The 115,343-nt window shown below is 34.6% G+C and carries 101 protein-coding genes and 3 tRNA genes (2 of these 104 only partly in view); 67 read left to right on the top strand and 37 right to left on the bottom strand.

All coding sequences use genetic code 11. From position 1 onward, the window contains the following. From GON26_RS09740 to GON26_RS09670, 16 genes are all read left to right on the top strand, one after another. Nucleotides 1–1,172: the 3' portion of a phage tail sheath C-terminal domain-containing protein gene (locus GON26_RS09740; protein WP_160374614.1), read on the top strand. The gene continues 925 nt to the left of window position 1, outside the view; 1,172 of the gene's 2,097 nt are visible here — the last part of the coding sequence; the start codon falls outside the window, past its left edge; its stop codon occupies nt 1,170–1,172. A 29-nt stretch (nt 1,173–1,201) separates the two neighbouring features. Then, nucleotides 1,202–1,630, top strand: a complete 429-nt coding sequence (locus GON26_RS09735) for a phage tail protein (protein WP_160374613.1) — start codon at nt 1,202–1,204, stop codon at nt 1,628–1,630. 2 nt (nt 1,631–1,632) lie between these two features. Beyond that, the gene (locus GON26_RS09730; RefSeq protein ID WP_160374612.1) at nt 1,633–2,079 is read left to right on the top strand and encodes a phage tail protein; all 447 of its coding nucleotides are present in this window, start codon (nt 1,633–1,635) and stop codon (nt 2,077–2,079) included. Nucleotides 2,080–2,081: 2 nt separating this feature from the next. Next, nucleotides 2,082–2,240 (top strand): DUF5908 family protein, encoded by a 159-nt coding sequence (locus GON26_RS21560; RefSeq protein WP_202110859.1) that lies wholly within the window; start codon nt 2,082–2,084, stop codon nt 2,238–2,240. A gap of 3 nt (nt 2,241–2,243) precedes the next feature. After that, entirely contained in the window at nt 2,244–2,927 is a 684-nt protein-coding gene (locus GON26_RS09725) for a CIS tube protein (protein WP_160374611.1), read from the top strand. Continuing rightward, nucleotides 2,927–4,672: a type VI secretion system tip protein VgrG gene (gene vgrG, locus GON26_RS09720; protein WP_160374610.1), complete on the top strand. Its 1,746-nt coding sequence runs from the start codon at nt 2,927–2,929 to the stop codon at nt 4,670–4,672. The genes GON26_RS09725 and vgrG overlap by 1 nt, the downstream gene beginning before the upstream one ends. Nucleotides 4,673–4,677: 5 nt before the next feature. Next, nucleotides 4,678–4,968, top strand: coding sequence for a PAAR domain-containing protein (locus GON26_RS09715; RefSeq protein ID WP_160374609.1), 291 nt, complete (start codon nt 4,678–4,680; stop codon nt 4,966–4,968). Between the two features lie 2 nt (nt 4,969–4,970). Continuing rightward, nucleotides 4,971–5,381, top strand: coding sequence for a GPW/gp25 family protein (locus GON26_RS09710; protein ID WP_160374608.1), 411 nt, complete (start codon nt 4,971–4,973; stop codon nt 5,379–5,381). 11 nt (nt 5,382–5,392) lie between these two features. Then, nucleotides 5,393–8,566, top strand: coding sequence for a baseplate J/gp47 family protein (locus tag GON26_RS09705; protein WP_160374607.1), 3,174 nt, complete (start codon nt 5,393–5,395; stop codon nt 8,564–8,566). Then, complete coding sequence (locus GON26_RS09700; protein ID WP_160374606.1) at nt 8,554–11,301, top strand: hypothetical protein; 2,748 nt, start codon at nt 8,554–8,556, stop codon at nt 11,299–11,301. The genes GON26_RS09705 and GON26_RS09700 overlap by 13 nt, the downstream gene beginning before the upstream one ends. A 12-nt stretch (nt 11,302–11,313) precedes the next feature. After that, nucleotides 11,314–14,034 carry a hypothetical protein gene (locus tag GON26_RS09695; RefSeq protein WP_160374605.1) on the top strand — a complete coding sequence of 907 codons (2,721 nt, stop codon included), beginning with the start codon at nt 11,314–11,316 and terminating at the stop codon, nt 14,032–14,034. 202 nt (nt 14,035–14,236) lie between these two features. Next, the gene (locus tag GON26_RS09690) at nt 14,237–16,084 is read left to right on the top strand and encodes a contractile injection system tape measure protein (RefSeq protein WP_160374604.1); all 1,848 of its coding nucleotides are present in this window, start codon (nt 14,237–14,239) and stop codon (nt 16,082–16,084) included. Nucleotides 16,085–16,096: 12 nt separating this feature from the next. Continuing rightward, a complete protein-coding gene (locus GON26_RS09685; RefSeq protein ID WP_160374603.1) occupies nt 16,097–17,584 on the top strand; it encodes an eCIS core domain-containing protein in 1,488 nt (495 codons plus the stop codon). Nucleotides 17,585–17,654: 70 nt separating this feature from the next. After that, on the top strand, nt 17,655–21,629 hold the full coding sequence (locus GON26_RS09680; RefSeq protein WP_160374602.1) for an eCIS core domain-containing protein: 3,975 nt from the start codon (nt 17,655–17,657) through the stop codon (nt 21,627–21,629). Between the two features lie 11 nt (nt 21,630–21,640). Beyond that, the gene (locus GON26_RS09675; RefSeq protein WP_160374601.1) at nt 21,641–22,183 is read left to right on the top strand and encodes an SMI1/KNR4 family protein; all 543 of its coding nucleotides are present in this window, start codon (nt 21,641–21,643) and stop codon (nt 22,181–22,183) included. Nucleotides 22,184–22,217: 34 nt separating this feature from the next. Beyond that, nucleotides 22,218–23,522, top strand: coding sequence for an ATP-binding protein (locus GON26_RS09670; protein WP_160374600.1), 1,305 nt, complete (start codon nt 22,218–22,220; stop codon nt 23,520–23,522). Nucleotides 23,523–23,581: 59 nt separating this feature from the next. On the opposite strand, the gene xylA is transcribed toward GON26_RS09670, so the two are convergent. Then, a complete protein-coding gene (gene xylA, locus GON26_RS09665) occupies nt 23,582–24,907 on the bottom strand; it encodes a xylose isomerase (RefSeq protein ID WP_160374599.1) in 1,326 nt (441 codons plus the stop codon). A 775-nt stretch (nt 24,908–25,682) separates the two neighbouring features. Then, nucleotides 25,683–25,976: a hypothetical protein gene (locus GON26_RS09660; RefSeq protein WP_160374598.1), complete on the bottom strand. Its 294-nt coding sequence runs from the start codon at nt 25,974–25,976 to the stop codon at nt 25,683–25,685. Nucleotides 25,977–26,241: 265 nt separating this feature from the next. Between GON26_RS09660 and GON26_RS09655 the strand changes: the two genes are divergently transcribed. Both GON26_RS09655 and GON26_RS09650 read left to right on the top strand, forming a co-directional pair. Beyond that, nucleotides 26,242–26,805, top strand: coding sequence for a DUF6642 family protein (locus GON26_RS09655; RefSeq protein WP_160374597.1), 564 nt, complete (start codon nt 26,242–26,244; stop codon nt 26,803–26,805). A 404-nt stretch (nt 26,806–27,209) separates the two neighbouring features. Beyond that, a complete protein-coding gene (locus tag GON26_RS09650; protein ID WP_160374596.1) occupies nt 27,210–27,545 on the top strand; it encodes a hypothetical protein in 336 nt (111 codons plus the stop codon). Between the two features lie 119 nt (nt 27,546–27,664). Here the strand turns inward: GON26_RS09650 and GON26_RS09645 are convergent, their stop codons facing one another. Beyond that, the gene (locus GON26_RS09645) at nt 27,665–28,831 is read right to left on the bottom strand and encodes an MFS transporter (RefSeq protein ID WP_160374595.1); all 1,167 of its coding nucleotides are present in this window, start codon (nt 28,829–28,831) and stop codon (nt 27,665–27,667) included. Nucleotides 28,832–28,933: 102 nt separating this feature from the next. Here GON26_RS09645 and GON26_RS09640 point away from each other — a divergent pair, with 102 nt between their 5' ends. From GON26_RS09640 to GON26_RS09630, 3 genes are all read left to right on the top strand, one after another. Next, nucleotides 28,934–29,767, top strand: a complete 834-nt coding sequence (locus GON26_RS09640) for an AraC family transcriptional regulator (protein ID WP_160374594.1) — start codon at nt 28,934–28,936, stop codon at nt 29,765–29,767. Nucleotides 29,768–29,788: 21 nt separating this feature from the next. Next, a complete protein-coding gene (locus tag GON26_RS09635; protein WP_160374593.1) occupies nt 29,789–30,349 on the top strand; it encodes a helix-turn-helix domain-containing protein in 561 nt (186 codons plus the stop codon). 565 nt (nt 30,350–30,914) lie between these two features. Then, the gene (locus tag GON26_RS09630; RefSeq protein WP_160374592.1) at nt 30,915–31,628 is read left to right on the top strand and encodes a heavy-metal-associated domain-containing protein; all 714 of its coding nucleotides are present in this window, start codon (nt 30,915–30,917) and stop codon (nt 31,626–31,628) included. Nucleotides 31,629–31,702: 74 nt separating this feature from the next. On the opposite strand, the gene GON26_RS09625 is transcribed toward GON26_RS09630, so the two are convergent. Next, the gene (locus tag GON26_RS09625; protein WP_160374591.1) at nt 31,703–32,158 is read right to left on the bottom strand and encodes a DUF4442 domain-containing protein; all 456 of its coding nucleotides are present in this window, start codon (nt 32,156–32,158) and stop codon (nt 31,703–31,705) included. Between the two features lie 230 nt (nt 32,159–32,388). On the opposite strand from GON26_RS09625, the gene GON26_RS09620 reads away from it, so the two are divergent. From GON26_RS09620 to GON26_RS09600, 5 genes are all read left to right on the top strand, one after another. Then, a complete protein-coding gene (locus tag GON26_RS09620; RefSeq protein WP_160374590.1) occupies nt 32,389–32,868 on the top strand; it encodes a DUF4870 domain-containing protein in 480 nt (159 codons plus the stop codon). A gap of 211 nt (nt 32,869–33,079) precedes the next feature. After that, a complete protein-coding gene (locus tag GON26_RS09615) occupies nt 33,080–33,415 on the top strand; it encodes a PadR family transcriptional regulator (RefSeq protein WP_133507917.1) in 336 nt (111 codons plus the stop codon). Between the two features lie 2 nt (nt 33,416–33,417). After that, entirely contained in the window at nt 33,418–35,142 is a 1,725-nt protein-coding gene (locus tag GON26_RS09610; RefSeq protein WP_160374589.1) for a PspC domain-containing protein, read from the top strand. 4 nt (nt 35,143–35,146) lie between these two features. Beyond that, nucleotides 35,147–35,875 (top strand): head GIN domain-containing protein, encoded by a 729-nt coding sequence (locus GON26_RS09605; protein WP_160374588.1) that lies wholly within the window; start codon nt 35,147–35,149, stop codon nt 35,873–35,875. Nucleotides 35,876–35,962: 87 nt separating this feature from the next. Next, nucleotides 35,963–36,796: a GIN domain-containing protein gene (locus tag GON26_RS09600; protein WP_160374587.1), complete on the top strand. Its 834-nt coding sequence runs from the start codon at nt 35,963–35,965 to the stop codon at nt 36,794–36,796. Between the two features lie 119 nt (nt 36,797–36,915). On the opposite strand, the gene trxB is transcribed toward GON26_RS09600, so the two are convergent. Next, the gene (gene trxB / locus GON26_RS09595; RefSeq protein ID WP_160374586.1) at nt 36,916–37,863 is read right to left on the bottom strand and encodes a thioredoxin-disulfide reductase; all 948 of its coding nucleotides are present in this window, start codon (nt 37,861–37,863) and stop codon (nt 36,916–36,918) included. 152 nt (nt 37,864–38,015) lie between these two features. Here trxB and GON26_RS09590 point away from each other — a divergent pair. From GON26_RS09590 to GON26_RS09550, 9 genes are all read left to right on the top strand, one after another. Beyond that, a tRNA-Pro gene (locus GON26_RS09590) sits at nt 38,016–38,090 on the top strand. Between the two features lie 359 nt (nt 38,091–38,449). Next, nucleotides 38,450–43,297 (top strand): RecQ family ATP-dependent DNA helicase, encoded by a 4,848-nt coding sequence (locus GON26_RS09585; protein WP_202110858.1) that lies wholly within the window; start codon nt 38,450–38,452, stop codon nt 43,295–43,297. A 307-nt stretch (nt 43,298–43,604) separates the two neighbouring features. Then, nucleotides 43,605–44,009, top strand: coding sequence for a septal ring lytic transglycosylase RlpA family protein (locus GON26_RS09580; RefSeq protein WP_160374585.1), 405 nt, complete (start codon nt 43,605–43,607; stop codon nt 44,007–44,009). Nucleotides 44,010–44,241: 232 nt separating this feature from the next. Continuing rightward, nucleotides 44,242–45,009 carry a ParA family protein gene (locus GON26_RS09575; protein ID WP_029272236.1) on the top strand — a complete coding sequence of 256 codons (768 nt, stop codon included), beginning with the start codon at nt 44,242–44,244 and terminating at the stop codon, nt 45,007–45,009. 4 nt (nt 45,010–45,013) lie between these two features. Then, nucleotides 45,014–45,916, top strand: a complete 903-nt coding sequence (locus GON26_RS09570; RefSeq protein ID WP_160374584.1) for a ParB/RepB/Spo0J family partition protein — start codon at nt 45,014–45,016, stop codon at nt 45,914–45,916. After that, nucleotides 45,916–46,479: a DUF5683 domain-containing protein gene (locus tag GON26_RS09565; RefSeq protein ID WP_160374583.1), complete on the top strand. Its 564-nt coding sequence runs from the start codon at nt 45,916–45,918 to the stop codon at nt 46,477–46,479. Before GON26_RS09570 ends, GON26_RS09565 begins: the two co-directional genes overlap by 1 nt. A gap of 41 nt (nt 46,480–46,520) precedes the next feature. Next, nucleotides 46,521–47,222, top strand: a complete 702-nt coding sequence (gene dapB, locus GON26_RS09560) for a 4-hydroxy-tetrahydrodipicolinate reductase (protein ID WP_160374582.1) — start codon at nt 46,521–46,523, stop codon at nt 47,220–47,222. A 54-nt stretch (nt 47,223–47,276) separates the two neighbouring features. Then, a complete protein-coding gene (gene lepB / locus GON26_RS09555; RefSeq protein WP_160374581.1) occupies nt 47,277–48,854 on the top strand; it encodes a signal peptidase I in 1,578 nt (525 codons plus the stop codon). Between the two features lie 90 nt (nt 48,855–48,944). Further along, nucleotides 48,945–49,559 (top strand): WbqC family protein, encoded by a 615-nt coding sequence (locus GON26_RS09550; RefSeq protein WP_160374580.1) that lies wholly within the window; start codon nt 48,945–48,947, stop codon nt 49,557–49,559. A gap of 62 nt (nt 49,560–49,621) precedes the next feature. Here GON26_RS09550 and GON26_RS09545 read toward each other — a convergent pair whose 3' ends face one another. From GON26_RS09545 to GON26_RS09520, 6 genes are all read right to left on the bottom strand, one after another. Then, nucleotides 49,622–50,668: an endonuclease/exonuclease/phosphatase family protein gene (locus GON26_RS09545; RefSeq protein WP_160374579.1), complete on the bottom strand. Its 1,047-nt coding sequence runs from the start codon at nt 50,666–50,668 to the stop codon at nt 49,622–49,624. An 18-nt stretch (nt 50,669–50,686) separates the two neighbouring features. Next, nucleotides 50,687–51,547: a rhomboid family protein gene (locus GON26_RS09540; protein ID WP_160374578.1), complete on the bottom strand. Its 861-nt coding sequence runs from the start codon at nt 51,545–51,547 to the stop codon at nt 50,687–50,689. Between the two features lie 47 nt (nt 51,548–51,594). Continuing rightward, nucleotides 51,595–52,416: a rhomboid family intramembrane serine protease gene (locus GON26_RS09535; protein WP_160374577.1), complete on the bottom strand. Its 822-nt coding sequence runs from the start codon at nt 52,414–52,416 to the stop codon at nt 51,595–51,597. Further along, on the bottom strand, nt 52,413–54,314 hold the full coding sequence (gene mutL / locus GON26_RS09530; protein ID WP_160374576.1) for a DNA mismatch repair endonuclease MutL: 1,902 nt from the start codon (nt 54,312–54,314) through the stop codon (nt 52,413–52,415). The genes GON26_RS09535 and mutL overlap by 4 nt, the downstream gene beginning before the upstream one ends. A 175-nt stretch (nt 54,315–54,489) precedes the next feature. Then, a complete protein-coding gene (gene ribH, locus GON26_RS09525; RefSeq protein ID WP_160374575.1) occupies nt 54,490–55,062 on the bottom strand; it encodes a 6,7-dimethyl-8-ribityllumazine synthase in 573 nt (190 codons plus the stop codon). Nucleotides 55,063–55,143: 81 nt separating this feature from the next. Continuing rightward, nucleotides 55,144–55,926: a tetratricopeptide repeat protein gene (locus tag GON26_RS09520; RefSeq protein WP_160374574.1), complete on the bottom strand. Its 783-nt coding sequence runs from the start codon at nt 55,924–55,926 to the stop codon at nt 55,144–55,146. Nucleotides 55,927–56,168: 242 nt separating this feature from the next. On the opposite strand from GON26_RS09520, the gene recF reads away from it, so the two are divergent. From recF to GON26_RS09460, 12 genes are all read left to right on the top strand, one after another. After that, nucleotides 56,169–57,248, top strand: a complete 1,080-nt coding sequence (gene recF / locus GON26_RS09515; RefSeq protein WP_160374573.1) for a DNA replication/repair protein RecF — start codon at nt 56,169–56,171, stop codon at nt 57,246–57,248. A gap of 200 nt (nt 57,249–57,448) precedes the next feature. After that, nucleotides 57,449–58,144, top strand: coding sequence for a thioredoxin domain-containing protein (locus GON26_RS09510; protein WP_160374572.1), 696 nt, complete (start codon nt 57,449–57,451; stop codon nt 58,142–58,144). 92 nt (nt 58,145–58,236) lie between these two features. Beyond that, nucleotides 58,237–58,914, top strand: a complete 678-nt coding sequence (locus GON26_RS09505) for a DUF2461 domain-containing protein (protein ID WP_160374571.1) — start codon at nt 58,237–58,239, stop codon at nt 58,912–58,914. Nucleotides 58,915–59,005: 91 nt separating this feature from the next. After that, nucleotides 59,006–60,055, top strand: coding sequence for a glycosyltransferase (locus GON26_RS09500; RefSeq protein ID WP_160374570.1), 1,050 nt, complete (start codon nt 59,006–59,008; stop codon nt 60,053–60,055). Nucleotides 60,056–60,175: 120 nt separating this feature from the next. Next, nucleotides 60,176–60,838: a hypothetical protein gene (locus tag GON26_RS09495; protein ID WP_160374569.1), complete on the top strand. Its 663-nt coding sequence runs from the start codon at nt 60,176–60,178 to the stop codon at nt 60,836–60,838. Between the two features lie 306 nt (nt 60,839–61,144). Then, nucleotides 61,145–61,378 carry a hypothetical protein gene (locus GON26_RS09490; protein WP_160374568.1) on the top strand — a complete coding sequence of 78 codons (234 nt, stop codon included), beginning with the start codon at nt 61,145–61,147 and terminating at the stop codon, nt 61,376–61,378. A gap of 208 nt (nt 61,379–61,586) precedes the next feature. Further along, complete coding sequence (murB, locus tag GON26_RS09485) at nt 61,587–62,600, top strand: UDP-N-acetylmuramate dehydrogenase (protein WP_160374567.1); 1,014 nt, start codon at nt 61,587–61,589, stop codon at nt 62,598–62,600. Nucleotides 62,601–62,675: 75 nt separating this feature from the next. Then, complete coding sequence (locus GON26_RS09480) at nt 62,676–63,290, top strand: FMN-binding negative transcriptional regulator (protein ID WP_160374566.1); 615 nt, start codon at nt 62,676–62,678, stop codon at nt 63,288–63,290. An 82-nt stretch (nt 63,291–63,372) separates the two neighbouring features. Then, entirely contained in the window at nt 63,373–64,479 is a 1,107-nt protein-coding gene (locus GON26_RS09475; protein WP_160374565.1) for a glycosyltransferase, read from the top strand. Further along, nucleotides 64,470–65,021, top strand: coding sequence for an RNA polymerase sigma factor (locus GON26_RS09470; protein ID WP_160374564.1), 552 nt, complete (start codon nt 64,470–64,472; stop codon nt 65,019–65,021). The genes GON26_RS09475 and GON26_RS09470 overlap by 10 nt, the downstream gene beginning before the upstream one ends. 153 nt (nt 65,022–65,174) lie before the next feature. After that, the gene (locus GON26_RS09465; protein WP_160374563.1) at nt 65,175–66,014 is read left to right on the top strand and encodes an energy transducer TonB; all 840 of its coding nucleotides are present in this window, start codon (nt 65,175–65,177) and stop codon (nt 66,012–66,014) included. Between the two features lie 113 nt (nt 66,015–66,127). Next, on the top strand, nt 66,128–66,508 hold the full coding sequence (locus tag GON26_RS09460; RefSeq protein ID WP_160374562.1) for a PH domain-containing protein: 381 nt from the start codon (nt 66,128–66,130) through the stop codon (nt 66,506–66,508). A gap of 59 nt (nt 66,509–66,567) precedes the next feature. Here GON26_RS09460 and GON26_RS09455 read toward each other — a convergent pair whose 3' ends face one another. Further along, nucleotides 66,568–67,434 carry a M48 family metalloprotease gene (locus GON26_RS09455; RefSeq protein WP_160374561.1) on the bottom strand — a complete coding sequence of 289 codons (867 nt, stop codon included), beginning with the start codon at nt 67,432–67,434 and terminating at the stop codon, nt 66,568–66,570. 327 nt (nt 67,435–67,761) lie between these two features. On the opposite strand from GON26_RS09455, the gene lipA reads away from it, so the two are divergent. From lipA to GON26_RS09440, 3 genes are all read left to right on the top strand, one after another. Continuing rightward, a complete protein-coding gene (gene lipA, locus GON26_RS09450) occupies nt 67,762–68,628 on the top strand; it encodes a lipoyl synthase (protein WP_160374560.1) in 867 nt (288 codons plus the stop codon). Between the two features lie 89 nt (nt 68,629–68,717). Next, nucleotides 68,718–69,716 carry a type I glyceraldehyde-3-phosphate dehydrogenase gene (gene gap / locus GON26_RS09445; RefSeq protein ID WP_160374559.1) on the top strand — a complete coding sequence of 333 codons (999 nt, stop codon included), beginning with the start codon at nt 68,718–68,720 and terminating at the stop codon, nt 69,714–69,716. A 27-nt stretch (nt 69,717–69,743) separates the two neighbouring features. Continuing rightward, complete coding sequence (locus GON26_RS09440) at nt 69,744–71,903, top strand: tetratricopeptide repeat-containing hybrid sensor histidine kinase/response regulator (protein WP_160374558.1); 2,160 nt, start codon at nt 69,744–69,746, stop codon at nt 71,901–71,903. Here GON26_RS09440 and lpxK read toward each other — a convergent pair. Genes lpxK through GON26_RS09425 form a run of 3 tightly spaced genes read right to left on the bottom strand, consistent with a single transcriptional unit; the run spans nt 71,896 to nt 73,437 of the window. After that, nucleotides 71,896–72,927 (bottom strand): tetraacyldisaccharide 4'-kinase, encoded by a 1,032-nt coding sequence (gene lpxK, locus GON26_RS09435; protein ID WP_160374557.1) that lies wholly within the window; start codon nt 72,925–72,927, stop codon nt 71,896–71,898. The two genes, GON26_RS09440 and lpxK, sit on opposite strands and share 8 nt — an antisense overlap. A gap of 4 nt (nt 72,928–72,931) precedes the next feature. Continuing rightward, entirely contained in the window at nt 72,932–73,213 is a 282-nt protein-coding gene (locus tag GON26_RS09430; protein WP_160374556.1) for a Txe/YoeB family addiction module toxin, read from the bottom strand. Beyond that, nucleotides 73,195–73,437 carry a DUF2683 family protein gene (locus GON26_RS09425; RefSeq protein ID WP_160374555.1) on the bottom strand — a complete coding sequence of 81 codons (243 nt, stop codon included), beginning with the start codon at nt 73,435–73,437 and terminating at the stop codon, nt 73,195–73,197. Before GON26_RS09425 ends, GON26_RS09430 begins: the two co-directional genes overlap by 19 nt. A 138-nt stretch (nt 73,438–73,575) precedes the next feature. Between GON26_RS09425 and GON26_RS09420 the strand changes: the two genes are divergently transcribed. The 4 genes from GON26_RS09420 to rluF all read left to right on the top strand — a co-directional run bounded on the left by GON26_RS09420 (nt 73,576) and on the right by rluF (nt 77,718). Beyond that, a complete protein-coding gene (locus GON26_RS09420) occupies nt 73,576–74,670 on the top strand; it encodes a Nif3-like dinuclear metal center hexameric protein (protein WP_160374554.1) in 1,095 nt (364 codons plus the stop codon). Between the two features lie 3 nt (nt 74,671–74,673). Further along, the gene (locus GON26_RS09415; RefSeq protein ID WP_160374553.1) at nt 74,674–75,453 is read left to right on the top strand and encodes a zinc ribbon domain-containing protein; all 780 of its coding nucleotides are present in this window, start codon (nt 74,674–74,676) and stop codon (nt 75,451–75,453) included. A gap of 201 nt (nt 75,454–75,654) precedes the next feature. Then, the gene (locus GON26_RS09410; protein WP_160374552.1) at nt 75,655–76,527 is read left to right on the top strand and encodes an alpha/beta fold hydrolase; all 873 of its coding nucleotides are present in this window, start codon (nt 75,655–75,657) and stop codon (nt 76,525–76,527) included. A gap of 378 nt (nt 76,528–76,905) precedes the next feature. Further along, nucleotides 76,906–77,718, top strand: coding sequence for a 23S rRNA pseudouridine(2604) synthase RluF (gene rluF / locus GON26_RS09405; RefSeq protein ID WP_160374551.1), 813 nt, complete (start codon nt 76,906–76,908; stop codon nt 77,716–77,718). 53 nt (nt 77,719–77,771) lie between these two features. Here rluF and GON26_RS09400 read toward each other — a convergent pair whose 3' ends face one another. The 5 genes from GON26_RS09400 to GON26_RS09380 form a co-directional block, all read right to left on the bottom strand. After that, complete coding sequence (locus GON26_RS09400; RefSeq protein ID WP_160374550.1) at nt 77,772–78,698, bottom strand: magnesium transporter CorA family protein; 927 nt, start codon at nt 78,696–78,698, stop codon at nt 77,772–77,774. A gap of 220 nt (nt 78,699–78,918) precedes the next feature. Then, complete coding sequence (locus tag GON26_RS09395) at nt 78,919–79,800, bottom strand: bifunctional 5,10-methylenetetrahydrofolate dehydrogenase/5,10-methenyltetrahydrofolate cyclohydrolase (protein ID WP_160374549.1); 882 nt, start codon at nt 79,798–79,800, stop codon at nt 78,919–78,921. A 134-nt stretch (nt 79,801–79,934) separates the two neighbouring features. Further along, nucleotides 79,935–81,287 carry a signal recognition particle protein gene (ffh, locus tag GON26_RS09390; protein ID WP_160374548.1) on the bottom strand — a complete coding sequence of 451 codons (1,353 nt, stop codon included), beginning with the start codon at nt 81,285–81,287 and terminating at the stop codon, nt 79,935–79,937. A gap of 235 nt (nt 81,288–81,522) precedes the next feature. After that, nucleotides 81,523–82,143 (bottom strand): HmuY family protein, encoded by a 621-nt coding sequence (locus GON26_RS09385; RefSeq protein ID WP_160374547.1) that lies wholly within the window; start codon nt 82,141–82,143, stop codon nt 81,523–81,525. Nucleotides 82,144–82,169: 26 nt separating this feature from the next. After that, complete coding sequence (locus GON26_RS09380) at nt 82,170–84,230, bottom strand: TonB-dependent receptor plug domain-containing protein (protein WP_160374546.1); 2,061 nt, start codon at nt 84,228–84,230, stop codon at nt 82,170–82,172. Nucleotides 84,231–84,336: 106 nt separating this feature from the next. Here GON26_RS09380 and GON26_RS09375 point away from each other — a divergent pair, with 106 nt between their 5' ends. Further along, a complete protein-coding gene (locus GON26_RS09375) occupies nt 84,337–85,239 on the top strand; it encodes a DUF6607 family protein (RefSeq protein ID WP_160374545.1) in 903 nt (300 codons plus the stop codon). A 199-nt stretch (nt 85,240–85,438) separates the two neighbouring features. On the opposite strand, the gene GON26_RS09370 is transcribed toward GON26_RS09375, so the two are convergent. The 3 genes from GON26_RS09370 to argS form a co-directional block, all read right to left on the bottom strand. Further along, nucleotides 85,439–87,022: a SusD/RagB family nutrient-binding outer membrane lipoprotein gene (locus GON26_RS09370; protein ID WP_160374544.1), complete on the bottom strand. Its 1,584-nt coding sequence runs from the start codon at nt 87,020–87,022 to the stop codon at nt 85,439–85,441. 16 nt (nt 87,023–87,038) lie between these two features. Further along, nucleotides 87,039–90,239, bottom strand: a complete 3,201-nt coding sequence (locus GON26_RS09365) for a SusC/RagA family TonB-linked outer membrane protein (protein ID WP_160374543.1) — start codon at nt 90,237–90,239, stop codon at nt 87,039–87,041. Between the two features lie 690 nt (nt 90,240–90,929). Next, nucleotides 90,930–92,708: an arginine--tRNA ligase gene (gene argS, locus GON26_RS09360; RefSeq protein ID WP_160374542.1), complete on the bottom strand. Its 1,779-nt coding sequence runs from the start codon at nt 92,706–92,708 to the stop codon at nt 90,930–90,932. A 317-nt stretch (nt 92,709–93,025) separates the two neighbouring features. Here argS and GON26_RS09355 point away from each other — a divergent pair, with 317 nt between their 5' ends. Further along, nucleotides 93,026–95,443 (top strand): outer membrane beta-barrel family protein, encoded by a 2,418-nt coding sequence (locus tag GON26_RS09355; RefSeq protein WP_160374541.1) that lies wholly within the window; start codon nt 93,026–93,028, stop codon nt 95,441–95,443. A gap of 89 nt (nt 95,444–95,532) precedes the next feature. Here GON26_RS09355 and GON26_RS09350 read toward each other — a convergent pair whose 3' ends face one another. After that, nucleotides 95,533–96,201: a copper homeostasis protein CutC gene (locus GON26_RS09350; RefSeq protein WP_202110857.1), complete on the bottom strand. Its 669-nt coding sequence runs from the start codon at nt 96,199–96,201 to the stop codon at nt 95,533–95,535. 263 nt (nt 96,202–96,464) lie between these two features. Between GON26_RS09350 and GON26_RS09345 the strand changes: the two genes are divergently transcribed. After that, nucleotides 96,465–96,776: a hypothetical protein gene (locus GON26_RS09345; RefSeq protein ID WP_160374540.1), complete on the top strand. Its 312-nt coding sequence runs from the start codon at nt 96,465–96,467 to the stop codon at nt 96,774–96,776. 78 nt (nt 96,777–96,854) lie between these two features. Beyond that, nucleotides 96,855–97,712 (top strand): HAEPLYID family protein, encoded by an 858-nt coding sequence (locus tag GON26_RS09340; RefSeq protein WP_394350398.1) that lies wholly within the window; start codon nt 96,855–96,857, stop codon nt 97,710–97,712. Nucleotides 97,713–97,898: 186 nt separating this feature from the next. Here GON26_RS09340 and GON26_RS09335 read toward each other — a convergent pair whose 3' ends face one another. From GON26_RS09335 to GON26_RS09320, 4 genes are all read right to left on the bottom strand, one after another. After that, nucleotides 97,899–98,906, bottom strand: coding sequence for a 3-oxoacyl-ACP synthase III family protein (locus GON26_RS09335; RefSeq protein WP_160374538.1), 1,008 nt, complete (start codon nt 98,904–98,906; stop codon nt 97,899–97,901). Between the two features lie 208 nt (nt 98,907–99,114). After that, on the bottom strand, nt 99,115–100,065 hold the full coding sequence (locus tag GON26_RS09330) for an ABC transporter ATP-binding protein (protein ID WP_160374537.1): 951 nt from the start codon (nt 100,063–100,065) through the stop codon (nt 99,115–99,117). A 104-nt stretch (nt 100,066–100,169) separates the two neighbouring features. Further along, complete coding sequence (locus GON26_RS09325) at nt 100,170–100,865, bottom strand: OmpA family protein (RefSeq protein ID WP_160374536.1); 696 nt, start codon at nt 100,863–100,865, stop codon at nt 100,170–100,172. Nucleotides 100,866–100,882: 17 nt separating this feature from the next. Beyond that, a complete protein-coding gene (locus GON26_RS09320) occupies nt 100,883–101,383 on the bottom strand; it encodes a lipocalin family protein (protein ID WP_160374535.1) in 501 nt (166 codons plus the stop codon). A gap of 200 nt (nt 101,384–101,583) precedes the next feature. Here GON26_RS09320 and htpG point away from each other — a divergent pair, with 200 nt between their 5' ends. Next, nucleotides 101,584–103,467, top strand: a complete 1,884-nt coding sequence (gene htpG, locus GON26_RS09315; protein ID WP_160374534.1) for a molecular chaperone HtpG — start codon at nt 101,584–101,586, stop codon at nt 103,465–103,467. Between the two features lie 120 nt (nt 103,468–103,587). Next, on the top strand, nt 103,588–104,409 hold the full coding sequence (locus tag GON26_RS09310; RefSeq protein ID WP_160374533.1) for a hypothetical protein: 822 nt from the start codon (nt 103,588–103,590) through the stop codon (nt 104,407–104,409). A gap of 50 nt (nt 104,410–104,459) precedes the next feature. Here the strand turns inward: GON26_RS09310 and GON26_RS09305 are convergent, their stop codons facing one another. Beyond that, complete coding sequence (locus GON26_RS09305; RefSeq protein WP_160374532.1) at nt 104,460–105,074, bottom strand: murein L,D-transpeptidase catalytic domain-containing protein; 615 nt, start codon at nt 105,072–105,074, stop codon at nt 104,460–104,462. A gap of 132 nt (nt 105,075–105,206) precedes the next feature. Here GON26_RS09305 and GON26_RS09300 point away from each other — a divergent pair, with 132 nt between their 5' ends. The 7 genes from GON26_RS09300 to GON26_RS09270 all read left to right on the top strand — a co-directional run bounded on the left by GON26_RS09300 (nt 105,207) and on the right by GON26_RS09270 (nt 111,436). Then, the gene (locus GON26_RS09300) at nt 105,207–106,112 is read left to right on the top strand and encodes an EamA family transporter (RefSeq protein ID WP_160374531.1); all 906 of its coding nucleotides are present in this window, start codon (nt 105,207–105,209) and stop codon (nt 106,110–106,112) included. Between the two features lie 72 nt (nt 106,113–106,184). Continuing rightward, the gene (locus GON26_RS09295; RefSeq protein WP_160374530.1) at nt 106,185–106,541 is read left to right on the top strand and encodes a DoxX family protein; all 357 of its coding nucleotides are present in this window, start codon (nt 106,185–106,187) and stop codon (nt 106,539–106,541) included. 29 nt (nt 106,542–106,570) lie between these two features. After that, nucleotides 106,571–107,278, top strand: a complete 708-nt coding sequence (gene aqpZ / locus GON26_RS09290) for an aquaporin Z (RefSeq protein WP_160374529.1) — start codon at nt 106,571–106,573, stop codon at nt 107,276–107,278. A 130-nt stretch (nt 107,279–107,408) separates the two neighbouring features. Further along, nucleotides 107,409–108,236 carry a sterol desaturase family protein gene (locus tag GON26_RS09285; RefSeq protein ID WP_160374528.1) on the top strand — a complete coding sequence of 276 codons (828 nt, stop codon included), beginning with the start codon at nt 107,409–107,411 and terminating at the stop codon, nt 108,234–108,236. Between the two features lie 120 nt (nt 108,237–108,356). Further along, nucleotides 108,357–108,635: a DUF2805 domain-containing protein gene (locus tag GON26_RS09280; protein ID WP_026981974.1), complete on the top strand. Its 279-nt coding sequence runs from the start codon at nt 108,357–108,359 to the stop codon at nt 108,633–108,635. A gap of 99 nt (nt 108,636–108,734) precedes the next feature. Next, nucleotides 108,735–110,594, top strand: a complete 1,860-nt coding sequence (locus GON26_RS09275; protein ID WP_160374527.1) for a M61 family metallopeptidase — start codon at nt 108,735–108,737, stop codon at nt 110,592–110,594. Nucleotides 110,595–110,719: 125 nt separating this feature from the next. After that, entirely contained in the window at nt 110,720–111,436 is a 717-nt protein-coding gene (locus tag GON26_RS09270; RefSeq protein WP_160374526.1) for a DUF4369 domain-containing protein, read from the top strand. 301 nt (nt 111,437–111,737) lie between these two features. On the opposite strand, the gene GON26_RS09265 is transcribed toward GON26_RS09270, so the two are convergent. The 8 genes from GON26_RS09265 to idi form a co-directional block, all read right to left on the bottom strand. After that, on the bottom strand, nt 111,738–112,196 hold the full coding sequence (locus GON26_RS09265) for a DUF5362 family protein (RefSeq protein WP_160374525.1): 459 nt from the start codon (nt 112,194–112,196) through the stop codon (nt 111,738–111,740). Between the two features lie 422 nt (nt 112,197–112,618). Beyond that, a tRNA-Thr gene (locus GON26_RS09260) sits at nt 112,619–112,692 on the bottom strand. A gap of 104 nt (nt 112,693–112,796) precedes the next feature. Then, nucleotides 112,797–112,870 (bottom strand) — tRNA-Thr (locus GON26_RS09255). A gap of 77 nt (nt 112,871–112,947) precedes the next feature. Beyond that, complete coding sequence (locus tag GON26_RS09250; RefSeq protein WP_160374524.1) at nt 112,948–113,214, bottom strand: hypothetical protein; 267 nt, start codon at nt 113,212–113,214, stop codon at nt 112,948–112,950. A gap of 57 nt (nt 113,215–113,271) precedes the next feature. Continuing rightward, nucleotides 113,272–114,240 carry a type I phosphomannose isomerase catalytic subunit gene (locus GON26_RS09245; protein ID WP_160374523.1) on the bottom strand — a complete coding sequence of 323 codons (969 nt, stop codon included), beginning with the start codon at nt 114,238–114,240 and terminating at the stop codon, nt 113,272–113,274. Nucleotides 114,241–114,301: 61 nt separating this feature from the next. Further along, nucleotides 114,302–114,760: a peroxiredoxin gene (locus tag GON26_RS09240; RefSeq protein ID WP_160374522.1), complete on the bottom strand. Its 459-nt coding sequence runs from the start codon at nt 114,758–114,760 to the stop codon at nt 114,302–114,304. A 3-nt stretch (nt 114,761–114,763) separates the two neighbouring features. Continuing rightward, nucleotides 114,764–115,174: a 6-pyruvoyl trahydropterin synthase family protein gene (locus GON26_RS09235; protein ID WP_160374521.1), complete on the bottom strand. Its 411-nt coding sequence runs from the start codon at nt 115,172–115,174 to the stop codon at nt 114,764–114,766. A 23-nt stretch (nt 115,175–115,197) separates the two neighbouring features. Then, nucleotides 115,198–115,343 carry the final stretch of an isopentenyl-diphosphate Delta-isomerase gene (idi, locus tag GON26_RS09230; RefSeq protein ID WP_160374520.1) on the bottom strand. Its footprint extends 382 nt past the window's final position, so only the last 146 of its 528 coding nucleotides appear in the window; the start codon falls outside the window, past its right edge; the stop codon is at nt 115,198–115,200.

Below are 115,343 nucleotides of genomic sequence, written 5' to 3'. Positions count from 1 at the left end.
GTAATGATGCAACTGGTTTTGATCTGGATGGAACCTTTGTTAGCAATGCTGACAAAAAAACAGCTTTTTTAACTAATCTGGACGGTTTGCTGGGTACTTTAGAAGAATTAACACTTTTGAAAAACACGCTAAACGAAGAAGCTAATGCAGCCATCAGCACAATATCAGACGAAAATATGGTTATTGCGGGAACTATCTCCAGTACGCTGACGGCTTTTAATCTAAATTTTACTGCTGCAAATAAAATTGATTCTGTATATAAAAACTTAAAAACACTAAAGAAAAAAATACAGGACGAAAATGCAACAGCCAAACTGCTGAAAATTATTCAAACAGATGATATCAGTTTTGATAAAGAACTAAAAAAACTGGTCAATTATACTCCTTTGAACGCTCAGACCGGGATTTCCGGACTTACCAATAGCTTCTCGGCTATAGATGCAAACCTGACTTCACTCTTAAATGCTATTAAATCTGTTGATGGAAAAGATGTCAATAATGGCGTCCTTAACGGAAGAAAACTAAGCACGCTGGAAGCTATGGATAACGCGACTTACAATAAAATTCTTACTGAAATTTACAATCTGTCGATAACCCTTCCTCCTAGTTCTGCCATTGCCGGAGTATATGCGAGAGTCGATAAAGACCGAGGCGTATGGAAAGCTCCTGCGAATGTGAGTCTGAATTATGTTATAAAACCAACCGTTAAGATAACCAACACCATTCAGGACAACCTGAATATTGATACTGTTGCCGGTAAATCTATCAATGCAATCAGAAGTTTTACGGGCAAAGGAACCCTGGTTTGGGGATCCAGAACATTGGCCGGGAATGATAACGAATGGCGTTATGTTCCGGTGAGACGTTTCTTTAATATGGCCGAAGAATCCATCAAAAAAGCAACCGAGCAATTTGTATTTGAGCCCAACGATGCCAATACCTGGATTAGGGTTAGAGCGATGATCGAGAATTTCCTCATTCTGCAATGGAGAGCAGGAGCATTGGCCGGAGCCAAACCTGAACAGGCCTTTTATGTTAGAATTGGCTTAGGCCAAACCATGTCTGCTTTAGATATTCTGGAAGGCCGAATGATTGTCGAAATAGGACTCGCAGTAGTTCGTCCGGCAGAATTCATTATTCTGCGTTTCTCTCACAAAATGCAGGAATCTTAATTAAATAACAACATTAAAAAAATATAATCATGAGTTATCCGCTACCAAAGTTTCATTTCTCAGTTGACTGGGGGGGAACAAAAATAGGTTTTACAGAAGTTTCCGGATTAGACGTCGAAACTGAAGTTATTGAATACCGTCAGGGAGCAAGTCCGGAATACAGCAAAATTAAAATGCCGGGCATGCAGAAATTCTCTAACATCACACTCAAAAGAGGCACTTTTAAAAGTGATAATGAGTATTACAACTGGTGGAACACGGTAAAACTAAACACCATAGAAAGAAGGGATATTACCATCAAATTACTTAACGAAGAGCACGAACCTGTGATCATCTGGAAAGTAAAAAATGCCTGGCCTACCAAAATTCAGTCAACTGATTTAAAAGCTGATGGAAATGAAGTAGCTATCGAATCAATGGAATTGGTTCATGAAGGTTTATCCATCCAAAATGACTAGTCATGGCTAACTATTATCCACCGGTAGGTTTTCATTTTTTAGTTGAATTTGAAGGTCTTGGTTCGAAAGAAAAAGACCATCAGTTTCAATCGGTTTCCGGTTTGTCTGTTGATATTGAAACCGAAGAAATTGCCGAAGGTGGAGAAAATAGATTCAAACACAAACTTCCTGTAAAGACAAAATATCCAAACCTGACTTTAAAAAGAGGAATACTGATTGATTCTGTTGTGATTGACTGGTGCAGGGATGCCATCGAAAACTTTTCTTTCAAACCCGTAAACCTGACCATCAAACTGCTCAATGCCGAGCATCAGCCTTTGATTTCATGGAATGTGGTGCATGCCTATCCGGTAAAGTGGGGAGTTGAAGATTTTAATGCCGAAGAAAGTAAACTCGTTGTAGAAAACTTTGAGCTTACCTATAATTATTTCACCATAATAAAAAGCTAGTCATGCCCATAGAAATAAAAGAGCTTCACATTAAAATAAACGTGAACGAAGGATCGAAACCAACTGCATCTGCCACTGCTCAAAAAAGCAAAGAGGAAGATGCAGTAGCTGAATGTGTTGCACAAGTAATGAAAATCATCGAACGAAAAAAAGAACGCTAAGTCATGGCAGGAGAATTAGAAAAACTAAAAGTCGTTGCTTATAGTGACCCGGAATTCAACAACAAGATTGCTGATGGTAAATTTACTACCCTGATGAATCCTGAAAAATATACCTATCACTATAAAATTCAAAGCGATGAAACTCAGGCTTCCGGAACCAGTACGGTTTCGCCGAAATTCAATAAAAAATTACCTGAAAATCTGGAACTCGATTTTGTTTTTGACCGTTCCGGGGTAATTAGCGGTTTCGAAAGTTCGAAGGATGGTATCATCGATGATATTGAGAAATTCAAAAAAGTGATTTTGGATTACAATGGAGACGAACACAAACCCAATTATCTGATTATCTCCTGGGGAACTTTGCTTTTTAAAGGTTCCCTGACGGAGATGAATATCGAATTCAAACTCTTTAAACCAGACGGAACACCCATAAGAGCCATTGCAAAAGCAAAATTTCAGGGATTTGTTGAAGACAATTTGAGAGCGGCAAAAGAAAACAATAAGTCGCCAGATTTAACACATTACAGAACGGTAAAAGAAGGCGACACACTGCCTTTGATGTCTTTTCATATCTACGGCGATTCTAAATATTATCTGGAAGTGGCCAAAGTCAATAATCTTGTGAATTTCAGAAAATTAAAAACCGGACAAAAACTATTTTTTCCACCCTTACAAAAACAATCCTGATGAACAATAGCGGAGTCATACAAACCAGTAAAAGTGCCGATTTAGTAACACTTAAAATTTTAATTGAAGGGGAAGAATTGTCTAAAACCTATCAGGTAAAAAGTGTAGTGGTACAAAATGAAGTAAACCGGATTCCTATGGCCCAAATTGTTTTGGCAGACGGAGAAGCTGCTCAAAGGGATTTTAAACTGAGTAATGAAGATTTATTGATTCCGGGTAAAAAAATCGAAATAAATGCAGGTTATCATAATGATGAGGAAACGATTTATAAAGGTATTATCATCAAGCACGCTATCAAAATAAAAAACAATGCTTCTTTACTGATTATCGAATGTAAAGACGAAGCGGTAAAACTTACCATTGGAAGAAAGAGCAACTATTTTTATGATGTAAAAGACAGCGAGGCATTCGAAGAAATTATTGATGCTTACGGTTTAAAAAAAGATATCGAAGCCACCAATTTCAGCCATAAAGAATTGGTGCAATACAATACTTCCGACTGGGATTTTATTGTTTCAAGAGCGCAGGCCAATGGAAAACTTTGTTTTGTTGAAAATGGTAAAATCACCATCAGCAAACCCAACGTAAAGGCAACGTCTGTTGAAACGGTGACTTTTGGAGCGACTCTGCTTGATTTTGATGCCGAGATCGATGCCCGAAATCAATTCGCCAAAGTGTCTTCGTACAGTTGGGATTACACCAATCAGGAATTGGTCGAAATTGAAGCCAAAGATCCTGCTGTAAGCCTGAACGGGAATCTTGCTCCTTCTGATTTATCCGGAATAATCAAGCATAAAAATCTCGAATTACGCCACGGAGGCACCATTACCGAAGTTGAACTTCAGGATTGGGCGGATGCCAAATTATTTTTTCAGCAATTATCCAAAATCCGCGGAAGAGCTAAATTTCAGGGAATTCCGGCCGTGAAACCCAACACGATTATAACGCTGGAAGGTGTTGGCGACCGCTTTAACGGAAAAGCGTATATCACAGGCGTTTTTCACGAATTAACCGAAGGAAACTGGACCATTGATGCACAATTTGGGTTAAACCCCGAATGGTTTTCTGAAACTTTTGACATTCATACACCCACAGGTTCCGGAATTATACCCGCCATAAAAGGACTCCATGTGGGAATTGTGACCCAACTGGAAAGCGACCCCAATGGCGAAGACCGGATTTTGGTAAAAATTCCGATAATTAATAATACCGAACAAGGCATTTGGTGTCGAGTAGCCTCGCCGGATGCGGGAGAAAACAGAGGCATTTTTTTCAGACCTGAAATCGAAGACGAAGTGATCATCGGTTTTGTCAACGAAGACCCCAATAATGCCATTGTTTTAGGAATGCTTCACAGCAGCGGAAAACCTGCTCCACTAGTAGCTTCCGACGATAATCATCAAAAAGGAATTGTAACCCGAAGTGAAATGAAAGTTTTATTTGATGATGAAAAAAAATCCATCGGAATTGAAACTCCAGCGGGCAAAAAAATAACACTCGATGAAGACAAAGGAGTCATTATAATTGAAGATGAAAATTCGAATGTAATCACCATCAACAGCAGTGGCATAAAAATGGAAAGTGCCGGAAATATTGAGCTAATCGCTACAGGTGATGTTACCATTGAAGGAACCAATGTCTCACTGAAAGCAAAAGCAATGTTCAAAGCCGAAGGAAGTGCAGGTGCAGAAATGTCATCTGCCGCTGCGGCGATTGTAAAAGGAAGTGTCGTACAAATAAATTAAAAATTATGGGAGCACCAGCCGCCAGAATTACAGATATGCACGTTTGCCCAATGGTTACCGGAACGGTTCCTCATGTGGGCGGTCCCATTTTACCTCCAGGTTCTCCAACCGTATTAATTGGTGGAGTTCCAGCCGCATGTTTAGGAGACATGGCTGTTTGTACGGGTCCGCCCGATACCATTGCCGGTGGTTCTGCAACGGTTTTGATTGGAGGAAAACCAGCCGCACGAATGGGAGATTCTACTGCACACGGAGGCACAATAGTAGCTGGATTAGCAACTGTTTTAATTGGGTAATTATGGAACCAGAACAAGATTTTTTAGGTATTGGATGGAGTTTTCCTCCTGAATTTAAACAAAGTACCCGCGCTGTAACTATGCTGACCGATGAAAGCGATATTAAAAGCAGTCTGGAGATTTTGCTTTCAACTAAAATTGGAGAGCGTATCATGCAGCCCAAATACGGCTGTAATATGGACGAACTTTTGTTTAATCCTTTGAACCAGACATTAAAAACGTTTGTTTCAGAGCTGATTAAAACGGCTATTCTGTATCACGAACCCAGAATTGACGTTGAAAAAATTGACATTACAAAAGGAGACGATTTAAGTGGCGAATTATTAGTACTGATTGATTTTAAAGTACGCGCCACTAATTCGAGAATAAATATGGTTTATCCATTTTACCAACAAGAAGGAACCAATTTATAAATTGTGGAAAGATGAGTAATTGTACGACTATAGTGAGTGTTTTGACTTCTAATGGCAGCGACCAAAAGCAACGCTATATCAACGCGTTACAACCTGAAAACATTCGCCTTAATGATTTTGAAATAACCGACTGGATTTTATTTGCTCATAATTTTTCTGAATATGTAAATTATTTTGAAACCTCGAATCCGGAAACCCCATCAGGAGACTGGAAAGCTTTTTTTGATTTTTTTAAACTGAATGATGAAAAACCATCCGTAGAAAACCAAATGAAGCTGGATCGTGTTAAAAAAGAACTGACAGATTTAATTGCCGAAAACAAAAAAGAATTTGCCATTACGCCGCATTTAACCTTGTTCCTGACTTTTTTGATGCTATTAGAAAACAGCAAAAAAAGATACAACAACCTCACCAAACGTCATCTTGATTTTTATTACAATCAGGTTTTACAAATTGATAAATTACCTGCCACGCCTGATAAGGTATATCTGATTTTTGAATTGGCCAAAAATGCTGTTCAGGAAAAAATAGAATCCAAAACCGGTTTTGACGGTGGTAAAGACACTTCTGGAAAACCTCGAAATTATTATTCCAACAACGAATTAATAGCCAGTAAAACAGTCGTTTCTTCATTGAAAAACATTTATAACGACCTCAGCGAAAAAAAAATAGTCGCCAGTCCGGTAGCTAATTCTTATGACGGATTAGGAAAAGCATTTCCAGATGTAAATAATTCACAATGGTGGCCGTTCGGTTATACAAATGACGCTGGTTTTCCAACTGAATTACCTAACGCCGTACTGGGTTTTGCCATTGCCTCTCCTATTCTTTCTCTGGCAGAAGGAAAACGTACCGTTCAGATGAGCTTAACTTTTCAAGAGAATGTGAGTAGTATAACTTCTGAAAGCCTTATCGAATGTTTAAGCCTTCAGTTGACGACAGCCAAAAAATGGCTTGATGTTTCTAATATTTCATCATCATTACCAATAAAATCCGGAGATCCTTACATCACTTCGGTACAAAAAAAAATCATAACAATTGCTTTTCTTTTGGATGAAAATGCAGACGCTATTACGGCTCATGATGCCAAAGTACATGGTGAAGAATTCGCTACTGATTTACCTGTCGTAAAATGCTACCTGGATATTACAAAAACCAATGGATATGATTTATACAAATTAATAGCTCAGAACCAATTAGAAAATATTAGGATAGACATAGATGTTCAAAATATTACAAATGCCGTTTTAGAGAATGATAATGGGATTCTCAATTCGGCAAAACCATTTTTCCCGTTTTCAACTCAGCCTGTATTGGGTTCTAATTTTTACATTAAATACAATGAAGCCTTTTCTAAAAACTGGGATAAAATAAACGTTGATATACTTTGGAAAAACACTCCAGCCAATTTTGTCGAACATTATAAAGCCTACAAAGTTACATCTGTAAATACTATTAGTGTGAATAACTTTAAAACTAGTGTCATTAATGGTGCTGCCTTTTTAGAAACTGGCGGAATCATAAACGGCAACGATTATTTTAAATATAAATTATCTTTATTAAACAATAATAGCTGGAAGAATTACCCTGAAGACAGATCCTTATTTACCACTACAGCTCCTTATACAACAAGCTTTGAAATAGAAAACGATCAATTTATTACGAAGAAAAACGGGCAGTTGAAACTCACACTGGCTAGCTCCTTTTTACATCATTTATATGCCAAAACATTTGCTCTGGCGCTTTCCAGCGAAGACCGAAATGTGGTAATACCGAATGAACCTTACACTCCGCTGGTTGAAAATCTTATCCTGAATTATACTGCTTCTGAAACTACTCTTTTTACAACTTCTGAAGTAGAAAATTTTGAAAGTGTTTATACTAAAAACGAAGCAAAATTATTCCATATCCATCCCTTTGGCTATGCCGAAGAACATGGCTATTTAAAATCAAAACTGGATTATGTAGCAGATACCAATTCCTATTTGCTTCCTACCTATTGCAAAGGCGGAGAATTATTTATTGGACTGGAAAATGTAAAGGAATTAGAACAAATCACCTTGTTGTTTCAGGTTTTGGAAGGAAGTGAAAATCCGGTGACGCCATCCTTTACCGGAAAACAAAAAATAGAATGGTCGGTTTTGGGCCAAAATGAATGGCGAATTCTGAACCATTCGGATATTTTACTGAATGAGACTGACAACCTCTTGCAATCCGGGATTTTAAAATTCAATTTACCCAAAGAAGCCACTCAAAATAACACCAGACTTCCTAAAAATTTTATTTGGCTTAAAGCCAAAATTCATAAAAAATACGATGTCGTCTGCAAAATAATCGGCATTCATTCGCAGGCTGTTTTGGCTACTTTTGAAAATAATACCAATGATTTATCGCATCTAAAATCGGGTTTAGAGGCTGGAAGCATTTCTAAACTGCTACAGCGACTAAGCAATGTAAAATCGGTTTCTCAGCCTTACAACAGCTTCGATTATAAACCGGAAGAAGCCAACGAGGATTTTTACAGAAGAATCAGCGAACGTCTCCGACACAAAAACCGGGCAGTTACCATGTGGGATTATGAGCATATTATACTGCAAAAATTTCCGGAATTGTATAAAGTAAAATGCCTGAATCATACCAGCGAAACATCGTATCAATCACCGGGAAATGTAACACTGGTTGTCATTCCGGACACGGTAAACAAAAACGTATTCGATATTTACCAGCCGCGGATAAGTACAGCCATGCTCAACAAAGTCAAAAATCATATCGATCAGTTGAATTCGCTGCAGGTAAGCACTTTTGTCATAAATCCTAATTATGAAGAAGTTACGGTTGACTTAAAAGTAAAATTCAAACCCGGTTACGATGAAAATTTCTACATGCAGGAACTCAATACAGATATGATTAAGTTTTTATCGCCCTGGGCTCTCGACAAAAATAGTCCGATTACTTTTGGAGTCAGCATTCATTCCAGTTTGCTCATTAATTACATCGAAAAATTAGGCTATGTTGATTACCTGGAGGATGTAAAATTGCTAAAAAATGGCACTTTGTCTGATAAAGTAGCGGTTCCGTCCAATCCAAAATCGATTTTAGTTTCGGCAAAAAGTCATTTCATCAGCACCGACATCAAAAAATGTACTGTTAAAACCATAGAACCACAAGAAGAATGTCAACTGTAAACCAACATATCAGCATCCCTAAAAACGTCAGTTCTAATGATGACATGAGTTTTGATTTCCTTCGAAAAAAAGGAATTGAATACATCGAATCATTAGGAAGCCGGTTTTGGACCGATTACAACACTCACGATCCGGGAATTACGATTCTGGAAGTACTTTGTTATGCCATTACCGATTTGGGTATGCGAATCAATCTGCCTATTGAGGATTTATTAAGTAATAATACCACTCCAATTGACGAACAGTTTTTTACCGCTTCTGAAATATTGCCAACACAGGCTGTTACAGCTCTTGATTACCGAAAAATTTTAATTGATATCGACCCGAAAAGAATCAAAAACTGCTGGCTTCAAAAAACCAGTAAAAAATTATTCATCAACTGTAAGGAAGCGAAAATTTCACTTAAAAAAGAAGATTTTGATGGCACGCTGGATACTTTTATCAAAGAATCTGAAATTAAGGGATACTATAATATTCTGGTCGATTTTGACGAAAATAACATCGCACAGAAAAAGCTGCTTAAAGCTAAAATAATAGAGAAATTTCACGAGAACAGAAACCTTTGCGAAGATATTTTAGAAATACGTGAGGTTGAAATTCAGCCCATTGCCGTTTGTGCTTTGATCGAAATTCATCCGGAAGCCAACGAAGAATACATTCACGCCTTAATCACCTTAGAACTCGAAAAATACCTGTCGCCCACCATTCGATATTATTCGTTAGACGAAATGTTTGCAAAAGGCTATTCCAGCGATCAGATTTTTGAAGGACCATTTCTGGAAAACGGATTTATTGATACAACAGAATTAGAAAATTCATCTTTAAAAACCGAAGTACGCTTGTCTGACATTATGCAAATCATCATGAATATTGAAGGTGTAACCGTAATCAAGGATATCGCACTCAACAATTGTGAAGCCATAGATACGGAAGGAAGTGTCTGGAATATCTGTATTCCGCCCAATAAAAAACCAAGTCTTTGCAGCAAAAGCACACTTAACTTTAGTAAAGGGGTTTTGCCTGTGACGGTCAATAAAGTAAAAGCAAAAAAATATTTAGAGGATTTAAAAGAAGATCTGGCATATTCACAACAAAAAGCAGCTCAAAATAGAGAAATAAACATCCCAAAAGGCAAAATTGTCGAAACTGATTTTTATACCAGTGTTACAAATAATTTTCCTGAAAATTACGGTATTGGCGAAATTGGTCTGTCAGAATCTGCTGGTTCCGAACGAAAAGCAAAAGCCAAACAACTCAAAGGTTATCTGCTATTTTATGATCAGATTTTGGCCAGTTATTTCAAACATTTAAGCAACATCAAAGAACTGCTTTCGATAAACAGTGAGCTCGCGGGCACTTATTTTACTCAGACAATTTCGGACATGACAGGTTTTGATGAAATTGTAAATGAAAAGTATTTGTCTTCAACAGAAGAAAAACGGGACGAATTTCTGTTGGGTCATTTAGATGATACCATCAAAAGACAAAACCAGATAAAAGACCATCTGATTGCACGATTTGCAGAACGATTTGCAGAATATGCTTTTTTGATGAAATCGCTGTATGGCGCTTCTTCTGATGAAATTGTGCTGCAAAACAAATCCGATTTTTTAATCAATTACGATACCATCAGCAGCCAGCGAGGCAGCGGATTTAATTATTTCAATCAGCCTGTAACCAATTTGTGGAATACATTTAACGTGACAGGACTCGAAAACCGAATTGCCGGTTTGTTAGGCATCAAAGGCGATAAAAATCCGGTTACGGGCAAAAGAGGCATCAAAAGAAAAAATATCTCTAATTTATTTGTACAGATTTATGATCCAAGTCCGGGAGTAGATCCAAATCTTTTTAGATGGAGAATCCGCAACAGTGCCAATAAAATAATCCTGACGGCAACTGAAGACTATGTCAATCAATCAACGGCAATTGCAGAAATGTATCTTTCAATCCTGAAAATTTACGAAACCACTGAGAAAGAAATTAAACATGCTTTTGAAAAACTTTTGGAAAACAGAGACAATGGAATTCCATTTAAAGATACCGTAATCGATACTTTCGAAGTGATTGAATCCGATACTCATAAGTATTCCTTTCACATCATCAATCCTGAATTTGTTGATGATATAGATAATCCGAAAAGAATCATTGCGCGCCAGTACAAACTATACCCAACTTTAGAACAAGTACAGACAGCCATGCTCGATTTACTTATTTTCTTTAAGGAAGAATTTAGTGATGAAGGCATTTTTCTGGTCGAACATCTGCTGCTGGTTCCCGACGCAAACGAAGCTGTTGATGAGAGTTATTACATGCCGATATGTCTGGACGATTGCTCGGATGATTGCTGTATTCCCAATCCGTATTCGTTCAAAATCAGTGTGGTTTTACCCGGATATACCTATCGTTTTGCTGATGTTGATTTCAGGAATTTTGCCGAAAACGTAATCCGGCAGGAAATTCCGTCTCACATTTTGGGTAAAATCTGCTGGATAGGATATCGAAAGGATCACCTCATAAACAAAGACAATGACTTACTGGATTTCGAAAAAGATTTCAAAAATTTTCTGCTGGATAAAGCGCAAAAAAAACAAAATGCTTTACCAAAATTCATCAAATCATTATCAAAATTAAATTCTATTTACCCTACAGGCACATTGTACAATTGTATCGATGAAGAAGAAGAGATTTCAGGAAAAATAGTATTAGGAAGAACAAATTTAGGAACAATATAAAATTACAAGGTCATGGCAACAAAACTTAGCAATATTACAGGAAATTATCATAGTTATGTAGCAGATCAGGTGTTAACGCACTTTCAGCTCAACGAGACTATTGATTATTTTGATGACCAAAATCGATTGAACAGAATCTTTCTTACCGGTACAGGAATTGTCTGCGGCTTTCAGGTTTCAGCAAATCCGGGCTACACTACCGTAACCATAACTCAGGGAACCGGAATTACTACTGACGGCGATTTGATAAAATTGAAAAACGAAAGCAGTACGCCGGAACTGGCAGAAGAAATTAAGCAAAAATTGTTCTCGATTGATTTTTCCAAAACGGAATACAAATCCTTCCGATTATTTGATAATGATAAAGCCAATTACCCGCCTTTTAAGGATACGAACAATGAAATAGTACCCATGTGGGAGTTACTCACAAAAGAAACTTCTTTGGACAGCAACGAATTTCTGCTGACTAATTTTGTAAATTTAAAAGACCATGTTGTTGTATTGTATCTTGAAAATTATACAAAAGATGCTTCATTGTGCGATGAAATAGGCTGTGCTAACAAAGGAGGCGAAGAAAATTTCAACCTGCGTGTATTGGTAGTCAGTCAGGCAAATGCCAATCTTATTATCGGTAAAAACGGTTTTCCAGAAAGAGATTCTCTTTACAATAAATACGATATTTTTCAGGAATACAGCTTGCTGGACGAATTGGGTGTAAAAAAAGTGATTCCAACATTCAATAGTACTTCAACTCCTAATCAAATCAAACAGCTTTTTTATGCGGTAGTCAATGATCCTTCTTTTCGAATTGACTTAAGTGAGAATATAACCACTATACTTTCAGCTTTTGGTTATACTACACAGCTTACAGCGATTAACACCCGTATCAATGACTTATTTACCATCAATCAGGCGAATATTCCAACCGATATTCATTATCGATATGATTTATTAAAAGATATCGTGGCGACTTACAAAGAACTGAAAGACCTTTTTATTCAGATTAAATCCGAGTGCAATCCGCCAATTGGGTCTTTCCCAAAACATTTGTTTTTAGGAATTGTAGAAGATAACAATCGGTTTAAAAATTACAGACATCAGTTTTACAAAGCTCCTATTTTAGATCAGAATAAAACCTTCAGTAATTTTGATTCTTTAGTCAGAAGGCTCAAAAGTATTTTAGATAATTTTCAAGTAAAGTCAAATACTATCAAAATAACACCGTCTAAAACAACAGGAAAACTAGGTGCAAAATCAGTTCCGTATTACTATAATGTTGATGATAATTTATTACATGCCTGGGATTTCGAAAAAAGCAGTCTGTATATTCATCAGACTAATTTTAGTTATCATACCGCCAATCTGGCAAATAATAATTACATCAAAGCTCCGCTGGGATATTGCACAGACGATTGCGATTTTTATCGAATTGAAGGTTATCTGAATAACAATGCTGATAGTGTAAAAACGTTTTTAGAAACCAAAAGAAAAGAACACGGACTGGATTTTGATTTTTATATTCTGGATATTGTAGAAAATGCAGCCGATTTAAAAATTCTATTCAATACTAATTATTCGTTCGAGCACAAAGCTGGTGTTAAAAAAGGCGGAACCTTATTACTGCTCAAATCAGGCGAAACTTTTATAACCGATTTTGCCATCGACGGAAAAATAAATCCGGAAAGCGGATTGGGCTGCTGCACCATCATACAGTGTACCTACCCTTGGATCAGTTCTTTAAAATACATCAATAATTTATCGCGAAGCCTTAACGGAACACCGAGTAAGACTACAGCGATGCCAACGCATTATGTTTTAAATGTTCGAACATACAGCATCAATGGCGTTAAAATAATTACGAATCCGGTGATTATACGAATTCCCTTGAAAACTATTTTTTTACGCCGCCTTCATGTCGTAATGGAAACCCTGAATACAGAATTCCCAACCGGTCTTTTATTTGATTTTATTGAAGAAGAAAAAAAGGTTAAAATAATGAAATTAGATAAAGACAAATTCGAATTTGAAATTCAGGATATCACACAAAATTTGAAGAGCCCCGTGTATAAATTTACTGAAACCGGAATTACCAGAAACGGTAAAATCTATCTTACCAAAGGTATTTCATGCTCGATCATTAATGCACACAATCAGGATGCTTATCGAAAAATTCACAGTAGTTATGATCCTATTAATAAAGACGATGACTACGGAGCATTTAATGAAGACTGGAGAAAATGGGAAGTTCTTAGAAACAAATTAAGAAAACATCCTCTTATTTCTATGTACAAAAGATACATTAGAACGCTCAATGATTTCGAAAATATTCCTGCCAATCAACAAGGTACAAATGTATTAAGTGTCTTGCATAGCATTAAAAGAGACATTATAAATGCAGATCCAAGACTTGGAATTAATACCAAAACACAAACCACTACTTTTTATATTGGAGGTGACTGGACCAATGGAAACTGGGTAAACAGCACAATGGCAAAACATTATTTGGAGAATATGAATAAAAGTAATGATGAAATCGTGCAATTTATGAAATTGAGACAAAAATTACACAACGAAGTAAAAACAAGCAAATTCATTATTCACATCGAATCAACATTGAATATTAATCTAAATCTATTGATTGGAGTTTTTAATCAGTACAATGCTCAGGCAGAATTCTATTTACAAAAACCAACCGCTGCCGCTGACACTGACAATTTCATAGTGATAACGTGACAAAATGAAAAAGCTTCAAACCATTCTGCTAGCGGGTTTGAAGCTTTTAAAGGGGAGATTACTTTCTTCTTTTTCTTGTTCTGTGCCGTATCATTATCTGTTACCGCTCTTCTCAATATTTTTCCGATTGCTTTTACTTTCCCAGTAAACACATACTCTGTGAAGTGTAAAAGTACAAAAAAAATCAAAACAAACAAATAAAATGACTAAAAATATACATAGTATCCAAAAAGTTTTTTTAGAAATAGACACTCCTTCTATGGTAGTGGCTAATACTATCAAAGACAACCTTGCTATGTTCCTTCAAAATGAGTTGGTTCCTATTTTGGAAAAGCAATTTAATTTAATAGAAAATACTGATAATCAAATAGTTCAAATAGAAAAACTAGCCATTTCTATTGATACAAATACAAGCAAAACCGATGTGTTTTTTTCTAATAATGAAACAAAAAATGATCTCAAAAATCAAATTGAAAAAGAGATTCAAAAGGTATTAAGTGAGTTTAAAAAAAGTGCAAAAGAACTTAAAATCAATCCTGAATTTCATACTATTTCGGCAGCTGATAAAGACATTAAAACTTTACTTTATTTTATAGAAAATGGCAGTATGCCCTGGTGGATTTCTAAAGGTGATGAAGTTGCTTTTTTTGACCGTATCGCTCCTGAAAATCTAAAAAAAGAAGTTTTCAGCATTCCGTTTCGTAAATTAATGCAACTAAAAAAAGTTCAAAAACGAGTTGTCAATCAGTTTTCAAATCAGGAAATCGCCCTGTTTGTCGCTGTCCTTGCGGGTTCAGAAATACCACAAAAAGGACTTTCAGAAAACAATTTATTACAGTTAATCCATCAAAAAGAACAGCATTTTAAAATTTCATTCTGGCACTTAATTTTTGATTTTTTGATGGAAAAAAAGCCAATCAGTCTCATCACATTTTATCATCAGGAAGAACCTTACTTTTCATCAAATAAAATCTCTTTTGAAATTTTTATTGAAAAAATAAAAGCTTTTATGAAAGTTGATTTTACTAATGAAAAACTGAAAAAAATGAACGCTTCTTATTTGGTTTCCGAAGAAAAGAAAGCAATTATAAAACCTGATGCCTTGGAAGCTAATAAAGATGAAATTATTACTAAAGGAATAGAAAAAAAACAGTTTTACACTGACTTAAATAAAGAACAAAACTTAAACCAAAATACACCAGAATCAACAATTAAGAACCTATCTGAAAAAGAAAAATCAATCCAAAATTCTGAAAGAAAAGAACCGCTTTATACTGACGAACAATTATCGGAATTAAAAATTAAAATCAATTCTGAAAAAGAAGAATTAATCAATAATCCTGAGAAAAATGAACCGCATTTTTCTAACGAAAAACAATCGGAATCAATAACCAAAATCAATTCTGAAAAAGAAGATTTTACCAATAATACGGAAAGAAAAGAACAGTCTTATACTGATGAAAACCTTTCTGAATCGCTCATAGAAATTCCTTCAATCAATACCGAATCGCTGATTGAGAAAGAAGATGAAGATGATTTTCAGGAAGAGGAAACGCCTTTAAAATCAGGTTATGTACAGAATGCAGGCTTAATTCTTTTGCATCCTTTTTTAAAAGAATTATTAAAAAGCTGCGATTTAATTCAGGACAACAAAATTTTGAACAAGGAATTGGCTGCGCACATTTTGCATTATGCCGCTACAAAAAAAGAAAAGGACTATGAACACGTCATGCTTTTTGAGAAATTTTTATGTGGAATTCCGATGCAGCAATCCATTCGAAGAGAAATAACTATTGAAGACAAACACAAACAGCAGGTTGAAGAAATGCTGCTTTCAGTTGTAGAGCATTGGTCGGCTCTAAAGAATACCTCAACGGCTGTTTTAAGAACCGAATTCCTTCAAAGGGAAGGCAAACTGGATTGGAGTGAATCGAATCCGAAGCTGACAATTGAACGAAAAACACAAGATCTTTTATTAGAGAAAATTCCGTGGAATATTACCATTATCAAGATTCCGTGGATCGAAAAATTAATCTATACCCAATGGTAAAAAATAGCAGTTATGAGAGCATTTGAACAACGAAAAAAAAATAATCCTGACAATTCGAGTTTTTTTGGACCTAAAATTCAAAAGAAGTTAAAAACAGGAACAGCAGGTGACCGCTTTGAAACGGAAGCGGATCATGTAGCCGATAAAGTGGTAAATAAAAATGCATCTGGTGGCGGGCTTTTGCAGTCGAAAGAAGAAGTACAGCAAAAACCTATTTCGGCAAGTATTACTGCCGTTCAGGCTAAAGACATGAAAAAAGAAGAGCCGGTACAGAAAAAAGGTAAGGAAGAAGAAGCTGTACAAAAAAAGGGAAAAGAAGAAGAAAAACCGGTCCAGAAAAAGGGTAAGGAAGAGGAAAAACCAGTACAGAAAAAAGGCAAAGAAGAAGAAAAACCGGTGCAGAAAAAAGAAGAAAAAGAAGAACCGATTCAGGCGAAATGTGCCGATTGTGAAAAAGAAGATAAGGTTCAGAAAAAAGATAAAAAAGAGGAAGAAAAACCAGTTCAGAAGAAAGAAAAAAACTCAGAAAGTGAAGTTCACGATACTGAACTGGAAGGAAAACTCCACGATTCTAAGGGAAGCGGAACCGGTATGGACAAAAAAACTAAAAAAGAAATGGAATCTGGTTTTGGAAATGATTTCAGTAATGTAAAAATACACACCGATGCCCGTGCAGTTCAGATGAGTCAGGAATTAGGAGCTCAGGCTTTTACGAACGGTAATGATGTTTATTTCAACGATGGCAAATACAATCCACACTCAAAAGAAGGGAAACATTTGCTGGCACACGAATTAACACATACTGTGCAACAAACCGGAATGGTACAAAAATCTGTTGATCCTGATGCTTCAGAAGATTTAGAAGCAGCACGTTTTCAGGGAGATTCTAAATTAGAACAAACCCATGACAATTTAGATTACCTCGCTACCGGAGCCAAAGGAGGGCCGGTACAAAAAGTACAGTCAGGTTTGATGGATTTAAGCTATACTCTTCCAAAGTTTGGTGCTGATGGTGATTTCGGGAGTGAAACCAAAGCTGCTGTACTCGACTTCCAATCCAGTAATGGTTTGACTTATGACGGTGTTGTTGGCGTACAAACAATTGGCCGCTTAGATGACATTCATGCCGGAAAAGGGAAAGGAAAAGGAAAAGGGAAAAAACCACCACAGAAAAAAAGTTGTGGCAAACAAATACCTTTTCATTTTTCATCAGAACCAGTCCATATTGAAACATTGGTTTCTTCTGCGGAATGCAAAACTTTTACCATCATTTTAAATACAGTCAAAAAGAAAACGGAAAACTCCTGTCCAACCTATAATGTTGATATTACAGATTCGTCAGGAGCTGCAGCTATGAGCCAGGCAAAACTTTCCGTAGGCGGCACTGCTACACTATCCTTTACCGCTCCAAAACCAGACACGTATAGCTTGGTTATTTCAACTGCGCAAACGTGCGGAGAAGATGCCTTTTCCGGAACAGGAACAAAACAAAGAAAATAATGTGAAGCAATAACAATTTCAATAGCAATTTCAATAGCAATATCAATATCAATTTCAATAATAGTAGTTTATGTCAGCATTCGGCCAAAAAACAAGATCAAATCCTTCAAGCTCTTTTTCAAGTTCAGGAAAAAGCGAGGACTTTTTTGGCGTACAGGCAAAACTCAATGTAGGGAAACCCAACGACAAATTTGAAGTTGAAGCAGACAAGGTAGCTGATAACGTTGTTTCGAATAAAAAGAATACTAGTCCTGAACCATTCTTTACTCCTACGCCGGCGGTTCAGAATAAAACAGCAGCGGAAGCGCATCCAAAAAATAAAAATAATGAAATTCAGAAAAAAACATCCGTTGAGGAAATCTCACAAAACAATCAGCCAAAACTAAAAGTAGTTCATAAAAAACAAGCCGCAGGTACGAATACTTTTTTTCCTGCTTCATCTGTAATCCAAAACAAAAAGTCAACTGCTATTCAGAAGAAAAATACTTCTGAAAAAGAGGTTCAAAAAGAAACAGCAGCTGAAAAAAACACTCCTGTCATTCATTTAAAATCAGAAAAAGAAGAATCGGTACAAACCAAAACGGAATCTCCAAAAGACAAAGTCCCTGCTCCAAAACCGCTGATTCAAAAGAAAAAAGAAGAAGATATTCAGGCTAAGGAAGAAGAGGAAATTCAGGCAAAAGAAGACGACAAAGAAATTCAGATGAGTCCTGGTGCAGATGCAAACCCTTCTGACACCTCTAATCTCGAAAGCACCTTAAACAGCAGCAAAGGCGGCGGTTCTCCTCTATTCGGAAAAGTAAAAACCGAAATGGAAACCGGTATTGGAGCCGATTTCAGCAATGTTCGTATTCATAACGATTCAACTGCTGTTCAAATGAACCAGCAATTGGGAGCACAAGCTTTTGCAACCGGAAATAATATTTATTTTAACGAAGGAAAATACAATCCAAATTCACAGGATGGTAAGCATTTACTGGCCCACGAATTAACACATACGGTTCAGCAAGGCGCAGCTATCCGTAAAAAACCGGAACAGCTAAGTCCTGCTCCGGAAATGATTCAGGGTTCGTTCCTGGACTTAGTTCCAAACTGGATCATCAACGAAGCACGACACGTTCCGGGTTACACTCTTTTTACAGTTATTGTAGGTTATGACCCATTGCGACAGGTTGATGTAGAAAGAACGCCAATTAATCTTGTTGAAGGATTAATGGGACTTATTCCTTTTGGAACAGCCATTTTCGACAAGCTTCAGGAATACGGAATACTACAGCAGGTTTTTGACTGGGTAGAAGGAAAACTAAGCGAACTCGGATTGACAATCGACAGTATTTTAGATTTGGTAGAAGAGGTCTGGCACGAAGTCTCCTTTCCTTTCACCGGCATTATTGATTTGGTTACCGAAAAATTTAACGAGGTTGTAAACAGAATAACTTCATTTGTAAGCGCTACAGTAGATCAGGTAATCACCTGGATAAAAGAAGCATTGATTGGGGTAGCAGAACCGATATTGGCCGAAAACAAGGCCTGGTCTTTAATCAAAAAAATAATCAGATATGATCCGCTGCGTGACGAAGAAGTCAATGCCACAACGGTCGAAATATTAGAAGACTTCTTAATCCTGATAGACAAGCAAACCGAGCTTGAGCAAATGCGTGAAAAAGGTACGCTTCAAAAAACGGCAGACTGGCTTGACACTCAGGTAGGAACTTTCAATTCATTATTAGGAGAACTTCGCGGACTCATAACTTCGGCCTGGGATGCTATTCAGCCTTCGAATCTGATGAATATTGCCGACAATCTTTCGATCCTTGCCGGACAGGCTGGCGGATTCCTGCAGAGAGTTTGGGATTTTGCCTCGGGCGTGGCACTCAAAGTACTGGAACTTGTTAAGGAATCTTTATTGGCATGGTTATCTGCTCAGGCCAGTACGGTAAGAGGTTATTCTTTGATAAAAGTAATTATCGGAAAAGATCCTTTTACCAACGAAACTGTAGAACGATCTGTACCCAATCTTATCAGAGGTTTTATGAGTCTGATGGATGGTGGCGAAGAACAATATGCCCAAATGGTCGAAACGGGTGCCATAGCCCGAATTGCAGGTCAGATTGAAGCTGCTGTTGCAACCTTAAACATGACTCCTGAGGCTGTTATTCAGCTTTTTACTGATCTTTGGAACTCCTTTACGATCGATGATCTTATTCATCCATTGGATGCGTTTACCCGAATTATTGAAAAATTTGGTGAACCCATAGGGCGCCTTATCGCTTTTGTTGCAGAAATCATCCGGATTGTGATTGTGGCCATACTCGAAATAATGAATTTCCCTTTCGACCTCATCGGAAATATTATTACGAGAGCCTTAGAAGCTATTGATGACATTAAAAAAGATCCAATTGGCTTCCTGAAAAACATTCTCAGAGCCTTAAAACAAGGATTCATTCAGTTCTTTGATAATATCGTAACGCATTTAATCAACGGTGTAACGGGCTGGTTAATGAGCGAGTTAAAAGATGCCAATATTCCGGTTCTTACTGATTTCTCTTTACAGGGAGTTATTACCTGGGTAATGGAAGTATTGAATATCTCGATGGAAAAAATCTGGGAAAAACTAGCGGCCCATCCTCGCATAGGACCAGCAAGAGTTGCCAGAATCCGTAGTATGATTAACACACTAGAGGGCATTTGGACATTCATAAAAGATGTTCAGGAACGCGGTATGGCGGCCATTTGGGATAAAATTCAGGAACAGCTCAGTAATCTTTGGAATACCGTACTGGATGCCGTGAAAAACTTTGTCATGGAGCGCATTGTTAATCGAATTACAGCCAGACTTTTAAGCATGCTAGACCCAACAGGAATCATGGCTGTGATAAATGGAGCTATGGCTTTCTTTAGTGCGATACAAAGTTTTATAAAATACCTGCGCGAAATGCTCGAAGTTGTCAACTCTTTTGTAAATGGTGTTGCAGATTTAGCCAAAGGAAATGTCACTACCGCTGCAGATTATCTGGAGAGAACCATGGGACAAGCTATGCCGGTTGTGATAGGTTTCTTAGCGAATCAGGTTGGGTTAACAGGAATTGGGGCAAGAGTTGGCGAAATGATTATTTCGGTACAACAAATGGTTGATGAAGCACTAACCTGGCTCGTAAACAAAGCTGTAGATACCGGAATGGCATTATTAGACAGAGTTATGGGAAGAGGCGAACCAGAAGCTGCAACTGCTTCTGGACCAATTGCAGGAGCTTTAGCTGAAATTGATACGGAATCAGAAAAAGAAAAAGATGAAGGTCAAATTACAGAAGAAGAAGCTCAGGCAATTAAAAATAAAGTTAATACCGATCATGCTTCAGTAATAAACATTTCGTCTGTAACTGATGCTGGAGAAAATTGGGATTTCAATTATGTTCAAATGGCTAAAAAAAGTGTGCCAAAAGCAACATCTGCTACCTCAACTGCTCCTGCCCTAGTTGCAGGTGAAACCATTAGAATATATACTGGTACTAAATGGGTTTTAGCTGTTTTTCAACGATATGAGATCTTAATGGGTACTAAACTTGTTCATGCAAGAGCAGATGATGGAGTAATTTATGGAAAACCAGAAAGTAAGTATAATGATGCTGTAGGCTGGGAAAGCTATAGCCTTGGAGTTCACAGTGTTACTTTTGCAAGTCTGGATGCAGGGAGAGCAAAAGGATTTACTGCTAAATTAGGGAAACCTCTAAGTCGAAATAATAGTTCTCGTGCAACGCCTTTAGGTTATGTATCTGGGGTTCATGAAAGGGGACATCTCTTAGGTGCACAATTTGGCGGTGGTGGAAATATTGCAAATATTGCAGCTATGTATCCTCATGTTAACGATCCTGGAATGAAATCCTATGAAACTTTAATAAGAAATGCTATAGATTCAGGTGAAATAGTTGATTATCAAGTAATAGTTGATTATAATGGTAGTGATCCAATTCCTACCAGTATTACACTAATTGCTACTGGAAATAAAGGCTTCTCTATTAGTACAACAATTGCAAATAATCCTTAAAATATATAGTCATGTCTGAATTCGAAAAACTTACTGATAAAATCAATTTAATTGGTTCTCCAACAGAAAATGAATTTACTGAAAACAAGTGGGAACTATTTGAAAATACTAATGGTATAAAATTCCCTGCAGCTTATAAAAACTTCATCAATTATTATGGTACAGGATGTTTATGCGAATTAATTTGGGTTCTTAATCCCTTTTCCAATTCCAAAAGATTTAATCTATTATCTTATTTAGAAGATAAGAAAAAAGCTTTCACAACCTTTGAAGAAATTACTAAAGAAAAATACCCTTATTCCCTTTTTCATGAAGGAAAGGGAATATTACCATTTGCCTTTACTGATAATGGAGACACTTTTTACTGGGAAATTACTTCTTCAAAATCGAAAGAATATAAAATTCTATTATTTGACGGTCGTGAATTATTGATTGAAGAATATTCGATTGGTTTCTCAGAACTGCTATTACAAATTTTAAATAAATCCTTAAAAACTAATATTATCAACAAGGATGATATTAGAGGCTGTAATTTCAATCCTCTTTCTGTTTAATAAATATATATCTTAAATCATTAGTTATAAAAAGATGGAAAACCTATTCACCTTCCTAAAAAACCAATTCGTATTTCAGCTTGACATTGTTTTTCAGGCTCCAAATCCATTGGGAAAACCGGTTTTGAATCCAATGGATGTAACTGGTTTTATCAACGAGTTTAGTATCGAAAATAATCTTACCGAAATTGATATGCTGCTATTGGCACTGGCACTTGTTCCTCATGTGAAACCGGATTTCCTAAGTTCGATTATTGCCGATTATTTACCTAACGGAGGGGAATTACCTGAGTTTGGAGGTATCAAAACCAAGAACCATCGCGGCATCCTGCCTACGGGAGAAACTGCGCAGTTTTTAATAGCCGGAAATGATCTGGAGGAACGTATTTCATTCTATAATTACCTGCACAACCAATCATTTCTATATCAGAAAAAAATCATCCGAATCGAAACGGTTCCGGGTGGCGAACCCAAACTAAGCGGAATGTTGTTTTTAGAAGAGGAATACATCGAGAAATTCATTACCGGAAAAATCCTTAAACCGCAGCTTAGCAGTGTATTCCCCGCGCAATTAATCGAAACGTCTCTGGAATGGGATGATTTAGTGCTCAATACTACTACTCTAAATTATATTAAAGAAATAGAAACCTGGCTTAAATTTAATGAGATTCTGCTGCACGAATGGGATATGAAGTCCAAGATCAAACCGGGTTTCAGAGTGATGTTTTATGGTGCGCCGGGTACAGGGAAAACACTTACGGCTTCGCTCCTGGGGAAATATACCCAAAGAGATGTGTATCGAATTGATCTGTCTATGGTGATTTCGAAATACATTGGTGAAACCGAAAAAAACCTTTCGTCTCTATTTGATAAAGCAGCAGACAAAGACTGGATTCTCTTTTTTGATGAAGCCGATGCGGTATTCGGGAAAAGAACCAATGTTAGGGATGCCCATGATAAATATGCCAATCAGGAAGTATCGTATTTGCTGCAGCGGATCGAAAATCATCCCGGACTGGTTATTCTGGCTTCTAATTTTAAAGCAAATATTGATACCGCATTTACCCGAAGATTTCAATCTATAATTGAGTTCGAAGTACCATCCTATCGCGAGCGTTTACTGTTATGGCAAAACAATCTGCCTAAAGGAATCAGAATTGATGATGATGTGAATCTGAATGAACTATCAAAAAAATACGATATTACAGGCGCGAATATTGTCAACATTATTCAATATGCCTGTCTTAGAACACTAGAAGATGAAAACGAAACTATCAACCTGCATCATCTGCTACAGGGAATTAAGAAAGAATATGCTAAAGAGGGGAAAATGATGTGAAAAACGCCCCCTGCTCATTCAATTAAGCACTAATAGGGGGCATCAAATTTCAGTCTTACTTATATATACCTATTAATTATATTCTCGAAGAGCTCCTGTTTTCCGCTTTGCAATTGTATTTCCCCATTTTCTTTAGCAATGGTATATAAATCGGTAAGATTCAGCTTGCCATCTTCGAATTCTTTACCTTTTCCGGTATCAAAAGAACTATAGCGTTGTGCCCTAAGACTTTCGTAAGGCGATGAGGTAATAATTTTATCAGCTGTTAATAAGGCTCTCGCAAAAATATCGGCCCCGCCTATATGTGCCAGGAAAATATCTTCGATATCGGTAGAGTTTCTTCTTATTTTGGCATCAAAATTTACTCCGCCACCCTGAACACCACCTGCTTTAAGGAAAACCAGCATAGCCTCTGTAACCTCCTGAATGTTATTAGGAAACTGAGCCGTATCCCAGCCATTATGATAATCACCCCTATTAGCATCTATACTACCCAACATCCCGGCTTTTGCAGCCACTTCGAGCTCATGCTGAAAAGTGTGCTGGGCCAATGTAGCATGATTGACCTCGATATTTAGTTTAAAATCTTTCTCTAAGCCATATTCACGCAGAAAACCTATTGTAGTAGCACAATCAAAATCATACTGATGCTTAGACGGTTCCATAGGCTTGGGTTCTAATAAGAAACCACCTTTAAAACCTTGTTGTCGTCCATAATCTCTTACCTGGGTTAAAAACTGTGCCATGTGGTCTAATTCCCTAGCCATATCCGTATTCAGCAACGACAAATAACCTTCGCGGCCACCCCAGATCACAAAATTCTCCCCATCTAAAGCAATGGTGGCATCTAAGGCTAACTTTACCTGTGCCCCTGCTCTCGCCACTATATTAAAGTCAGGGTTGGTAGCTGCGCCATTCATATACCTTGGGTGCGAAAAACAATTGGCTGTACCCCATAGTGCTTTAATTCCTGTAGCATTTTTTTTCTCTTTCAGATAGTCCGTCATAGTGGCCAGACGTAATTCAGACTGAGCAAAAGTCTCTCCTTCCTGTACCAAATCAAAATCATGAAAACAAAAGTAGTCGAAACCCATTTTGCTTATAAATTCAAATGCCGCATCTGCCCGGTTTTTGGCTGCCCGGATAGGTTCCTTATATTCATCCCAAACAAAACTCCGCGTTCCACCTCCAAACAAATCAGAACCATGACCACCAAAGCTATGCCAATACGAAATGGCAAATTTAAAATGCTCACGCATCGTTTTTCCTGCAACTATCTGGTCTGGATTATAATATCTGAACGCCAAAGGATTATCTGATTCCTTTCCTTCAAAATTAATTTGACCAATTCCTTTATAAAATTCTTTAGCTCCCGAAACCCCCATCACTATCTATTTTAGTATTACTATTGCCTCCTTTTTTACTACTTAAAATTAGAGAATAAAGATATAATTTTAATCTCTATTTATGTAATAAAAACACTTCTTAATCCTACCATCGTGAGCGATTATGAGCGCATCAAAAGGGACTCCATAAACAACTCATTCCCAAAAGAATGAAAGCAATCTAAACCTAATCGAATTGGTTATTTTTATTAGGTATTAATAATTATAATAAATCAATGGCATATTGTTATTATTTAAATCATTGCCTATACTTACTGATGGAAAGCCAGCATAAAATATCCTATATAAATTCTGCTTTTCCTAAATCATCTGTAGCGTATTCTAAGTCATACATTTCATTCGGAATTATAAAAACTTCTCTTTTCAGCTTATAAACAGTCTTTTTAAGATTGGGAATAAAGGTGTTTACACCATATAATGCTTATTCCCGGTCTTAAACCCCGTTGTTGAGGTTCCGAACCCCGTCGGTGACGTCTCGAACCCCGTCGGTGACGTCTGGAACTCCGTCAGTGAGGTTCTAAACCCCATCGGTGACGTCTGAAACTCCGTCGGTGACGTCTGGAACCCCGTCGGTGACGTCTGGAACCCCGTCGTTGAGGTTCGGAACGTCACCAGTGGGGTTCAGAACGTCAGTTTTGACGTCTGGAACGTCGTCAGCGGGGTTCGGAACGTCAACGACGGGGTCTGGAACGTCATCAGTGGGGTTTGGAACGTCATCAATGGGGTTCGGAACGTCATCAGTGGGGTTCGGAACCTATCCAATGGGGTTCGGAACGTCAAAAATGACGTCTCGAACCTCGTTTTTGACGTCTGGAACCTCAATTTTGACGTTCCGAACGTCGTTTTTGACGTCTGGAACCTCATTTTTGACGTCTGGAACCTCAACTTTGACGTTCCTAACGTCGTTTTTGACGTCTGGAACCTCAACTTTGACGTCTGGAACGTCGTTTTTGACGTTCCGAACCTCAACTTTGACGTTCCGGACCTCATCTTTGAATGTTTTTACTGAGAATGAAAATCTTTTCCCTAAAACGTTGGTGTTATTCAATTAACCCTATAAAGACTCCAACACATTCATTCAAAAAAAACCTATAAGGGTAGCTTCAAAACGCTAATGGCTAAAGCTTTTTCGTCATAGATTAATAGGCTAATCCCAACCCTTATAAACCGGAGGTCCTAAAATAATAATTCAGAAAAAAGCGTTAAATGTTGCACTACAAGTTCCTATTTCCCTCAAAAAAAATATATTTGTTTAAACGAAAAGAGTGCTCTCTTTTATACGAAATAGTACAACGCTGCCCAAACAGAATGGTATGGATAATGATAAATTTATTTTTTGTCTTGAAGGTGTTCCTGATGTAGAGGCAAACCAGACTACAATGGTCGTTAAAATCCTCGAAGAAATTGCTTTGAACCAAGGTATTAACAGCATCTACAAAACCTGTGATACGATTGAGGGTCTTGAAGAAAGTCTGCAGGCATTGCTGTACCGGGATCATCATTTTGAAGATTATGAAATCATTTATCTGGTAATGAAAGGACAGGAAAACAACATCTGTCTTCACGATTATTATTATAGTCTGGAAGAAATAGCCGAACTGTTTGAAGGTAAAATGAAAGGCAAGATTATTCATTTTGCAAACACCAAAATTCTGGATCTGAATCCCGAAGAATCTCAATATTTCCTTGATATAACAGGAGCGTATGCCATTTCCGGATATGGTTCAGGCTATAACAAAATAGCAAGCAGCAGCACACTTGACAAAACATTTTTCAGTTTATGTCAGGAACATGATGACGTAGTCGATATTGTAGAAGCATTACACGAAAAACATTATGCTTTGTGCAAACTGCTCGATTTTAGATTATACTATTAAATACTTAAAAACCAAGTAATTGTATTGTCTTTTTGAAACAATAAAAGGCTAATATGAATTGTCCTGTAATTTCTCCCGAATAAATATTTTGATAACGAATAAAACAATTGATAATTTTTGCTGCAATTTGTTTATTTTTGGCAAAAATATACTACACTATATTTTTAAAATTTAAAAACTTCAGGACACAAATGATTTATAGACGTAAAAAGAAAAATCCAATATTAAACAAACTTTGGCTTCCTTCATTACTATTCTTTTTATTCTTTATTTATTTTATTCCTCAGGATATATTATATCCTAAATATAAAATTTGTATCTGGATACTCTTTACAACCATTATTATACTTCTTCCTTTTTTGGTTTTTAAAACTTTGAAGTCTTTAAAGTACAAGATAAAGACCATGAAAACGTTTAGCATTTGCGTTCTGTCTATCATCATCGTTATACCATCGTTTGGTTTGTTTCAGAAAGTCCGAAAGGAAAAGGATTTAAAAGAAAAAGGGAGAACCATAAACTCCTGTGTAATTGATAAGAAAGAATCGGGAAAGCATTATTATGTCAAGTGCAGCTATGTGGTTGATAATACTGAATATATTACTTTTCATCATACAGATACCAAAAACAGTTACCATCTTGGCGATTCGATAAAGCTGGTTTATAATATCGAAAACCCTAATATGTATGAATTGGTGTTTGAAACCCCTAAACGTCAGCTTACATTACAAGATAAGAAATAGTCTGTTCTATATATAGTAAAACCCCTTCAACAGTAATTGATGAAGGGGTTTTGAATTTTAATAGTAACAGTAGTGTTATTCGCCTAAAATATAGAAGCTGAAAGTTTGACAATTGAGATTTAGATACGCTGCAATTGCAAATCGTTTTTTCGTAATTGAATCAAGCTAATCGTGATAATCATTCCGATTACAGACATTCCTACCCCAATAAGATTAGGAGAAGCATAGCTGTAACCAGCCGCCAAAGGCAATCCGCCAAGAAAAGCTCCCAGAGCATTCCCTATATTAAAACTTCCCTGCAAAGAAGCAGAGGCAATCATCTCGGCTCCTTTAGCCGTGCGAATCATCAGCATCTGGATGGGGGCTATAACTGCGAAAGAAATACAGCCTGTTAAGAAAGTTAAAAACAAAGAAGCATATTGATTTGATGAGAAAAAGTAAACCAAAACTAAATCGACAGCCATTACAAACAATAAGGCTAATGTGGTAGGTGCGGGCGAAAATTTATCAGCCAGTTTACCGCCTAGAAAATTACCCACTACCATTCCGAAACCTGCGAGGATTAGAATATAAGAAACATCTTCGGGAGAAAAATGAGAAACATTAATTAGCAAAGGTGCGATGTAACTAATCCAGGCAAACAAGCCGCCGAACCCGATAGCTGTGATTCCTATAATTAACCAGGCTTCGGTTTTTCTGAAGAATTGCAGTTGTGTTTTCATATTAACAGTTTCGCCTTTATCCAGATTGGGCATCCATAAATAAATAAAAAGGAAAGTCAGTAACCCAACAATTCCGATTAATACAAAAGTATATCGCCAGATAAAATGGTGCCCTATGTACGTACCAATAGGTACTCCTATAAGATTGGCCAATGTTAGTCCAGAAAACATAATAGCAATAGCCTGGGCCTCTTTGCCTTTGTCTGCCAATCGGCTTGCTACTACTGCTCCTACCCCAAAAAAGGCTCCGTGCGGCAAGCCCGAAAGAAATCTGGAGGCGAATAAGATTTCGTAATTGGGTGCAATAATAGAAAGTGCGTTGAAAACAGTAAGCATCATGGCTAATATTAAAAGCATTTTCTTGGGCGGGAAATTTCTTCCGATAATAACTAATAAAGGAGCACCGATGACAACTCCCAATGCGTAAGACGATATTAAATATCCGGCCACCGGAATCGAAACTTTCATATCTGAGGCAATATCAGGCAACAAACCCATCATAACAAATTCGGTTATACCAATAGTTAAACCTCCTAATGATAGCGCTATAAGACTTTTTTTCATAAGATTGGATAAGAAAGTATTAGACTTTCTATGCTGCAAATTTACATCCACAGCATCAGAAATAAATTGTACTTTTGCGATATAAACTTGTAAAATTAAGTTATGACAAAGCTAAATCAGTTTCAAACCCTTTTGATTGATGAATTTGAGGAAGATAAATTTCATCTTCCGCTGCATTCTCATACCTATTATGAAATCATTTACATCAAAAAAGGTAGTGGCATTCATCATTTAAACCATAACTTATTGCCTTATAAGTCAGGTGACCTGTTTGTGATTTCGCCGGAAGATGAACATTATTTTGATATCCGGAAAACGACCCGGTTCTTCTATATTAAATTCACAGACAGTTATTTTAATTCGAAACAAAACCTAACCTGCGATGAATTTCTGGTTCATACACCCGAAAGTTTCATGCGCGACAAAACATTAAAAGAAACCGTACTAAAGCTGGATGATCCGTGCAAAACGATTCTAAAGAATACAATAGATAACATCGCTGCCTACAATTGTAAAACGGATGTTTCGACTTCGCCCATAGTGTTTTATCAGATTCTTTCGATCTTTGGATTAATCAAAGAAACTTTACGGGGTCTGAACCTTGTGGTCAAAGGCAATTCTATTGATAACGAGCAAATAACTTCGTATATCCATCAGCATATTTATCAGCCAAAACTCGTTCAGATAAAAGCCATTGCAGATCATTTTAATATTGCGCAAACGTATTTCAGTGCTTATTTCAAAAGGACTTTTAATATTAGTTATCGTGATTATATTCATAATCTAAGAACGACGCTCATTGAAAAACGATTTCATAACAACCAATTGCCCATTAAGCAAATTGCACACGAATTTGGTTTTACCGATGAAAGTCATTTATCGAATTATTTCAAGAAGCGAAAAAACATGAACCCAACCGATTTTAAAAGGCTTTAGTTTTCTGTTAAAACAAAAAATATGAAATTATATATCAAAAATATGGTGTGCAGCCGTTGCAAAATGGTGGTTAAAGCTGAATTCGAAAAGCTGGAGATTGAACCCATTTCGGTAGAATTAGGTGAAGTGGAACTTACAAAACCAATTACTGAAACCGAGAAAGCAACGTTGCTACAAAACCTTCAGGCTTTGGGTTTTGATTTGATTGATGATAAAAAAAGTAAAACGATCGATAAGATTAAAACACTTATTATCGAGCTGGTACATCATCAGAACAATGAATTAAAGACTAATTTATCTGATTATCTGGCGCAGGAGCTCCATCAGGATTATAATTCGCTAAGCAATCTTTTCTCAGAGGTAGAAAACAATACGATTGAGAAATATTTTATTAATCAGAAAATCGAAAAAGTAAAAGAGCTGATTATTTATAATGAACTTTCGCTAAGCGAAATTGCGGATATGCTCAATTATAGTAATGTGGCACATCTGAGCAATCAGTTCAAGAAAGTGACGGGTTTTACTCCTACTTATTTTAAAAATCTAAAGGATAAGAAAAGGATACAGATTGAGAATTTGTAGGTGTTTTTTTTGCCGCAAAGGCACTAAGGCTCAAAGAAATTAAATTATAAAACTTGGTGTCTTTGTGGATTCGTGGCAAATCTTTGCGGTTGGATTGTCTTTTGCCGCAAAGGCACTAAGACTCAAAGAAATTAAATTAAATTATAAAACTTGGTGTCTTTGCGGCTTCGTGGCAAATCTTTGCGGTTGGCTTGTCTTTTGCAGCAAAGGCACTAAGGCGCAAAGAAATTAAATTATAAAACTTGGTGTCTTTGCGGCTTCGTGGCAAATCTTTGCGGTTGGATTGTCTTTTGCCACAAAAACACTAAGACTCAAAGAAATTAAATTAGATTGTAAAACTTGGTGTCTTTGCGGCTTAGTGGCAAATCTTTGTGGTTGGCTTGTCTTTTGCCGCAAAGGCACTAAGGCGCAAAGAAATTAAATTATAAAACTTAGTGTCTTTGCGGCTTCGTGGCAAATCTTTGCGGTTATATCAATTTAGTAAATCTTGCAAATCATACCCATAATTTTGCAACAGTGAGTAAAGTATAGTTCGGAAATTTGTATGGAATTAAATACTACTACCATGACACATACCTATCAGCTCACCGGAATGACTTGTTCCAGTTGTGAGGACAAAGTAAAAAAAGCACTTTTATTGGTCGAAAATATATCAGATGTCGAAGTATCAAAATTAGAAAATACGGCAACCATAACGATGAGCAAACATGTTGCGCTCGCAGATTTGCAAAATGTTTTAGACAAGAAATATCAGATTTCGGCTCTTCATCATAATGAAATGACGGAAGAAGCAAGATCCTGGCTGGCAACTTACAAACCTATTCTACTCATTTTCTTTTACATCAGTCTGGTCACAATAGTGATTCAGCTTACGAATCATCATTTTGATTATATGCAGGCAATGCGGCATTTTATGGCGGGATTCTTTCTGGTTTTTTCTTTTTTTAAATTACTAAACCTAAAAGGATTTGCAGAAAGCTATGCGATGTATGATGTTCTGGCAAAGAAAATTCCGGTTTGGGGTTATGTTTATGCATTTATCGAACTCGGTTTGGGAATTGCCTTTTTAATGAATTACCAACCACTAGTTACCAACATCATAACGTTTCTGGTAATGAGTATAAGTATCGTAGGGGTTTTACAATCGGTTTTGAATAAGAAGAAAATTCAGTGTGCTTGTTTGGGAGCCGTTTTTAATTTACCCATGAGTACCGTAACCATTATAGAAGATGGTTTGATGATTTTGATGAGTCTTATTATGCTATTTATTATGCTGTAACAGGTAAAATCAGAAGTATAACGTAACAAAAAAGACCTCGATTGAGGTCTTTTTTTATGCTTTTATAGAAATAATTATTGTTTTAATCGAACGCTCCATTCGAAATCCATTTCTGAAACCTGGATTCCTTTTTCGTCTGTTCCGATAGATTTCATCCAGAAAGTTTGCCCTTCGCCAGTTTCGATTGTTTTTTGAATGGCTTCGGCGATTAGATGTCCGTCGTTGCAGACAAATGTGATTCGGCCCGTTGCTTTTTTGGTAAAGTTTCCTTTGTTGTTGGCTACTAACATCGAGATTTTCTTTCCGCTTTCCTGAATTTGAGAAATCACCAAAGCTCCTGTTGTAAGCTCTGCAGCCATTGCCTGTACCGCAAAATACATAGAATTGAATGGATTTTGGTTGATCCAGCGGTGTTTTACACTTACGGTACAACTTGCTGCACTAATTGCTTTTACACGAACTCCGCAAATGAATGCTGACGGTAATTTGAATAATACAAATTTATTGAGTTTTGAAACTGAAACTGCCATTGGATATCTTTTTTTGGTAAAAATACAAAAAAACTATGCACGCACAATATATTGATTACACTTTCCTGAAAAGTCAACAGAATCAAGTGTTCTGGATGATTTTCAATGAATTATAGATAGTTTTAAAATTTCAACTATGTTAAAATTTTGTTAACATTTGGTACTATGCGAAACAAAGTACTGTCTTTTAGATATATATTTGCATAAGAAATTACTATATACTTTTAATCATGGAAACAACAACACCACTCATCATGGAAAACACATCAGAAAAGAACATTGCAACGTTTACGCATTTAAGTGCATTAAGTCAGTATTTTATTCCGTTTGGGAATTATATTTTCCCGATTTTGATCTGGACGAATTATAAGGAGAAATCAGAATTTGTGAATCACCACGGAAAACAGACATTGAATTTTCAATTGAGTTTATTGCTTTACACTTTGGTTTTAGCCTTGATCGCTATTCCGATTTTTGTAGCAGTCGTTTTGAAAAACATTCCGATTGGGACTTTTATGTATAATGAAAACGTCGTGATCAAAAATTTTAACTTTGAAGGCAATATTGCTTTATTAAGTATTGGAGCAACGGCAGTTTTACTTTTTTTTATATTAAAAGTTGTCGAATTCTTTCTGGTTATTTATGCTGCTATAAAAACTTCGAACGGAGAGTTGTATAAATATCCTATGACGATTCCTTTTATAAAATAGTTCTTTCTGGCTAGAAGTTGGAAGTTAGAAGTTAAAAGTTATTATGAATACGGGACCCCTAGCCCTGATAGCAGCGGCATCCTTTTGTGGCGGGGTTCGCCACAAAAGATAAAGCGGATAGCAGGAAATAGCTCCTAAAAAATTCAATCATCAATCATCAATCATCAATCGAAAAACGAATTGTTCAATCTAAAAAAAACAAAATGAAATTATGAACATTGAAAACACAAAAGCACAGATGCGCAAAGGTGTTCTTGAGTTTTGCATCTTATCTGTATTGAAAGAAAAAGACGCTTACACCTCTGAGATATTAGACACTTTGAAAAACGCAAAATTACTAGTTGTGGAGGGGACAGTTTACCCGCTACTAACCAGGCTGAAAAACGACGGTTTGCTTAATTATCGCTGGGAAGAATCGACCTCAGGGCCACCACGAAAATATTATGGATTAACCGAAATAGGACAAACTTTTTTAAACGAACTTAGCGGTACCTGGACAGAGTTGTCTGATGCCGTAAAACTAATCACCAATCAACAAAATCAATAGTCATGAACAAAACAGTAAATATTAACTTAGGCGGTATGTTTTTTCACATCGATGAAGATGCATATTTAAAATTGACGCGCTATTTTGACGCAATAAAACGTTCTTTGAACAGCTCATCTGGTCAGGATGAAATTATTAAAGATATTGAAATGCGTGTTTCTGAATTACTTACAGAAAAACAAAAAAGCGACAAACATGTTGTGGGCTTGAAAGACGTTGACGAAGTGATTGCGGTGATGGGACAACCTGAAGACTACATTATTGAAGACGAAGAAAGAACGAATCAATCTTCTAATTACAGAACGGTTCGAAAAAGCAAAAAATTGTACCGTGACAAAGAAAACGGTTTAATAGGTGGAGTTGCCACTGGTTTGGGACATTATTTTGGAGTTGAGGCAGTTTGGATAAAAGTGTTGTTCCTGATATTTGTTTTTGCAGGTTTTGGAACTGGAATCCTGGCTTACTTTGTATTGTGGATTGTAACTCCTGAGGCGGTTACAACCTCAGAAAAACTAGAAATGACGGGAGAACCGGTAACCATCTCGAATATCGAAAAAAAGGTTCGTGAAGAAATTGAATCATTGTCGGATAAATTTAAAAATGCTGATTATGACAAAATGGGAAACCAGGTAAAGTCGGGAGCTGAGAGAATAAGTAGTTCGTTTGGAGACTTTGTGATGACGGTTTTTAAAATCTTCGCTAAATTTTTAGGTGTGGTGTTGATTTTGTCTGGAATTTCGACTTTGATGATGCTTCTGATTGGGGTTTTTACTTTAGGAACTAATCTTTCGATGGATTTTCCCTGGCAGAATTTTGTAGAGGCGGGTAATTTTACAGGATATCCTATCTGGTCATTTGGTTTATTGATGTTTCTTGCTGTTGGGATTCCGTTTTTCTTTTTGACACTTTTGGGTTTCAAATTGTTAGCGCCTAACATGAAATCTATCGGAAATATTGCAAAATATACTTTGTTAGCTATTTGGATTATCGCGGTTGCGATTGCGATTAGCATTGGAATTAAACAGGCAACTGAAATTTCTCATGAAAATAAAACAGTTGAGAAAAAAACAATCAACATCACGACAAAAGATACTTTGTTTGTAAAGTTTAGATACAACGATTATTTTGCCAAAGATCTTGATCACCATAACGATTTTGAATTTGTTCAGGATTCTGCTAATAACCAATTGATTTATTCTACCGATGTTCGTTTGCATGTTATTCATACTGATGAGGCGACTCCTTATGTACAAATAGAGAAAAGTGCAAGAGGAAATTCCTTTACTGCTGCTAAACAAAGAGCTGAGAAAATCAATTATAAAGTTCAGATTAACGGGAATCATTTAGTTCTTGATAATTATCTTTTGACTGATGTGAAAAATAAATTTAGAGATCAGGAAGTTGATGTATATTTGTACTTACCAGAAGGACAAGTGTTTAAACCAGACACTTCGATTCAGGATTATGATGATTCAGACGATTCGTTCTTTAATTTACATTTTAGCGGCAACTATACTTATAAAGTTGTAGGTTCTGAAATTAAATGTTTGGATTGTCCTGCTGATGAAAACGATCATGATGATATTCAAGAAAACATAAACGAAATTGACAACGATACTGTAAAAGAAGTTTCGATTAAAATAAACGGTAAAGAAGTTTTAAACAGCAAAAAAAGTTCAGGAAAATTAACCACTGACAAAGACGGAGTGATAATCAAAATTAACTAAAGCCATGATAAAAATAATCATTCATATTACGAAATTTATAATTGCAACGATTACCGCATTATTATTTGCTTCCTGCAATTTTGTAAACACCATTGAAGGTAGTGGGAATGTTACCAAAGAAAAAAGAATGGTACAGGGCGATTTTAAAAAAGTGTCTGTAAACAATGCCATAGAATTGGTTATCGAACAAGCTGCCGTAACCGAAATTGTGGTAGAAGCCGATGATAACATCCAGAACGACATTAAAATTTCGGTTCATAATGGAACTTTAGAAATTCACAGCGAACACGGAAATTTTAGTAATGCTACAAGACGAGTAATTGTAAAAATGCCCATTATTGACAAAATTGAAGCGTCGAGCGCCGCAACTGTAAAAAGCCAAAGTGTTATTGAAGGTCAAAATATAGAATTAGAAACTTCAAGCGCTGCTAATATGGACATAAACGTGGAGTCTGACAACATTTCTCTTGATTCTGGCAGCGGAAGTTCTATTAATATCGAAGGAAAAGCATTGACTCTTAAAACTTCGGCTTCCAGCGGTTCTACTATTGATGCCAAAAGATTATTAGCCAACGAAATCGATGCGGATGCTTCTAGCGGTGCAAGTCTAAACATTCATCCAATTGTACGTTTGAAAGCTGAAGCCTCCAGCGGAGCAAGTATCAATTATGATACAACTCCTAAAATAATCGAAAAAAATACTAATTCTGGCGGAAGTATTAATCAGGGATAAAACTTAAAATAGTTTTAAATTATAAAGAAATCATTCATCAAAAGTGGATGATTTTTTTATATTTGTCTAAAATCAAATTACAAGATGATGAAAAAGAATACTGTTATTATCCTGCTTTTATTAGTTTCGAGTTTAACTTTTGCACAAAAAAGAGAGAAAATTAAAGGATCTAAAGTGGTGACTATCGAAAAAAAAGAAGTAGGCGATTTTGATGCTTTAGAAGCCGATGATAATCTGGAAGTGTATCTGGAAAAAGGAGAAAAAAACGAAATAAGAATCGAAGCCGATGATAATCTTCACGAAATTATCGGAATGGATTTAAGAGAAAGAACACTTCGATTATATACTTCAAAAGAATCTACCATTTTCAAAAAACTGATTGTAAGGGTTACTTACACAAGCTCACTTACTAAAGTTATCGCAAAAAATGAAGCTAAGATTTATGCTATTCAGGAATTACAATTAGATGACCTGACCTTTAATGCAGTAGATTATGCCAAATTATATCTGAATGTAAATGCTAAAAAATTTAGCTTAATTGTTGATGATAAAACCAAAACAGAACTGAATTTAAAATCTGATGATGCTAATTTTCAGTTAAGCAAAAATGCAATTGTAAAAGCATTAGTCACTGCTAAAGAATTCAAATGTGATTTGTACCAAAAAGGAACGGCAACAATTGAAGGATTTGTAGAAAAAGGGACTATTCGTCTGGACAATAATGCTGTTTTTACAGGACCGAAACTTTCGATAAAAGAAGCTTCAGTTGTGGCTGAAAGTTATTCGACTGGAAATATTTTTGCCGAAATAGCAATTTCATTAGCCGTAGGAGACAAAGCAGAAGTATCTCTTTTTGGAAACCCAAAAATAGAATTGACCCGTTTTTCTGAGGAAGCCAAATTGATTAAAAAGGTGAAGTAACTCAGGTTTCAGATTTCAGACATAAAAAAGTCCCATTTGTGAAACAAATGGGACTTTTTAGTTTATAATGTTCTTCAGATTACCATTTCAAAAAAAACTTGAAAACTGAAACAATACTTTTACTCTTTTGCAGCCAAATAACGTTCTGCATCCAAGGCCGCCATACAACCTGTACCTGCAGCGGTAATGGCCTGACGATATACATGGTCAGCAGCATCACCAGCTACAAAAACACCTTCTACATTTGTTTTTGATGTCCCTGGAGTATTTACGATATATCCTGTTTCGTCAAGAGTGATATAATCTTTAAAAATATCTGTATTGGGTTTGTGACCAATGGCTACGAAAAATCCGGTTGCAGGAATTTCAAATACTTCACCAGTCGTTTTATTTAATGCTTTGATTGCATGAACTACATTTTGGTCTCCTAATACTTCAATAGTATCGTGGTTCATCAAAATTTCGATGTTTTCGGTTTTGCGAACGCGCTCTTCCATAATTTTCGAAGCTCTGAATTTTTCGCTTCTTACTAACATCGTTACCTTTTTACAAAGCTTTGATAAGTAATGCGCTTCTTCACAAGCTGAATCTCCTGCTCCAACAATTACGACTTCCTGATTACGGTAGAAAAATCCGTCGCAAACAGCACAAGCAGAAACTCCACCACCCATTTGTAAATAATGTTGTTCTGATGGTAATCCTAAATATTTAGCCGAAGCTCCTGTAGAAATAATAACCGTTTCGCAGTGCAATTCGATTTTATCGTTAATCCAAACTTTCTTAATATCTCCTGAAAAATCAACTTTTGTTGCCCAGCCATCACGAATATCCGAACCAAAACGTTTTGCTTGTTCCTGCAATTGAATCATCATTTCTGGCCCCGTAACACCATCAACATAACCTGGGAAATTTTCAACTTCGTTAGTAGTAGTCAACTGTCCGCCTGGCTGCATTCCTTGATATAAAACAGGATTCATATTAGCTCTGGCTGCATAAATTGCAGCAGTATAACCTGCAGGCCCAGAACCAATAATAAGACATTTAATTTTTTCGATTGTATCTGACATAGTATATTTAGTTTTAAGAGTTGCAAATGTAAACTTTATTATAAAAATTTACACCCAAATCAAATCCTAAATAACTATCTTAAAATAAGTTTTATTTATTTTGAGATTTTCCTTTTGTAAAAGGAATTTATTACTATATTTGCATCCGCTTACGGGGTGTAGCGTAGCCCGGTTATCGCGCCTGCTTTGGGAGCAGGAGGCCGCAGGTTCGAATCCTGCCACCCCGACAAAAGTCTTTTCATTTTTCTGAAAAGACTTTTTTTTGCTTTAAAATGAATTCTTCAATGCTTAATAATTATAGCAAAAAGCCTATTATTGCCCGTTAAATGTAAACCTTGCGAATAGTCGAAATTTACTTACAGTAAAAAATATTTTACTTCACTCCGGTTTTTTAGTAAGTCTGTGCAAACATTAAGTGATAAGATTCTGGAATAGCTTTAGCATTATGAATTAGCTTAACTTGATCTAAAATATATCTTTAAATTTAGGAATTAAATATTAAATTAGCATTCTATCATACTGGCTATTAAATATTTGTAAATTTTTAACCCGATAGACAAACCAAGCCATAATTTCATTGAGTTTAATGCTAATAAATGAACAAAAAAATATCCGTTTAATAACATTCATTGATACCGAAATTGAACCAACAAAAGGCAAAATCCTAGATATTGGTGCAATTAAAGAAAACGGCAATCAATTCCACAAAGCATCTTTAGGGGATTTTGTTCAATTCCTCAAAGGGGACGATTATGTTTGTGGGCATAACATTTTGGCTCATGATATAAAATATATAGGTAAAGCAATTTATGATGCTAATATTAAGTCTTCAAACATAATTGATACACTATACTTATCCCCTTTGCTTTTTCCTACAAAACCCTACCATGCACTATTAAAGGATGACAAACTTCAGACAGAAGACACAAACAACCCTTTAAACGATTCGATAAAAGCAAGAGACTTATTCTATAGTGAAGTAGCCGCTTTTTGGCAAACGGATGAAACACTTAAAGAAATTTTTTATCTCCTTTTAAGCCATACTAAAGAGTTTGGAGTTTTTTTTCGATTTGTAAATTACAGAAGCATAAGCCAAGACATAGAAGCCTTAGTTAGATTAAAGTTTCGTAACGATATTTGTGAAGATGCAAACCTAACTAAAATAATAACTGAATACCCTATTGAATTGGCTTATTGTCTGGCATTGATTAATTCATTTATAATCCATAAAAAGGTTCATTCTATAACACCTCAATGGGTTCTAAAGAACTTCCCTGAAGTAGAGCGCATAATGCTATTATTACGAAGTAAGCCTTGTATAATAGGCTGTGTTTATTGTAATAACGCCCTTAATATATACAAAGGATTAAAAAAATTCTTTGGTTTCGATTCCTACCGAACTTATGGCGGTGAACCGCTTCAGGAAAAAGCTGTTAAGGCAGCAGTAAATAACAAATCGGTACTGGCGGTTTTTCCAACAGGTGGAGGAAAATCAATTACATTTCAGGTTCCGGCACTTATGAGCGCTGAAAATACTAAAGGGTTAACCATCGTAATTTCTCCGCTTCAATCGTTAATGAAAGACCAGGTTGACAACCTTGAAAAAAATGGAATAACCGAAGCCGTTACTATTAACGGACTATTAAACCCAATTGAAAGAGCTAAATCATTTGAAAGAATTGAAGATGGTTCTGCGTCTATTCTGTATATTTCTCCAGAATCACTGCGCTCTAAGACTATTGAAAGGTTAATTTTAGGCAGGAAAGTAGCCCGTTTTGTAATTGATGAAGCACACTGTTTTTCATCATGGGGACAAGATTTCAGGGTTGACTATCTATATATCGGGGATTTTATAAAACTAATTCAGGAAAAGAAAAATCTGGAGGACAGCATACCTATATCTTGCTTTACCGCAACGGCCAAACAAAAGGTCATTGAGGATATCCGAGATTATTTTAGCGAAAAGTTATCGCTGGATCTTGAAGTTTTCACTTCAAAAGCATCAAGGACTAATCTTCAATATAAAGTTTTTGAAAAGGAAAATGAAGAGGGAAAATATTTGACAGCTCGGGATTTAATTGAAGAAAAAAACTGCCCAACAATTATTTATGTGTCCCGAACTCGAAAAGCTTATCTACTTGCAGAAAGGTTAGCAAAAGATGGCTTTAGTGCAAAACCCTACCATGGCAAAATGGGCAAACAGGAGAAGACCGAGAATCAGGATGCTTTTTTAAATGGCGAAACACAAATTATGGTAGCCACTTCTGCATTTGGTATGGGAGTAGATAAAAAAGATGTAGGTCTGGTCATACATTATGAAATATCCGACTCACTTGAAAACTATGTACAGGAAGCAGGGCGAGCAGGCAGAGACGAAAATATTTCAGCCGCTTGTTTTGTTCTTTTTAATGAAGAAGACCTTAGCAAGCACTTTATTCTGCTGAACCAGACCAAACTTTCGATAAAAGAAATCCAACAGATATGGAAAGCCATAAAAGACATTACAAGATTCCGTTCTAAAGTTTCTAATTCAGCATTAGAGATTGCCCGAAAAGCAGGTTGGGATGATAATGTAGTAGAAATAGAAACCCGTGTAACTACAGCAATTGCGGCTCTTGAAGATGCCGGATATCTTAAACGCGGGCAGAATATGCCGAGGGTGTTCGCTAACAGCATTTTATCCAAAAATGCTCAGGAAGCGATTGATAAAATAAACACTTCAGAAAAATTTGAAGAAAAGCAGAAAGAGCATGGTGTACGTATTATAAAAAAACTCTTTTCAAGCAAAAGCAGAAAGGAAACCAGTAACGAAACTGCCGAATCAAGGGTAGATTATATTAGTGATCATCTAGGTATTGTAAAAGAAGAGGTTATTAATGTGATAAATTTGTTACGTGAGGAAAATATTCTGGCAGACGCAAAGGATTTGACTGCATTTATAAAGAAAGCAGACAATAAAAACCGTTCTCTTACTATTGTAGAAATATACGGCAAAATTGAAAACTTTTTACTTCAGGTTTTCAATGAGGAAGAAAGTATTTTTCATTTGAAAGAATTGAACGAGGATGCAGAAAAAAATGGTTGCGAGGCTGTAAATACTAATAAACTAAAAACAATAATTAACTTTTGGTCTATTAAAAACTGGATTAAAAGAAAAAACCTGGAACATACTAAGAACCATATTGCCGTACTCTGTCTTCAAAGTAAAGAGCAATTAAAGGATAAGCTTGAAAAGCGACATGAACTTGCGACATTTATCGTTGGATTCTTTTATGACAAAACCGTCAACGAAACGATAAATAGCCAGACGGATAAAGATGAAATTTTAGTGGAGTTTTCAGTACATGAACTAAAGTCCGCTTATGATCGCAGCTTTAGCCTCTTCAAAAAAGAAATAAGCATTGATGATATCGAAGACACCTTGTTTTACCTTTCGCGAATTGAGGCAATAAAAATAGAAGGAGGCTTTCTTGTTGTGTATAACCGCTTAACCATTGAGCGAACCGAACAAGATAATAAAAAACGCTATACGAAAGAAGATTATCAAAAGCTCAACCAGTTTTATGAAAGCAAAGTTCAGCAAATCCACATAGTAGGTGAATATGCCCAAAGAATGATTACCGATTACAGAAATGCACTTCAGTTTGTAGAAGATTATTTTCAACTCAATTATAGTTCTTTCTTAAACAAATATTTTAAAGGGAGCAGACAAAATGAGATTAAGCGAAATATTACGCCTGCAAAATTCAGACAATTATTTGGGGAACTGTCTCCCACACAGTTGAAAATTATTAATGATAACGAAACACAGCACATAGTTATTGCTGCCGGTCCAGGTAGTGGAAAAACAAAAGTATTAGTTCACAAACTAGCTTCACTCCTATTGATGGAAGATGTTAAACATGAGCAATTACTAATGCTAACATTTTCAAGGGCTGCCGCTACTGAATTTAAAAAGCGTTTATTAAAACTGATTGGTAATGCTGCAAACTTTATTGAGATTAAGACATTTCATTCGTACTGTTTTGATCTTTTGGGGAAGGTAGGCACTTTAGAAAAATCGGCAGATATTTTAAAGACCACGGTTGAAAGAATTAAAAATGGAGATGTTGAGGCGAATAAAATTACTAAGACTGTTTTAGTGATTGACGAAGCTCAGGATATGAATGCGGATGAGTTCGCTCTTATAAAAACATTGTTGGAGCAGAATGAAGAGATGAGAGTTATTGCTGTGGGGGATGATGACCAAAATATTTATGAGTTCAGAGGAGCGAGCTCTAAATATCTTGAACAATTCATTTATGACAGCAAGGCCATAAAACATGAATTGGTTGAAAATTACCGTAGTAAAAGTAATCTGGTTACATTTTCGAATCAATTTGTCCAGCAAATTCAACACCGCCTAAAAGAAACACCGATTATCGCTAATCAAACCGATAACGGAAAAATCAAGGTCGTTTCATATCAAAGCAATAATCTGATTACACCTCTTGTAACCGATATAGCTAGCACGAATCTTTCTGGAACTACATGCGTACTGACAAAAACTAATGAGGAGGCTATAAAAGTTACGGGGTTACTTTTAAAGAATAGTATCAGGGCAAAACTAATACAATCTAATGATAGCTTTAGTTTATATAATCTTGTTGAAGTTCGGTTTTTACTAAATAAAGTAGATTTAGGAGCTGATATTTACACTATCAGTGATGAAGTCTGGAACACTGCTAAACGAGATCTAATCAACACCTTTCATAACAGCAATAAATTAGAAATTTGCCTGAATATCATCAAAGATTTTGAATCTACTAATCCTTACAAAAAGTACAAATCTGATTTAGATGTTTTAATTAAGGAATCTAAATTAGAGGATTTTTATAATGAAAACGGAGAAACAATTTTTGTATCAACCATTCATAAAGCCAAAGGTAAAGAGTACGATAATATATTCCTTTTGCTTGAGAATTATAATCCAGCTACAGACGAAGCTAAGCGACAATTATATGTAGCAATGACTAGAGCGAAACGCAATCTAAATATTCACTTAAATGCAAATTATTTCAATCATTTGGTTGCGGAAAATCTTGAACAAATAAACGATTTTAAAATTTACACTACACCTGATAAAATTGCGATACATGCAACATTAAAGGATATTTGGTTAGACTATTTTATTAACAAACAGGTTTTAGTTTCGCAACTGGCGTGCGGAGAAATGTTGCATTTTAATGGCGATGAATGCCTAAATTCAAGTGGTCAATCTGTTTTGAAATTCTCAAAGCGATTCATTGAGAAAATTGAAGAAATGAAATCAAAACACTATGAACTAAAAAGTGTAAATGTCAATTTTATATTGCACTGGCTCAAGGAAGGAACTTCGGAAGATATCAAAATAATCTTACCCGAGCTTTATTTTGAATCCATTGAACATAAGTAAAATTTAGATATTGTTTTTGTTAGAAAAAATTACTCTGAACCCATGATATTCACAAGGATCATAATGTGCATGTTTTTCAAATAATAAATATAATTTTACTTCCTAGAAAAGTCAATTTAGAACGATGATCTCTTGAAAATATCCAATATCATTTCCAAATCTTTCAAAAATTAGTTCAGCATTTGTCCTTTCGAGTCTCAAAAATATAGCGACGAACAATCATCTCATTTATTATTATAAATATAACCTAATCTATTTGGTTACTTTTTTCAAAAACGCTTTTTTTGCAGTCAATAGAAAATTTTAAATGAAAAAAATAATACTCTATACAATCTTAATTATTTCCGCATTCGGTTTTGCACAGAAAAAATCAACAAAGGAAGAATCAAAGGAAGAAATTGAAAAATATACCTTATATAAAACTAATGCCCACGCTTCTTATTACAATGATAAGTTTAATGGAAAAAGAACAGCAAGCGGAAAAAGGTTCAACAACAACAAATTAACTGCTGCTCATAAAACGTTTGCTTTTGGTACAAAACTAAAAATCACAAACGAACAAAATGACAAATCTGTTATTGTCGAAGTTATTGACAGAGGTCCTTTTAGCAAAAAAAGAGAAATTGATCTTACCAAAAAAGCATTTATGAAAATCGCTTCAAATAAACGAAGCGGCTCCATGAATGTAAAAATTGAGATTTTAAGAAATTAAACCACACGATTTAACATTCTAAGTACATTTTTCTAACTTACCTGGGTCATTTTACAATTAAATAATAGTAAAACACAACCTAATTTTGATATTCTGTTTTATTAATTAAAAAAAATAAACCTGCCAAACTCCCACCAAACAACGGTTAGCTAAAGTTTATCAAATGTTAACAAAATAGATTTTCAGAAACCATAAATAATTGTATTTTTACGGTTCAAAATTCAGAAAATAAATGGGCAAAATCATTGCGATTGCTAATCAAAAAGGAGGCGTTGGAAAGACTACTACATCAGTAAATCTTGCTGCCTCATTAGGTGTTTTAGAAAAAAAAGTATTATTGATTGATGCTGATCCTCAGGCAAATGCCACATCTGGTCTTGGGATTGATGTTGAATCTGTAGAGATTGGTACCTATCAAATACTTGAACATAGTCACACCCCAAAAGAAACTATAGTTCAATGTTCAGCTCCAAATGTTGATGTGATACCTGCACACATTGACCTTGTTGCCATCGAAATCGAATTGGTCGATAAAGAAAACAGAGAATACATGCTAAAAAAAGCATTAGAAAGTGTTAAAGATGAATATGATTATATTATCATTGACTGTGCACCTTCATTAGGACTATTAACCTTAAATGCTTTAACTGCTGCCGATTCTGTAGTTATCCCAATTCAATGTGAATATTTTGCACTTGAAGGATTAGGTAAATTATTAAATACGATCAAAAGTATTCAAAAAATACACAATCCGGATCTTGACATTGAAGGATTGTTGCTAACTATGTACGATTCCAGATTGCGTTTATCAAACCAGGTGGTTGAAGAAGTTCAAAAACACTTTAACGATATGGTATTTGATACTGTGATTCAGCGAAATGTAAAATTAAGTGAAGCACCTAGTTTTGGCGAAAGCATCATTAATTATGACGCCACCAGCAAAGGAGCGGTTAATTACATCAATTTAGCTCAGGAAATTATAAAGAAAAACAGCAAATAGTTTTATGACAAAAGCAATTAAAAAACAAGCCTTAGGAAGAGGATTATCAGCATTATTAAAAGATCCGGAAAACGACATTACATCAGTAGAAGACAAAAATGCTGATAAAGTTGTTGGAAATATTATTGAGCTTGAAATAAGTGCTATCGAAATAAATCCGTTTCAGCCAAGAAGCAATTTTAACGAAGAGTCATTACGTGAATTAGCTACTTCCATCAAAGAATTAGGGGTAATTCAACCTATTACTGTTCGAAAATTAGAATTCAACAAATACCAGTTAATTTCTGGAGAGCGTCGTTTACGCGCTTCGACTTTAGTTGGATTAACACACGTTCCGGCTTACATACGAATTGCCAACGATAATGAATCTTTGGTTATGGCTTTGGTCGAAAACATCCAGCGTCATGACTTAGACCCTATAGAGATTGCACTTTCGTACCAGCGTTTGATTGACGAAATTCAATTAACTCAGGAGCAAATGAGTGAACGCGTTGGAAAAAAACGTTCTACGATTGCCAATTATTTACGTCTTTTAAAACTAGATCCAATCATCCAAACCGGAATTCGTGATGGTTTTATCAGTATGGGACATGGCAGAGCCATTATCAATATTGAAGATTTAGACATTCAGACTGATATTTATCAAAAAATTGTCAGCCAGAATTTATCTGTTCGTGAAACCGAAACTTTGGTAAAAAATTACCACGAAAGCCTAAAACCAAAAGCCGAAGGAAAAGCTAAATCTGAATCTTCTTTTGTTATTGAAGATGAAAAGAAAAATGCGATTACCGAATATTTTGGCGCAAAAGTTGATGTAAAAGTGGCTGGCAACGGAAAAGGAAAAATCACAATTCCTTTTAATTCTGAGGCCGACTTTAATAGAATTATAAAATTAATAAACGGATAGTGAATAAAATTGTCCCCATAAGTCTATTGTTCTTTTTACTAGGAACCGTTTCTCTTTTTGCCCAGGCAGAAACAGAAACGGTTTTGGTCGCTAAAGACACCACCAAGTTAGAAGAAATAGACCCGCTTACGCCTGCAAAAGCTGCTTTTTATTCGGCTATTTTACCGGGTTTAGGTCAGGCTTACAATAAAAAATACTGGAAAATACCATTGGTTTATGGCGCCATGGGTACCAGCTTGTATTTTTATCTTGATAGTAATAAAAAATACAAAGAAGTCCGAAACGAATACAAAAGACGCCTTGAAGGCCTTGAAAGTGACGAAAAATTCGAAAGATTTGACGACGACAGACTGATCTCGGCTCAAAAGTTCTATCAGCGTAATCGTGATTTATCAGCTTTATTTCTTGTTGCTTTTTACGCTTTAAATATCATTGACGCCAATGTTGATGCGCATTTAATTCAGTTTAACGTAAACGAAAAACTATCACTTCGACCAGAAATTTACCCAACTGATGTAACTTTTAGAGCAAATGTTGGACTAACTTTTAATTACAAATTTTAAACAAAAGCCATTCTGTTTAAAGAATACAAAATATACACAAAATGAAAATTGCACTTTTAGGATACGGAAAAATGGGTAAAGTAATCGAAAGAATTGCTTTAGAAAGAGGACATGAAATTGTTTTAAAGAAAGACGAAACGAATACTTTTGAAGGCCTTTCGAACGCTGATGTTGCCATAGATTTTAGTGTACCTACAGCTGCTGTTGATAATATTTCGAACTGTTTTCATACCAATGTTCCCGTGGTTTCCGGAACAACTGGCTGGTTAGAACATTTTGATGAAATGGTAGCACTTTGCAATGAAAAACAAGGTGGTTTTATCTCTAGTTCCAACTTTAGTCTGGGTGTAAATATTTTCTTTGAACTAAATGAATATTTAGCCAAAATCATGTCGCAGTTTGATTCGTATAAAGTATCAATGGAGGAAATTCATCATACTCAAAAACTGGATGCACCTAGCGGAACAGCTATTTCCCTTGCAAAAGGCGTTATAGAAAATAGCGCTTACGCAAATTGGACAATGGATGAAGCAAAACAAAACGAGATTTTTATCGAAGCCAAAAGAATTGGCGATGTTCCGGGAACACATACCGTAACTTACGACTCAGTTGTTGACAGCATCGAATTGAAACATACCGCTCACAATCGCGAAGGTTTTGCGCTGGGAGCTGTTATTGCTGCTGAATGGCTCGCTGGTAAAAAAGGTATTTACAGCATGAAAGACGTATTAAATCTAAAATAAACAGTTATTTATTAAGATATAAATATCTTGATTTAGAACTTTAAACATACCATTATGACTATTAATCACTGGTTCATTTTTTTCTTAGCCGTTCAGGTTATTCACTTTTTAGGAACATGGAAACTGTATCAGGCAGCAGGAAGAAAAGCCTGGGAAGCAGCCATTCCTGTATATAATTCAATTGTTTTGATGAAAATAATAAGCCGCCCAACCTGGTGGACATTATTACTTTTCATCCCCATCATCAACCTGATTATGTTTCCTGTTGTTTGGGTAGAAACGCTAAGAACTTTTGGCAAGAAATCGACTGCTGATACGCTTTTAGGAATTTTTACTTTAGGTTTTTATGTTTATTATGTAAATTATACTCAGAAACTAGAGTACCATGCCGACAGAAAGTTAACCTCTGAAAACAAAGCTGCTGACACTTTAAGTTCTTTACTTTTTGCCATTATTGTAGCAACTTTGGTACACACTTATGTGGTTCAGCCCTTTACAATTCCAACTTCATCTTTGGAGAAATCATTATTAATTGGTGATTTTCTTTTTGTAAGCAAAGTAAACTACGGACCAAGAACTCCAATGACTACGGTTGCCTTACCAATGGTTCACGATACGATTCCTTTTGTAAAAATAAAATCATACACAAGCTGGCCACAATTACCTTATTTTAGATTACCAGCTCTTGAAAAAATAAAAAACAATGACATTGTGGTTTTTAACTGGCCTACGGACACCGCATACAACATGTACATTCGTCCTGACAAAAATTACTACAAGCCTATTGATAAAAAAACAAACTATGTAAAACGCTGCGTAGGAATTCCTGGTGATAATTTAGAAATCAAAGACGGTATTGTTTTTATCAACGAAAAAGAGTTAATATTACCCGAAAGAGCAAAACCACAATACTCGTATGCAGTGGCTTTAGATGGTAAAACAGGAATTGATTTTGAATCTTTAGTAAAAAGATTAGATATCACAGATGGCGGATATTTTAAGGATAATGAAAAAAGAGACACATTAGTTTTTAGTGCCTTAACACAAACTAGCGTAGATGTCATAAAAAACACACCAGGTGTAACCGGAATTAAAAAAATCATCAACAAAGGTGCTGAAGACGGGATTTTCCCAGACTATCAAGACGGAAAAGCTTCTGTAACCAACAACTGGAATTGCGACAATATGGGACCTATATACATCCCAAAAGCAGGTGCTACAGTTTCTTTAACCAAAGAAAATCTTCCACTTTACAAAGCTATTATTACCAATTATGAAGGGCATACATTAGCTGTAAATGGTACTCAAATTTTAATTGATGACAAACCTGTTACGAATTATACTTTCGCAAAAAACTATTATTGGATGATGGGAGACAATCGTCATAACTCATTAGACGCACGTTATTTTGGCTACACTCCTGAAGATCATATTGTTGGAAAACCGGTTTTTATTTGGATGAGCTGGGATACAAACGGAAAGGGCATTAACAAAATTCGTTGGGACAGAGTATTTACCACTGTTAGCGGCGAAGGTCAGCCTCAGTCATACTTTAAATATTTCCTAATGTTACTTGCTGCTTATTTTGTAGGTGAGTTTTTCTGGAGAAAAAGAAAAGAGAATAAAGCATAAAAAAATTAGTTATTTTTGTTTCAGGTTTCATGTTTCAGGTTCTTTGTTAACTTGAAACATGAAACCTGAAACTTTTAAACAAAGAATAGAATGAATTCGTTATTACTTCCCACTTATTTTCCTTCGATAAGCCATTTTGCAGTTATGGCACAATCTGAAAATATTACTTTTGAAATGGAAGATAATTTTCAGAAACAAACCAATAGAAACCGTACCTATATTTACAGTCCAAACGGGATTCAGCTTTTGAATATTCCTGTAAAACATTCTAAAACGGCACATCAAAAAACAAAAGATGTAATGATTGAGAATGAGTTTGACTGGCAAAAACAACATTTTAAATCACTGGAAGCAGGTTATAGGAGTTCTCCTTTTTTTGAGTTTTTTGAAGATGATATCGCTCCCATTTTCGAAAAAAAACATACTTTTTTGATGGATTTAAATCTGGAAGTTCTGGAAATTGTCACTAAGTGTTTGAGAATGAAATTAGAGTTCAGCAAAACGACTGAATACTTCCATGAAGTAGAAAATATTTCAGACTTTAGATATTTGGCAAACGGGAAAAAAGATCCAAACTCTTTCGAAAAATACCCTCAGGTTTTTGATGACAAACACGGATTTATAAACAATTTAAGTGTTTTGGATTTGCTTTTTAACGAAGGTAAATTTGCAATGGATTATTTGAAAACGCAGAAGTTAGTTTAATTTTTAAAAAAACATATTCCATTTTGGAATTTGGAATTTCATTTTTGCAATTTCAATTAACTTTATTCCATAGAAAGTCTCGCCATAACAGGATAATGATCTGAATTTTCAAAATCTGGAAAGCTTTCAAATTGTTTTACTTTCATCTTGCTATCCGCAAAAATATAATCAATCCGGGCAGGGTAATATCTGAATTTATACGTTGCTCCAAAGCCTTTTCCTGCCTCTTCAAAACTATCTTTGAGTTTTCCCTTAATATTTCGGTAAACGTAGGAGAATGGACTGTTATTCATGTCTCCACAAATAATAATTGGATATTTACATTCTTTGATGTTTTCTTTAAAAATCTCTGCCTGCTCCTGTTGTTGCCTGAAAGCTTTGCTGATTCTGGTGTAAATCAATTGCGATTTCTGCTGATTTACGTTATCAATATTATCTGAAATTTCGTTGACATCAGGCGAAATTTTAATGGATTGCAAATGCATATTATAAACCCTGATAACATCTTTACCACGTTTAATATCGGCATAAATCACGTTATTGTTAGATTTTGGAAAAACGATATTTCCTTCATACAGGATTGGGAATTTCGAAAAAATAGCCTGACCCGTTTTGATTTGATCCCCTTCAATAAAAATATAACGATGCGGGTAAACCTTTAAATCAATATGAGCGGAATTCGAATATTCCTGAATACATAAAATATCAGGGTTTTTATCATCAATAAACGTTTTAATATTAGACGCAATATCATCTCTGTCCAGCCATTTAAAAACATTAAAAAGACGCACATTGTAACTCATTACCGAGAAATCTTTTTCATCAAAAACATATTCACTTTGAGAAAATTTATAAAATTTACTAATAAAAGTAATTCCGGTTAACAATACCAAACCAGACAAAATAAGGCGTTTTTTAAACTGTATTCCCCAATAGATAAAGAACAAGCCGTTCAGCACAAAAAAGGCCGGCATAAAGAGCGTCAAGACTGATAATAAAGGAAAAATCTTGGGTGCCAGAAATGGCAAAATATAGACGCTAAATGTCAATACAGTTAGCACTATATTCAAAAAGAACATGATTTTATTAAACCAGGACAGGTTTTGCATATTGTTTTATTTCGAAGATTATTTTCCTGCTTTAAACAAAAATTCTTTTTCTTCTTTAGTCAGACAATCGTAGCCGGACTGACTGATTTTGTCTAAAATTTCATCAATTTGTTGTTGCGTTTTGTCTTTCGTAACAATTCTTGAAGTTGTTTTTTCTGTAGGTTTATTATAATTTTTATGTACTTTTTTGAAAGGAGTCGAAGGTGATTTTTTGAATAAATTTACGAAAAAGTCTAGTATTCTCGAAACTATAATACTCAAATCGGTTCCGTTTTGAAGCAATTTGATAAAGATGAAACCAAAAACAGCGCCTGCTAAATGAGAGATATGGCCGCCCATATTCCCTAATCGAAATTGCATTAAGTCTAAAACCAAAATTACTGCTGTAATATGCCATAATTTTACATTTCCGACTAACAGTAATCGAACATTCATCAAAGGCTGATACGTTGCTGTAGCTACCAATATCGCCATTATAGCTGCCGAAGCCCCTACAATTGGAGCAGAATAATTAAGAAAATAAAAACTTAGAACAAACGCAAACCCAGCAAAAATGGCACTTAAAACATACAATCCTAAATATTGTTTTTGAGTAAAAAAAGTTAAGAATAAATTACTCGCAAAATTTAGCACCAACATATTAAACAGCAAATGCAAAAAACCATCGTGAAAAAAGGCATAAGTCAAAAACGTCCAGGGTTTATAAATAAAAACCTGTGGATCTGAAGACAAAGCCAGCCAGTTTGGAAAATCAAATTGCCCAACAGAAAAATCATAGAAAAAAAACGAGATTAGGAAACAAGCAATATTCCAATAAATAACGCGAAGTGCAATCCCACCTAATTTATATTGTAATTTTAAATCGTCAAGAATATTCATAAAAGCTTCTGTTTTTAGGTTTTATAATTTGTTCTTAAAATTAAAAATTAATTCCAACGATTGTTATTAAATTGATTTTTTTTCCAGTACCACATAATTAAAAAACCTGTTAGAGCACCACCAACGTGTGCAAAATGAGCAATTCCAGTTCCTCCACTACCAAATAAAGAACTTCCTTTAAATCCTAAAAACAAATCTATAGCTAAAAGACCTGGTACAAAATATTTAGCTTTTATTGGTACTGGTATAAACATCAAAGCCAATTCAGCATTTGGCATAATAAAAGCAAAAGCCGTCAATAGACCATAAATTGCTCCAGAAGCCCCAACAACAGTACCTCTCGACACAGACGCAGCCTCTACTAACACATTGAATTGCTCTTGATTACACTTAGCATTTTCAAGAATAGTTTTTACATTCCCTGCAATCATATTCCCATTAGAGTCAAAGAGTGATTTATAATCTGCATTTAATATTACATTCAAATCCGCTTTTGACAAATTTAAATTTGAAACTGAATCCAAAAGAGAATGAATTTGAATGTAATTTATTCCTGTGTGCAACAGGGCTGATCCTAAACCACAAGAAATGTAAAAAAACAAGAATTTCTTTCCTCCCCAAAAATGTTCTAAAGCCGAACCAAAAGAATACAAAGCAAACATATTAAATGCTATATGCATAAAACCACCGTGCATAAACATATGCGTTACAGGTTGCCAAAACTCGAAATTATTATTCTCTGGATAATAAAGTGCTAAAATTCTATAGGCAGGATTGCTAGGATTAAAATCTCCTAAAGCCATTGTCCCAACAAAAAACAAAACATTTATTATAATTAACTGTTTTACAGTCTCAGTCATATTCATCATAAGGCAAACTTTTTATCTATATCTTCCACACGCATGGTGATGAAAGTTGGTTTTTGAAAAGGTGAAATATTAGGGTCTTTGCAGGCAAACAAACCGTTTACCAGATTGTCTTGTTCTTTTTCGGTTAAATACGACCCGGTTTTAACCGCTAAACTTTTGGCCATCGACTTGGCAATAGTATCATTCTGACTGTAACTGCTCGCCGGGATTCCGTCTTGCAAGTCACCTAATAATTGTTCTATTACTAATGAAACTTCGCTTTCGGTAATATTCACCGGAATTCCTGAAATCACAATATGATCGGTTTGAGCATCTTCAAAAACGAAACCTGTTGTGGCTAATGAAGGTTTTAATTCTTCGATCAGAGCCATTTCGCCTGACGAATAAAACAAATCCAACGGAAATAACAATTGCTGACTCGAAGCCTGATTCATGGTCATATTCAGCAAAAATTGCTCGTACAAAATTCGTTGGTGTGCACGTTGCTGATCAATAATAATCATGCCCGATTTGATAGGCGAAACGATATATTTTTTATGAATTTGATAGGTTTTCTGAACAGCCTGTTCTACATCTTCGTCATTAAATAAAGACGAAGTCACTTCTTCATTTTCGAAAGTAAAAGGCGAACTTTCGATACTTTCCGCCGTATCGGTTTCCAAACCTACGTACAAACTTTCCCAGGTTGCTGTTGGCTCTACTCTTTTTGAATAGCCTGAATAAGAACCTGATCCAGAACCTGAACTTGATCCAGAACTAGCTTTTGCATAATGCTGATTGGTTTTATCATCTGTAAAAGGATTAAAGGTACCATCAACCTGAATCGTTGGTGTTTCAGCTTCAACATCCTTATAATGATACGGTGTGTCTAAATTAGCATCCCTATCAAAATCAAGAACTGGCGCTACATTAAACTGTCCTAAACTATGTTTTATCGAAGCTCTCAGAATCGCGTACAATGCCTGCTCATCATCAAACTTAATTTCGGTTTTAGTTGGATGAATATTGATATCAATTGTATTCGGCGGAACCTGCAAATACAAAAAATAACTGGGTTGCGAACCATCTTTCAGAAGTCCGTCGTAAGCCGCCATAACGGCGTGATGCAAATAACCACTTTTGATGAAACGATCATTGACAAAGAAGAACTGCTCTCCCCTGTTTTTCTTAGCAAACTCGGGCTTACAAACAAATCCCTGCACATTAATGATTTCAGTATCTTCGTTTACGGGAACTAATTTTTCATTGGTTTTACCAGACATAATCCCCACAATTCGCTGACGATATCCTGCTGCTGGCAAATTATACATTTCGCTTCCGTTGTGGTAAAACGTAAAATGAATATTAGGATGTGCCAAAGCCACTCGCTGAAATTCATCCATAACATGGCGAAACTCAACGGTATCCGACTTTAAGAAATTACGACGTGCCGGAATATTAAAGAATAAATTTTTGACAGCAAAAGAAGTTCCTTTTGGCACCACCGCCATTTCCTGCGAAACAAATTTACTTCCTTCGATAATAATATGCGTTCCAAGTTCTTCCTGGTCCTGCTTGGTTTTCATTTCCATGTGAGCAATCGCTGCAATAGAAGCCAAAGCCTCACCACGAAAACCTTTTGTATGTAACGAAAACAAATCTTCGGCCTGGCGGATTTTGGATGTGGCATGACGCTCAAAACACAAACGCGCATCGGTAACGCTCATTCCCTGACCGTTATCAATAACCTGAACTAATGATTTTCCGGCATCTTTTATAATTAATTTAATATCAGTTGCTTTTGCATCAACAGCATTTTCTAATAATTCTTTGACTACAGAAGCTGGTCTCTGAACCACCTCTCCAGCGGCAATTTGATTAGCAACGTGATCAGGAAGTAATTGAATGATACTCGACATTAAATTTTAGATTGTAGATTAACGATTAAGGTTTTTTGATTTGAAATCTAAACCAAGGTGTACAAATTTAATGAATTTATGCTTGGTTTTGGAATATTGACAATCATAAAAAAAACAAAAAACCTACACTATTTTTACACAGCATAGGTTTTAGTATTTTTAAAACGTGTGTTTATTATTCTTCTAGTTTTAAAGGACTTTCTTCTATTTGAAGTGTTCCTGAAGACAACAATTGTGGGTTTTGAAACGAGTGTGACATAGAAGCCTGTTGACGGATATACGCCATTTTGATAGCAGCGATAGCCGCTTCAGTTCCTTTATTTCCGTGAATTCCTCCACTTCTATCGATTGACTGCTGCATGGTATTATCTGTCAAAACACAAAAAATAACCGGAATATCCGTTTGAACATTCAGATCTTTGATTCCTTGTGTAACGCCTTCGCATACAAAATCAAAATGTTTGGTTTGTCCCTGAATGACACATCCAATTACAATAACAGCGTCAACATTTTGTGTCTGCAACATTTTTTTTGCACCATAAATCAGCTCAAAACTCCCTGGAACATTCCAACGAATAATTTGCTGCGCAGGAACATCACAATCAATTAATGCTTCAAAAGCACCATTGTAAAGTCCTTCGGTAATAGTCTCATTCCATTCAGAAACAACAATCCCAAATCGAAAGTCTTTCGCATTTGGGATCGTGTTTTTATCGTATTCTGATAAATTTTTATTTTCGGTAGCCATCTGTACTATTTTAGATTTTTGATTTTAGACTTTAGATTCTTAACTACAAATCTACAATCTTAAATCTAAAGTCTAAAATTTTTATTGTGCTAATCCAATCAATGCATCTACAGAAGCAGCTTCCGGAGTTGTATCGTAATTATCTTTAATATCTGTAAAATATTTCAAAGCATCTTCTTTCTGGCCTAAAGCCAAAGCTGTTTTACCCGCTTTTAACAAGAAACGAGGTGTTGTGAAATCGTTTTTATTAGATTCAGCTGCTTTTACATAATAATCAAGAGCTTCTTTTTGTTGATTTTTTTGAGAATAAGCATCTCCAATTGCACCTTTTGCCAAAGCACTCAAAATCAAATCATCTGATTTAAACTCTTCTAAATATTTAATTGCATCATCAAATTTACCTGTATTCAGGTAAGCAATACCTGCATAATAGTTTGCTAAGTTTCCTGCATCTGTTCCAGAATATTCATCTGCGATTTTTACAAATCCAAATTTACCCTCAGAACCATTCAAAGCCAATTTGTATAATGAATCACTCGCTACACCATCAACTGCTTTTTGAAAGTTTTGTTGTGCAACAAACATTTCGTTAGCAGCTTCGTCTTGTTTAGGAGCTTCAATAAATTTTTGGTAAGCTAAATATCCAATAGTTGCAACAGCAATACCAGCAACTAAACCAATAATGATTTTTTGATTTTTAGCAACCCAATCCTCCGTTTTAGAAGCAGTTTCATCTAATTTTGAAAAAACTCCAGCAGTTGTACTATCTTTTTCATCAACAATTACTTGTTGCTCATCAGTAATAACATCTTTTACTTCCTTTTCTTTTGGTGCTTTATATCCTCTTTTATTGTAAGTAGCCATTTAAAATTAATTTAGTGAACGGCAAAAATAAAATTTTTATTGAAACTGAAGTAAAAAAAATCAATTTTATATCCATTTTAAAAAAAATAATTACAATAATCGTAAGTCCTTTCTCTTCAACGATAAAATAATTCGGCTTCAAACGCCCTAAAAGCCTTTTATATCGATAATTTTCAATAATTTGCACCTTCAAATTTTTGCTGTTCAAAAACACCAAACAGTACCATTTCAGTACCTTAAAAATGCATTTAAACAAAATTTCTTTATTCAATTATAAAAATTTCTCCGAAGCTACGTTCGATTTCGACACCAAAATCAATTGTTTTGTTGGAAAAAACGGAATTGGCAAAACCAATGTGCTCGATGCGATCTATCATTTGGCTTACGGAAAAAGTTATTTTAATCCGCTTGCTGTGCAAAACATCAAACACGGTGAAGAGTTTTTTGTCATTGATGCCGAACTGGAGAAAAACGAAAGAACCGAGCAAATTGTTTGCAGTTTAAAAAAAGGACAAAAAAAAATCCTGAAAAGAAACGGCAAAGCTTATGATAAATTTTCGGATCATATCGGGTTTATTCCGCTCGTGATTATTTCGCCAGCCGACAGGGATTTAATTGTAGAAGGAAGCGAAACGCGTCGGAAATTCATGGACAGCGTGATCTCGCAACTCGATTCGACTTATTTGCATCAGCTCATTCAATACCAAAAAGTCATTGTGCAGCGTAATGCGTTATTAAAATATTTCGCCCTGAATCACACTTTCGACAATGATACCTTATCTATATATAATGAGCAGCTAACTGCTTTTGGAAAATCAATCTTCGAAAAGCGAAAAGAATTTCTGGAACAGTTCATCCCTATATTTAATGTACATCATCAGGCGATAACGGGCTCTGAAGAATCGGTGCAACTGGTTTACGAAAGTCATTTGTTCGAAAAAGACTTATTAACGCTTTTGCAGGAAAACATCAATAAAGACAGAGCGTTGCATTATACCAGCGTCGGAATTCACAAAGACGATTTGTCTTTTGAAATTGATTCGCATCCGATAAAAAAATTCGGTTCACAAGGGCAGCAAAAGTCGTTTTTGATTGCTTTGAAACTCGCTCAATTTGAGTTTTTAAAAAAACAAAGCGGCGTAAAACCTATTTTATTATTTGATGATATTTTTGATAAATTAGACGAAAGTCGTGTTGCCAAAATCGTCGAAATGGTCAATAGCGAAACTTTCGGGCAATTATTTATATCAGACACACATCCGGAACGAACCGAAACGATTGTAAAATCGACACATCAGAGCTATAAGATATTTAATTTGTAGTTTTTGTTACACCACAAATTACACAAATTTTCACAAATTATTCTATCCTTAATTTTTTTTGATTGATTAATGAGTCTAATTTTAATTTGCGAGAATTTGCGTAATTTGCGGTCAGTTTTTTTCATATAGTTTTATTATTTTATTAATATCTGAAAATCCAAAAATTACCTAATTTAGCATATCATTTTAAATTCATTTCCATGAAATTTTTCCAAACTTTATCCATACTTTTTTTACTGATATTTACTTCCTGCAACGGACAGCCTTCGAGTGCTTTTGAAGAAGTCGCTCCAAAAGATTTTGCCGAAAAAATAAAAACTACTGATAACGCTCAAATTCTAGACGTTCGAACTCCTGAAGAATTTGCATCTGAACATCTTGACAATGCGAAAAACGTAGATTGGAACGGCGAAGATTTTGATAAAAAAGCAGCAACTTACGATAAATCAAAACCAGTTTTTGTCTATTGTTTAAGTGGCGGAAGAAGCAAAAAAGCAGCTTCAAAACTAAAAGAATTAGGTTTTGAAACCGTTTACGAATTAGAAGGCGGAATTCTTAAATGGAAATCCGAAGGTTTGTCGAAACCTACAACAGAGCAAATTGGAATGACGAGACTGGAGTTCAATAAATTATTAGATACTGATAAAAAAGTATTAGTTGATTTTTATGCCGAATGGTGCGGACCCTGCAAAAAAATGGAGCCGTATCTTTTGAAAATGCAAAAAGAAATGGCGAACGAAGTAACCATAATCCGCATTGATGTTGACCAGAATAAAACATTAGCAACACAGCTAGAAATAGACCAGCTTCCGATTGTTGTTTTATATCAAAACAAAGAAGTAAAGTGGAAAAACGTAGGCTACATCAGCGAACAGGATTTAAAAAAACAATTATAGAACACAAATTGAAACACAAATTGCACCAATTTACACAGATTAATTTGTGATAATTTGTGTAATTTGTGTTAAACTTTTATTTGAAATCAAATATGCTAACGAAAGAATCCTTGCAATTTTTAGACGATTTAAAAAAGAACAATAACCGCGACTGGTTTCAGGACAATAAAAAGCGATACGAGATTTTCAAGAAAGATTATCATCAATTGGTGAGTGATTTTCTGGATGTGATGAAACCGCTTGATCCTTCATTAGAACTATTGGAAGTCAAAAATTGTACTTTTCGAATCAATCGCGATATTCGGTTTTCTAAAGACAAATCGCCTTATAAAGCACATTTAGGCGTCTGGATGTCAACGGGAGCCAAAGGTGCGAATCGTGCAGGCTATTATGTTCATATCGAAAAAGGTGCTAGTTTTATCGCTGGCGGATTTTATTCGCCTGAAGCGGAAGATTTAAAAAAGGTGCGAAAAGAAATTGCTTTTTTTCATGATGATTTAGAAGCAATTTTGGCCGAAAAGAACTTCAAAAAAGAATTCGGGAGTTTCGATGTAAACGAAACCAATTCGCTTAAAAATCCACCAAGAGGTTATGAAAAAGACCATCCTGCTATTGAATTTTTAAAACTGAAAAGCTTTACTGTTTCTCAAAAATATGATATTTCAGAAGTCACTCAAAAAGATTTTGTCGCAAAAATGAGTGAGAAATTAATCGCTCTAAAACCACTAAACGAATTCATTAATCGTGCTTTAGAAACGGAAGAATTCTAAAAAAAAAGTTTAGCCACAGATTTTAAGGATTCACACAGATTAAAAAATCCTTTAAAAATCTTTTAATCTGTGGCAAAAAAAAAAATCCCAAATGAATAAAAAGAAAATACTTTTTCTTGGAGAATCCTATCGCGCTGATGCCATTACCTGGATGAATGGTTTGAGGCAATTTGGCGATTTCGAGATTTGCGTTTGGGAATTACAAATCCCTAACAACAAGCGATTCCGACGTATTTTAGAATATCTTTTTGCTCCAATTTCAATCAGAAAAACCATTCGGAAAGAAAAACCAGATATGATTATTGCCGAGCGAACCACCAGCTATGGTTTTCTGGCAGCGATTTCTGGTATGCACCCAATTGCCATCGCGCAACAAGGCCGGACTGATTTATGGCCGGAAGATTCTGTATCATATCCTTTTAAGAAAATCATTCAGAAATATGCTTTCAAAAAAGCCGATTTAATTCATGCCTGGGGTCCTGTTATGACCATTTCTATGAAAGAAATTGGTGTTGATATGAGTAAAGTTTTGGTTTTACCGAAAGGAATTGATTTATCTATTTTTACTCCATTTATCAATACTTCAAACAAAATTGATGCGATTGTAACGCGTTCTTTGCAACCGGAATACAGACACGATGTTATTTTGAAAGCATTTGCACTTCTCCATCAAAAAGGAATTGACTTTTCATTAACCATTGTCGGCGATGGAACCCGTTTGCAATTTTTGAAAGACTTAGCCCGAGATTTAAATATCGAAAATAAAGTCATTTTTACAGGAAGAATTGCCAATACAGAACTTCCAAAATTATTACAGCAGTCTAATTTTTACATCAGCATGCCCACAACCGAAGGCGTTTCAGCATCTTTATTTGAAGCCATGGCTTGCAGTTGTTATCCTGTAGTTTCGGATATTCCAGGAAATCAAAGCTGGATTAATCATCGCCAAAACGGGCAATTGATTGAAGTTGATAATTTTGAAAAACTGGCCGAGGAATTGATCTGGTCTTTTGAAAATTCTGAATCTCGAAATCTGGCTATTTTAGACAATCGAAAGTTCGTTGAAGAAAATGCTAATTATGATAGTAATATGAAGGTTATTGCGGATAGGTATCATGAGTTGTTGGGTTTGAGGAAATAATTGAGTGTTTTTGTTTATTTTTGAAGAAGAGAAAATAGAAAAATTTTGCATATTCATAAATTATTTTCATTTTTTTCACAGAACCTACAAACAACAACTAAAAAAATCAACATAAATCAAATGAAATATTTATTATTGTTATTGATTGTTTCATTAAATGCGTTTTCTCAGGAAATCCCAATGAGCACAAGAAGGTATACTAACAAAGAGATAGGAAGTACTTTTTCTTCTGAGATAGGCGAAAGCCTAATAACAACAGGAAAAGAATACTTTCAAAAGGCGTGTAAAGTTACTGAGCGCCCGGACAAAAAAATTAAAATTTCCTTCTATCCTTTTGACGTGCACGTTGATGAAATACTGCCGCTAAAAGCAGAAAAACATGATTATGATCTTTATTATGGCGATTTAAAGCCTAATGGTTCAAATCCCTATGCGGTTGGAATTGCCTACAACCGAAAGACAAAATTGTATTCCGCTTTTGCTCAAGGACCCACAGGATTTTCCGTAAAAGAAATTGATGGTTTAAAAGTTGAACCGGCAGAGTATTTTAAAAGTTGTGAGGAGTGTTTTAAAAAAGAATTTGTTTATAATGGTAAGTCCGGAAACACGCTTAAATTTGTTTATAGAGAATATATCAACGATATGGCTCGACCTGCTTTCACTCAAGATATTCAGTATGATTTGGCAGACGGTAATATCATAGGAATTAAAGGACTACGAATTGAAGTTATATCTACAAACAACATGAGAATTGAATATAAGATTTTAAATGATTTTAATTGAGTATCAGGGTGCTCAATTTCGCTCTTAAATAACTTTATTATTTCTAAAAACAACTCTTATTAGCTAGTAATTAAACAAATTTACGGTTCGCTCGCTGGTTAATGGAAAAAATTATCTTTGATTTACGTTTTCACTCAACGAGAATAATCATTGCCTAATCCTATACTAATGCACTAATAATTTCCGTTAGTGAATAAAATGCAAATTGAATAATTGTCATAAACAATACCTTTTGAAATTTTGAAAACATTCAGTAAACAAAGTATCGTTTAGAATTAATTTTTAATTTTGAAAAAAGACTGAAAAATGGACTTGCAAACTCGTAAAATAAATTTTGTTCAAGAATTTCTTAAACTGGAAAGTGAGAAAGCAATCTCTCACTTAGAAAAACTTTTACAGAAAGAAACTCAATCTGGCTCTGAATTTAAACCAATGTCAACAAAAGAGTTTCAAAAAAGAATTGAGATATCTACAAAAGATTCTAAAAATGGACGCTTAACGGAAAACAGCGAACTAATTTCTGAAATAGAAAAAAAATAGAGCTAGGAATTTATTGAATCAAATCGAAATCTTTGATGTGTTTGATACTCGCCAAAATCCTGTTACGATGAAGCGTACAAAATAATATAGACACCCTACAATTAATATTAGTTCTTCATCTCCAAAAACCCAACTCAAATAAATTATAATTATTACTTTTGAGCTCAAAATCGTCCTGAAGCTTTGGGACACAAAAAGTCTTTCATTTATGGAAATCCAATCTAATTTTTCTTTAAAAAAACACAATACTTTTGGCATTGAAGCCAAAGCCAGACAATTCGTAGCGGTACATTCTGTAGCCGAATTGAAAACTATTTTAGAGGAAAATTCCAATCAGAAAAAGTTTATTTTAGGTGGAGGAAGCAATATGCTTTTGACACAAGATATTGACGCTTTGGTGATTCATATCGATTTGAAAGGCAAAGAAATAATTGAAGAAAACGACGATTTTGTCTGGGTCGAAAGTCAGGCTGGCGAAACCTGGCACGACTTCGTTCTCTGGACAATCGACAATAATTTTGGCGGTTTAGAAAACATGTCACTGATTCCCGGAAATGTGGGTACAACCCCTGTTCAAAACATTGGTGCCTACGGAACCGAGATAAAAGACACTTTTATTTCTTGCGAAGCGATGAATATTGCCACTCAGGAAATGAGAACGTTCAGCAATGTCGAATGTAATTTTGGTTACAGGGAAAGCATTTTCAAAAACGAAGTGAAAGATCAATATATTATTACATCAGTAGTTTATAAATTGACGAAACGCAATCATAAAATAAATACTTCATACGGTGACATTACAGCCGAACTGGCAAAAAACAACGTCGTTACGCCTACCCTTAAAGATGTGAGTAACGCTGTAATTGCCATCAGACAAAGTAAATTGCCAGATCCGAAAGAGTTAGGAAACAGCGGAAGTTTCTTTAAAAATCCTATTTTATTAAAATCTGATTTTGAACCTATTCATAAAAAATTTCCAGAAATGAAATATTATGAAGTTTCAGAAACTGAGGTAAAAGTTCCCGCAGGTTGGCTAATCGAGCAGGCCGGTTTTAAAGGAAAACGTTTTGGCGATGCTGGAGTTCATAAAAATCAGGCTTTGGTTTTGGTAAATTACGGAAACGCAACAGGTCAGGAAATTTTAGCAGTTTCAAGAGACGTTCAGAAAACTGTTTTTGAAATTTTTGGCATTCATATCGAAGCTGAAGTGAATGTGATTTAAAACACAAATTTCACTAATTAACACAAATTTAACTCGTGAAAATTTGTGAAATTCGTGGCAACAAACCAAACAAAAATGTACACTCCAAACCAATATAAAAACGAAGACCAAGAAGCTATCAGAACTTTTTTGAGAGAAAATAGTTTTGGTATTTTAATCAATCAGACTCACGGAAAATTGTGTGCCACTCATATTCCGATAGAGCTTGAAGTGAACGCTGACGGAAAAGAGATTCTGCAAGGGCATCTTTCAAAACTAAATCCACAGGCTGAAGGTTTTGCAGAAAATGATCAGGTTTTAGCCGTTTTTTCAGGGCCGCATGCTTACATTTCTTCTTCCTGGTACGACCACGAAAATGTACCAACCTGGAATTATATAGCCGTACATGTTTATGGCCGAATTAAAATTGTAGATGAAGAAAGTACAATTGAGTCGTTAACAAAATTAGTCGATAAATATGAAGCAAACTCAGAATGTCCTGTACGTGTTGAAAACCTATCAGCCAAAACCATGCGTGAGGCCAGAGGAATCTTTGGTTTTGAAATTGAAATCGATGAAATTCAGCCCACTAAAAAGCTTTCGCAAAACCGGGATGATCACAATTATAAAAACATAATTTCAGAATTAGAAAAGACCGAAAACCCTCAGGCTATTGCTGTTGCAAAAGAAATGTCGAAATGCCGAAAGTAAATCGGTTTTAGATATTGAAAATTAAGAATTCATAAGTACATTTGCACTCGCAAGACTCAAAATTAAACTACATTAGAATCAGATGCTTACATTTATATTTTATTTTTTTATTGCTATTTTTGTTGTACAAATTTCTTATTATTTAGGGGTTTTTGGAAAATTTGCTTTTGCCAAACCGCAAGAAATTACCCAAAAAAATCTGCCTGTTTCTGTAATTGTCTGTGCTAAAAACGAAGAAGAAAATGTACAAAAATTCATTCCGTTATTAGCAGAACAAAATTATCCTGATTTCGAAATTGTTTTAATAGACGATGCTTCCAGCGACGAAACGTTAGAGATTTTTGAGCAATTTGAAAAACAATACTCCAATATTCGATTAGTAAAAGTTCAAAACAATGAAGCCTTTTGGGGAAATAAAAAATACGCTCTGACTTTAGGAATTAAAGCCTCTAAAAAAGACTATTTATTATTTACTGATGCTGATTGTTATCCAACCTCTACAGAATGGATTACAGCCATGACTTCGCAATTTACCCTAAACAAAACTATTGTTTTAGGATATGGCGGTTACGAAAAGTCTGATCGTTCCTTATTAAATAAAATCATCCGCTTTGAAACCGTTCTTACGGCAATTCAATATTTTTCGTGGGCAAAAATTGGCCGTCCTTATATGGGAGTTGGCCGTAATCTGGCCTATAAAAAAGAAGAATTTTTTAATGTAAATGGTTTCATCGAACATATTCAGGTTCGTTCTGGCGACGACGATTTGTTTGTTAACCAGGCTGCAAACAAACATAATGTTACCATTTCATACGATCCGGAAAGTTTTACCTATTCAAAACCAAAAGAGAGTTATAAAGAATGGTTTTCTCAAAAAAGAAGACACGTTGCAACTGCCAATTACTATAAAGTATTCGATAAAATTCAACTAGGGGTTTTCTATACCTCGCAATTGTTTTTCTTTTTATTAGTTATTCTTTTATTAGCCTTTCAATTTCAATGGATTGCTGTAATCGCTTTGCTGGCAACACGTTACACTATTGCCTGGATTGTAGTAGGTTTTTCTGCTGGAAAACTTAGAGAAAATGATATCAAAGTTTGGTTTCCGGTGGTAGAAATAGTGCTTATATTCACACAAATCAATATCTTTATAACTAATATCTTTTCAAAACCTGTACATTGGAAATAAACTCTAAAATAGAAAAAGCAAAAAAAGGCGACCAGATTGCCTTCACTTTTTTATTAGATTATTACTGGAATGAAGTGTATGGTTTCATGCTAAAGCGTACCGAAAACGAAACAACAGCCGAAGATATTACTATTGAAACCTTCTCTAAAGCTTTTGATAAAATTGGTACATACAACAACGAATTTCAATTTAACACCTGGTTGATTGCCATTGCCAAAAACGTCTATATCGATTTGTTGCGCAAAAAGAAAACCAGTCTTTTTGTCGAAATTACCGATGCCGAAGACCAGCAAGCCTACAATATTGCTGACACTACTCCGTCTGCCGAAGATGCTTTAATTAAAGAACAAAATCTTTCGCGATTACTGCAATGTATCAAAGAACTGAAACCTCATTATCAGGAAGTCATTCAGTTGCGCTATTTTCAGGAAATGAGCTATCAGGAGATTGCTGTCAAAATTAATGAGCCTCTGAGCAACGTAAAAGTAAAATTACTTCGTGCTAAAAAATTATTAGCAGAAATCATAGAACGTAATAGATAATTCACTACCTTTAAGTAAGTATTAAGAATTTAGCTATTTAATACTTAAAAAATTCACATTTACATATTAGAGTTCTTTTTTTTATTACTAACTAATAAATCCAAATTTTGTTGCTTATGATTTAATGTTACTTAACCTTAAAATCCATTAATTATGTCTAAACTAAGCATTTACGAAACCAATTGGACTGACCTTGTTTTCGAAAACAAAAACAAAGAGTACGGTGCATATCAATTGCGCCAGGAGAATTCTAAAACTTCAATTAAAGCCTTATTTATGGCTTTGTTAATTATTGCTACTCTCGGGAGCATAACAGCATTAATTAGCAAACTTACATCAGCAGAAATTGTAGAAACCACTGAAGAACCCTTCCGTGAAATAATTACCCCTGTTGATTTAAACCAAGAAATTGTAAAGCCAATAATTGAAGAAACTGTTGCTCCACCGCAACAAACAGCTACTGCTGATGCACCAGACGTAACACCTTTTACAACTCCTGTTGTAGTAACAACTGCTCAAGCAACGCCAGATGTTCCTACCAATGCTAGTATGACACCAATAGTGACAGACCCTGTTGGAACAGGAACTGACGGTCCTGTAAATGTTATGCCATCAAACGGAAACACAAATGGAAATGGTTTAGGAACTTCAACTGAACCAATTAGCAATGATCCAGTAGTAGCTGCCGTACTGGACAAGCTACCTGAATTTCCAGGAGGAATGAGTAAATTTTATACTTATGTCGGAAAAAATTTTAACCGACCAGAAATTGATGCAGAAAAAACACTTAGAGTGTATGTTTCTTTTGTAATTGAAAGAGATGGCTCGATAACAGACATCATTGTTAAAAACGATCCTGGTTACGGATTAGGAAAAGAAGCTGTCAGAGTTTTGAAATCCTTAAAAACAAAATGGAGCCCGGGAATTTTAAACGGAAAAGCTGTTAGAACAGTATATAGCCTTCCGATTACCATAAAAACAGAAGCAGAATAATAAAAAAAAAGCAGAATTTAGGTTCTGCTTTTTTTATGACTCTTAATTATTTTAATTTTAATTACTTTTACATCTCTTAGAAAGAATTAAATTAAACATATAAAAACTAAAAAATGGGAATATTTTCAGCTATTCTTGGCAACGCTGGTTCAGTTAGTCAGGAAGAATTACTAAAAAAATACGGGCAGCTTTTAACGGATACTGAGCAAATCGAAATGGGTTTCAAATTAATCCGTGACACCTTTATTTTTACCAATAAAAGATTAATTTTAGTTGATGTACAAGGTTTAACAGGAAGCAAAACCGAATACAAATCTATTTCTTATAAAAGCATTACCCGTTTTAGTGTAGAAACTGCCGGTACTTTTGAACTGGATGCTGAATTGAAAATTTGGGTTTCCAGCGAATTGCAGCCCAGTATTGTAAAACAATTTAATAAATCCGTGAATGTTTACGAAGTTCAAAAAGTCTTAGCGCATCACGTTTTAGGATAATCTATAAAAAAGAAATCCGACAAGTTTTATAGACTGTCGGATTTCTTTTTTTTCTAAAATTATTTTTTCTTCTTTTTGGTTGTCGTTTTTTTCGTCGCTTTTTTAACCGGAGCAGGAGCCGTATTTACAATTTTCTGCTGTACATAAGGTTTGTATAAACCATCTTTCTCTGCTCTCTTTTTAGCATCTTCTGCCCTTTGTTTCGAATCCGGATGTGAGCTCATCATTTTATCTAAAAAAGAACCTTCGGCTCCTTCGCTCATTTTTGCTAAAATTCTAAAAGCAGATTCTTCAGCATTAACATCGTAACCGTTTTTCTTCATAAAATTATAAGCAAATAAATCCGCTTCGGCTTCTTGTTTACGACTGTGCTTACTGTCGATCATTGCGCTTCCAATTTTTCCTAACTGACTATCCGTCACCGATGAAATGGTTGCAGACTGAGAAGATGCTCCATCAATCAAAGCTTCTTTTTGGTAAGCCGCTCTCATAGCGTCTCTGGAATCATTATTGGCTACGTGTCCAATTTCGTGACCGATAACTGCAATTAATTCATTATCATCCATAATATCCATCAGTCCTGAATATACGCGGACACTGCCATCTGCGGTTGCAAAAGCATTAACTTCTTTTAATTTATAAACTTTATAATTTAAACTATATCCTTCACCCGAAGTATGTTTCCCAAAAACACGATTCAGACGTATAGTATAAGGATCTGTAGGTCCTGCAACTTCGTGTTCAGCATCCATTTTATCAACCGCTTCTTTAGATAATTTCGCTGCATCTGCATTTGTTAGAGTAAAACTGGTTACTCCTTTTTGTACCGCCCCAATAGCTTTTTCACCAAAATTAATTTGCGCATTCATTTTAGTAAAACTAAAAGAAGCTATCAAAACTCCTAATACGATAAATTTCTTTTTCATGTTATATCATTTACAATTTAATAACAAATATACTACAAATAAAATCTGATTAGATTTAAATAAATCAATTATTTTTCAGAATAAAGGTAAAAAAATTAAATAGGTTAAAACCAATGAGATATTATAATTATTTTGATTTTTCTATAAATAAACCTTTTTTATTACAGATTAAAATATGTGTTGTATTTCCTTCAAGTATTTAACACTAGAATCTAATTATCTTTAAAATAACATTTCTGTATCAAATTGTAACAATCACAAATTAACCCTTATAACGAATCATCAAATAAACAACATTGCGTATCTTTGTACTTTGAATTTTGATATATGGAAACAGTTCTAGAAAATATACCAACTGGAAAACCAAAATGGTTAAAAGTAAAACTTCCAATTGGGCAAAAATACACTGAACTTCGCGGTTTAGTAGATAAATACAGCTTAAACACCATTTGTACCTCAGGCAGTTGCCCAAATATGGGAGAATGCTGGGGAGAAGGAACCGCAACTTTTATGATTTTAGGAAATGTCTGCACCCGTTCTTGTGGTTTTTGCGGGGTTAAAACCGGAAGACCAGAAACGGTAGATTGGGATGAGCCTGAAAAAGTAGCGCGTTCTATTAAAATAATGAATATTAAACATGCTGTAATTACAAGTGTTGACAGAGACGATTTAAAAGATGGCGGTTCTATTATCTGGATAGAAACTGTGAAGGCAATTCGCAGAATGAACCCGAATACCACTCTTGAAACCTTGATTCCGGATTTTCAGGGAATCGAAAGAAACATTGACAGAATTGTTGAAGCCAATCCTGAAGTGGTTTCTCATAATGTTGAAACAGTTCGCCGTTTGACTCGCGAAGTGCGTATTCAGGCAAAATATGACCGTAGTTTAGAGGTTTTACGCTACTTGAAAGAAAAAGGAATTAACAGAACCAAATCGGGTATCATGTTAGGTCTTGGTGAAACTGAAGAAGAGGTTTTTCAGACCATGACCGATTTAAGAAATGCAAATGTTGACGTCGTAACTATAGGGCAATACTTGCAGCCGAGCAAAAAACACTTGCCTGTAAAAGAATTTATCACACCAGAACAATTTGCTAAATACGAGCAATTTGGTTTAGAATTAGGCTTTCGTCACGTCGAAAGCGGGCCACTGGTTCGTTCTTCATACAAAGCACAAAAACACATTTTATAAAAAAGTTTTCTTTTAATTTTTTAAATTGTTTAGTCGTGAACATGATTAGACAAATAAACAGTTGAAACGATTAAAAATATACAAAGCATTTGAAAACTAGAATTGCTATTAATGGTTTTGGAAGAATTGGCCGAAATTTATTCCGATTACTTTTAAACCACCCCGATATTGAAGTCATTGCAATAAACGATATTGCCGACAATAAAACCATGGCGCATTTGACCAAGTACGACAGTATTCACGGTGTATTGCCCTATGCCGTAAGTCACGATGAGAATGGAATTATCGTTGATGGAAAACATTATTTTTTCTTTCACGAAAAAAGCATTTCAAATCTGGACTGGAAAAGCCATACTATTGATTTTGTAATTGAATCAACCGGAAAATACAAAACGCACGAAGAATTGCATGCGCATATTACTGCCGGAGCCAAAAAAGTAATATTATCCGCTCCGTCAGAAGTGGAGACTATCAAAACTGTTGTTCTGGGTGTAAACGAAACTATTTTAGACGGAAATGAAAACATTGTTTCGAATGCCAGCTGCACCACAAACAATGCCGCTCCGATGATTAAAATTATAGATGAATTGTGCGGAATCGAGCAGGCATACATTACCACAATTCACTCCTACACAACAGATCAAAGCTTACACGACCAGCCACATAAGGATTTAAGGAGAGCCAGAGGTGCCAGTCAGTCAATTGTTCCTACAACTACGGGAGCAGCGAAGGCATTAACAAAAATTTTCCCTAAATTGCATGAGAAAATTGGAGGTTGCGGAATAAGGGTTCCAGTTCCTGATGGTTCCTTAACAGATATTACATTTAATGTAAAACGTGCTGTTACGATATCAGAAATAAACAAAGCCTTTAAAGAAGCCTCTCTAACAAGTTTAAAAGGAATACTGGATTATACAGAAGATCCTATTGTTTCTGTTGATGTTATAGGCAACACACATTCTTGTTTGTTTGACGCACAACTTACCTCTGTTATTGATAAAATGGTAAAAGTAGTGGGATGGTATGATAACGAAATAGGGTATTCATCAAGATTAATTGATTTGATTTTGCTAATGAAAAAAACATAAGATTCATTGTAAGAAGCATTGCGATACATGAAATACTACTTTTTTATTCTTATTGGTTTTATTAACGCTTTTTTGTATTCTCAAACCAAACAGAATACAGATAGCATTTCCTATTACAACCAGTTAACAAACGCAAAACTCAAGAATAAAAATTACGACAGTGCCGTATTTTTTGCTAAAAAAGCAATTGAATTATGTGCCCAAAATCAGGAATCAGATAAACTTGCTGACCAAACATTTAAGCTTGGCAAAATATTTTATGCTCAAAATAAATACCAGGAAGCTTTAAAATATTTTTACAAAAGTGTCGATCTCTACAAAAACATTTCTTCTTCTAACAATAAAGCATTAGCCTTGCATTATGCGGGCTTGGTAAATGCAATACAGGGCAATTATATCATTGCAGACTTTTATTATAAAAAATCAGATAGCGTTTTTAAAAAACTAAACGTAAAAGATTCCGGCGATTTGAATTTTCAAAAAGCAATGGCATATAAGCTTAACAAAGACTATAAATTAGCCTCAAATGCTTTCAAAAAAATAATCCAGAATAATACTGTGTCATTAAACACAAAAATAGATTTGTATTATCATCTGGGATTGATTGAAACAGATTTAAAACGAAATGATTCTGCCATAGTTTATCTTCATAAAGCGCTGGATTTAAACAAAAAAAGCAACAATCTGCAACAAAAGTCAAATATCCTTTTGGCTATTAGTCAATATTATAAAGAAAAAAAAGATTACGACAGTGCCTTTGCTTTTTTACAACAGCATTATCAGCTGGAAAACTATAATTTAAAATTAAATAACACCAAACTTGATTTTGATGAATTGAAGAAGTTCAAAAAAGAAGAATCTTCAACAAATGATCAAAGTAAAAATGATGAAAAATTTGAAACCAAGTCTTATCGGTATTCCAAACTAATTAGTATTTTGGCCATTGCCCTGATTTCGATCTTATCATTATTGAGTCTGGCTTTGTATAAAAACAATATTATTCGAAACCAAAATAATTTACTCTTACGGGAAAAAAACAAAGAACTTATTTTAGCTAAAAACAAAGCCGAAAAAGCGTCAAAAGCCAGATCAGAATTTTTATCAACTGTAAGTCACGAACTTCGAACGCCGCTTAATGCAATCAACGGAATTACGCATTTATTATTAGAAGACAACCCTAAAAAATCACAATTAAAATATTTGGATTCGTTAAAGTTTTCAGGAAATTACCTCACCACTTTTATCAATGAAATTCTTGAAATCAATAAAATCGACTCTAATAAAATTGAAATCGAAAAAATATCTTTTAATCTAAAAAGTTTATTGACCAACATTCAAAATTCTCTGGAAGAACTGGCCCATGCGAATCAAAACGATTTTAAATTAGAAATTGATGAAGCTATACCGGATAATTTAATAGGCGATCCTACCAAATTATCTCAAATCATAATTAACCTTATCAACAACGCTTTAAAATTTACCCAAAACGGAAATGTAAGCCTTATTGCCAAGTTATACAGTATTAATGATGAAAACGCTGTAGTGTATTTTGAAATTGTAGATACCGGAATTGGAATTCCCGAAGACAAACTACAAACGGTATTTGAAAGCTTCTCGCAAGGTTCAATAGAAATAAACCGAAAATACGGCGGAACCGGATTAGGCCTGACTATTGTAAAAAAACTCATTGAAATATTAGGAGGACAGATCACCTTAAAAAGTGAAGTAGGCAAAGGTTCGGCTTTTGCTTTTAAACTGGATTTCAGTATTAATAATGAACCGTTGGCAAGAACCGAAGAAATTAAGCCTTACAATGATTTTCAGCTAAAAGACAAACATTTTTTATTGATTGAAGACAACAAAATCAATCAAATGATTACCCAAAAAATGTTAGAAAACAAGTCGATTACTTGCGAAATAATTGATAATGGAGAAGATGCCATCGAACTTTTGAAAATAAAACGATTTGATTTAATATTAATGGATGTGCATTTGCCCGGCATAAACGGAACCATAGCCACTCAGCAAATCCGCGAATTTGACAAAACCACTCCTATTGTGGCTCTGACAGCTATTTCGCTTTACGAAAACAGAGATAATCTTTTATCTTACGGAATGAATGATGTGATTACAAAACCATTTACTCCGGATAAATTTTACAGTACAATCGCCCGTTTTTTCAACTAAAAGATTGTTTTTCTGAATCTGAAACATGTTTTAGAATAGAAGTGTCAAAGTTTTCCTGACTATTGCTAAAAGTGCTTTTTATAGGCAAATAATACAATTGCGAAATCAATTTAGAATCTTTCAGTCTCACATAATCTTTCTCGGTTGTGATGATTTTTTTTCCTTGTGCTTTTTCTAAAATTGTTTCTATATCAGCCTCAGAAAAGTGGTGATGATCAGGAAACGTCAAACATTCATCAGTTTCATTTTTTAAATATTCAAAAAACGGTGTTGGTTTTGCAATTCCAGCCAGGAGAATTTTTGCTTCATTTTTTATTTCACTCACCGTAACTTTTTCCTTTTGACCAACGATAAAATCGTCATAATCGATAAAAGTAAAATAAAGTTCCTGCGAAGGATTTAAATTTAATTTTCGTCCAATTTCATCTTGCTTTTCAACTGATAAATCTTTCGGGCATTTCGTTACAATAACAACATTTGCTCTATTGGCTCCACTCCTGCTTTCGCGTAAATTTCCGGTTGGCAACATAAAATCATCGGCATATAAATCTCCGTAGGAAGTCAATAAAATATAAAAACCTGCTTTTACCTTTCGGTGTTGATAAGCATCATCCAATAAAATAATCTGAGGTTTTTCCTTCTGCGAAAGCAATTGCGTAATTCCGTTAGTACGATTAGCATCAACCGCTACCTGAATATTTGGAAATTTTTGATAAAACTGAAATGGTTCATCTCCTAATATGGCCGCATTTGAAGTGGCATCGGCCAGAACAAAACCTTCGGACTGGCGTTTGTAACCACGGCTTAAAGTCGCAATTTTATATTTATCCGATAATAATCTGATCAGGTATTCTATTTGAGGCGTTTTACCGGTGCCGCCAACGCTTAGATTACCAACCGCAATTACAGGAACATCAAATGAGGTAGATTTCAGGATTTCTGTATCAAAAAGAAAATTCCTGACAGAAGTTATCAATCCGTATAAAACGGCGAAAGGGAAAAGTAGTTTTCGAAGTAATTTCATAAAGTTATTTATCAGAATAATGACCTTTTGCAGAAACTATAATAACAGTTACAATTTCTTCATCTACTCGATAAATCATTCGGTCTTTTTGGTTAATTCTTCTCGACCAGTATCCTTTAAAATTGTGCTTTAATTCTTCGGGCTGACCTTCTCCTAAAAATGGACTTTTAGTAAGTTCTAAAAGTATTTTTTCAATTTTTTTTATTGTAGCTTTATTTCCTGATTTATAGTGCTCTTTCAAATCTTTACGAGCAATGTCTTCAAAATCTACAAAATACTTCCCCATATATCCTCAGGATTTAATCTTGTGGTTTTGCCTTCTTTAATATTTTCTTCAGCTTTTTTAATTTTTGCAACAAATTCAGGAGAATAGAAATTTTCTTCTTTTTTATTCTTTTTAGAATTCTCTTCTACAACCTCGATTCCGTCAACACCTTTAAAAAAAGTTTCAAACATAGCCATAAAAGCTTTTCCTGTTTTGGTACGTTCGTTAATTTTTATTGTAGTCATAACTTTAAGTATTAGAATTACAAATATACAAAAATCGTGCTGTTATATTTTTTTTCGTTAATTTGTTTCAGGTTTCAAGTTTCAGGTTTTCCCAACAGCTTGAAACTTGAAACAAAACAAACCTGAAACAAAATTACAATGAAAATCAAAGACATAATTGCAGTACTCGAAGAAATGGCTCCTTTGGCTTACGCCGAAGATTTTGACAACGTTGGACTTTTGGTTGGCGATTCTGAAACCGAAAGCAACGGAGTTCTGGTTTGTCACGACGCATTAGAAAATGTAATTGACGAAGCAATTGCTAAAAACTGCAATCTGGTCGTTTGTTTTCATCCGATTTTATTTTCGGGAATCAAGAAAATTACGGGTAAAAATTATGTTGAGCGTGCGATACTGAAAGCCATAAAAAATGATATTGCCATTTACGCTGTTCATACCGCTTTGGACAATCATTCGGCTGGAGTAAACAAAATTTTCTGCGACGCTTTGGGTCTCGAAAACACCAAAGTTTTAATTTCGAAGCAAAATTTCATTCAAAAATTAATCACTTACACGACATCCGATAATTCCGAAAAAGTTAGAAATGCTTTGTTTGAAGCAGGTGCAGGAAGAATTGGTAATTACGATAATTGTAGTTTTAACAGCGAAGGTTTTTTTACTTTTCAAGGAAATGAAAACAGCAATCCCGTAATTGGCGAAAAAGGAAAATTACATACCGGAACCGAAATAAAAATTGAAGTTATTTTTGAAAAACACCTTCAATCCAGAATTTTAAAAGCACTTTTTGCGAATCATATTTACGAAGAAGTGGCGTATGAAATTTACGATTTGCAAAATTCCCATCAAAATATTGGTTTGGGAATGATTGGTGAACTTCCTTCAGCAATGGATGAAACAGCGTTTCTCACTTTCGTGAAAGATAAAATGATTGCCGATGGCATTCGTCATTCTGCCTTTCCAGGAAAAAAAATAAAGAAAGTTGCCGTTTTGGGTGGTTCCGGAAGTTTTGCTATAAAAAATGCAATTATGGCTGGAGCCGATGCTTTTTTGACTGCTGATTTAAAATATCATCAATTTTATGAAGCCGAAAACAAGTTACTTTTGGCCGATATTGGTCATTTTGAGAGCGAACGCTATACAAAAAACTATATTGTTGATTATCTTCAGAAAAAAATCCTTAATTTTGCCATCATTTTATCAGAAGAAAATACAAATCCAGTTAAGTACTTATAGAATATGGCGAATACGAAAGAATTAAGTGTTGAGGACAAGTTAAGAGCAATATACGATTTACAGCTTATTGACTCTAGAATTGACGAAATCAGAAACGTAAGAGGAGAACTTCCATTAGAAGTTGAAGATTTAGAAGATGAAGTTGCAGGTTTAAGCACTCGTTCAGAAAAACTTAAAGGAGAACTTGAAGTTATTGAAGAGCAAATCAAAGCAAAGAAAAATGCTATTGATGAGCACAAAGAATTGATTAAAAAGTACACAAAACAACAAGAGTCTGTTCGTAACAACAGAGAATTTAATTCGTTGACTAAAGAAGTTGAATTTCAGGAATTAGAAATTCAATTGGCTGAAAAGCAAATCAAAGAAATGAAAGCTTCTATCGAACACAAAAAAGAAGTTATTTCTAACTTAAAAGAAAAACTTGACGCAAAAAGTTCGCACTTAAAACATAAAAAATCTGAATTAGATGCTATTATGGCTGAGACTCAAAAAGAAGAAATCTTCTTGACTGAGAAATCTGCAGAGTATTCAGGTCAGATTGAAGAAAGATTATTGGCTGCTTACAACAGAATCAGAAGTAGTGTTCGTAATGGTTTAGCTGTGGTTTCTATCGAAAGAGGAGCATCTGCAGGATCATTCTTCACTATTCCACCTCAAACGCAGGTTGAGATTGCTTCCAGAAAAAAAATCATCACTGATGAGCATTCAGGAAGAATTTTGGTTGACAGCGCTTTAGCCGAAGAAGAAAAAGAAAAGATGGAACAATTGTTCTCAAAAATCTAAATGAAACTGTCCCGATCTAATCGGGACTTTTTTTTGCAATTAATTTTTTGCCACTCCCGATAGCTATCGGGATAAAAGGTTAACACAGATTGAAAATTACTTAAAAACTAAAAGGAAATCCTTTAAAAATCTTTTAATCAGTGGCAAACATTTTTTGACCAATTTAAAAGCATATTTTTATCTTTAGAAAAAATTTAAGTTTTGGGAATCAAAAAAGGAATTCGTTTTATTACATTAAAATCGGTTGGACAATACATTAACTTCCTGAGTTATGTTCGCCCGCAAAAAGCATTAGAACTTTCGTACGCGCTTTTTAGCCAGCCTCGAATTGGGAGACTGCAAAAAGAAAGTTTACCTAAAATTCTAAGAAACACCGAGACAGAAACCTTTCATCATAACGAACACCATTTTCAGACTTATGTATGGAAAGGAAACGAAACCAAAATTTTACTCGTACACGGTTGGGAAAGTAATGCTTCCCGCTGGAAAAAAACATTACCACACCTTCAAAAATCAGGAAGCACGATTATTGCTATCGATGCTCCGGCACACGGACAAAGCAGCGGTAAGGAATTTAATGTGCCACTTTACGCAGAATTCATTAATAAAGCGGTAGAAAAATACCAGCCCGATATTATTATTGGTCATTCTATAGGCGGTGCAGCCTGCGTGTATCACCAATATTTATTTCCCAATACCAGTATTAGCAAAATGGTGATTTTAGGCGCCCCTTCGGATTTAAAAACGCTGATAGACAATTATATTTCGATGTTGAGTCTGAATACCAAAATGTTTTCGCTTTTAGAAAATCGTTTCCAGACGCATTTCAATTTTAAAATAGAAGATTTTTCGGGACAAAAATTTGCGTCCACTTTTAATATTTCCGGATTAGTAGCCCACGACACCACCGACAAAATTGTGGCTTTTGAAGAAGGAAAAAAAATCGCCAGCAACTGGAAAAACAGTCAATTCATAGAAACTAAAGACTTAGGTCATGGTATGCATGATGATGAGTTGTACCAAAAAGTACTTGATTTTTTGTTTGCTGAAGGTTCTGAGCCACTAAGTCGCTAAGACACTACGTTTTTTTTGATTTAAAACCACAATATTTTCATTTCGAAGGAGAAATCTCTGTGAAAAGCCAGACGAGGATTTGATTATAGTTGCGGAGTTACTTGCGGAGATTGCTTCGCCAGTTCAGGATTGCTCGTGTTCTCGTTCGAAATGATGACAAACTAGCCGATAACTTTCTTTTGAAAACGAATTTCCTAGCCCCGATAGAAGTGGAAATCCTTTTGTGGCGGGGTTCGCCACAAAAGATTGTAACGGATAGCGGGATTAGCTCCTGAAAAAAAAATTGATTTTATTATAGAAATCGGAATGACAAAACGGGGAACAATCTAAACTCTAAAATCTAAACTCTAAAATCGATTTTTTGACTACTTTTGCACTATGGAAGAGAATTTAAAACGTCTGAATAAATTTATTGGAGAAACAGGTTATTGTTCTCGTCGTGAAGCCGATAAATTAATCGAGGAAGGACGCGTGACAATAAATGGAGTTGTACCCGAAATGGGAACCAAAGTTTCTATACATGATGAAGTACGCATCGATGGAAAACTGATTGTGGAAAAACACGAAAAACTGGTGTATCTGGCTTTCAATAAACCTGTTGGAATAGAATGCACCACCAATCTTGAAGTACGAAATAATATTGTAGATTACATCAATTATCCGAAACGTATTTTCCCGATTGGAAGATTGGATAAAGCCAGTGAAGGATTGATTTTTATGACCAATGATGGTGATATTGTAAATAAGATTTTACGTGCCAGAAACAATCACGAAAAAGAGTATACCGTAACGGTAAACCGGCCCATTACAGACCGTTTTATAGAACGCATGGGAAATGGTGTTCCGATTCTGGATACCGTTACCCGAAAATGTAAAGTAGAGCAAATTAGCAAATACACTTTCAAAATCATTCTGACACAAGGATTAAACCGTCAGATTCGTAGAATGACAGAATATTTGGGTTATGATGTAACCGCACTTAAACGTATCCGAATTATCAATATTTCGCTTGATATTCCCGTTGGCCGCTACCGGGATTTGACAGATGCTGAAATCAAAGAATTAAACGAATTGATTGAGCCTTCGAGCAAAACCGAAGAAGCAAGTTTACCAAAAGCCGAAGCTCCAAAACGCAGAACCGAATTTATCTCGAAACACGATCCGAGGTTTAAGAAAAGAGGTGATTATTAAAACTAAAAAACCACTCGATTGAATGGGTTTTTAGTTTTTTAATCAATATAATTTTAGAACCATCTTCTTCTTTTGAACAGCATGACGCCAAATACCGACAAAAGGATAGAAATAAACAGCAGTATCCAAATACCAAATTTATTTTCTTCGAGACCGTTTGGCACGTTCATTCCGTACAAACTGGCGATTAGTGTTGGAATCATCAGAATAATAGAAATAGACGTCATTTGTTTCATGATATTATTCATATTATTTGAAATTACCGACGCATATGCATCCATCATTCCGGTCAAAATGTTGCTGTAAATATTAGCAGTATCTTGTGCCTGACTCAATTCTATCTCGACATCTTCCAGTAAATCAGAATCAAAACTTTCCCTATGTGCTTTTAAATTTCGGATTCTATGAAACAAAACATCGTTTCCTTTTAATGATGTAATGAAGAAAACCAGGCATTTTTCTATCTGCAGTAAAGCCTGCAGTTCTTCATTTTTGATTGATTTCTCTAAATTATCTTCGGCCAATTTTATCTTTTGGTTGACTTGTTTTAGATATTTTAAATACCAAACACTCGACGATAAAAGCAACTTTAGCACAAAATCGAAGTTGTCCTTTATATTGATATTTTTGCGTTTGGTGTACTGCACAAAATCAGTAAGCATTTCGGTTTTATAGAAACTAATCGAAACGCAAATATCATCTTTGAAAACAATCCCAATCGGAATGGTTTGAAAAGGTAATTTTATATCGTTACTTTTTATTGGGGCACGCAGGACAATCAGCGTCCAACCGTCTTCGGTTTCTATACGAGGTCTTTCGTCAACATCTTCGATATCATTATAAAATGCTTCCGGGATCTGAAGTTCTTCGAGCAAATAGGTTTTGTCTTCCGGAGTTGGAGTTTCGATGTTAATCCAGCAATTTGGAGTCCATTCTGGAATTGCAATTAATCCGTTGTTGTTTTTGTAAAAAGCTTTCATTTCAAAATTCTAGGTTTTATCATAGCGTTTTGAAAAACTCAAAAGCTATTTTAATTTAATACTAACGAATAATAATCGTCCATTGGAGAAGTGTGTTTTTTAAAGTGCTGCAAAAGTACCTTTTATTTTTTAGACCCAAAACCGAAAAACATTAATTATATCCTAAAACAACAAAACCCACTCGGTTGAGTGGGTTTTGATTCTATTTTATTCGAATGAATTATTTTCGACTTCTTATTTTGCGGGCCAAAAGCGTGTTTTGAAGCAACATCGCAATTGTCATTGGCCCTACTCCACCAGGAACCGGCGTGATGAAAGATGATTTTTTACTTACTTCAGCAAAATCAACATCTCCTTTTATAACATAACCTTTTGGGTGTGAAGCATCGTCAACTCTTGTAATACCAACGTCGATGATTACAACTCCATCTTTTACCATATCTCCTTTTAAAAATTCTGGAACTCCTAAAGCGGTGATGATAATATCTGCATTTTTAGTGAATTCGGCCAAGTCCTTAGTGCGACTATGTGTTAGCGTTACTGTTGAATCGCCAGGATTTCCTTTGCGGCTCATTAAGATACTCATTGGGCGACCCACGATATGACTTCTACCAATAACAACTGTGTGTTTTCCGGCAGTTTCTACTTTGTAACGTTCTAACAATTGCATGATTCCGAAAGGTGTAGCAGGAATGAAAGTTTCCATATCCAACGCCATTTTTCCGAAATTTGTTGGATGAAAACCATCCACATCTTTATCAGGATCGATTGCCATTAGAATCTTTTCCTCATTAATATGTTTTGGCAAAGGCAACTGAACGATGAATCCGTCTAGATTGTCATCTTCGTTTAATTCTTTGATTTTATCAAGCAACTCTGCTTCGGTAATAGTTTCAGGCAACGCCACCAAAGTAGAATCAAAACCAATTTGCTGGCAAGATTTCACTTTACTTCCTACGTAAGTCAAACTTGCTCCGTTGCTTCCTACGATAACTGCTGCCAAATGAGGAACTTTTCCTCCTGCTGCTTTTATCGATTGAACTTCGGCTGCAATTTCATTTTTAATATCATCAGCTGTTTTTTTACCGTCTAGTAGTTGCATTTTCTTTTAAGTTAAATGTTTTAAGTTAGATGTGAGAAGCTCTAAACCTCTCTTGTAATTATTAATATAATTAAAAAATTAAGGTCTAAAATTCCAATTAACTTGAAACTTTAAACCTTAAACTTTATTTATTTTTATCTCGGCATTCCGCCTGGCATTCCTTTCATGCCTCCCATCATTTTCATCAAATTTTTTCCGCCTGGACCTTGCATCATTTTCATCATTTTGCTCATTTGGTCAAACTGCTTCATCAACTGATTTACCTGCTCGACTTTGGTTCCAGAACCTTTTGCGATTCTGGCCTTCCTTTTTACGTCGATAATGGCAGGTTTACTTCTTTCTGTTGGTGTCATCGAGTGAATGATAGCTTCGATATGTTTGAAAGCATCATCTTCGATCTCTACATCTTTCATGGCTTTTGAAGCACCTGGAATCATTCCGACCAAGTCTTTCATATTACCCATTTTTTTCACTTGCTGAATTTGTGTAAGGAAGTCATCAAAACCAAATTCGTTTTTAGCGATTTTCTTCTGAAGTTTTCTGGCTTCTTCTTCATCAAACTGCTCTTGCGCTCTTTCTACAAGCGACACAACGTCACCCATACCTAAGATACGCTCAGCCATACGTTCTGGATAGAAAACATCAATAGCTTCCATTTTTTCTCCAGTACCAACAAATTTGATTGGTTTGTTTACAACCGATTTAATCGAAATGGCAGCTCCACCACGAGTATCTCCATCTAATTTCGTTAAGATAACTCCATCAAAATTCAGGATATCGTTGAACGCTTTTGCTGTATTTACAGCATCTTGCCCTGTCATTGCATCAACAACAAACAAAGTTTCTTGTGGTTGAATCGCTTTATGAACACGAGCAATCTCGTCCATCATTTCCTGATCAACTGCCAAACGACCCGCTGTATCGACAATTACAACATTAAATCCGTTTGCTTTGGCATGTTTGATTGCGTTTTGAGCAATTTCTACAGGATTTTTGTTTTCTGGTTCTGAGTACACCTCAACCCCTATTTGGTCTCCCACAACATGCAACTGATTAATCGCCGCAGGACGGTAGATATCACACGCTACAAGTAGTGGCTTTTTGTTTTTCTTCGTTTTTAAATAGTTGGCTAATTTTCCTGAGAAAGTAGTTTTTCCAGAACCCTGCAATCCAGACATTAAAATAATGCTTGGAGTTCCAGAAAGATTGATTCCGGCAACATCACCACCCATTAATTCGGTAAGTTCGTCTTTTACCAACTTCACCAATAACTGTCCTGGCTGAAGCGTTGTCAATACGTCCTGACCAATTGCTTTTTCTTTTACTTTAGTCGTAAAATCTTTAGCAATTTTAAAGTTAACATCGGCATCTAATAAGGCACGACGAACTTCTTTTAAGGTATCGGCAACGTTTACTTCTGTAATTTTCCCGTGTCCTTTTAATATATGGAACGCTTTATCTAATTTATCACTTAAATTATCAAACATAGTATTGTTTTTTTTGAAGTTGCAAATATAGAACAAAGTTAGAAAGTTTCAAAGATTCAGAGGTGCAAAGGTTTAAAGTTTAGATGAGTTTTATTTCTATCTTAAAAATATCTGATAGAATCTTAAAAAAACAAAAAAGAGGCTAGAAAATTCCAACCTCTTTTATCAAAAAAAAAAAATAAAAAAAACAAAGTCACTGACCAATTGATATTTCAAGATTTACTATTAATATCTTTTAGAATGTTGTTGTACTATTAGCTTGGTATGCGAAATTAAAAGTGTAAAATGGTGATAAAGAAGTTCCTGTTGGTACTGCTGGTGCATCTTTATAATAACTTAAAATTTCAAATTTTGCATATTTACCATCATGTGTTTTTACTACAAATACTTTTCCGGCTATTGGCGAAATAATATGGGTAGTTGAGTCGTATGTGTACCATCCATTTCCGCTTCCTGTAGGAATTGCATAAACAGCAGCACCATCTTGTGCAAATGTAGTTGCAGCAGGAAATGTAGTAACTGACGCGAATGTATTAGAAACGATGCTGATTGCACCACTTCCAGTTCTTTCTGGCTCATCGTTAATGCCAACTTTAGCTCCTCCATTAACAATAATTGTTGTTCCTCTGAAAGCGACATCCCATTTATCTGTAGTAACTACTTTGTTTTCTGAGAAACTGAATTTTGTAAACTCACCACCAACCGGTTGTCCTTGACCACCTGTTTGAGGAGCATTAAGATTTGAAACTTTTATAGTTTCAACAGCTGGAATCGTATTGTCGTTATCATCACTACTACATGACGCTGTAAAAAGTACTAGTGCTAAAAAAGATAGTTTTAAAAAATTTGTTTTCATGGTAAAGGTGTTTAAATAAATATTGATTAAAAATTATATTGAACTCGCGCAAAAAGCTGTCTTCCTGCAAGATTGTTAATTTGATTTGGATCTGTAAAATTGAATACATTATTAGCTCCAGCCTGAAGCATTACTTTTTCAGTAAGATCTTTTGAAATTGATAAATTGGTTAGAAAATAGTCCTTTACGAACGTATCGTACTGGTCAAGAATTTGATTTCCATTAGTATCAAACATGCCATATTTACTGCGATAAAAAACACGTAAATTGACATTTGTTTTTATTTTTGGAATGGTATAAGCCAACTTAATATTGGCTGTATGCTTGGATCGATTATACAATCCGAAATAATCTGATTTGTTAATTTTGATAGTCTGCAAATCTGAATTGCGGATGTATTGATATTCTTCGAAATTATCAACGACTGATTTATCTTTTGCAATCAAATATTGATAACCAAATGACAAAACAAATTCTTTGGTAAAACTATACGTCGTATTATATTCTATACCATAAGTAAATATTTTATTATAATTGGAATAACTAAAAATATTTTGACCGTTATTTTTTTGAGCTACAACTTGTGTATCAATCAAATTATCGATAGCATTATAAAAAGTATTTACGTCTATTTTTAACTTATTTCTTTTATAAAAACCTCCAAAATTAACATTGATCGAACTTTCAGCTTCCAATGGTTTGTCAAAACTAATACCAGCAACTCTGGATAACAGTTGATCCTGTTCCTCAAATTGATTCAAACGATCCTCAGCAACATTATATCCTAAAACCGTATAGCCCACAGATGGATTCGTAAAATCGAAATATAACTGACGAAAATCAGGTGCCTTATAACCATATCCTACAGATGATTTTAAAGAAAAATTATTGCTTAATTTATAATTTACAGCTAATTTAGGACTAAACTGAGAGGCGTATTCGCTATGATTATCGTATCTAAATCCCGCTAGAAGATTCCATTTTTCTGTTGGATTGTAATCATATTGCACAAAAACATATTGTGAATTAAAGTTAACATTATGATCAAAATACGTTCTATCCAGCGTTTCATGATTTAAACCGACTCCCGTGGTTAATTTGTCATTTGCTATTGAAAAAGTTGTTCTTAGTTCAGGTCTAAAAAGCCATTGATTGTAATATGCTTCTTCGAAAAGCACATCATTTTCATCATTTAAAAAGGAATCATTTTTATAATTGGTAGCATATAATTCATATTCAGAATATATTTTAGAATTCCACTTATGTTCTAATTTTATTTGCGAATTCCACTCGTTTTCTTTTGCATCACCATTATAATTTTCAGATTCAATAACTGCAGCATTATTCATCTTCTGATTATAAAAACGATTACCAACTATTAGTTTCAGATTTTGCGAAAAATCATAGTAAAATTTTGGTTGGATTGTATAATTATTAAACTTCTCAACATTTTGTAATGTTGTACTTTCGTCTAAATCATACCCATCCGTTGAGTAAAAATTAGCAAACAAATTAGCTGCAAATTTTTTCTTCTTCCAAAGAACATTAGTACTAATATCATTGGTATTAAATGTTGCATATCTATAAGAAAGACTGCCTGAAAACATATCTTTTACTGGTCTTTTTGTTATTACATTAATAACTCCACCCATTGCTTCTGAACCATATAAGGCAGATGAAGCTCCTTTTACAATTTCAATTCTCTCAATATTCCCAACAGAAACACGTGATAAATCTAAAACTCCAGAAGTTCTTCCTACAAGCGGAACACCGTCAATCAAAACCATCGTGTAAGCTGCATCTAAGCCCTGCATCTGAATTCCCTCAAAACCACTTTCGTCAGGAATAAGAATAATTCCCGTTTGTTCATTTAAGATTTCATTTAATCTAGTTACTCCTGATTTTACAATTTGCTCTGATGTAATGATACTCATAGGTAATGGCAAAGACGAAAGCACTCTTTCAGTCCTTGTACCTGTAGTAACTGTAACCTCTGAAAGCTTATTTACAGTCGTAGAGTCTTTTTCCTGAGCAAAAGAAATTTGACAAAAAAGAACTGCTGCAAAAAATGTAATCTTGAATTTCATTATTTTTATTTAGTCTTAATAACTGATGCAAATATATAATTATTTTTATTTATTCTAAATAAAGTTTATATATTTGCAAAAAATAATTAAAATCAAAAAACTAGTTATGATTACAAAAAGTCTCTATTTATCTGCCGTAATGGCTTTGACATGCAGCATTGGATTCAGCCAGGATGCTAAAAAACAAGATATAAAGTCTATAAAATCGATGTGTGGCTGTTATGAAGTGAAATTTAATTTTACAGAAACTTTTCAGTACCCAAAAGATTCAACTACCTATAAACCATCTAAAACAAAACATGATTATGGATTAGAATGGGTAGAACTGGTAGAAGACACCCCAAATAAAATTGTGATGCAGCATTTATTAATCGTAAGTGATGAGATGATTATCAAACACTGGAGACAAGACTGGTTATACGAAAACACAGATTTATATTCTTTTGATAAAAACACTTCCTGGAAATATCAAAAATTAGATAAAAAAGATGTTAAAGGCCAATGGACGCAAAAAGTATATCAGGTAGATGACAGTCCAAGATATGAAGGATCTTCAATCTGGGTTCATGTGGATGGAAAAGATTATTGGCTGAACACTGCAGATGCTCCATTACCAAGAAGAGAACATACTTTACGTAAAGATTATAATGTTTTAAAAAGAAGAAACATCCACGAAATCACGAAAACGGGATGGAATCACGAACAGGACAACGACAAAATCATTAGAGATGATGCTGGAAAAGATGTTTTGATAGCACAGGAAAAAGGCTTAGATGTTTACACAAAAGTGGATGACTCTAAATGTCTTGCCGCTCAAAAATGGTGGGCAGCCAATAATGCACTCTGGAAAAATGTTCGCGATAAATGGCAGACTGTTTTTGACAGACATAAAAACTTAGACTTGAATCCTAAAGTTGATAATAAACCGTTATACTCGCTTTTGTTTGATTTAAAACCAGACACACCAAAAGCAGAAACAGATGTCATTATCGACAAATTCGTAAAATAAAAATGTTTGTGTTAGTTGTAAAAGAGCCGATAGTTTTAGGACTATCGGCTCTTTTTATATATCAAAAAACCGTCTAAAAATTAATTTAGACGGTTATACCTTTATATTTTTACTAAAAGCTTACTAATTCAAAATAGTTAAAAATGATTAAAGGTTAGTTATCTTAAACCATTACATCTAAGTAGTAAATCAAATTAATCTACTGAAGATAATAAGGCGTTTTTGAATTAATTGAAAATATTTCATCACTGGAAACATTTGGAACATTTGCACTATTTGATGAATATTCAGATGTTGGATAGATAAGTCGGTTTGGTCTGTTTTTTTGAATAACACCAACTGGTAAAGGCATTACAGGGAAACCAGTTCTTAAATGATCTATATACAATTCTATTCCGCTCCATTGCGCTAATGCAAGATATTTTTGAGTCATGATTGCATTTATTTTATCTGTAGATCCTGTCCAGCCAAGTCCATTTTTACTATCACTATCCGCTATATATATCAACGGATCAATTACTGAAATTGTTGCCTTACCAAAAGATTTACTATAAAATGCAAAAGATGCTTTTATACCTTCCGTAAAAAGATTTTTTGCATCACCTGCCAAATAACCTCTTTGCATTGCCTCTGCCTGAAGAAATTTACTTTCTGCTGCCAGCATTAAAAAGGCATCTCTTCCCATACCATTTTCATTTGCTTCTGCTCCATTTGCACCAGTACGACCTATATAAAAAGAACCAAATCTTGAGATTTCAGTAAGAGGAAATGAACCCTGAACATTCCCGACAAATGTACCTGCACCAGGTGCAGTAGCCGGAACTGCAGCAAACATTTTTGATCTTCTTGGATCAACTATTCCTGTTGAAGAAATATTAGAATCGTTTAACTCTCCATTTACCAATTTAACAATATAGTCTCCAGCTGCATTAGCCCTATTGGCCGATGTCCATCCGCTTAGTGCATCATCAAGACCATAAAGTTTAAACAACGGCGATCTGGTATCGGTTGTGCTAGAATTATATCCCGGATTAACCGTTACATCTTCTGTGATAAAATCCTGCTTTTTGTTTAATAATGCAAAACGTGTATTTCTAAGAGAGATAAGATTACCATCTGATGTTTTACTCATTCTTAGCAACAAGCGTAATTCTACTGTATTAATAAATTTCAGCCATTTATCTATATTTCCTGCAAATACAATATCTTCTGACCCTAACGCTTTTGTATTAGCATTTGCATTAGAAAAGAACATTCTTGCTTCATCTAATTGTTTTATCAAATCAGCTACAATAATTTTATCATCATCATATTTTGGCGAAACAATATCACTATTAAAAGCTTCTTTATAAGGTACATCACCATATAAAGCAGTCATATAATCCATACAAATGACCTTAAAAACTTTTGCAATACCGTAATGATAAGAATAATCAGGGTATTTCTCTTTTTTATCTAAAATATCCTGAAAATTATCAGCATACAAAAAGGTGTTTTCAAAAATAGACTGATAGCTATTACTATCATAGGTGTAGGTCCAGGCTGGATCATTAGATGTAAAACCACTGTTTAACCCCCAAACGTATGCCATTCTATTTCCATAACTTGATAATGTACCAACTTGCTGATTGGTATAATTATTTAGAGCACCTGCCAGCATAGTGTCAGGAGTGAGCGCATCAAATCCTGGCTTATTACTTTGTTCCTCGTTCACATCCAGGTAATTTTCGCAAGAGGTAAATAAAGCGAGAACCACTAAACTACTTATAAATATTTTTTTCATATTTTTTTAATTAAATTTAAAATGTAGTGTTTAAACTAAAACCAAATGTACGCGTAGAAGGATATTGAGCATCGCCAATAAAACCAAGACCGTTTTTAGAGGTATTTCTAAGCGTGCTATTTGTGTTACGCAGAGGGTCTTTTGCTGCAGATGATGTTGATGAATTCACCTGATTTGAAGCTTCCGGATCTGCGTATCCTTTATTTCCTGATGCTAGTATCACAAAAGGGTTTCTGGCATTAAGACTTAATTTAAAAGTTTCTAAACCAATTTTTTTAATCATTGTTTTTGGAAAAGAATAACTTACCGCAATCTCTCTAACCTTAAATGCAGATGCGTCAATCAAATTATGTTTTCCTAGATTTGAAGCTTGTCCAAAATATGCCTGTGTTTTATTGGCAGAACCTGTTAAAGACGAATTACCTCCAGTTAAAACACTTGTGTTAGATATATAATCAATTTCTGGTGTAGCTGGATTATCAATCACAGAGCCTGGATACAGAAACCCAACATTTCTGTCAAATTCAGCAGTATCTACTAAGTGCCCATTCCAGGTTAGATTGTATTTTGTCTGAGACAGAAAATATCCTCCAGATCTGTAATCCATCGTAAATGATAAACCGATTCCTTTGTATTCAAAACTATTTGTTAATCCTAAAATATAATCTGGCGTTACTTTTCCTAAGTTTTTAAAAGTAGCATCCGGAGATGGCCTTCCCTGCGCATCCACTATTACTCTTCCATTATCATCTCTTTTCCAATCCGTTCCTGTGATATAAGGAAATGACAATCCTTCGACCGCAGAAATATTTCCATCAATTTGAGAATTTCCGGTATCCGTTATAACAATCTTAGACGATTCACCTGCATCAATAACTTTAGTGTCATAAGAGCTAAACGATACTCTTCCATTCCACTTAAAATTAGGTGTACTTATTGGGGCAAAACCTAAATCTATCTCAATTCCTTTCCCTTTTAGTTTTCCTGAATTTGTTTTTTTCTTCTCTAATCCGGTAGTTGTACCTAAAGAAGCATTTGTAATTAAATCATTCGTATTGGTGATGTACCCCGCAACATCTAAAGTTATTTTATTTTTGAAGAAACCAAAATTAATACCTCCTTCAAGGGTTGTATAGGTCTCTGGTTTAATATTAGGATCTGTAATCAAATAAGAATCATTATATGAATTACCTGTATTTGTAAAAGGGAATCCACCGGATATACTTCCCAGGTTCAAAATATCATATGCCTGTACCGGGTCTAACGATCCTACTTTAGTATAATTGGCATATACTTTTAAATTACTAAGAGTAGATTTATCCTCTAAAGAACTAAATGCTCTTGTAGGTATAAAAGATACACCTGCAGAAGGGTAAAAATAAAACTGATTTCCTACTGAGGCTACACTATTTCCTTCGTATCTACCTGTTAAGTTTAAAAATAGATAATCAGAATAATTAAAATCAGCATTCAAAAATGTAGCTGTTGATCTGGTTTGAATCGTTTTATTGTCAAGTGTAGAAGGAACTGCAGGATTTACGACATTACTAATATTATATTGTCCAGCAACTTTTAAATTAGTCCCTCCCTGTGAAATTCTGTTTGAATAATCATACTGTACGTTTTGACCAATGTTAAATTTTACCTTTGTTTTTTCACTTAAGTCATAATTAAAGTTCAACATTAAATCACCATAATAATAAGTAGAACCAAATTTGGACTGATAAAATTCTGAAGGAGAAGAAAACGAACCATCAGCAGTATCTGGTGATATTCCTTCATTGGCATACGATATTTGGTCTATATTCCTTAATTGAAGAGAACCGTTGTAAAGAACTTCAATATGTTTATTAAATTCGTAACCTGCGTTTAATCCTAAATTAATAAAATTATTAGTCTCTTCTAATCTGTTATTATCTCTTGCCCAGTAAGGGTTTTGGTAATAACCATTCCACCCATACAAACCTCTGTCTTTAAATTTTTCAATTGGAACATTCGTCGGAGTTTGTAATAAATTTGTCAAAAGAGTATAATCAGAACGCGAAGTAGCCGCATTAACATTTGCCTGCTTAGTTCTCTGATTTGTAAACGTAACATTCCCGCCTAAGGTTAACTTTTTTAATTTCTTTCCTGCATTAAGCATGAAAGTATTTCTGTTTAAATTATCACCTTCAACAATAAAACTTCTTCTTAAATTACCCAAATTTAAGTTTATATAAGAATCAGCACCTCCTGCTCCAACATTAAGATTATTTTGTAAAATCGTTCCAGACTGATAAAACTTTTTAATCTCATCATTACCTAAAGCACTATATGGCGCTTCTATAATATCTCCGTTTGCATCTGGCAGACCAACTTGTCCCACTGTACCATCCAATAAAGGCCCCCAACCTCCATTTTCCTGAGGGTCTCTTACATTATACCATCCCTGACCATATTTTTGTTGTCTTTCTGGTACAAAACTTACATTCTCAATATCTATGGCACTATTAAAAGAAACTGTAAGCGCTTCTTCTTTAGCTCCTTTTTTTGTTTGTACCAAAACTACCCCTTGTTTTCCCTGTGAACCATACAAAGCCGCTCCTTGAGCTCCTTTTAATACAGTAACATTTTCTATTGTGTCAGGAGGTAGAGAAGCTAATACATTTGCTGTAGAAATAACATTGTCTATGACAACAAGAGCCTCAGTATTACCTGTAAAAGATAACATAGAGCGGATTCTTATTGAGTTTGCTCCACCAACACCATTCGTCGTGTTATTTATTGTTAAACCCGAAACTTTTCCAACCAAAGAACGAACTACATCCGGATTTGAAGCTTCTTTTAGTTCATCGCTGGAAACGGTTGAATAAGATGACGTAACTGCAGATTTCTTTTTCTTAATACCTACAGCGCCTGTAATTACAACCTCACCAAGCTCCACTGAATCATCCTTTAATTTAACTTTAAGTGTACCGGAATTGGCTACAACTTCCTGAGTTTTCATCCCGATATAACTAAAAACCAAAGTTTGGGATGGTGTGGCTTTGATGGAGAATTTACCATCTAAATCCGTTTGGGTTCCCGTTTTAGTTCCCTTAACTAATACACTTACTCCCGGGAGCGGTAATCCTGCATTGTCAGAAACTGTTCCAGAAACAACTCTTTCCTGCGCAAACATTATTTGCGACATTAATGCTAAAAACAGCACTAAGAATCTATTCAATTTTAAGTTCATTTTGTATGTTTTTTAATATTAGGGGCGAACTTATAAATTTAAAATAATTTTAACAAGAGTTTTATATATTTTAACACTTTAAAATGTAATACATATATTACTATTTAAAAAATTGGTTTAGAAAAAAAATGAAGCCATTTAAAAGAAAAGAGAGATTTTTAATAAAAACCTTTAAAAAAAGAGAAAGAAAAAAACAATAATCTTAATAGATTTATTCTGTTTTGTTAAGTACCATTGAACACAAAAAACAGAAAAATAATAAATAAAAAAAACCGTCTAAACATTACTTTAGACGGTTCCTCCTTATGATTTTACACTAAAAGCTTACTAATTCAAAATAGTTAAAAATGATTATAAGGAAGTATTATTCAAGATGTATAGTCAATCAAATGACTATCATTCTTGTATTATATAATTAAAAGTGGATTTCAAGGAAGACTGTAAATATTTATCATTTGAGGTATTGGATAATAACAGAATCTCTATGAGAATTGTTTTTGATAGCGCAAATATATAAGATTTTTAATACACTGCAAATTATTATAAGAAAAATTTTATTATTTCTTAAAAAATAACAACAAAAATCTAATAACAAATACATTAGACAATTAATTTATTTTGTTAATTATCTAAAAAAAAGCCGATAACATTGAGAGTATCGGCTTTTAAAATTTATTTCTAACGAAAATATTACATTCTCTCCGGAACTTCAATCCCTAATAAAGTAAAGGCTGATTTTATCACTTCGCCTACTTTTTGCGAAAGCTGTACTCTGAATATTTTTTTTGTTAAATCTAATTCTCCTAAAATATGTACCGACTGATAAAAGGAATTGTATTCTTTTACCAAGTCATACGTATAATTAGCGATCAGAGCGGGACTGTGATTTTGAGCAGCATTCTGTATCACTTCAGGAAAAAGTTCGATTTGTTTGACCAATTCTTTTTCTTTCTCGTGCATTTCTACAATTTCAGCTTTCGTTGAAAAATCAAAATCGGCTTTACGAATTATAGATTGTATTCTCGCGTAAGTATATTGAATAAACGGACCCGTATTACCAGCAAAATCAACTGATTCTTCAGGATTGAATAAAATACGTTTTTTAGGATCTACTTTCAAAATATAATATTTTAAAGCCCCTAAACCAATTATTTTGTACAATTTTGCTTTTTCCTCAGCAGAATAACTTTCTAATTTTCCTAAATCCTCCGAAATTTGTTTAGCCGTATTCGTCATATCCTGCATCAAATCATCTGCATCAACAACAGTTCCTTCACGGCTTTTCATTTTTCCGGAAGGTAAATCAACCATTCCATAAGACAAATGATACAGGCTTGAAGCCCAGTCAAAACCTAATTTTTTCAGAATCAAAAACAAAACTTTGAAGTGGTAATCCTGCTCATTGCCTACCGTATAAACCATTCCGCCAACATCTGGCATATCTTTTACACGCTGAATTGCGGTTCCTATATCTTGTGTCATATAAACTGCAGTTCCGTCTGAACGTAATACAATTTTACGGTCAAGACCTTCATCTGTCAAATCAATCCAAACAGAACCATCAGGATCTTTTTCGAAAACTCCTTTGTCAAGACCAACTTGCACCACATCTTTTCCTAACAAATAGGTATTGCTTTCGTAGTAATATTTGTCAAAATTTACACCTAAATTAGTATAGGTGGTGGCAAAACCTTCATAAACCCATTGGTTCATCATTTTCCAAAGTGAAATCACTTCGTCATCACCAGCTTCCCATTTTTTCAGCATTTCTTGTGCTTCAATAATAATCGGAGCCTGTTTTTTGGCTTCTTCTTCGGTTTTACCGGTTTCCATCAATTGGTTGATTTCGGCTTTGTAAGCTTTATCAAATTCAACATAATATTTACCAACTAACTTATCTCCTTTCAGATTTGAACTTACAGGCGTTTCTCCGTTTCCAAATTTCTGCCAAGCGAGCATCGATTTGCAGATATGAATTCCGCGATCGTTGATAATTTGTGTTTTATATACTTTTTTACCTGATGCTTTGATAATTTCGGCAACAGAATATCCTAACAAATTATTACGAACGTGACCTAAGTGCAAAGGTTTATTGGTATTTGGCGAAGAATATTCGACCATAATAGCTTTATCTTCCGGGTTTGGTGTTACATAACCAAACTTGTTGTTTTCTCTAATTTCATTAAAGAAATTCAAATAATAACTATCTGCAATAACAATATTCAAAAATCCTGAAACTACGTTAAAACGTGCTACTTCAGATACATTTTCGACAAGATAATTTCCTATTTTATTTCCTAACTCGACTGGATTGCTTTTAATCACTTTTAGCAAAGGAAAAATAACCATCGTAATATCGCCTTCAAACTCTTTGCGAGTGGTCTGAAATTCGATTTTATCAACCGTTACATCAAATAATGCCTGAATGGCGCTTTGTACAGAAGGAGTAAGAATTTGTGATAATGACATGTAAAACTTATTTTAAAGTGTGCAAAGATACTGCTTATTCATCAATTAGAGAAAACGAAAAACATATAAAATAAAACAAAACGATTTGAATTTCTCAAAAAAACATCCGAATGATATGTTAAAATTATCAAAAAACCAAAACCCTAATCTCCTACAAAACAAAGGCTCAGGAAAAATTTTAATATTTTATTAAATTTTTCTGTAACATATCAATCACAAAAGAGTCTTAATAGGGACTTCAAATTATTTTGAAGCAAGAAAAAAAAACAAAAAAACTAACAATCATCATCAATCAATCAAATAATCAATTCCAAATTATGAAATTAAAATTCTTACTGTTCGCATTACTGGGTGTAATGGCAACAGCAAAAGCTCAGAACACGGGAACAGTTTCTGGGAAAATTACAGAAAAGTCTAACAGCATGCCCATTTCATACGCGACTGTTTCGATTAAAGACAATGGAAAAGTAGTCTCAGGTGTAAACTCAGATGACAACGGTGATTTTATCATCAAAAATTTAGCTCTAAAAAGTTATACTATCGAAATTCAATATATCGGTTTCAGAAAATATATTGGTTCTGTTGTTTTAGGTGAAAACAAAAAAGAAGCCACTTTTAAAGTAGCGCTGGAAGAAGAAGCAACTCAGCTTAAAGGCGTGAATATTGTCGCTGAACGTTCTACCATGGAACAAAAAATTGACCGAAAAGTGATTACTGTCGGAAAAGATTTAACAACTGCCGGAGCTTCAGCATCGGATATTATGAACAATATTCCTTCTGTAAACGTAGATCAGGACGGAAAACTTTCGCTTCGCGGAAACTCAAATGTTCGTGTATTAATTGACGGAAGACCATCTAATATTGATCCAGCACAATTGTTGAAACAAATTCCTTCGACTTCAATCAAAAAAATTGAGCTGATTACCAACCCAAGTGCCAAATACAATCCGGAAGGAATGTCAGGAATTATCAATGTTATTCTGCATAAAAATGCTAATACTGGTTTTAACGGAAGTTATAGCGGTGGAATTACTTTTGGGAAAACGGCCAAATACAACCAATCTTTAGATTTGAACTACAAAACCGGTAAAGTAAATTTCTTTGGAAATGTGGGACAAAATTTTGGTATGTACGAAAACGAAGGAGAAATTTTCAGACTGGATGGGCAGGACATTCAACAACGATTAGATATTACTAATGATAATGAGTCGTATTTATATAAAATCGGAATGGACTATTTCATTAACGACAACAATACTATTTCGTTTTATACCAACCAAAATAAATTTGAAGGTACTGGAAATGTAAACACAGATATCGATTATTTAAACAATCCTACCATTCGAAATATTTTTCAAAAATCGCAATACCAAGGACCTAGCAAAACTGAAACATACAATTTAGCGTATAAGCATATTTTCAAAAAAGAAGGACATACTTTAGATTTTGAAGCCAATTATAGTGATTCTAACGAGGATCAAAAAGCTCTTTTTGATACTCAAACTACAAGTACAGCTAATACTTCAGACAATATTGTTTATAATGATTTCATAAAAGATGATCAAAAATTAAGTACTGTAAATGTGGATTATGTTAATCCTTTAAACGACAAAACCACTCTTGAAGCAGGTGCTGAAGCGAGATTAACCAGAACTGAAAATAATTACAACAGAGTAAACCTTGAAGATCCTGATCAAAATCAGATTTCAAACTATACGTATGACATCGATATTTATTCGGCTTATGTAACTTTTGGTCAGAAGTATAAAAAATTCAGCTATCAATTAGGTGCTCGTTTTGAAAGCTATAAAGTGGCTGCAAACTTAAATTATGGTCAAACTAAATTTGATGATGATTATATTACCTTATACCCATCTGCTTATTTGACTTATAATTTGAATGAGAAAAACGTTTTACAACTTAGTTATAGCCGTCGTGTTGACCGTCCTAGTTTAGAGCAGACAAAACCAATACGTGAATTTTCAACTCCATTAGTTACTTCATTTGGTAATCAGGAATTGAGACCTCAGTTTACGAATTCAGTGGAATTGAATTACACTAAAACCCTAGAAAAAGGAAGTTTTACAACGGGTGTTTTTGTGAGAAGAACCAACGATCAGATTAGTAGAATATTATATCCGGACAAAGATGATCCTTCAAACGAAAAACAAATCATGAGTTTTATAAACAATGACAGCAACACGTCTTACGGATTTGAAGCTTCTGCCAATTATAAAATTGCAAAATGGTGGGATGTTCAGCCATCTATAGATTTTTCTAGCATTAAACAAGAAGGAATTGTTTTTACGTTTGATCCTGTACAAGGCAAAAATATCCCTGAAGAAAGAAACGTAACAACTTCAGCTTTTAATGCGAGAATGAACTCTAATTTTAAAGTAAACAAACGTATCAGCTTTTTATTATTCGGATTTTACAGAGGTCCAGTTAATGAAGTTCAGAATAACAGAAAAGAGATGTATAAAATGGATGTCGGTTCACGTTATACCTTATTAGACAACAAAATGAATATCAGTGTTCGTTTTAATGACGTGTTCAACACGATGCGATTTGCTTTTGACAGTTTATATCCTTATCCTCAAACAGGTCAGTTTACCTGGGAAAGCCAAACAGTTTATCTTGGATTAACATATAACTTTGGAGGAGGAAAAAGCAAAACTTTACAACGTAAACAAAGAGAAGACAATACTAATAAAGGTGGTGGCGGAATGTTTTAGTCCCGCTCTTATTAGTTAATTTTAATATTTTTAGCATAATTTTAAGTAGAAAAAAAGCTCAGAGTATGCCAACTCTGAGCTTTTTACTTTTAGAAACTTTGCAATAAAGCTTTTATTTCTTCAGCGCTTGCTGTTTCTGTTTTATTCGTAATTGCTGATGAATGATAAAAAGTGGGTTCCAGTTTTTCCTGTAATAAATTAATATTAGAAGAACGCAAACCTCCTCCCGGCATAATTACCAGTTTATTTTGGGCCAGTTTCTGAATTTTCTCTAAAACCGAAATACCTTCGACTACCGTTTCTCCCTGTCCGGAAGTTAAAATAGTTTTAAAACCGCAATCTATTACATCCTGCAGCGACTGCTCTACATCATTAACTACATCAAAAGCACGATGAAAAGTACAATCGAGAGGACTGGCTAACTTGACTAATTCTTTATTTTGCTCTACATTTACACTTCCGTCCGGATTTAAAATTCCAAAAACAAAACCATCTACTTTTAGTTTTTTAAACTGTTTGATATCCTGTTTCATTTCAACAATTTCTTCATCGGAATAAACAAAATCTCCCCCGCGAGGTCTTATAATGATATTCATTTTTATAGCTAACTGTTCCCGAACTTTTAGTGCCAGAATATAATTGGGAGTAGTGCCGCCCAGTTTCATATTTTCGCATAACTCAATTCTGTCTGCGCCATTTTCCTGCGCAATAAGAGCCGATTCGTAATTAAAACACGCTATTTCGAGTTGATTTTTCATTATTTATAATAAATACTATTTTAAAAATTGTATCCCAATCCATGTAGTGATGCACTGCAGCGCGTCTTTACCAGATGACGTAAGAAAGTACTAAAGTATAAATTATCACTTTATCTACTTTGAAAAAACTCATAATAAAATGCTAATAAAAATCGCTTTCCTTTTAAAGTTTCTATTTTTGCTGCATGCTAAATTCGATTAGACATACTAAAAACTTCAGGTTCTTTTGTGTTTTTATAGCACTGTACCTCCTCAATTGCAGTGTGGATACTAGCGATTTCAACTCGAATTATGTTGTGGAGAACTTAACAATTAATGACCAGGAAAGCATCATAGAACTTGTTGTTGAGAAAATTTTGGGCTATGAAAATGCAATTCCCGAAATTGATGATTGCGATTCTGAAAACCACATTTTAATAAAAAAAAGTATTGCCTTAGATTTTTTTACAATCCCTTCGTTCCCTTTTGATATAAACCAATTTGAAAACAAATCAAATAGTAAAAATACTTCTTTTAGCAATTCTGCTCCTCTAAAAACGTATTTAGAAATTCATTCTCCACCTCCGGAGGCATAATTTGTTTATTTCTGTTTCATGTGATTTTGTTTTCAAAAAAGAAGACAAAAGATTTTATGCACCTTAAAACAAAAAATTATAATGACAAAATATATGCTAAAAATTGCTTTTATCTTAGTAATGGCAACCATAACAACTCATGCCCAAAATTTAGAACCGGATCACCAAACTACTGATAGCCTCTATATTGAAGAATTTCAAAACACACAAAAACCAATCAAAGTGTTGCACGCAGAACCTTTATACATTGATCTTATTAGAGATTTGGGAGCAAGAAAAGGTGAAAAAGAATGGAATGTAGGTTTTGGAATTACAGATAAAAATAACTACGACGAATATTTGACCTTAATAGAATATGAATGGGCGCCAATAGACAGATTAGGACTTGAAGTAGAATTGCCTTTTACTTTTTATCCTTCTAATAAAAATGCAACTACACCGGGCAGCCAATTAAACGGACTGAAATTAGCTGCACAATATTCTTTTTTTGTATCCGAAAAACTTCAGACCTCTATGGCTTTTGGGTACATTCATGAATTTGAACTCACCGATTTTAATTTGTATGGAGATGGAAAATTGTTTACCGGAAACATTTACAATCCCTTTTTTGTAATTGCCAAACGATGGGGCAATAATTTCCATACACTGCTTTATACAGGTCCCGCTATCGAACATCATTTTGATTATAATACAACCTCAACTTCCTGGCAGATAAATAGTAATTTTCATTATATGATTCCCGGAACCAAAAATTTTATTGGTTTGGAATTGAATAAAGAAATTACTCAAAAGGATTTTGATATGACTTTACGACCACAAATGAGAGTTGGCGTTACCGAAAACCTTTTGGTAGGTATCGTAACCGGAATCCCAATTAGCAGGGAAAACGAAAGATTTAGTACTTTTTTGAGGTTGATTTACGAACCCAAACATTAAAATTTTACAACACTCTGTAGAGACGCACTGCAGTGCGTCTCTACAGAGTGTGCGTCTCTACGATGTGCGTCTCTACAAATGTTTCTTTATGAAATCAATACTTCTATTTTTCAGAAGAAAATCATAAATAAAAAAAACCTGTTCATTGAAACGAACAGGTTTTAATTATATCTAAGAAAATCTAACTTACCATTTAATAATCGCACTTCCCCAAGTAAAACCACTTCCGAAAGCTGCCAATACCACAGTATCTCCAGATTTAATTTTTCCGTTCTCCCAAGCTTCTGTCAAAGCAATCGGAATAGAGGCTGCGGTTGTATTTCCGTATTTCTGAATATTGTTATACACCTGATCATCAGATAATTTGAATTTATTCTGAATGAACTGCGAAATCCTCAAATTCGCCTGATGCGGAATCAACATATCAATATCCGAAACCTGCAAACCATTTGCTTCCAAACCTTCATTAATAACCTCAGCAAAACGCACTACTGCATTTTTAAATACAAACTGACCGTTCATATACGGATAATAACTTTCGTCATTCGGGTCATTATCAGCCAAAATATCCGTTACCCAACGCGCTCCCATTCCTGGTGCCTGCAAAGCCAACTCTTCGGCATGCTGTCCTTCTGAGTGTAAGTGAGTCGATAAAATTCCTTTTGTCAAATCTTCTTCACGGCTCAAAACAGCCGCTCCTGCTCCATCTCCAAAAATTACCGAAACACCGCGTCCGCGAGTAGTCATGTCTAATCCTGTTGAATGTACTTCTGAACCAATTACCAAAATGTTTTTATACATTCCGGTTTTAATATATTGGTCTGCAACCGAAATTCCATAAATAAAACCAGAACATTGATTTCTAACATCAAGTGCTCCAACGGTTCTTAATCCTAAATCACGCTGCACCAAAACTCCCGGTCCTGGAAAATAGTAATCTGGGCTTAAAGTAGCAAAAACTACAAAATCGATATCTTCTTTGGCTATGCCAGAACGTTCAATTGCTATTTTAGCGGCTTTCACTCCCATAGAAGTTGTCGTGTCTTCTCCCCTAATAATATGTCTTCTTTCCTGAATACCAGTTCTCTCCTGAATCCACTCATCATTGGTATCAATAATCTTAGACAAATCATCGTTTGTCACAACATTTGAAGGAACATAATATCCTAAGCCCGCTATTTTTGAATGATACATATTCTTTTTATTATTTGTTAAAAAATTGAACTACAAATTTACTTATACTTTAAAATATAAGCATGCAAAATAGTACTTTTTTCATAATTAACAATTTAATAATTTTTTAAAAATATTTTATCGCATTTTTTAGTTTAAAGATAAAAGAACTTGTCATTCAAAATTTATAAAAAAAGCCACAAACGAGAATGTTTATGGCTTTTGTTTTTTATAAAAATTTCAGTTTCAGGAAAACATTTTCATCGGCTGGCAAATCAATTTCACTTTCAAAAAATATCAGTTGCCGTTTATAAACCGATTCTATCAGGAAATGATTTCCTCTAAAATAAGTCCTTCGAATTTTTACAGGAAGATTCGACTCTGAAGTCATTTTTAATTGATGCGGATAGACCAACGTTTTATGGCTTTCATCTTCATAAGAAAGCAGTAAATGCGTTGCAATTTCGTTTACTTCTCCAAAAAGTGATGCTACATAACGGCTTTCTGGATCTTCATAAATTTTTATTGGATCGTCTTTTATGATAATTTCTCCATTTCGCATTACAATGGCTTCGTCTGCAAACGACAAAGCATCTGTACTATCATGGGTCGCAATAATACAGGTGATTCCTTTTTGTTTTAAATATCTAAATAAATTTCGGCGTAACGCATTTTTCCTAAAAGCATCAATCTGACTAAAAGGTTCGTCTAACAAAATGACTTCTGGCTCAAGTGCTAAAACACGAACCAAAGCCACGCGCTGTTGTTGTCCTCCACTTAAAAATTTCGCTTTTACATTCGAAAACTGCTCCATTTCGACCATTTCCAGTAATTCCTGAACACGTAGTTTTTTCATGTTCGCAAAACCATTGGATAAAAATTTCCCAACATTTTCAGCTACCGTTTCGAAAGGAGACAAATCAAAATCCTGAGCTAAATATTTCATATAGGGCATCCCTGGAATCAAATTGTATTTTGGTCCCAAAACAGGTTTTTCTTCGTAAAATATTTCACCTTCATCTAAGTCATACAAACCATAGATAAGTTTCAGCAGCGTACTTTTTCCGCAGCCGCTTTCGCCAATAATAGCAATATTCTGACCTTTTTCTATTGTAAAATTTAAGTTTTTAATAACGGGTTTATCCGTGTATGAAAAAGAGATATTTTTAATGTCAAGCATGGGTTGTAATTGAGAGTCCAAATTTACAATGTTTAATTTCTAAAGTCAAAAAAAAGCTGCTTCAATTACGAAACAGCTTTCTTAAAATTATATTGTGCTAAAAATTATTTTCCAGCCTCAACTTTTGCATCGTTAACCATTTTGTCATTTGCAGTAATAGCAAACTCTACACGACGGTTTTGAGATCTTCCTTCTGGAGTATCATTTGTCGCAATTGGATCAGCAATTCCTAAACCTGAAGTTTTGAAACGCCCACTATTAATTCCTTTAGAAATTAAATATGATTTTACCGAAGCCGCTCTCTGACCAGAAAGAGTCAAATTGTATTCTGGTTTTCCAGTATTATCTGTGTATCCAAAAATTTCGATATTCGTATCTGCATATTCATTGAATACCGGAACCAATTTATCCAGATTCGTTTTTGCAGCACTTGTCAAAGTAGATTTGTTAGTATCAAAACGAACTGCATTTTCGTTAAGTGTCAGGTGAATTCCTTCTCCTACTCTTTCTACATCAGCACCAGGTAAAGCCTGATCGATTTCACGGGCTTGTTTATCCATTTTATTACCGATAAGTGCACCAGTTCCACCACCTACAGCAGCTCCAATGGCAGCTCCTAAAGCAGCATTACCACCTTTACCTAAATTATTACCTAAAATACCTCCAATAAGACCTCCGGCAACTACACCAATTCCAGCACCTTTTTGAGTATTATTTGCATTTTTTACTGAATCGCAACTTACAAAAAGGCTACTTAATGCCAATAATCCGCTCAATCCTAAAACTACTATCTTTTTCATATTTATTCTTTTTTATATTAATTAGCTCTTTGAAATTGGTAAACCACCTCTTTTGATTGTGATCCTACAGTAATATTGTCTATTAACTGAAAAGAGCTTTCAGTTACACCTGCAACTTTTAATAAATAACCGTCTCTAACTTTTTTAGCTTTTACACCAGCGTCAAGAATTTTCAATACAAAAAGTCCCTGGTTGTTGATGCTCCAGACGATTGGAGAACTAAAAGAAGTACAGCTAGGAGAAGTCAGAGCCATGCTACCTTTATTATTGTTTGAAATAAAATTCCAAGTACTACCAATAAAACATTTTGAATCAGCCAGATCAAATGAATTTACCTTGATATAATCAGAGCCCGGATAAGAAACATTCGTAAGAACCCAATTTCCTTTAAGCGCTACCTGAGTAGATTTATCAAGTTTTGTCGAAAGAGTTGTAGCTTCAGTTGAAGCTGTTGACGAAGCAGATTTACACGCAAAAAACATCGTGGCTATCATGCACAAGAAGATAATTTTCTTCATTTTATACAATTTTTAAGTTAATACTTACAATATTTTTACAATTATCGTACCACAAAGATACAACTCATAAAAATATTATCTTTTTAAAAACTTAATTATTTTCTTTCAGAATTCCCATACCGACATTTTGTCATTTTTTCTTTAAATGGTATTCTATTTGACAGAAAGTTATCATCACATTAAACTAAAATTATAAAAATATGACAACAGGTAAAATTAATGTTTCAGTAGAAAACATCTTTCCCTTAATCAAAAAGTTCTTGTACAGCGATCACGAAATCTTTTTGCGTGAGTTGGTTTCAAACGGTACCGATGCTACTTTAAAATTAAAACACCTTATTAGCATTGGCGAAGCTAAAGTTGAATACGGAAATCCTATTATCGAAATCAAAGTTGATAAAGAGGGTAAAAAAATCCACATCATTGACCAGGGTTTGGGTATGACTGCTGACGAGGTTGAAAAATACATCAACCAGGTTGCTTTTTCCGGAGCTGAAGAATTCTTAGACAAATACAAAGATTCTGCTAAAGATTCTGGAATTATTGGTCATTTTGGTCTTGGTTTCTATTCGGCATTTATGGTTGCTGAGAAAGTAGAAATCATTACAAAATCATACAAAGACGAGCCAGCAGCACACTGGACTTGCGACGGAAGTCCTGAGTTTACTTTAGAGCCGGCTGACAAAACTTCACGTGGTACAGAAATCATTTTGCATGTTGCTGAAGATTCTTTAGAATTTTTAGAAGATTCTAAAATCAGCGGATTATTGAATAAGTATAATAAGTTTATGCCTATTCCAATTAAATTCGGAACAAGAACAGAAACACTTCCTAAGCCAGAAGATGCTCCTGAAGATTACATCAACGAAACGGTTGAAACGGATAACATCATCAATAATCCAAATCCGGCCTGGACTAAACAGCCAACTGAATTAGCTGATGAAGATTACAAAAATTTCTACAGAGAATTGTATCCAATGCAGTTCGAAGAGCCTTTGTTTAATATTCATTTGAATGTTGATTATCCATTCAACTTAACTGGAATTTTATATTTCCCTAAATTAGGTTCTGATTTACAAATTCAAAAAGATAAAATTCAATTGTACCAAAATCAGGTTTATGTTACCGATAACGTAGAAGGAATTGTACCTGAATTTTTGACAATGTTAAAAGGAGTTATCGATTCACCAGACATTCCATTGAACGTTTCCCGTTCTGGATTACAAGCAGATGGAGCGGTTAAGAAAATCTCGAACTATATCACACGTAAAGTTGCTGATAAACTGAAAGCTTTATTCAACGAAAACCGTGCTGATTTTGAAGCAAAATGGAACGACATTAAAATCGTTTTAGAGTACGGAATGCTTTCTGAAGATAAATTCTACGAAAAAGCGGGTGCATTTGTTCTATATCCAACGGTTGATGACAAATATTTTACTTTAGAAGAATTAAAAGAAAATCTAAAAGAAAACCAAACGGACAAAGACGGCAAATTGGTTGTGCTGTATGCAGGAAACAAAGAAGCGCAACACTCGTATATTGAAACTGCAAAAGCAAAAGGATACGAAGTATTGCTTTTAGATTCTCCGATTATCTCACACTTAATTCAAAAAATTGAAGGTGATAATAAAGACGTAACTTTTGTACGTGTCGATTCTGACCACATTGATAATTTAATCAAAAAAGACGAAAATACCATTTCGAAATTATCTGATGAAGAAAAAGAAACTTTAAAAACTTCTTTAGAAGCTTATATTCCAAAAGCATATTCTGTACAATTAGAAGCTATGGATAGTCAGGCAGCTCCGTTTATCATCACGCAACCAGAATTTATGCGTAGAATGAAAGAAATGAGTCAATCTGGTGGTGGCGGAATGTTCGGAATGGGAAATATGCCGGAAATGTACAATTTGGTTGTAAACACCAACTCAGATTTGGCTACAAACATTTTGAATACCGAAGATAAAACACATCAGGAACACTTGGTAAAACAAGCTTTGGACTTAGCAAAATTATCGCAAAACCTATTAAAAGGGGAAGCTTTGACTGCTTTTGTAAAAAGAAGTTTCGAAATGATTAAATAAGAAATTAACAAATTTCACGTTATAAAATCCTGTAGGCTCGCTTACAGGATTTTTTTATTATAATTCATTTTTTTTATTATTTTTGACTACCCAATAATCTAACCTTAAACTAAAACCATTATGAAAAAAACTGCTTTTTTACTTTTAACAATCTGTGCAACAGCCGTTACTTATGTTTCCTGTTCAAAAGGAGATGAAATTGTAAATCAAACCGATACATCTGCTATTGGTGCTTCAGTAACTTTTGATGCTACCACCGAAATGGATGTTAAAACCGGGATTCTGGTTACCTCAAATACATCAACTCTAAAATCTTCTGAAAGTACTCCGGGGATTTGCGCCACTATTACAGTCGAAAAACCAACTGCCGAAGCGTATCCAAAAATCTTTACCGTAGATTTCGGGACTGCTGGCTGCAAAGACAATGATATTACAAGAAAAGGGAAATTAAAAATTACACTTACCGGACCTATAACAACTACGGGAAGCAAAATGACTATCCAGAGAATTGATTATTCCATTAATGATATAAAACTAGAAGGAACAATTATTTATACCAACGCAACAACGGAAGAAACAGTTCCTAAATGGACCAGAAAAATTGAAAATGGTAAATTTACAGGCCTTGACGGAAGAGTCTATACCAGCACCGGTTCTCACACCGTAAAACAAACCGAAGGCTTTGCAACACTTGCCCTTGCAGATAATGTTTATGAAATGACCGAAGGAAGCCATGTTGTTACTACCGACAGAGGAGCCTCATTGACACTTACAGTTCAGGAAAATTTAGTAAAAAAATATTCATGTGAATTTATTTCGAAAGGAAAACTAAAAATCGAAGGCGGTGCCCTAAATGGCGTTATTGATTATGGCAATAACGAATGTGATTCAAAATACACTTATACACACGAAAGTGGTGCAACATACGCACTGGGAATGTAAACTTTCTAAAAACTCAAAAATCATCCTCGCTCTAGTAGCGGGGATTTTTTTTATTGAATAATCCAAAGTAAAACAGGCTCTTTAGAGTATTGCAATTTATCATCCAGAACTTTCATAAACATATCCGAAACCGCGGGACAACCCCAGCTGAGAGGTGCGTATTGAGGATAAATTTCTGTATTCGAAACTTTATTCCAGGAATGCAGTACTACTACCCTTTTCTCTGCATTTTGGTTTGTTTTTTCTAATCCGTGCAGCCAGTATTTTATATTAATTCCCCAGGAACTATAATCTCTTTTCCCGATTTTGTATTTGCCTGACGAAGAACAATGACTATCATTTTCATTACTAAACTTCACTTTTTCCAAACTCGTATCATTGGTTTCAAAAACATCACAGCTTCCGTGTGTTACCAGATTTTGTGCCATGATTTTTTTAGTTTTAAAATCATATACAAAAAACCTGTTTTTACCTGAATGCAAACTCAGATCAATCAGAAAATAATAATCCTGATTAAAGTTTTCTTCTCTAGAAAATGCCTTTGCTTCCTGATGGTAAACGGAGTAATTTTTAACTTTAGCAAGAACTTCTTCTTTAGCATCTGTTTCTTTTTTACAACTAAAAAATGTAACGAAAAGCAATAGTACTATCTTCAGGTTTCGCATTTTAAATGAATCGTTAGCGTTAATTTTTATCAGGCAAAATCCTGCCCGTTTTCATTTTTAAAAATAAACAAAAAGTAACTCAAAACTAAGCCTTATCTTTACAGGCTGAATTTTTAAAATTAAAAAAACAAAATGTCTCAAAAAAATATTTTTAAAGGTGTATTTCTGGTAGGATTGGGAGCCACAAGTTACGGAATGCTGGCTACTTTTGTAAAAATGGCCTACGACGAAGGTTTCACCACTGCCGAAGTTACCTCATCACAATTTATACTAGGAATTTTAGGAATCTTATTAATCAATGCTTTTCAGAAAGCAAAACACAAAAGCAATGTGGTAAAAGCTACTCCAAAAAATATTTTTCATTTAATGTTAGCTGGAACTTCCTTAGGAATGACGAGTTTGTTTTATTATCTCGCTGTAAAATACATTCCGGTTTCAATAGGAATTGTTTTATTGATGCAAACTGTTTGGATGGGGGTTTTACTGGAAATGATTTTAGAAAAAAAACTCCCCTCAAAACAAAAAGTAATAGCCGTTTTTATTGTCTTGATCGGAACCGTTTTGGCGACAAACATCATCAACAACGACATAAAATTAGACTGGAGAGGAATCGTCTGGGGTATTTTGGCTGCAGCGTCTTTTACTACCACCATGTTTACTGCCAATAGCGTAGCTACAGGAATTTCATCGGCACAAAGAAGTTTGTATATGCTTTTAGGCGGTGCCATAATTGTGTTTTCTTTTGCTTTGGCAACTCAGACTACTCCTTATAATTTTACCATTTTCATGAAATGGGGAATTGTACTTTCGCTTTTCGGAACCATTATTCCACCTATGTTAATGAATGCCGGATTTCCTTTAACCGGGATTGGATTAGGAAGTATTGTTTCGGCATTAGAACTGCCTGTTTCCGTCTTAATGGCTTATATTTTATTGAATGAAAAAGTTATTTTTCTACAATGGATTGGGATTATCTGCATCATAATAGCCATCATAATTATGAATATCAATTTCAAAAAAAGAAAGGAACAGTTTTAACACTTAAAAAAAAACTTTCCGAAATGCAAAAACAATCTTTTTTTTCATAAATTCGTAAGAAAATTTCCCGACATGAATTTACCCTGGCACTTATATTTGATGGCATTATTATATATACTTGCTGGATTTAATCATTTTAGGAATCCAAAAATGTACATTAAAATTATTCCATCTTATTTTTCAAACCCCAAATTATTAAATATTTTAAGCGGAGCTGCCGAAATTATACTTGGCATTCTCCTGATGCTTTCTTTTACAACACATTTTGCTGCATGGGGCATTATAGCTTTGTTAATCGCTGTTTTTCCTGCAAACCTATTCATGTATCAAGATAAAAAAGCGAGTTTTGGTTTACCAAAATGGGTCTTATTATTACGCTTGCCTTTGCAACTTTTACTAATTGTATGGGCGTATCAATATACCTTTTAACTATTAACCATTAATTAAAACTATTTATTATGAAAAAATTATTTGCAGAATTTTTTGGAACGTATTGGCTTGTATTTGGAGGCTGCGGAAGTGCTCTTTTTGCCGCAGGAATTCCAGATTTAGGAATTGGTTTTGCTGGTGTTTCATTGGCATTTGGTCTTACTGTACTAACAATGGCTTATGCTGTTGGACACATATCCGGCGGGCATTTTAATCCTGCAGTATCCTTTGGATTATGGGCTGGAGGAAGATTTTCAGCAAAAGAACTCCTGCCTTATATTATTGCGCAATGTGTAGGAGCTGTAGCAGCCGCAGGAACTTTATTTACGATTGCTTCCGGAAAGGCTGGTTTTGTCATCGATAATACGAAAGCCGGAGCCTTTGCATCAAATGGTTTTGGAGCATTTTCTCCCGATGGTTACTCTCTGGAAGCTGCATTTATAGCTGAGTTTGTACTTACCTTATTCTTTTTATTGGTAATTCTGGGGGCTACAGACAAATTTGCAAACGGAAAATTTGCAGGTGTAGCTATTGGATTGGCTTTAACATTAATTCACTTAATCAGTATTCCTATAACTAATACTTCTGTAAACCCTGCCAGATCTTTGTCTCAGGCTATTTTTACCGGAGGAGAACCATTGTCACAAGTTTGGTTATTTTGGGCAGCGCCAATATTAGGTGCTATAGTAGCAGGATTTATTTATAAAAATTTATTGCAAAATCACGCAGAAGCATAATATTTCCTTTGCGATTTAAAATTTAAAGAGAAAATCGAATATATTTATATTCTGGTTTTCTCTTTTTTTTATTTTAAAATTTCTTTCAAACGGAAAATAACTCTGATGTAACTTAAAAAATGATTGTATTATGAATGAAATTGTCTCCTATTTTAGCACGATTCCTTCTTCTCATCGAAGCTTAATATTGGTGGGAGGCATAACTCTTTTCTGGATAATCGAAAATACTTTTCCTTTATTTAGAATGGATTATAAAAAATGGCAGCATGCAGGAATCAACTTTTTCCTGACTTTTACCACAATTATCATCAATTTTGTATTAGCGTTTATTTTAATAAAAACAGCCAGTTGGACAACAGAACATAATTTTGGAATCCTGCAATGGTTACCGGAAATGCCACTTTGGTTATATGCTATCATCGGAATATTATTGCTAGACTTAATAGGCGCATACTTGGCACATTTTGTTCAGCATAAAACCAAAGCTTTGTGGCGATTTCATTTAATTCATCATACGGATACCTGGATTGATACAACTTCCGGAAACAGGCATCATCCAGGAGAAAGTCTTATTCGGTTTATTTTCACAACAGCGGGTGTTATAATGGTTGGCAGCCCAATGTGGATGGTGTTTTTATATCAGACATTATCGGTTGTATCTACTCAATTTACACACGCCAATATTTCTTTACCCCAAAAATTAGATGTTTTTTTAAGCTATTTTATTGTTTCTCCTAATATGCACAAAGTACATCACCATTATGTTCTGCCTTATACAGATAGTAATTATGGAAATATTTTTTCTATTTGGGATCGCCTTTTTGGCACTTTCACCTACTTACCAAAAGACCAAATTATCTATGGAGTGGATACACATATGGCACCTGAAGAAAACAATCAGTTAAAAAATTTATTGAAAATTCCGTTTCAAAAACCGAGATCCGCAAAAAATCATTAAAATCATTAAAAAAAAGACACTTCATCTGACGAACTAATTATTTTTTTTATTAATATTGATACTTAAATTGAAAATCAATCTATTAATCATTAACCCCTATATTGAATTAATTTTCACGTGATGAAAAAGAGTAACCGCAAAGAATTGAATTGGGAGCAAACGGAAAAATTGGTTTCGTTAGCCTTAGAAGAAAGAAATCCGTTTGAAATCATAAAGAAAGAATTTGGATTGGCAGAAAAAGAAGTTCTGGAAATTATGAAAAAGAAAATGCCTCTGGAAAAATTTGAGATGTGGAAAAAGAAGGCAATAGCAAATAAACCTAAGCCAAAACCAGTTAAAATAGATGATTTTGATGAAGATTTGGATGGTAAATATTACATAAAAAACAAACTAGACTAAATGATAAACTCCTGAGATTACAGGAGTTTTTTTTTATTTTCTTTTTTATGTAACAATTCCGGGTTTTGTAAGTCAAATACAACAACTAAACTCTAATAAATGAAAAAAATAGTTTACACACTAGCTCTTGCAGTAACCTTTTGGAGCTGTAAAACAGGTAGCACTTCAGGTGCCGCAAAAAAAAACACTGTTGATGTCAACATTAATCTTACAGATGTAAAAGACGATAAAGTTTTGGTAACCGTTACGGTACCGACAATTAAAACAGACGAAATTACGTATAGCATCCCTAAAACTGTTCCTGGAACTTATTCTACAGACAACTACGGGAAATATTCAGATGATTTTAAGGCCTTTGATGCCAAAGGAAATCCGTTGACAGTAAAAAGAATCGATGACAACTCATGGTCTATTACTGATGCAAAAAAATTACAAAAAATCACTTATTTAGTAGGTGACACTTTTGATACTGAAAAAGGAACCGGATTTGGCAACGATGATGTGTTCTCTCCAGCAGGAACCAACATTAATGCAGGCGTGAACTTTATGGTTAACACACATGGATTTGTGGGTTATTTTAAAGACAAATTAGATGTTCCGTACAGCGTAACCATTACGCATCCTGAAACTCTTTGGGGAGCTACTTCAATGACAGATGAAGATGCAAGTAAAACAAGCGATAAGTTTACAACATCACGTTACGCTATTTTGGTAGAAAACCCAATTATGTATTCTAAACCGGATTACACTACTTTTAATGTAAATGGTATGGACATTCTGATTGCTGTTTATTCTCCTACCGGAAAATTTACTGCTGAAAGTATTACTCCGGAAATGAAAACCATGATGACGGCTCAGAAAAACTTTTTAGGAAAAGTAAATTCGACTAAAAAATACACCGTTTTATTGTACTTATCCAGTATGGCTAAAGATGATGCCCATGGTTTTGGAGCATTAGAACACCCAACTGCTACAACAGTAGTTTTACCAGAATCAATGCCGAAAGAAAAATTGGTAGAATCTATGAAAGATGTAGTTTCACACGAATTCTTCCATATCGTAACACCATTAACTATTCACTCAAAAGAAATTCAGTATTTTGATTACAACGCACCACAAATGTCAGAACATTTATGGATGTACGAAGGAGTTACAGAATATTTTGCAAACCTTTTTCAAATTAACCAGGGTTTAATTGACGAAGCTGAATTTTACACTCGTATTGCAGATAAAATTGAGCAGGCAAAAGGTCTGAATGATACCATGTCATTTACAACCATGAGTAAAAATGTTTTAGAGCAGCCTTACAAAGACCAATATTTGAACGTGTATCAAAAAGGAGCTTTGATCGGAATGTGTATTGATATCATCATCAGAGAAAAAAGCAATGGCGAAAGAGGAATTCTTGACCTAATGCACAAATTAGCTGATGAATATGGTGTTGAAAAACCATTTAACGATAATGAGCTTTTTGCAAAAATCACACAACTTACGTATCCTGAAGTTGGAGAATTCTTAAAAACATACGTTGCGGGAACAACTCCAATTCCTTATGATGTTTATTTAGCAAAAGTTGGTGTTGGAAAAACAACAGAGAAAAAAGCGGGTAACGTATTTATAAAAGGACAAAAACCATACATTGGTATCGATAAGCAAACAAAAGAAATCAATGTAAGACCTGAAGCTGAGGCTAACGATTTTTTCAAAAACCTAAATATCAAAGGTGGCGATATTATCGTATCAGTAAACGACAAAGCCTATTCATTGGATAATATCTATGATTTAATTGGCGAAAGCGAAAACTGGAAAGAAAATGACGCTATTACTGTAAAAATAAAACGTAATGGTACTGAGCAAACCATCAAAGGAACAGTAAAACTTCCTTATGAAGAAGCTGAAACTTTTAAAGCTACTGATGCTTCAAAAGATGCACTTAGAAACGCCTGGCTAAAAGGTTAAAAACTAGCAAAATAGAAGAATCCCAATTTAGAAATAGATTGGGATTTTTTTTTGTAAAATTTAAACCGCTACTTCTCTCCATTTAAACTATTTTCTTTATTTTGCAGCCAAAATCTAAAAACCCAATGAAAAAATCAATTATTGCATTTGCAGCAATTGCGCTATTAGCATCTTGCGACAAAAAAGAATCAGCAGACAGTTTGCATATTACTGGAAACATAAAAGGATTAAAAAACGGAACTTTATATATTCAACATATTGTTGATACATCGCTTGTTGCCATTGATACCATCAAAATTGACGGAAACTCAAGCTTTGAAAGCAACATCGATCTAAAGTCTCCTGAAATGTTATATTTATTTTTAGACAGAGGCGTTACCAATTCATTGGATAATAATATTCTATTTTTTGCTGAACCAGGAACCATCAATATCGAAACGACGCTGGACAACTACTTATCCAGTGCAAAAATCACTGGTTCTAAAAACCATGAATTATATGAAGATTACAAAAAAATAAATGCTCGTTTTACAGATGAAAACCTTTCTATGCTGGAAGCCAAATTCAAAGCAATGAAAAGACAAGATCAAAAAGCGGTTGACAGCATTAACGCTAAACAAGAGTCAAACATCAAAAGAAAATATTTGTTTGCTACCAACTTTGCCTTAAACAATAAAGATCACGAAATTGCCCCTTATATTGCTTTAGCAGAGATTTACGATATCAATGTGAAATTTCTGGATACCATTCAAAAATCGATGCCTCCAAAGGTAGCGCAATCGCTTTACGGAAAGAAATTAACTAAATATGTTGCCGATATCAAAAAGCAAGAACAAAAATAAATTTATAAAAGCATAAAAAAGTCCTGAAAGTTTTCAGGACTTTTTTTATGCTTTAAAATTCCAAAAATTTAAATTCCAAATTCCAATTTTAAAACTGAATCGCAAACTTTGGAATTTGAAACCGAGCAATAGTCAATAGCCGAAGTAATTTTAAAATTTAGGACTTATTAGACAATTAACACCAAATCTCAGCGTTTTTTGTCAGATCCAATTTTCCTTTCCGATTTCTCGCAAAGTAACGAAGTCACAAAGTTTTGGAATTTGGAATTTAAAAAATTGGGATTTATTTATTTGGTGACTTTTACCCGGCAACTAATCCCGCTAAAATGGCAAATACAAAGATAAGTCCATATATAACCAGGATAGAAATCGTAAAAATTCCGAGGAACTTATAGTGTGATTTTAAGTATTCAAAAGAATTAGTCAATGCTTCTGAATCATTGTCTTTAAAAGCAGTTTTGGCATTTGATGCGAACTTAAATAAATAATAAACCGGAAAGAAATAAATCGCTGCGAAAAGAATGTAAAAAACACTTATCATCAATCCGAAAGAACCTCCCATAGCGCCCATTGCGGGTACTGTATTTCCTAATGTAGAGAAAATAGCTCCGGCAAAAATGGCGGCTATTATAAGAAATCCAATACCGACAAAACCTATTATCGATAAAAAGTAAGCCCATTTGGCTGTTTCTTTTAAAAAGTCTTTTGCAGATTGATTGAGCTGCAACTCAAATTTTTCAAAAACTGATGTTTCTTCCATTTTACTGTTTTTTGGTTAAGAAACAAACATAAGAAAATTATTGCAACTACGTTTTTAAATTCCAAACTTTTAAATTCCAAATTCCAATCTTAAAACGGATCAACACTAAATGTTGTGGAAAAACATCAAAATTATATTCGCTAATTATTTTTAACGCAGAGAACGCAAAAAATTTTATCTAAGATTGCTTAGAAAGTTTAGAGTTCGCAAAGCTAAATCAATACAAAGCTTTGCGAACTCTACTTTTTATAAAAACTAAAAGCTAAAAAACTTAGTGTTCTCTGCGTTAAAAAAAACAGATTACAAAATTTGGAATTTGGACCCGAGCAATAGCGAATAGGCGAAGCAATTTTAAAAAATTGGAATTTATTGTGGTGTTAAAACAAAAAAACCATCACTAAAAAAGTGATGGTTTTACGTTGAGCCGGCGGAGGGACTCGAACCCACGACCTGCTGATTACAAATCAGCTGCTCTAGCCAACTGAGCTACGCTGGCGACTCATTACGGGTGCAAAGATAAAATGGTTTTTTGTATTTCCAAAATAAACCTGCCTCTATTTTAATAAAAAAACCACCACTAAAAGTGATGGTTTTATGTTGAGCCGGCGGAGGGACTCGAACCCACGACCTGCTGATTACAAATCAGCTGCTCTAGCCAACTGAGCTACGCTGGCGACTCATTACGGGTGCAAAGATAAGCCTGTTTTTCTTTTTTCCAAAAAAAAATCAAACTTTTTATACTTTTTTTTGACTACAATTCGTTGATTTTAGCAATCAATTGATTTGCAGTTTGTTCCAATTCAACATTTATTTGTTTGAAGTGAGATTTTTTATTTTCAACGTTTTTAGCATTTACTTTAGTAATCAAAGTATCAAAAGCAGCGATAGCTTCATCGATCAAAGCATTCGTTTCTGGAGTAGGATTTCCTGTTGTTGACATTTCGAACAAATAAATTGCTTCAATGATATCTCCTAATACGAAATTGATGTCTTTCTTTAAATTTTTAACGTTTGCCATTTTTATTTTAATTTTAATTTGCGTCTGCAAAAGTACATATAATCTTTATATTAAGCGCTATGAAATGTAAATTTCTAAAATTGAAGCTTTTCCATTCAAAATAAATGAATTAATCTCAGCCGGAACCAAAACCGTATCCCCTTTTTGATACGAATTTTTAAAGCCGTCAAATTCAATTTCGAAACTTCCTTCGATACACATATAAACGGTAAATGATTCTCCGTTTTTAGCAACCTCAATTTTACTTTCTAACGGAATATAATTGGTCGTAAAATAAGGACAGTCAACTACTTCATTCGAAACATTTACTTTCGAATCATATTTCTTTTGGGTATCTACCTTATTATAATTAATCGCATCCAAAGCCAGATCAACATGCAATTCTCTTGTATTTCCCTGAGCATCTTTACGGTCAAAGTCGTACAAACGATACGTAATATCTGATGTTTGCTGAATTTCGGCAACAACTAATCCCGCACCAATAGCGTGAACAGTTCCGGTTTCCAGAAAGAAAACATCTCCCGGTTTTGCTTTTACAGTATCCAGAATATCGACTAAAGTTTTGTCATTTAGATGTTTTACATATTCTTCTTTGCTCGAATTTTCTTTAAAACCAACAATTATTCTGGCATCAGCATCGGCTTGGGTTACAAACCACATTTCGGTTTTTCCGAAAGAGTTGTGACGTTCTTTTGCCAATGCATCATTTGGATGAACTTGTATCGAAAGATCTTCACGGGCATCCAGATATTTAAAAAGCAACGGAAATTGTTTTCCAAATCGTTTGTAAACTGCAGTTCCTAAAATTTCATTTGGCGATTCATCAATAAGTGTTGTCAATGCTGTTCCTTTCAGAGCTCCATTGGCAACGACACTTACATCACCTTCTACCGTTGACAGTTCCCAGCTTTCGCCTGTTATGTTTGAAGTAATTGGTTTATTGAGAATGGTTTTTAGTTTTTCTCCGCCCCAGATTCTTTCTTTCAAAATAGGCTCAAACTGTAATGGGTATAATTTTGGATTCATATAATTATTTTTGGCAAATATCTTTAATTTCTAATTTCTTTAGTGGTACTATTTTTTAGTTTTATAATACTAATTCTTTGATTGTTTCCAAAGCCTTCGGAATGTGTTTAGCGGCATTAAGACTGTCAAAAATCAAAATGACAACACCATTTTTATCAATAATATACGTTACTCTTCCAGGTAAAAGCCCGAAAAGATTGTTACGCACTCCAAAAATGTTTCTCAATTTCTTGTCCGGATCAGACAGCAGAATAAAAGGCAATTGATGTTTATGGGCAAATTTATGATGCGATTTGACACTGTCGCTACTGATTCCGATAACTTCAGCGCCCAAATCTTTAAAATCTTCGTATTGATCCCTAAAACTACAAGCTTCGGTTGTACAACCTGGCGTATCGTCTTTTGGGTAAAAATAAATCACAAGCGGTTTTCTGCCAATAACACTCTGGCTTTCAAACACGTCTCCGTGACTATCTTTTGCGGTAAAATTCGGAACTATATCTCCTATTTTTAATGACATTCTTTACTCTCCTTTATAAGTTACAAAATTGCGTTCGGTTTCATTCAAAACGACTTCTAAATCAAAATCGGGCTGAATTCTTTTTCTAATTTTATTCCATATCACAACGGCAATATTCTCTGCAGTTGGATTCAAATCCTGAAATTCCGGAACATCCAGATTCAGGTTTTTGTGATCAAACGGTATTTCTACTTCTTCGCGTATAATATCCGCTAATACTTTCACATCTAAAACAAAACCAGTTTCGGGGTCAATTTTTCCTGTAACACTAACTGTTAAACCATAATTATGACCATGAAAGTTGGGATTGTTGCATTTTCCAAAAACAGCATCGTTTTTTTCAAATGTCCAATCTTTTCTGTACAATCGATGTGCAGCATTAAAATGTGCTTTTCTTGATATGGTTACTCTCATTTAGGTTGTATGGATAGGTAATTTTAAATTTTATGATCTTCTAAATAATGATCAAATTCATCAAATATAATTTTGAACCAAACGGTATAACTTTCCGGATGATTCTCAATGTCGGTTTTTACATCTTCAATTTTCATCCACTTCCAGTCTTCTACTTCATCACGATTTA

It is taken from the genome of Flavobacterium hydrocarbonoxydans (assembly GCF_009789235.1).
GTDB classification, from domain to species: Bacteria; Bacteroidota; Bacteroidia; order Flavobacteriales; family Flavobacteriaceae; genus Flavobacterium; species Flavobacterium hydrocarbonoxydans.
Note: the sequence above shows the minus strand (reverse complement) of the source record. Positions and strands in the feature narration are given on the sequence as shown.

What these genes read in the sequence shown, in the direction of transcription:
- lpxK (WP_160374557.1), bottom strand. Translation starts at nt 72,927, where the DNA reads ATGAAATTACTTCGAAAACTACTTTTCCCTTTCGCCGTTTTATACGGA.
- GON26_RS09330 (WP_160374537.1), bottom strand. Translation starts at nt 100,065, where the DNA reads ATGCTTGACATTAAAAATATCTCTTTTTCATACACGGATAAACCCGTT.
- GON26_RS09265 (WP_160374525.1), bottom strand. Translation starts at nt 112,196, where the DNA reads ATGGAAGAAACATCAGTTTTTGAAAAATTTGAGTTGCAGCTCAATCAA.
- GON26_RS09680 (WP_160374602.1), top strand. Translation starts at nt 17,655, where the DNA reads ATGTCAGCATTCGGCCAAAAAACAAGATCAAATCCTTCAAGCTCTTTT.
- GON26_RS09415 (WP_160374553.1), top strand. Translation starts at nt 74,674, where the DNA reads ATGGCGAATACGAAAGAATTAAGTGTTGAGGACAAGTTAAGAGCAATA.
- GON26_RS09575 (WP_029272236.1), top strand. Translation starts at nt 44,242, where the DNA reads ATGGGCAAAATCATTGCGATTGCTAATCAAAAAGGAGGCGTTGGAAAG.
- ffh (WP_160374548.1), bottom strand. Translation starts at nt 81,287, where the DNA reads ATGTTTGATAATTTAAGTGATAAATTAGATAAAGCGTTCCATATATTA.
- GON26_RS09490 (WP_160374568.1), top strand. Translation starts at nt 61,145, where the DNA reads ATGGACTTGCAAACTCGTAAAATAAATTTTGTTCAAGAATTTCTTAAA.
- GON26_RS09320 (WP_160374535.1), bottom strand. Translation starts at nt 101,383, where the DNA reads ATGAAGAAAATTATCTTCTTGTGCATGATAGCCACGATGTTTTTTGCG.
- recF (WP_160374573.1), top strand. Translation starts at nt 56,169, where the DNA reads ATGCATTTAAACAAAATTTCTTTATTCAATTATAAAAATTTCTCCGAA.
- GON26_RS09480 (WP_160374566.1), top strand. Translation starts at nt 62,676, where the DNA reads ATGTACACTCCAAACCAATATAAAAACGAAGACCAAGAAGCTATCAGA.
- GON26_RS09495 (WP_160374569.1), top strand. Translation starts at nt 60,176, where the DNA reads ATGAAATATTTATTATTGTTATTGATTGTTTCATTAAATGCGTTTTCT.
- GON26_RS09380 (WP_160374546.1), bottom strand. Translation starts at nt 84,230, where the DNA reads ATGAAATTCAAGATTACATTTTTTGCAGCAGTTCTTTTTTGTCAAATT.
- dapB (WP_160374582.1), top strand. Translation starts at nt 46,521, where the DNA reads ATGAAAATTGCACTTTTAGGATACGGAAAAATGGGTAAAGTAATCGAA.
- GON26_RS21560 (WP_202110859.1), top strand. Translation starts at nt 2,082, where the DNA reads ATGCCCATAGAAATAAAAGAGCTTCACATTAAAATAAACGTGAACGAA.
- GON26_RS09700 (WP_160374606.1), top strand. Translation starts at nt 8,554, where the DNA reads ATGTCAACTGTAAACCAACATATCAGCATCCCTAAAAACGTCAGTTCT.
- GON26_RS09725 (WP_160374611.1), top strand. Translation starts at nt 2,244, where the DNA reads ATGGCAGGAGAATTAGAAAAACTAAAAGTCGTTGCTTATAGTGACCCG.
- GON26_RS09620 (WP_160374590.1), top strand. Translation starts at nt 32,389, where the DNA reads ATGGAAACAACAACACCACTCATCATGGAAAACACATCAGAAAAGAAC.
- aqpZ (WP_160374529.1), top strand. Translation starts at nt 106,571, where the DNA reads ATGAAAAAATTATTTGCAGAATTTTTTGGAACGTATTGGCTTGTATTT.
- GON26_RS09275 (WP_160374527.1), top strand. Translation starts at nt 108,735, where the DNA reads ATGAAAAAAATAGTTTACACACTAGCTCTTGCAGTAACCTTTTGGAGC.
- GON26_RS09420 (WP_160374554.1), top strand. Translation starts at nt 73,576, where the DNA reads ATGAAAATCAAAGACATAATTGCAGTACTCGAAGAAATGGCTCCTTTG.
- GON26_RS09580 (WP_160374585.1), top strand. Translation starts at nt 43,605, where the DNA reads ATGAAAAAAATAATACTCTATACAATCTTAATTATTTCCGCATTCGGT.
- GON26_RS09705 (WP_160374607.1), top strand. Translation starts at nt 5,393, where the DNA reads ATGAGTAATTGTACGACTATAGTGAGTGTTTTGACTTCTAATGGCAGC.
- GON26_RS09385 (WP_160374547.1), bottom strand. Translation starts at nt 82,143, where the DNA reads ATGAAAACAAATTTTTTAAAACTATCTTTTTTAGCACTAGTACTTTTT.
- GON26_RS09335 (WP_160374538.1), bottom strand. Translation starts at nt 98,906, where the DNA reads ATGTATCATTCAAAAATAGCGGGCTTAGGATATTATGTTCCTTCAAAT.
- GON26_RS09685 (WP_160374603.1), top strand. Translation starts at nt 16,097, where the DNA reads ATGAGAGCATTTGAACAACGAAAAAAAAATAATCCTGACAATTCGAGT.
- rluF (WP_160374551.1), top strand. Translation starts at nt 76,906, where the DNA reads ATGGAAGAGAATTTAAAACGTCTGAATAAATTTATTGGAGAAACAGGT.
- GON26_RS09585 (WP_202110858.1), top strand. Translation starts at nt 38,450, where the DNA reads ATGCTAATAAATGAACAAAAAAATATCCGTTTAATAACATTCATTGAT.
- GON26_RS09670 (WP_160374600.1), top strand. Translation starts at nt 22,218, where the DNA reads ATGGAAAACCTATTCACCTTCCTAAAAAACCAATTCGTATTTCAGCTT.
- murB (WP_160374567.1), top strand. Translation starts at nt 61,587, where the DNA reads ATGGAAATCCAATCTAATTTTTCTTTAAAAAAACACAATACTTTTGGC.
- htpG (WP_160374534.1), top strand. Translation starts at nt 101,584, where the DNA reads ATGACAACAGGTAAAATTAATGTTTCAGTAGAAAACATCTTTCCCTTA.
- GON26_RS09610 (WP_160374589.1), top strand. Translation starts at nt 33,418, where the DNA reads ATGAACAAAACAGTAAATATTAACTTAGGCGGTATGTTTTTTCACATC.
- lepB (WP_160374581.1), top strand. Translation starts at nt 47,277, where the DNA reads ATGACTATTAATCACTGGTTCATTTTTTTCTTAGCCGTTCAGGTTATT.
- GON26_RS09460 (WP_160374562.1), top strand. Translation starts at nt 66,128, where the DNA reads ATGGGAATATTTTCAGCTATTCTTGGCAACGCTGGTTCAGTTAGTCAG.
- GON26_RS09715 (WP_160374609.1), top strand. Translation starts at nt 4,678, where the DNA reads ATGGGAGCACCAGCCGCCAGAATTACAGATATGCACGTTTGCCCAATG.
- GON26_RS09305 (WP_160374532.1), bottom strand. Translation starts at nt 105,074, where the DNA reads ATGCGAAACCTGAAGATAGTACTATTGCTTTTCGTTACATTTTTTAGT.
- GON26_RS09240 (WP_160374522.1), bottom strand. Translation starts at nt 114,760, where the DNA reads ATGTCATTAAAAATAGGAGATATAGTTCCGAATTTTACCGCAAAAGAT.
- GON26_RS09300 (WP_160374531.1), top strand. Translation starts at nt 105,207, where the DNA reads ATGTCTCAAAAAAATATTTTTAAAGGTGTATTTCTGGTAGGATTGGGA.
- GON26_RS09545 (WP_160374579.1), bottom strand. Translation starts at nt 50,668, where the DNA reads ATGCAAAACCTGTCCTGGTTTAATAAAATCATGTTCTTTTTGAATATA.
- GON26_RS09270 (WP_160374526.1), top strand. Translation starts at nt 110,720, where the DNA reads ATGAAAAAATCAATTATTGCATTTGCAGCAATTGCGCTATTAGCATCT.
- GON26_RS09245 (WP_160374523.1), bottom strand. Translation starts at nt 114,240, where the DNA reads ATGAATCCAAAATTATACCCATTACAGTTTGAGCCTATTTTGAAAGAA.
- trxB (WP_160374586.1), bottom strand. Translation starts at nt 37,863, where the DNA reads ATGTCAGATACAATCGAAAAAATTAAATGTCTTATTATTGGTTCTGGG.
- GON26_RS09365 (WP_160374543.1), bottom strand. Translation starts at nt 90,239, where the DNA reads ATGAACTTAAAATTGAATAGATTCTTAGTGCTGTTTTTAGCATTAATG.
- GON26_RS09325 (WP_160374536.1), bottom strand. Translation starts at nt 100,865, where the DNA reads ATGAAAAAGATAGTAGTTTTAGGATTGAGCGGATTATTGGCATTAAGT.
- GON26_RS09285 (WP_160374528.1), top strand. Translation starts at nt 107,409, where the DNA reads ATGAATGAAATTGTCTCCTATTTTAGCACGATTCCTTCTTCTCATCGA.
- vgrG (WP_160374610.1), top strand. Translation starts at nt 2,927, where the DNA reads ATGAACAATAGCGGAGTCATACAAACCAGTAAAAGTGCCGATTTAGTA.
- GON26_RS09295 (WP_160374530.1), top strand. Translation starts at nt 106,185, where the DNA reads ATGAATTTACCCTGGCACTTATATTTGATGGCATTATTATATATACTT.
- GON26_RS09440 (WP_160374558.1), top strand. Translation starts at nt 69,744, where the DNA reads ATGAAATACTACTTTTTTATTCTTATTGGTTTTATTAACGCTTTTTTG.
- GON26_RS09650 (WP_160374596.1), top strand. Translation starts at nt 27,210, where the DNA reads ATGAAAACGTTTAGCATTTGCGTTCTGTCTATCATCATCGTTATACCA.
- GON26_RS09615 (WP_133507917.1), top strand. Translation starts at nt 33,080, where the DNA reads ATGAACATTGAAAACACAAAAGCACAGATGCGCAAAGGTGTTCTTGAG.
- GON26_RS09475 (WP_160374565.1), top strand. Translation starts at nt 63,373, where the DNA reads ATGCTTACATTTATATTTTATTTTTTTATTGCTATTTTTGTTGTACAA.
- GON26_RS09465 (WP_160374563.1), top strand. Translation starts at nt 65,175, where the DNA reads ATGTCTAAACTAAGCATTTACGAAACCAATTGGACTGACCTTGTTTTC.
- GON26_RS09280 (WP_026981974.1), top strand. Translation starts at nt 108,357, where the DNA reads ATGAAAAAGAGTAACCGCAAAGAATTGAATTGGGAGCAAACGGAAAAA.
- GON26_RS09235 (WP_160374521.1), bottom strand. Translation starts at nt 115,174, where the DNA reads ATGAGAGTAACCATATCAAGAAAAGCACATTTTAATGCTGCACATCGA.
- xylA (WP_160374599.1), bottom strand. Translation starts at nt 24,907, where the DNA reads ATGGGGGTTTCGGGAGCTAAAGAATTTTATAAAGGAATTGGTCAAATT.
- GON26_RS09500 (WP_160374570.1), top strand. Translation starts at nt 59,006, where the DNA reads ATGAATAAAAAGAAAATACTTTTTCTTGGAGAATCCTATCGCGCTGAT.
- GON26_RS09510 (WP_160374572.1), top strand. Translation starts at nt 57,449, where the DNA reads ATGAAATTTTTCCAAACTTTATCCATACTTTTTTTACTGATATTTACT.
- GON26_RS09645 (WP_160374595.1), bottom strand. Translation starts at nt 28,831, where the DNA reads ATGAAAAAAAGTCTTATAGCGCTATCATTAGGAGGTTTAACTATTGGT.
- GON26_RS09625 (WP_160374591.1), bottom strand. Translation starts at nt 32,158, where the DNA reads ATGGCAGTTTCAGTTTCAAAACTCAATAAATTTGTATTATTCAAATTA.
- GON26_RS09430 (WP_160374556.1), bottom strand. Translation starts at nt 73,213, where the DNA reads ATGGGGAAGTATTTTGTAGATTTTGAAGACATTGCTCGTAAAGATTTG.
- GON26_RS09600 (WP_160374587.1), top strand. Translation starts at nt 35,963, where the DNA reads ATGAAAAAGAATACTGTTATTATCCTGCTTTTATTAGTTTCGAGTTTA.
- GON26_RS09735 (WP_160374613.1), top strand. Translation starts at nt 1,202, where the DNA reads ATGAGTTATCCGCTACCAAAGTTTCATTTCTCAGTTGACTGGGGGGGA.
- GON26_RS09535 (WP_160374577.1), bottom strand. Translation starts at nt 52,416, where the DNA reads ATGATGAATATGACTGAGACTGTAAAACAGTTAATTATAATAAATGTT.
- GON26_RS09505 (WP_160374571.1), top strand. Translation starts at nt 58,237, where the DNA reads ATGCTAACGAAAGAATCCTTGCAATTTTTAGACGATTTAAAAAAGAAC.
- GON26_RS09695 (WP_160374605.1), top strand. Translation starts at nt 11,314, where the DNA reads ATGGCAACAAAACTTAGCAATATTACAGGAAATTATCATAGTTATGTA.
- GON26_RS09630 (WP_160374592.1), top strand. Translation starts at nt 30,915, where the DNA reads ATGACACATACCTATCAGCTCACCGGAATGACTTGTTCCAGTTGTGAG.
- GON26_RS09375 (WP_160374545.1), top strand. Translation starts at nt 84,337, where the DNA reads ATGATTACAAAAAGTCTCTATTTATCTGCCGTAATGGCTTTGACATGC.
- GON26_RS09640 (WP_160374594.1), top strand. Translation starts at nt 28,934, where the DNA reads ATGACAAAGCTAAATCAGTTTCAAACCCTTTTGATTGATGAATTTGAG.
- GON26_RS09635 (WP_160374593.1), top strand. Translation starts at nt 29,789, where the DNA reads ATGAAATTATATATCAAAAATATGGTGTGCAGCCGTTGCAAAATGGTG.
- GON26_RS09710 (WP_160374608.1), top strand. Translation starts at nt 4,971, where the DNA reads ATGGAACCAGAACAAGATTTTTTAGGTATTGGATGGAGTTTTCCTCCT.
- GON26_RS09550 (WP_160374580.1), top strand. Translation starts at nt 48,945, where the DNA reads ATGAATTCGTTATTACTTCCCACTTATTTTCCTTCGATAAGCCATTTT.
- ribH (WP_160374575.1), bottom strand. Translation starts at nt 55,062, where the DNA reads ATGGCTACCGAAAATAAAAATTTATCAGAATACGATAAAAACACGATC.
- GON26_RS09690 (WP_160374604.1), top strand. Translation starts at nt 14,237, where the DNA reads ATGACTAAAAATATACATAGTATCCAAAAAGTTTTTTTAGAAATAGAC.
- GON26_RS09250 (WP_160374524.1), bottom strand. Translation starts at nt 113,214, where the DNA reads ATGGCAAACGTTAAAAATTTAAAGAAAGACATCAATTTCGTATTAGGA.
- GON26_RS09425 (WP_160374555.1), bottom strand. Translation starts at nt 73,437, where the DNA reads ATGACTACAATAAAAATTAACGAACGTACCAAAACAGGAAAAGCTTTT.
- GON26_RS09310 (WP_160374533.1), top strand. Translation starts at nt 103,588, where the DNA reads ATGAAAAAAACTGCTTTTTTACTTTTAACAATCTGTGCAACAGCCGTT.
- GON26_RS09395 (WP_160374549.1), bottom strand. Translation starts at nt 79,800, where the DNA reads ATGCAACTACTAGACGGTAAAAAAACAGCTGATGATATTAAAAATGAA.
- GON26_RS09370 (WP_160374544.1), bottom strand. Translation starts at nt 87,022, where the DNA reads ATGAAAAAAATATTTATAAGTAGTTTAGTGGTTCTCGCTTTATTTACC.
- GON26_RS09605 (WP_160374588.1), top strand. Translation starts at nt 35,147, where the DNA reads ATGATAAAAATAATCATTCATATTACGAAATTTATAATTGCAACGATT.
- GON26_RS09570 (WP_160374584.1), top strand. Translation starts at nt 45,014, where the DNA reads ATGACAAAAGCAATTAAAAAACAAGCCTTAGGAAGAGGATTATCAGCA.
- GON26_RS09455 (WP_160374561.1), bottom strand. Translation starts at nt 67,434, where the DNA reads ATGAAAAAGAAATTTATCGTATTAGGAGTTTTGATAGCTTCTTTTAGT.
- GON26_RS09355 (WP_160374541.1), top strand. Translation starts at nt 93,026, where the DNA reads ATGAAATTAAAATTCTTACTGTTCGCATTACTGGGTGTAATGGCAACA.
- lipA (WP_160374560.1), top strand. Translation starts at nt 67,762, where the DNA reads ATGGAAACAGTTCTAGAAAATATACCAACTGGAAAACCAAAATGGTTA.
- GON26_RS09655 (WP_160374597.1), top strand. Translation starts at nt 26,242, where the DNA reads ATGGATAATGATAAATTTATTTTTTGTCTTGAAGGTGTTCCTGATGTA.
- GON26_RS09675 (WP_160374601.1), top strand. Translation starts at nt 21,641, where the DNA reads ATGTCTGAATTCGAAAAACTTACTGATAAAATCAATTTAATTGGTTCT.
- mutL (WP_160374576.1), bottom strand. Translation starts at nt 54,314, where the DNA reads ATGTCGAGTATCATTCAATTACTTCCTGATCACGTTGCTAATCAAATT.
- GON26_RS09400 (WP_160374550.1), bottom strand. Translation starts at nt 78,698, where the DNA reads ATGAAAGCTTTTTACAAAAACAACAACGGATTAATTGCAATTCCAGAA.
- argS (WP_160374542.1), bottom strand. Translation starts at nt 92,708, where the DNA reads ATGTCATTATCACAAATTCTTACTCCTTCTGTACAAAGCGCCATTCAG.
- GON26_RS09730 (WP_160374612.1), top strand. Translation starts at nt 1,633, where the DNA reads ATGGCTAACTATTATCCACCGGTAGGTTTTCATTTTTTAGTTGAATTT.
- GON26_RS09540 (WP_160374578.1), bottom strand. Translation starts at nt 51,547, where the DNA reads ATGAATATTCTTGACGATTTAAAATTACAATATAAATTAGGTGGGATT.
- GON26_RS09350 (WP_202110857.1), bottom strand. Translation starts at nt 96,201, where the DNA reads ATGAAAAATCAACTCGAAATAGCGTGTTTTAATTACGAATCGGCTCTT.
- GON26_RS09520 (WP_160374574.1), bottom strand. Translation starts at nt 55,926, where the DNA reads ATGGCTACTTACAATAAAAGAGGATATAAAGCACCAAAAGAAAAGGAA.